Annotated in this window: 50 protein-coding genes and 1 rRNA gene (1 of these 51 cut by a window edge); 48 read left to right on the plus strand and 3 right to left on the minus strand. The window is 53.9% G+C overall.

Going from position 1 to position 109,058, the window contains the following annotated elements; all coding sequences use genetic code 11:
• The 3 genes from WC515_03180 to WC515_03190 all read left to right on the plus strand — a co-directional run.
• Window positions 1–9,583 carry the 3' portion of a helix-turn-helix domain-containing protein gene (locus WC515_03180; GenBank protein MFA5146366.1) on the plus strand. Its footprint begins 5,735 nt before the window's first position, so 9,583 of the gene's 15,318 nt are visible here — the last part of the coding sequence; the start codon falls outside the window, past its left edge; its stop codon occupies window positions 9,581–9,583.
• A 278-nt stretch (window positions 9,584–9,861) separates the two neighbouring features.
• On the plus strand, window positions 9,862–24,165 hold the full coding sequence (locus WC515_03185) for a pyridoxal-phosphate dependent enzyme (GenBank protein ID MFA5146367.1): 14,304 nt from the start codon (window positions 9,862–9,864) through the stop codon (window positions 24,163–24,165).
• Window positions 24,119–42,910 (plus strand): ribose-5-phosphate isomerase A, encoded by an 18,792-nt coding sequence (locus WC515_03190; protein ID MFA5146368.1) that lies wholly within the window; start codon window positions 24,119–24,121, stop codon window positions 42,908–42,910. The genes WC515_03185 and WC515_03190 overlap by 47 nt, the downstream gene beginning before the upstream one ends.
• Window positions 42,911–43,080: 170 nt before the next feature.
• Here WC515_03190 and thpR read toward each other — a convergent pair whose 3' ends face one another.
• Window positions 43,081–43,656, minus strand: a complete 576-nt coding sequence (thpR, locus tag WC515_03195) for an RNA 2',3'-cyclic phosphodiesterase (GenBank protein ID MFA5146369.1) — start codon at window positions 43,654–43,656, stop codon at window positions 43,081–43,083.
• Window positions 43,657–43,661: 5 nt separating this feature from the next.
• Window positions 43,662–44,936 (minus strand): competence/damage-inducible protein A, encoded by a 1,275-nt coding sequence (locus WC515_03200; GenBank protein ID MFA5146370.1) that lies wholly within the window; start codon window positions 44,934–44,936, stop codon window positions 43,662–43,664.
• A 196-nt stretch (window positions 44,937–45,132) separates the two neighbouring features.
• Between WC515_03200 and WC515_03205 the strand changes: the two genes are divergently transcribed.
• The 42 genes from WC515_03205 to rpsA all read left to right on the plus strand — a co-directional run bounded on the left by WC515_03205 (window position 45,133) and on the right by rpsA (window position 105,968).
• The gene (locus tag WC515_03205; GenBank protein MFA5146371.1) at window positions 45,133–45,498 is read left to right on the plus strand and encodes a four helix bundle protein; all 366 of its coding nucleotides are present in this window, start codon (window positions 45,133–45,135) and stop codon (window positions 45,496–45,498) included.
• A gap of 131 nt (window positions 45,499–45,629) precedes the next feature.
• Window positions 45,630–46,682, plus strand: coding sequence for a recombinase RecA (gene recA / locus WC515_03210; GenBank protein MFA5146372.1), 1,053 nt, complete (start codon window positions 45,630–45,632; stop codon window positions 46,680–46,682).
• 8 nt (window positions 46,683–46,690) lie between these two features.
• Window positions 46,691–47,161 carry a regulatory protein RecX gene (locus WC515_03215; protein MFA5146373.1) on the plus strand — a complete coding sequence of 157 codons (471 nt, stop codon included), beginning with the start codon at window positions 46,691–46,693 and terminating at the stop codon, window positions 47,159–47,161.
• 4 nt (window positions 47,162–47,165) lie between these two features.
• Entirely contained in the window at window positions 47,166–49,754 is a 2,589-nt protein-coding gene (gene alaS / locus WC515_03220) for an alanine--tRNA ligase (GenBank protein ID MFA5146374.1), read from the plus strand.
• Window positions 49,751–50,971 (plus strand): histidinol dehydrogenase, encoded by a 1,221-nt coding sequence (gene hisD / locus WC515_03225; protein MFA5146375.1) that lies wholly within the window; start codon window positions 49,751–49,753, stop codon window positions 50,969–50,971. The genes alaS and hisD overlap by 4 nt, the downstream gene beginning before the upstream one ends.
• A 13-nt stretch (window positions 50,972–50,984) precedes the next feature.
• Complete coding sequence (gene hisB, locus WC515_03230; protein ID MFA5146376.1) at window positions 50,985–51,599, plus strand: imidazoleglycerol-phosphate dehydratase HisB; 615 nt, start codon at window positions 50,985–50,987, stop codon at window positions 51,597–51,599.
• A complete protein-coding gene (gene hisH / locus WC515_03235) occupies window positions 51,600–52,253 on the plus strand; it encodes an imidazole glycerol phosphate synthase subunit HisH (protein MFA5146377.1) in 654 nt (217 codons plus the stop codon).
• Window positions 52,244–53,002, plus strand: coding sequence for a 1-(5-phosphoribosyl)-5-[(5-phosphoribosylamino)methylideneamino]imidazole-4-carboxamide isomerase (hisA, locus tag WC515_03240; GenBank protein ID MFA5146378.1), 759 nt, complete (start codon window positions 52,244–52,246; stop codon window positions 53,000–53,002). The genes hisH and hisA overlap by 10 nt, the downstream gene beginning before the upstream one ends.
• Window positions 53,003–53,006: 4 nt before the next feature.
• Window positions 53,007–53,783, plus strand: a complete 777-nt coding sequence (gene hisF / locus WC515_03245; protein MFA5146379.1) for an imidazole glycerol phosphate synthase subunit HisF — start codon at window positions 53,007–53,009, stop codon at window positions 53,781–53,783.
• A complete protein-coding gene (hisI, locus tag WC515_03250) occupies window positions 53,780–54,163 on the plus strand; it encodes a phosphoribosyl-AMP cyclohydrolase (protein MFA5146380.1) in 384 nt (127 codons plus the stop codon). The genes hisF and hisI overlap by 4 nt, the downstream gene beginning before the upstream one ends.
• Window positions 54,163–55,644 carry an anthranilate synthase component I gene (gene trpE / locus WC515_03255; protein MFA5146381.1) on the plus strand — a complete coding sequence of 494 codons (1,482 nt, stop codon included), beginning with the start codon at window positions 54,163–54,165 and terminating at the stop codon, window positions 55,642–55,644. Before hisI ends, trpE begins: the two co-directional genes overlap by 1 nt.
• Window positions 55,641–56,204 carry an aminodeoxychorismate/anthranilate synthase component II gene (locus WC515_03260; GenBank protein ID MFA5146382.1) on the plus strand — a complete coding sequence of 188 codons (564 nt, stop codon included), beginning with the start codon at window positions 55,641–55,643 and terminating at the stop codon, window positions 56,202–56,204. Before trpE ends, WC515_03260 begins: the two co-directional genes overlap by 4 nt.
• Window positions 56,201–57,253 (plus strand): anthranilate phosphoribosyltransferase, encoded by a 1,053-nt coding sequence (trpD, locus tag WC515_03265; GenBank protein MFA5146383.1) that lies wholly within the window; start codon window positions 56,201–56,203, stop codon window positions 57,251–57,253. Before WC515_03260 ends, trpD begins: the two co-directional genes overlap by 4 nt.
• Window positions 57,250–58,026: an indole-3-glycerol phosphate synthase TrpC gene (gene trpC, locus WC515_03270; protein MFA5146384.1), complete on the plus strand. Its 777-nt coding sequence runs from the start codon at window positions 57,250–57,252 to the stop codon at window positions 58,024–58,026. The genes trpD and trpC overlap by 4 nt, the downstream gene beginning before the upstream one ends.
• A gap of 9 nt (window positions 58,027–58,035) precedes the next feature.
• On the plus strand, window positions 58,036–58,656 hold the full coding sequence (locus WC515_03275) for a phosphoribosylanthranilate isomerase (GenBank protein MFA5146385.1): 621 nt from the start codon (window positions 58,036–58,038) through the stop codon (window positions 58,654–58,656).
• Complete coding sequence (gene trpB / locus WC515_03280) at window positions 58,656–59,828, plus strand: tryptophan synthase subunit beta (GenBank protein ID MFA5146386.1); 1,173 nt, start codon at window positions 58,656–58,658, stop codon at window positions 59,826–59,828. The genes WC515_03275 and trpB overlap by 1 nt, the downstream gene beginning before the upstream one ends.
• A gap of 18 nt (window positions 59,829–59,846) precedes the next feature.
• Window positions 59,847–60,269 (plus strand): hypothetical protein, encoded by a 423-nt coding sequence (locus tag WC515_03285; GenBank protein MFA5146387.1) that lies wholly within the window; start codon window positions 59,847–59,849, stop codon window positions 60,267–60,269.
• Complete coding sequence (gene trpA, locus WC515_03290) at window positions 60,266–61,075, plus strand: tryptophan synthase subunit alpha (protein MFA5146388.1); 810 nt, start codon at window positions 60,266–60,268, stop codon at window positions 61,073–61,075. The genes WC515_03285 and trpA overlap by 4 nt, the downstream gene beginning before the upstream one ends.
• Window positions 61,062–62,006, plus strand: a complete 945-nt coding sequence (locus WC515_03295; protein ID MFA5146389.1) for a mannose-1-phosphate guanylyltransferase — start codon at window positions 61,062–61,064, stop codon at window positions 62,004–62,006. Before trpA ends, WC515_03295 begins: the two co-directional genes overlap by 14 nt.
• Entirely contained in the window at window positions 62,003–62,416 is a 414-nt protein-coding gene (ruvX, locus tag WC515_03300; protein MFA5146390.1) for a Holliday junction resolvase RuvX, read from the plus strand. Before WC515_03295 ends, ruvX begins: the two co-directional genes overlap by 4 nt.
• 3 nt (window positions 62,417–62,419) lie before the next feature.
• The gene (locus WC515_03305) at window positions 62,420–63,691 is read left to right on the plus strand and encodes a pitrilysin family protein (GenBank protein MFA5146391.1); all 1,272 of its coding nucleotides are present in this window, start codon (window positions 62,420–62,422) and stop codon (window positions 63,689–63,691) included.
• Window positions 63,688–64,407 (plus strand): site-2 protease family protein, encoded by a 720-nt coding sequence (locus WC515_03310; protein ID MFA5146392.1) that lies wholly within the window; start codon window positions 63,688–63,690, stop codon window positions 64,405–64,407. Before WC515_03305 ends, WC515_03310 begins: the two co-directional genes overlap by 4 nt.
• Window positions 64,408–64,422: 15 nt before the next feature.
• Complete coding sequence (rpe, locus tag WC515_03315; GenBank protein ID MFA5146393.1) at window positions 64,423–65,064, plus strand: ribulose-phosphate 3-epimerase; 642 nt, start codon at window positions 64,423–64,425, stop codon at window positions 65,062–65,064.
• Window position 65,065: 1 nt separating this feature from the next.
• Window positions 65,066–66,478 carry a phosphoglucomutase/phosphomannomutase family protein gene (locus WC515_03320; protein ID MFA5146394.1) on the plus strand — a complete coding sequence of 471 codons (1,413 nt, stop codon included), beginning with the start codon at window positions 65,066–65,068 and terminating at the stop codon, window positions 66,476–66,478.
• A 19-nt stretch (window positions 66,479–66,497) separates the two neighbouring features.
• On the plus strand, window positions 66,498–68,291 hold the full coding sequence (gene lepA, locus WC515_03325) for a translation elongation factor 4 (GenBank protein ID MFA5146395.1): 1,794 nt from the start codon (window positions 66,498–66,500) through the stop codon (window positions 68,289–68,291).
• A 69-nt stretch (window positions 68,292–68,360) separates the two neighbouring features.
• Window positions 68,361–68,939, plus strand: coding sequence for a signal peptidase I (gene lepB / locus WC515_03330; protein MFA5146396.1), 579 nt, complete (start codon window positions 68,361–68,363; stop codon window positions 68,937–68,939).
• Window positions 68,936–69,508 carry a CDP-alcohol phosphatidyltransferase family protein gene (locus WC515_03335; protein ID MFA5146397.1) on the plus strand — a complete coding sequence of 191 codons (573 nt, stop codon included), beginning with the start codon at window positions 68,936–68,938 and terminating at the stop codon, window positions 69,506–69,508. The genes lepB and WC515_03335 overlap by 4 nt, the downstream gene beginning before the upstream one ends.
• A gap of 2 nt (window positions 69,509–69,510) precedes the next feature.
• The gene (gene plsY, locus WC515_03340) at window positions 69,511–70,143 is read left to right on the plus strand and encodes a glycerol-3-phosphate 1-O-acyltransferase PlsY (GenBank protein MFA5146398.1); all 633 of its coding nucleotides are present in this window, start codon (window positions 69,511–69,513) and stop codon (window positions 70,141–70,143) included.
• 123 nt (window positions 70,144–70,266) lie between these two features.
• On the plus strand, window positions 70,267–91,551 hold the full coding sequence (locus tag WC515_03345) for a GNAT family N-acetyltransferase (GenBank protein MFA5146399.1): 21,285 nt from the start codon (window positions 70,267–70,269) through the stop codon (window positions 91,549–91,551).
• A 635-nt stretch (window positions 91,552–92,186) separates the two neighbouring features.
• Complete coding sequence (gene rimP / locus WC515_03350) at window positions 92,187–92,639, plus strand: ribosome maturation factor RimP (protein MFA5146400.1); 453 nt, start codon at window positions 92,187–92,189, stop codon at window positions 92,637–92,639.
• Window positions 92,640–92,652: 13 nt separating this feature from the next.
• The gene (gene nusA, locus WC515_03355; GenBank protein ID MFA5146401.1) at window positions 92,653–93,852 is read left to right on the plus strand and encodes a transcription termination factor NusA; all 1,200 of its coding nucleotides are present in this window, start codon (window positions 92,653–92,655) and stop codon (window positions 93,850–93,852) included.
• On the plus strand, window positions 93,852–96,080 hold the full coding sequence (infB, locus tag WC515_03360) for a translation initiation factor IF-2 (protein ID MFA5146402.1): 2,229 nt from the start codon (window positions 93,852–93,854) through the stop codon (window positions 96,078–96,080). The genes nusA and infB overlap by 1 nt, the downstream gene beginning before the upstream one ends.
• A 1-nt stretch (window position 96,081) precedes the next feature.
• Complete coding sequence (gene trpS / locus WC515_03365; protein MFA5146403.1) at window positions 96,082–97,065, plus strand: tryptophan--tRNA ligase; 984 nt, start codon at window positions 96,082–96,084, stop codon at window positions 97,063–97,065.
• Window positions 97,062–97,826 carry a segregation/condensation protein A gene (locus tag WC515_03370; GenBank protein ID MFA5146404.1) on the plus strand — a complete coding sequence of 255 codons (765 nt, stop codon included), beginning with the start codon at window positions 97,062–97,064 and terminating at the stop codon, window positions 97,824–97,826. The genes trpS and WC515_03370 overlap by 4 nt, the downstream gene beginning before the upstream one ends.
• A complete protein-coding gene (scpB, locus tag WC515_03375) occupies window positions 97,819–98,484 on the plus strand; it encodes an SMC-Scp complex subunit ScpB (GenBank protein ID MFA5146405.1) in 666 nt (221 codons plus the stop codon). Before WC515_03370 ends, scpB begins: the two co-directional genes overlap by 8 nt.
• Complete coding sequence (gene pheA / locus WC515_03380; GenBank protein ID MFA5146406.1) at window positions 98,453–99,523, plus strand: prephenate dehydratase; 1,071 nt, start codon at window positions 98,453–98,455, stop codon at window positions 99,521–99,523. Before scpB ends, pheA begins: the two co-directional genes overlap by 32 nt.
• 100 nt (window positions 99,524–99,623) lie before the next feature.
• A complete protein-coding gene (hisC, locus tag WC515_03385) occupies window positions 99,624–100,715 on the plus strand; it encodes a histidinol-phosphate transaminase (GenBank protein ID MFA5146407.1) in 1,092 nt (363 codons plus the stop codon).
• Window positions 100,712–101,728 (plus strand): 3-deoxy-7-phosphoheptulonate synthase, encoded by a 1,017-nt coding sequence (gene aroF / locus WC515_03390; protein MFA5146408.1) that lies wholly within the window; start codon window positions 100,712–100,714, stop codon window positions 101,726–101,728. Before hisC ends, aroF begins: the two co-directional genes overlap by 4 nt.
• Before the next feature lie 77 nt (window positions 101,729–101,805).
• Window positions 101,806–102,663, plus strand: coding sequence for a prephenate dehydrogenase/arogenate dehydrogenase family protein (locus WC515_03395; protein MFA5146409.1), 858 nt, complete (start codon window positions 101,806–101,808; stop codon window positions 102,661–102,663).
• Window positions 102,653–103,348, plus strand: a complete 696-nt coding sequence (gene cmk / locus WC515_03400) for a (d)CMP kinase (GenBank protein MFA5146410.1) — start codon at window positions 102,653–102,655, stop codon at window positions 103,346–103,348. Before WC515_03395 ends, cmk begins: the two co-directional genes overlap by 11 nt.
• A 3-nt stretch (window positions 103,349–103,351) precedes the next feature.
• Window positions 103,352–104,224, plus strand: a complete 873-nt coding sequence (gene ispH / locus WC515_03405) for a 4-hydroxy-3-methylbut-2-enyl diphosphate reductase (GenBank protein MFA5146411.1) — start codon at window positions 103,352–103,354, stop codon at window positions 104,222–104,224.
• Between the two features lie 151 nt (window positions 104,225–104,375).
• Window positions 104,376–105,968, plus strand: coding sequence for a 30S ribosomal protein S1 (gene rpsA / locus WC515_03410; protein MFA5146412.1), 1,593 nt, complete (start codon window positions 104,376–104,378; stop codon window positions 105,966–105,968).
• Window positions 105,969–105,972: 4 nt separating this feature from the next.
• Here rpsA and WC515_03415 read toward each other — a convergent pair whose 3' ends face one another.
• Complete coding sequence (locus tag WC515_03415; GenBank protein ID MFA5146413.1) at window positions 105,973–106,500, minus strand: DUF2148 domain-containing protein; 528 nt, start codon at window positions 106,498–106,500, stop codon at window positions 105,973–105,975.
• A 160-nt stretch (window positions 106,501–106,660) separates the two neighbouring features.
• Between WC515_03415 and WC515_03420 the strand changes: the two genes are divergently transcribed.
• The 3 genes from WC515_03420 to WC515_03430 all read left to right on the plus strand — a co-directional run.
• Window positions 106,661–107,050 (plus strand): hypothetical protein, encoded by a 390-nt coding sequence (locus WC515_03420; GenBank protein ID MFA5146414.1) that lies wholly within the window; start codon window positions 106,661–106,663, stop codon window positions 107,048–107,050.
• Between the two features lie 120 nt (window positions 107,051–107,170).
• Window positions 107,171–108,373 (plus strand): tyrosine--tRNA ligase, encoded by a 1,203-nt coding sequence (gene tyrS, locus WC515_03425; GenBank protein ID MFA5146415.1) that lies wholly within the window; start codon window positions 107,171–107,173, stop codon window positions 108,371–108,373.
• 298 nt (window positions 108,374–108,671) lie between these two features.
• A 16S ribosomal RNA gene (locus WC515_03430) occupies window positions 108,672–109,058 on the plus strand; the annotation flags it as partial.

Below are 109,058 nucleotides of genomic sequence, written 5' to 3' on the forward strand. Positions count from 1 at the left end.
CGCATCCTTACCTATCCTGTTATTGGGGAAGAACGGCCGCTATGATATAGATAAAGCCGGGGGGAATGGATTTATCTCCCTCTTGGAAATGTTCGGCATAGGCAGCCCCGATCCTGAAATAGGATTCGCGTCAATAGAGGTGGTGCCTTTATCGTCCGGTTATATAGAGGGCAGGATATACGACCTTATGAGGTCTGAATACGGAGAGGAAGAGATAGAAGAAGGCATAATAGCGGAGGCCAGATCCATAAGAAGGCTCGCCTTCCACGTATTGGAGCCGGAGCGGTATAGGGGCGCAGGGCCTAATGCAAGATTGATATATGAAAGCGCGCAGGATGTGAGCAACATGTTTAAAAGGAGATTGGAAGTCGCCTTTTCTACATATAGGGACAGATTTGACTCCGAAACGACAGAGTACTTCGAAAATAAGCTGCTTCGTGACAGGCCCTATGTCTCTGTATATCCGGAGATATTATCAGCCCGGCCTGTGCTTGCGGCGGTCATCGGCACGGTCGCTCTGCTGGCCCTGCAGTATATATTGGAGAGCATATTCCCGGGCGAAGGCCCGGTCGCTATGGCAGGCATGCTGCCGCTCGTGCCGTTATTACTTATGGGCGGGGCGAAGCCGAACGCCGGCAATAAATTCAAAAAGGCTGGTGACGGGAGTATCTATCTGGCAGGCTTCGGCGAGCGGCTTAAGAGGGTCCGGGAGGCGCAGGGATTGAGCCAGGAAGAACTCAGCTTTTTGATGGATGGGGCGGTGACCCAACTGCAAATCTCGAGGTGGGAGAACGAACAACTTACCCCGCCGCCCGCCGCTTTGCTTGGGGCTATGTCGGAGATATTGGGAGTGCCCCCTGACTATATAAGGCTGGATGAAGATAGCGTAGATCGGGAGGCGTTAAGGAAGAGGGGTGATATAGGCGGGAGAGTAAAAATGGTGAGAGGCCTTTTCGGCCTATCGCCTATGGAGGCGAACCGTGAATTGGGTGTCAGCGGCACCAACTACCTGCGGTATGTGGAGAACGGGAGGAGGCCTACGCTCAGCTACATTTCAAGGTTTGCGGAGCTCTTCAGGCACGAGGTGAGCGTCAGATATCTGTTGACAGGGATAGACGAGCCCCGCTGGGAAACTGTAGGGGTGGTCGCAGGTTGGGGCGAGAGGATCGATAAGGTCATCATGAAATTGAATATAAACCGAGCGGAATTATCAAAGAAGATGCGCATAAGGACGACACGGTTGAAGCAGATGATCAAAGGCGATATAAGGCCGTCGGTCCTGCAGTTGGAGAGTATGGCATCGTACTGCGGAGTGCCCGCAGGATATCTGGTAAAGAACGGCACCGAGCCGGAATGGGATATGCTGAAAAAAGAAGGCGATGAAGCACATTCTCCTTCCGTAAAGGATGTTGAGCGGCCCGAAAAGGGTCCCGACGCGCCGGAACGGGTTACGGTCAAGCCGGGTGATATATCCGCGAGTATCGGACATTTCCGCTATACAGGCATGAGGGCATACATTAATTATCTAATAGAATGCGGGTTAGGAGATCTGGAGGGTATCGAGCTGGTCCGTCTGGGCCGTAAGGTAGAGGTCTACGGGCTGATAAATATGGGTGGCCATATCAAATATGAATACCTGAATGAAATTTTACTGGCCCCTGACCTGGCTCCTGAGGGTATAACCATAGGAGAGAGGAGAGAGCTTTCGATATTGCCTGTCCTGGAGAGGCAGGGCGTGCCGCTAATGGTGCCTATTTCAGGAAAAAGCGAATCTTTCGGCGTTAACGGCGTCGAATACAAAGCCGGCTCGTTCTTCAGACATCTGGGTATATTGAGCGGCGAGGCGGTTGCATTTAAATATCTTAAGGAGGGCAGTCTCGATAAGAGGATAGAGATACGCCGTAAGACAGCCGGTCTCAAGCCAGTAGGGGAGATCCTGACGACCGTGGACCTCGATATGGACGGATATCCTTCGGGTGTACCGGGCGAGTCGATCGCGCAGGGGAATGCCGTCTCCGTTCTCGACTTACAGATGAGGCGTAATAAACATATGAGCGAGCATTGGCGGTTGAGGAGGCGGCTCTCGGTCGGCGACAAAGAAGTATGGTTTGACGGGAGAGGGGGGATCTGCTACCGGGGGATAGAGGCATACCTGAACTATCTGAATAGGACCGGGGTGAAGGAGATCGCCGGTATCGAGATGGTGAAGAGATACGGGAAGAGCGTAGAGATATTTGCCCTTATTAATACGAAAAATGGGTTGGCCTCAGAAAAGATGCACACGATCATTCTCGGAGATGATGATCTGCCTGCATCGTGCGCCTCATCCGGAGAGAGGATATTCTTCTCTATCCTCGATGTGCTTGAGTGGCAGGATAATCCCATAGAACTATCTTTGTCCTCGCCGCAGTTCTATCAGGATTTTGCCCTGGGGCGGGTAGATTATTATGGACTGGGTGAACTGCTGGAATTCAAGGGGGTACCCCGGGAAGATGTCAGGGTGTACAAGCGCTGCGGGGCAGATAGGGACGAACATCTCATAGAGGTGCACAAAGATTCCTTTAAAGGTGATCTGGTATTCAGGATCCTGTTGGATACCGCTGACAGGCCGAAGTTCCTGGATGAAAAAGCGGTAAGCGCGGATATAGCGGAGCTGCTTCATGGCCAGGGCGACATGGATGATGAAGAATTTGAGGGATATATAAGGTACAGAGAGAGGTCTCGTCGGGCAAAACGTGACTCCGCAATGCTCAGGAAGAGGATCGATGCGCTTGCCATAGCCGTTGCCGCTCAGGACAAAGGCCTATTTTCAAGAGCGAGGCGGGAGATCCTGTCCGCGGAAGGTCTGGCCGGAGATACGGTACGCGCGATCATGAGTGCGCTGGGTGCGCCATATTTTTCGGGTATAAACGGAAACGGCGGGTACGCCATCCGCCGGCTTATTGAAGAATCGGCACGAAGGTTCGGGATAACCGGAGATCTCCCGGGAAGAAGGCCCATATATACCGGTGAGAAGGCGGAGCAGATGCTCGCAGCGATGCCCGATACTGAAAAGACACCTCACCTTTTGAAGACCACAAATGGAGCGTTGTACGCCGCCGCGAAGCGCCATAATATACCGCTTCCTACGGTCTCGGAGATAAGGCGGAGAGAGGTCGAGGCCAGGTCCCGGCGCACGCAAATGGACAGGAGGCCTCTCGGAGCCCCGGGGGCGCTCTATCGCGCGCATGTCATGCGGTACGAACTGCTTTCAGAAGAGGAGGCGGAATCATTATGGCGCAGGATGGCGGAAGGCGATGAGAGGGCGCGTGTCATGCTGGCCAACGGATTGAGCCGGCTTGTCGTAGAATGGCTGGGAGATGAGTCGTTTTTAAGCATAGATATTTCCAGAAGTAACGAGTATAACGAATCGGTCCTGAGCATGGCAAACGAGACCATAGTTACGGAATTGAACCGTGGTCCGGCCGATCCCGAAAGATGGAGCGGGGCGCAGGGGACGCTCTACGGATTCCTGATGTCAAGGGTAAGGGGGAGCGTCAATTTTGTAAGACGGGAGATATTTTTGCGCAACCGGTTGAGTGCCATGACAAGATCTCTGGACCATCCCATGCGTTCCGTCAAGGATAACGAACCCACGGGTCGTTTCGCCGGAGAGTCCGTAGCCGTTACAGACAGCGCGGTGTGGGAAGAGCCCGGGGTAGTAGACAGGTTGTTGACCCCGGACGGCCTGAAGGCATTGGAGGAGGAGCTTGACGAACGTGACGTAGAGGCGGGCGGTGATGATGTCTTCACGAGAGAGGATAAGGATAAACTTGCCGCGAATTTAAGGCAATTATTTATCAAAAAAGAGGTGCCGGAGCGTTTGAATATGCTATTCGGAAAGCCCTACGCCATCTACATGGTGGGTAGCATGGGCCACTTCAAGGTCGCCCGTCGCGATCAGAGCGACTTAAACCTGGTATTGGCAGTAGATGCAGATATGTCAAAGCTCGAAGAGGCCCTCCGGATAATGAGGGAGGCGGTGGGAGGTGCCGTGCTGTACCAGCGCCATACGTCTCTTCCTGTGCTTCTGGTAGGCAAATTCGGGCACTACTATGCCGACAGGGCGGCCGGCAACGGTTTCATTTCGCTCCTGGACCTTTTCCATATAGGAAATCCGGATAACGGTTTTGCCTCCATAGAGGTCGTTTCATTCTCTCCGGAATATATACGGCTCCACATGGAGGAGTATGTCAGGTTCAGGGAGATGGAAGAAGATCACCATGATGGGGACGAATACTACGACGAGGAAGATTATGAGACGCTTGCCGGGGCCGAATCAGATGTAGAAGAGAGGGAATACAGGAGAAAGATCGGTAACGCCAGGGCCTTGATGAGATTGGGGTTCCATATACTTGAGCCAGAGAGGTATTACGGCGCCGGTCCTAACGCCAGGCTCGTCTTCGAAAGCTCGGAAAATGCAGGCAGGATGATAGAAGGACAGCTCACAGATGCATTCCTTCCATATCGTGAAGCGTTCGACGAGTTCAGCACCCGGTACTTCGAGGAGAGGATCCTTGGCATGGGCAGGAAGATCCGTTCCCCGCATGCAGCCATGACCGCGACTGAGGTCACTCAAGCGCCAAATACGGTTGCGGCGGTATCGGTTCAGCCGGTCCCGCAGGCAACCGCAGTTGAAAAGACCGAAGCCACGGTCAAAAGGCCGGACATCGGGACCCGGCTCAAGGAGGCCATGAAGGACGGCGCCAGGAATGAGGTCGCGAGATTGCTGGATCTGCTTGAGAAAAAGCGCGCATCCAGAGAGAAGAGCGGAGAGCAGATGCCCTCGCATCTTACGAGGAACATAGAATCGGCCGAGAGGTTCCTGAAAGAACATTCGGTCTTTACCGCGGCCGTAAGCGTTCTATTTCTGCTGGCCCTGCAGCATATACTGAAGGGCCTATTCCCGGGCGACGGCACGGTCGCGATGGCAAGTATGCTGCCGCTCGTGCCGTTATTACTTATGGGCGGGGTTAAGAAGGATAAGAGGGCTCGCGCCCCGGACGGTAAGCCGGTATCCGCCTATCCTACAAGAAGGTCGGCGGAGAAGGAACTGCTATCTCGCGCCCGCCGTGGTCTTTCCAATACGCCGACGGCATTGCAGAGAGTAAAGGAGAACGGTGGAGACGAAACGCTTTACGTGGCCGTCAGGAAATTCGGGATCACACTTCCTTCGGAACGGACAAAGAAGTATGCCTCGAAGTCCGCCGTAATGCGTGAGCTGAAGAGGCGCGCTGGCGCCGGCCTGGCAAACAATCACGCCGCGTTGCACAAGCCTATGGCCGAAGGAGGCGACTCCTCTCTTCTGGGGGCCGTGAAGAGATTCGAGGTAAAATTACCTAAGGAACCATCCGGCACACTTCCTTCTTACAGAACGAAGGAAGAGGTCGTAGCGGCCCTTGCCGACCGCGAAAGGCGCGGGTTGGCCAATACCATAATCGCGCTCAAAAGCCGGGTGAGAGACGGCGGAGACACGGGGCTCCTGGCCGCGGCACGGCGCTTCGGTGTGCCTATCAGGAAAATGAACAGGATACGATATAAGACCAAAAAAGAGGTGTATGCCGAGTTCAAACGGCGGCTCGAACGCGGGTTGGCTAATAACGCAGAGGCGCTTGTTGCCGGAATAGATAAAGGCGGCGACGTGGCCCTGCGACGCGCCGCCGAACGTCTCGGTATAGAACTGCCGAGCGGCGCGAAACCGAAAAAGTACAGTTCCAAAAGATCGGTCGAGGAGGAACTTGCCCGCCGCGGATCGGCTGGCTTGCCCAATAACCCGGCCGCTTTATCACGGCGTGCCGATGAAGGCGGGGACGCCGTCCTTCTGTATGCCGCCGAAGAATTCGGCGTGGCGCTTCCCATGTTGCATAAACACGGCTATGCGAGCAGAAGGGAAACGGTAAAAGTGTTGAGAGAGAGGGCGCGTCTCGGGTTGAGCAGTAACGCCGCCGCCCTGCAGGCCTCCGATGAGGAAGGCGGTGACAGGGCGCTCTATAAGGCCGCGATGAAGTTCGGTGTCAAGCTCCCGCGGGTGTCCCTGCAGAAGTACCGGACAAAGAACGAGACGCGCGCAGAGCTGGATGCACGCGCAAAGAGAGGGCTGGAGAGCACATCGTCCGCCCTTACGAAACGGGCGGAGGAGGGAGGTGACCCGGCGCTCCTGACAGCCGCAAAGAGATTTGGGATCACCCTTCCGCAAGGACGATCGGGTACTCCATCGCGGTATCAGAGTAGAGAGGAAGCGGAGGCAGAGCTGGCGCGGCGCGAGGCGCGCGGCCAGCAGAATAACCCGCAGGCCCTGTGGGCCGACGTTGAAGACGGCGGAGACCACCCCCTCCGGGAAGCGGCCCGAAAATTCGGCATAGAACTGCCGGCCGGTTATAAATCGTCAAGATACGGGACCCGCGAAGCTGTTGAAACGGAGCTCGAACGCCGAAATGATGAAGGGCTGGCAAATAACCCTCAGGCGCTCAATACGCGGGGTGACGAAGGGGGAGATTCGTTACTCCTGAAGGCGGCGCGTAAATTCGGCGTAGCGTTGCCCGTTCTTGTGAAAAATTCGAGGTATACGACGAAAGCGTCGGTAGATGAAGAGCTTGTGGCCCGCGAAGAGAGAGGGTTAAGAAATAACGTCGGGACATTGCAGATGGCGTATTCCGGCGGAGGCGATAAGGCGCTATTGCGTGCCGCGCGAAAATTCGGCGTCGGGCTCCCCGGAGGGCGGACCGGAAAGGAATTGAAATATAAGACGAAAGAAGAGGCAGAGGCAGAACTTGCGCGCCGCTCGTCAGAGGGTCTTGCAAATAATCCGAAAGCTCTCGGATCCGCCGGCGGTGACCAGGGCCTGCTTAAGGCATCGCGCCGGTTTGGCATCGAATTGCCAAGAATACGCCTGATCTCGCCGTACACCGGAAAAGAAGATGTGGAGGCCCAGCTCAGACGGCGCGGATCGCAGGGCATGTCGAATACCGCAGTGGCCCTGCAGCAGCCCAAAGAGAGGGGCGGTGATTGGCAGCTGTATAAGGCCGCAAAGAGATACGGGGTCGGGCTCGTCAGGCCGACCCGCCGGACCGTATATACCACCCCGGCAGATGTCATAGCCGCCATCGCGCGCCGCGAAGCAGAAGGCCTTGCTAGCAACCAGAAGGCGTTACGCGCGAAGAAGAGAGACGGGGGTGATACAGGGCTTCTCTATGCCGCCAGGCGTTTTAAGATACCATTGCCGCGGGGGAGGGTGGATCCGGAATATGGCCGAAGGGTTTCCGATACTACGTATCACCAGCTCCTCCCGTCCGGTAAGGAACTGACCGAAGAGGCGGCCGTCGCCCTGTGGCATAAGATGCAGACCGGCGACGAAGGCGCGCGTACCCGGCTCATGGCAGGCCTGATGCGTTTCGGTTTTGCTTTTGTCGAGAAGGAATTGAGCTATGATCTGCGGATCAGGTCCGACGCAAACGACACAGTCGTCGGCGCCATAGCCCTTGTCATAGTAGAGGAGGCGCATAACTGGGATGATTCCTCGGAGCCCAGCCTTTACAGATTTCTTAAGGAGAAGTTCAGGGAGTATGTCCAAAAAGAGCGCGCCCGTTCATATAAGGGGCGGCCTTTTGGCGCCTCCTCGCTTCAGGACGGCATGGAACGGCACGACGGCCGCGGCGAAGGCAGAAGAGCATTAAGGGAAGAGCGCATAGGGACTGTCGCTATGGGCCCTGCCAGGCAGCTGGAGGAAGTGGAGAATTTTATGGCACCCGAGGGTGATGCCCTCAGGCGGCTGGAGACCGAGCTTGATGCAAGAGGAAGAGATGCTCTGGGTGATGCCGCCATGACCGGTGAAGAAAAAGATATGCTCGCTTCCGATCTGCGCGATTTCTTCGGTAGGAAGGATATAGCGCGCATCCTGCGCGACGAACTGGGTATAGGAGAGTTCACGATCTATCTTGTGGGGAGCATGGGGAGGTTCGGCAGGGCGGCGCATGATCAAAGCGACGCCAACCTTTTGCTGGTAGCCGACGCTGAACCGGATGAATTGGAGGAGGCGCTCGTCATCCTGCGGGAGATGATAGGAGGATATATAGATTATCATGTTGAGACGGATATACCGGTGTTGCTTGTCGGGAAGAATGGCACGTATGATGACGCCGTCGCGAGCGGGAACGGTTTCATCCATATACTGCTGTCCCATCGTGTAGGTAACCCCGAAAACGGGCTGGCCAGTTTAGAAGTAGTCCCGCTTTCAAGGCCATACCTGCAGAATGTCATGGAGGTCTATGATACGCTGCTCGAGGACAGGGCGCCGTACTTCATCGGCGCAGAAGAGGCGCGCCAGGCGGCCGGGAATGCGCATGCATTGATGCGCCTGGGAACCCATACTCTCCACCGCTATCATGATATAGGGCCAAACGCCCGCCTTGTCTTTGAGAGTAACGAAGGCATTGCGCAAAGGCTTACCGCACGCCTTATAAGCTCTATTACCGGCAGATCATTCTTTGAATTTGCAAAATATTATTTTCAGAAATTTATGTTCGAGCAGGGGCTGAAAGGGGCCGGGGCTACCGCAGGATTTGCGCATCCCGTCCTGCTTGCCGGCGTCGTTCTGATCGGCGCGGCAGTATCATTTGTGATCGCCCACCTGACCGGCCATCCGGCCGCAGACCCAATGGCGGCCATGCTGCCGATAGTGCCGTTTTTAGTCGGGACGATCCAACCGGTCGCGCCGATAGGGCCTTCGTCAGCCGTCGGGGCACATCTCTCGGCCGAGTTGCAGGCCGCACAGCGTGCGGCGGAAGAGGCCGCAAAGGCGCGAAGAGGTAAAGAGGAAGAAGAAGCGGCGCGAAAAGTTGAGACGACGGTACAGCCGGTTGCACCTTCTGTGCCACCGCTCTTTTATGATAAAAGAGGATCGCCCGTGCTACCGGTAAGGACCGCACCCCCGGCCGGTTATTATCTCTCAAGAGATATGAGCGCCCCGGAAGGGCTTGCAAAGAGTTTTGTGGAAGCCATCGCGGATTATATGTTAAAGAAGAAACTCGTCCTCGCCTTTGTCGATGGGGTAGGGGGCCGGCAGTACGTAAACCCGATAGGGTTGATAGAGGCGCTCGAAGACCTGAAGAGAGACCCTGACTACGAGAAGATATTACAAAATCTCGAGATCGTCAGGTCAGGCCCGAAGAATATGAAGCTGAAATTGGAAGGGCATATCGAAGAAGGGGCTGAGGTATTCATCTTCTCTCCGTCGACGGACGAGGCCAGGGAGGAGACAGAGAAGATCAGGGGCGAAAGGGTGCGTTCTGTGTATATAGATGATTCGGGTCTCTCCGGCAATGAGTACTATCCGCTGTTAGAGATGATCGCTGTGACCCTGAAGAAGGCGGGTGATCATAGCCGTATCCTGGCTATGGCAGATGTGCTGCGGGACTTCTATATAATGCCGGAGGAGTCGGCAGACGGCCGGCTCATCTTCAGGTTATTGCCGCCATCTAAACGCCACGATACTCAGGAGTTGATATTGTATTATGCGCATCTTAAGGAATTGATACGGAATGCATAGCGCCAATGTTAAATCCTAAAAAAGTTAGTTATCCTGCCTTGACATATATAATTATAATGTTATAATATATGGTAAAGTTTCTAGGATCCCCATAAGTGTAACTCGGGGATTGAGGGTCTTGGAAATCAAAAATTTAATTCACCTGTGATAAAATTAGCGGGATAGTTATCAATATAATTCCGTTATAAGAGACCAGAAGGCCTAGAAATACCGCTTGGCACTCTGGTCTTTTTTATTGACTCTTTGTTAACAAAACACATAGTTAGATTAGGTATTTAATGGAAGTCAAACCACAGAAAAGATCGAAGTTCCATCCCATAATTAGGATAATATCATCCATTTTGATATTATCTTTCCTTCTTTATGATATAACATGGGCCTATCCGGATCTCTCTCTCCAGCATAAACAGCAAGATAGCACACTCGCCCCGTCCTCGTTCTTCGCAAAGAAGGGCTCTCCCGAAGAGGTATACGGCAGGGTGATAGAAGAGTATATAGAGCGTAATAATGTGCCCAGGGATAAGCTCGTCCTTGGCACAGTCCTCGGGATATTGGAGAGATATAAAGGCGAAGAGTGGTTCGCCGGTAATATAAAATACTACCCGGAATATAAGGGAAGTGATATAGCCGAGATACGCATATCGTTCTCCGCGAAGTACCTCTTCAGGTACTTCGACCCCCGTTTCGCAGACGAAGATAGGTACGCCAACCAGCTGGAGAAGATATCCTACACCGATCCCGTCACCTTCGAAAAACGGCTCCTCGATACGCTGCCCCTCAATGAAGGCAAACTCTCAAAGCAGGTGCTGAAGGTGGAGGCGCTGGCTGGGCCCGCAGAAGAAACGGCCGGAGCCGTATCTGGACGGCCCGCATTCGACCGGCAGGAGAACGCGCTTCTCTGGTATGAGATCGCACTGAGCGGCCTCGCCGGGTTTACGATAGCCCTCCTTTCCGGGTATGGCGCGATCAATAGCATCCTATCCGCTTCGCTTGCGGTGATGCTGGGGATATCTTTCCACGAGTCGCGCCATTATACGAAGGCGCGCGAACTCCTCTCCGGCCATGCGCGCCGGCTAGGCATGACGGCTTACGCTAAGGATTACGGCCGCTCCTTCTTCTCCGCGATATTCGGAAGAGACGACGGGGCCATCCTCAAGGTCTCGATCGATACCAAAGGCGTTCACCTGGATCATCCCGCAAAGTTATTTACCGCGGAAGAGAATATCGCGATAGCAAAGAGCGGCGCATTCGGTAATATGATACTTGTGGGATTCTCCTTCCTGGCCTCCTACAGCTCCTACGGACTCTTCGACTCATTCAAACCTTTCATAGTGACGGTGGCGGCGGTCTCTCTGGCTCAGGCGCTCCTTTCGTTCCTGAGGGAAGGCGGCCTTTTCCGGGACGAGGCACCTGACGGCACTGGAGATCCTGACCGGACTATCGATGGAGAGCCGGAGGCGGGAACGGCTCCGGATATGTGGAGAAATAACGATCCTTCCGGCGAGGATGACGCGCTCAAGGAGAAGGTCATATCGGCCATGAGGCATATCGGAGATGACCGCGTGACGAAGAAGACGCCTCTCCTGAGGATGCGCAGGCTGAGCGATATGGCCGGTAAGCCCGTCTTCCTTAAAGACGAATCCGTCCAGGTCTCCGGTTCGTTCAAGATGCGCGGGGTGGCCTTCGAGGTGGATGAAGCGGTACGCGGCAGGATAGCGGAGATAGATAAGTTGGACCCATCCCTCAGGGACAGGCCGTTCTACATAGTGACCCAGACGGACGGGAACCACGGCATAGCGATGATCGAGGCGGTGCGGCTGGCCGTAGAGAAATATTGCCGTCTCCGCCCTGACCTGAAGCAGTTCCTGCGGGGCATAGAACCCGTTGTCTTTACGATCCGCGGCCTTCCCGAAGTCAAGAGGGGGGCGATGGTCCGATATCTGGACGACTATCGCAGATCCGCGGGAAGCGCGTCAAAAGGCGAAATAAGAGAATATAAAGATTATGCGGAAGCCAAAGCGGCGCGCGAACTTTTTATAGAATTCAATAAAGACAGAGCGGCATATATGAAGCATGGCGGGATCGACATAATGGCAGGCCATGCCTCTGCCGGTATAGAGATCAACGGCCAGTTGTCCGATGAAGGCGGTATAGGGCCCGACAAAAAAGTCGTGCTCATCGTGCCCGTGGGCGCCGGCGGGCCCGTAGGTATAGCCGCCGGGTTTAAGATGGAGAGGTTCGACAGGGCCAAGACGGTCATCGTGCAGACGGAGCCGTACTCGGCCTTCATACGCAGCCTCATCCTTGGCAGGACGGTGAAGAACATCCCAAGCCCGCCTCCCACCGCTCTCGTGAACGGGAGACCTGTGGTATTTGAGGACGGTATCGCCGTGGATATGCCTGAAGAAGAGGCGCTTAAGGTAGCCGGGGAATTTGTGGACAGGGGGGTGATCGTAGACGACAGGATGGCGCTCGACAGGAGCGCGCCGATCGCCATGGCAGATCTGTCTGAGGCTAGAGGATCCGGGGAGGCCGTGGTGGGAGGGACGACGGCCGCCACGGTTGAAGCGCTTCTGGAGAATCTCGAAGACCTTGATGTCATAAAAGAGGCGGATGCCATAGTGCTGTTGGGGACCGAGGGGAATGTGGACCCGGATATCACGGAGTATATCAGGGGCCGTTCCCTGGCAGGTCCGGAAAGGCCGCAGCAGGCGCGTCCGGGTACGGACTTCAAAGGATTTGCCGGAATGTTGATCCTGCTCTCCGCGTCCCTCCTGGCGCAATACGCAGTCAATGCCTTCTCCTGCTATTTCGGCGCACCCATCCCGTCCGGACCGGCCGAGGCCATGCTCGCGTCGATGCCGTTCGGGATATTTGCGGTCTTCTTCCTGGCAAGGCCTGATGATACGGATCGGGGGCGCAGTATGGCCGGCCCGTCTCTTGATAACCTGGATAGGTTCGATAAACAGAGTTATGCCGAAGTATTGGACCATAATAACACAGTAGTGAGGATATACGATCGCGGGATCCCGTCAGACGAGGTGGGCGGACTGGATGGTGTCAGGGTAAGGGTAAGGTTGGGCGATAAGGGATATCTCTCTTTTGGTGTGCATACTTGGGCCTCTTTCAGCGCTGAGTACGGTAATAGGATAGCAGATGCTTACATGGAAAAGGGGCACGTGACGAAGGTCATGATATACAGAGCCGATCCCGCGGACGGCGTAGATGTCGAAGAGATATTCGCGGAGTTCCGCAACGCCGATACCGGAGCACTTCTTCATGCCTTCTGGGGAAATGTCCGCGCAAGTCTGGTAGACCGCCTGAGCGAAAATTCCAGCCGTCTCATATTGAAGAATTACGCCCTGTCGCCCAACGGGGCATTGTCGTTTGCCGGGAAGACGAGGGCGCGTTTCGGCGGAGACTACGGCAGCAGGTTAATAGACGCCGAGCTTGAAGACGGCCAGGTGACAAAGGTCTTGATACGTAAAGAGAACCCTTCCGAAGGATTTGAAACAGAAAAGATGCTGACCCAGCTCAGGGACGGCGGGACCGGGAGGGTGGTTTCAACGTGGTGGGGGCACATAAAACAGAAAGAGTATCAGTCCATTGTGGAAAGCCGCCCCGGGCTGATCTTGCGGGATCGTCTGGATAGTTACGGAAAATTGACCCTGGCGTCCAGGACATGGAAGACGTTCGGCAGGGAATTCTCGGGTAGATACGTCGAAGCGCTTATCGAGAGAGGGCATGTGACGAGTGCCGCAGTATACAGAGAGGACCCTGCCGGGGGTGTAGAATTAAATTATATCTTCTCACAACTTATAGACAGGGACACGGGCATGCTCGCCTATGCATGGGGGGATGCGATACATGCGGAGACCTTAAGGGAACTTGCGAAAAGCCATCCCCGCCTTCTCTTGAGGCATATCAATTTATCGGGAAGGGGAGATCTCTCTTTCGCGAAGAGGGTCTGGGCGCGTTTTGGCGTCGACTATGCAGGCAGAGAGATAGAGGCCGATATTGACGAAGGGCACGTGACAGGCGTCAGGATATATAGGAAAAACCCGGAAGACGGCACCGAACGTTCTGAAAGGTTCATCGAACTCCGTGACCCGGCCAGCAACAGATTAATCTATACATGGTGGGAAAATCTCAGTGCAGAAAAGTTCGATAAGCTGATAGAAGCTTACCCCCGACTGAAATTACGGAATTACAGATTGCCGCCCAGTGGCGTCATATCTTTTGCCCACAGGGACGGGGGTAGTTTAGACCCTGAATATGGCGGAAAATTGGTGGAGGCGGATCTCGAAAACGGCCATGTGACCAAGGTAAAGGTGTATACAATAAGTGCCGAAGACGGAAGCGAGGTTACTGAGTTAGAGGAAGATTATTCCGAACTCCGCGATCGCGATACCGGAAAGCTCCTTAAGACATGGCGGAAGGCAATGACTGCAGGTACACTTCAGGGCATAGCCAGACGCTATCCGCGTCTCGCCGCAACGCACCGTATTTCAAAGGCCGGCATGTTTGAGATAGGCGCTATTACGACCTATGTCAGCACCAGGTTCAAGGACTATATGGCGAAGGCAAAGCTCGATGACGGGAAGATGCGGCTCGTTGAATTGATCTGGCAGGAGGACGGCGGGACCGTCAAGAGCAGGGTCGGACCGGGTTTCGGGCGCTCCGGCAGGCGGAAATTGTTCGAAGATGAAGAAGATTTTGTGCTTGATCTCGCCGGGAGATTAGAGGCGAACGGGATAGACGCCGAGATGAGCCTGGCGGTCAGCGAATCTCTCGTAAGGCTGCACAGGGATTCCCTGGGGATATTGGTCCAATATGAGTTCATGAGGCAGGAGGACGCGGAAGGCATAATAGGGCTTGACCCGGAAAGGATAGATTGTAAGCAGCTTGCGCAGAGCATCAGACATACCGTTGAGGGCTATAGGCAGCTGGGTATCCCTGATAGCGCCGTAAACAGGCTTCTGGCTACCCACATTCCTCCGATAGGTTTTATCAATTATCTCCAGCGCAGATACCGGCTTGGAAGAAAGATGGGGCTCATCTTACAGACATTGCGCCGTTTTAATATAGAGGCGTGGGTCAAAAAGTATCGCGATGTCATGGACAGGCGCGGCACCCTGGACAGGCAGAAGCACCTGAAGGAGTATAGGCCGGAAAACAATGATCTTCTCGCGGATACAGGGAGGAGAGACCTTCTTGGGCAGCTCAAAGGATATCTGCAAATACTGCGTGTCCTGAGCAACAGGGGATCCCGCAGTTTTGAATACAGCGAATGCAATCCCGGGAGACACGGCGGATATGAGATGCTTATTGACGCTCCCCGGAACGATATCAGGCCGGGTCAGAGGTTCTATATAGGCGAACGCGAATTCCTTGTAGAGGTTGTCGAGGTGACCGGAGCAAGATCGGGTAAGCTTATAGTGGAGGTCAGGGAGATAGGCGGGGCAGAGGCAACCCTGCCCAGGGCAGGCACCATAGCGAATAACCCGGAGAGCGTCACATATGATGTCCAGATCAGGATATTACAAAGGGTCATAAGGAACCTGGAAGATACGAATTGTGCCACCGCTTCGTACCCCGGCACAGAGGAATTCGCCGCCATAGACAGGATGCTGGGACTTGCCAAAGACGTGTCTCCGACGAATTTAGATTCCATACAGGTGAATTTTTTGGATGAGCGCATCCCGCGAAGATTGGCGGACGGGGAATGGAAGGGCGATGAATCGCAGGAGGCGGCGGTCAAGCTCGCGCTCGGTGGCTCCAGACAGATTGTAGTGCACGGCCCTGCCGCGACCGGCAAGACGACTGCCATTGTGGAGATGGTCCGTCAATACGCGAAGCAGGGGAAGAGGGTGCTGGTCGTATCGCAGATGAACCAGGCCGTGGATAACGTGATAAAGGAGTTGATGGACGATGGGTCGATCCCTGTCGCCCGCCTGGGCAATAACCCGTCGGACTTCAAGTATGGTACGGAGCGGGTCTGGTTCCAGGATGAAGAGGCATACCGCGGATTCCGGGAGAGGTTCAACAGGCAGCGGTCGAACGCATTCGTATTCGGGGCGACATCCATAGGCATCGCCACCGATAGGAAGCTCAGGGCCCTTGCCGGAACGAGGAGCAGACCCCAATTCGACGTCGTCATAATAGATGAGGCAAGCAGGGAGACGTTGACCGGCGCGCTCGTGCCCCTGCAATACCTGACAGGTGACGGTAAGCTCGTCGTCGTCGGTGACCGTAAGCAGCTTCCCCCGTTCGTGCTTGACGAAGAGATACGCGCCCTCCGGGAAGCAGGTATAGAGGATGGGCTGATAGACGGGTTCTACCGGGACGTAATAGGGACGCTGGCCGGCACCGGGAGGGCAGACGAGGTCACGCTCCTCACTAACTGGCGTTCCCACCCGCTCCTGGCCGGTCTTGTATCCGAGCTGTTCTATGAAGGGGATGTCAACAGACGGGGTTGGGAGGATTTCGATAAAGATACACTGAGTTTAAAGGTAATAGACATATCAGAAGAGAGGGACTATTACGAAACGCCGGTCGGCGACTCGTACCAGAATTTAAGATCGGCGCGGGAAACGCTGGACCTTGTAGAACACTACAAGAACAATAGAAATGTCCCGCTGCCGAAGATCACCATAGTTACGCCCTACCTGGCGCAGGTAAGGCTTCTCGAAGGCATGCTCCAGGAAAAATACCGCAGGTTATCAACCGACTCATTACCACATGTTACGACCATCGACAGTTACCAGGGAGGGGAGAACGACACCATAATAATAGACACCGTGAGAAGCAATCAGCGCGGAGAGATAGGGTTCCTCAAAGACCTGCACAGGTTATGTGTCATACTCTCCAGGGCGCAGGAGAACCTCGCTATAGTATGGGATTCGAGGGTATTCATGCGTGAGCCGGAATCGGTCTCTGAGGCCGACCGGCCGGCGAGGGAGATATTCATAAAGTTAAAAGAATATTATGAGAGAGAGGTGCTCTCGTTCTTTCCTGAGCCGGAAGGGCGCGGCGCCATCGTCTCCGATGACGAAGATGATGACACGCCGCCGTCCGGAAGCGCCGCGCCAGGGCATATAATGCTCTATGCCCATGACCCGTTCGGCATAACGCTTGCCTGGACGGCGCTGCGGGGATTATTCAGAAGATTGTTCAGGCAAAACAGAGTTCCCGGGAGCCCTGAGCCGGATCGTAATGATATGGAAGTGCGAGCCATGGCCAGAAAGATAACCGTAAGATTGAACGACCTGCATGAGATATATAAAGATATAATCGACCGCATACCCGATATAGCGTCCGAATTCAGTGATATGGTGTCGGAATTTAACAGGCTCGGTAAAGAGTATAATGACCTTGGTAAGCCGCAGGAAGAACGGCAAAGGACCGTTAAGGACGTCCATGACGGTCTTAATAAAATATCCGGTGATCTTGATAAGCTGAAAAATGAGCTTATGCGCATTGATGAGTCCAGGAAGAGTGGCGCTGGACTTGGCCCCGGTTCGCCAAAGGCCACAACAGGGGCAAAGGTCCCCGTTTATGAGGATGTGGTCCTGGCTCTCAGCGCAGGGCATAAATCGACCAAGCTGCTCCATCTGGAAGATATGCGTAACCAGTTGCTTGAGATGAGGACGGACGGATCGTCCGCTTACTGGGTCTTCGGTATAGAAGAATGTGAAAATGCGGAAGAAATCCGGGGGCGGATATCCGGGATGCTGAGATGGAATATAATCAGATCGGCCCTTCCTGGTGATAAAGTATTTCTTTCTTTCGAGCATAGTTTCAGATCTTCCCGTTCTCCGGAGGGTCTCAAAGATATCATGGAAGCGGCTTTCCCGGAAATAGATTTCAAGGGGGGCTTCATCTCTCCCGTATATAAGGGTACGGCCCTGACAGTTGCAGCCCTGCGCGAAATAAGCGGTGGTACGGTTGCGGAGCCGGAAGGAAACCTGGGTCCCGGGGCGATGAATGCCGGTGCGCCCTTCGACACGATGCCCCTTGCGGGAAAGCTTATAGTGCTCGATATGGACGAACTCATGTTCACATGGCATCCGGAACCGCTTGCCGAGAGGAAAAGGGGAGAGGGTCGCATCAGGGCCAGGCTTAAAGGCATCGAGGATAAACGTGAACGGGCGAGGATACGTGGCGAACTATCCCGCTCGTTCATGGCGGAATTTAGGGCGCGGCATTTGAGGGGCGAGAAGATAATAAAGGTCCGCAACGAGCTTTTGCCAGCACTCAAAACTCTCAGGGAGAACGGGGCCGAGATAGCCGTAGTTACGGGAAGCTCACATATATACGCGGAGGTGTGCCTTGAGATGGCAGGCGCGCTCGAATATATAAGCACCGGAGACGGCGGCGGGAAGGCGATCTATTGCCTTACCGAAGATGAACGTAAGGTTACGAAGGCAGGTATGCCGGTGGGTAAGGCATTCAAGGATGCCGCTCGCGACTTCGGGAAATCCGATGCAGGCGCATGGAGCCGGGACACGATCTTCATAGGCCATGATACGGAGACCGACATCCCATGGGCAATGGCCGACAGCAGAGGGAATGGCCCCGTCTTTATACGTCTCGACGAGCTTACGCCGGACGATATCCCACATACGCCGTTAGATACCGTTATAGATATAGTGCGTGCGTTGTCATGGAAAGGTGATGGCGACATATCCGCGGGTTTCAGATCTGCATACCTCAACGCCCCTGCTAACGGGTCCCGGGACACCACGTCATACCGGGATATAAAAGATATTGAGGCAGGCGGGTACAGGTTCGAGATGAGAAAGGTATATTCAGACGGACTGCTCGTTCCCGTAATATCAGGCATCATTGTACGCAAGGCAGCACCCGGTACGCCGCGTCCTGAGTTCGGCATTTTAAGGGAAAGCGGCAATTTTATCTTATTTATAGCCGCAGGGTTAGATATTACACAGCATGCCTCCGGCCAGCAGGTTCAAATGGCAGGGTTCGGCGGCATATCGATAGTATCGGCGCTTATCGTGCTGATAGGCGGCGGAGCGCTCTATCTCTATAAACGCAAGATGAACGAAGAGATGAAGAAGGATGTTAGGAAATTCAACCATGATGTCAACTCTTTGATGAATACCATCATGAGTGCCGTCGAAATGGATAACGGCGAGGACAAGGGGCTTATCAATCTCTATGTACGCCGTAAGAATACCCGCGATGATCTGGAGAGCAGGATTAGAGATGCCCGCAGGAAGATCTTCGACAGAGAAGCCGCCGTGAAAAAGGTGTGGAAGGAGATCGAAAAGTTTGTAAGTATATTGAGGATGGATCTCGAAAAGATCCCCCGCCATCATACGCCGCCTCCGAATAACGCCACACACAGGAAGCCCCTTGGGTCGCCCGCGGAATGTCTCAGTGTATTATGGAGGAACAGGGCGGATCTTGAGGACGCGCCTATTACCCGGTCCGGCATTCAACGCCTGGTATTGCGCCCCTATTTCAAACGCACGACGATCGCGTATGAATTGGAGACGCTCTGCGCCGCAGGTCTCCTGGAGATACGGCCGGAAGACCGCGGAAAGCGGGCCCTCACATATCATCTGAGCCCGCTATTATTGAAGATCCCGGATGAAGAGATGATGCGCATAGTGAACGCGATGTCGATAGACGGCGACTCTGTACTCCAGCATGGCTCAAACCGGTATAATGGGTTTGACCCGGTCCGTCTTGAAAAGTTTAGAGATGAGATAGCAAAAGTCACCCATTTGGCGCTTGAAGCAAAGATAATATCCCTCTATGCCGATTCCCAACATACGCCGCGTTATCACGCCGAACGAGTCGTGCGGCTTTCAGAGATGGTAGCGCGCCAGAGGGGTGACTTTACCGAGGACGAGATCCGCGACCTGCGTCTCGCGGCATATGCCCATGATATAGGTAAAGAGAGGAGCATCTTCGAGTCATCGGCCATATTCCCGTCATTCATCAGGGATAAGGTCACAAGACAGCACCCCAAAAGGTCGTTAAAACTGCTTCAGGAAGCCGGCATATGGCTTCCCGTTGAGTGCCTTGAGGCGATAAGGGACCATCATAAGGAAGGGGCCAAGTCAAAGTTCACAGATGTCATATATGCGGCCGACCATTTAGACGGCCCTATCGATACCTTGAGGCCGCACAAGAAGCCGAATGGAAAGACGCTGCAGGAAGAGATAGAGAGAAGCCGCGCTGCCATGGAGAGGCTCTATTCCGACGGAGATATAAGTTCGGGGACTTTTGAGGCGATCAAGGTCTTATTCGACGACCCCTCATTTACCGGGATATTGGAAGAGGCCCTTAACGCCCGCGCGGTACATCACAAAAGAGGACCGGAAGACGCGGGGATAGACCTGTCGCCTTACAAGGCCTTCGGCCGGCACTATGCGGACAGTATAGCGGTTTTGAGGAACAGCGATGCCGAAAAGGAGAGGAAGGTGGTGCCGCTCATGATGGTGAAGGCAAGCGGGCTGGATAGGACGATGCGCGCGGCGCTTTCCGCCGGCATACGGGGATGGCTTGATCCCCGGTACAGAGGGCTGGTGAGATGGCCCGGCGCCGTCCAGAATATAGCCGGCCAGCTTGAAAGCACGGTCTCTCCCGGAATATATCTGGCCGTTTCCGGTTCTCTCGGGGTCGAAGGATATGTGGAGGTCGAAAATGGCGCTATAAAGATGATCGAAATAGCGCCGTGGAACAGGAAGGAAGAAGACGGGAAGAGGCGATATATAGGTGTGGGGCCTCAGATGCTCGCGTTCGTCGTGGCGGCCCTCTTCAGGAAGAACGGCGCCGCCGAAATATATGATCCGAACGAAAATACTCTCCGCGCGATAGGGGAGATCAACATAACACACACAGGCGATCATCGGTGGCTTATCGACGTGACGCAGTTCGAGAGCATACTTGCCGCACAGCGCGAAAAGATAGGGCATCTGATAGATCGATATGGTTTCGAGGCCGACGACCTGCGCGATCCCGCCATCAGTGTCATGGTCGCCCCGCCTGAGGTCGTTGCCGGTCTGGAGAAGCACCGCGGAGGGGCCGTATTCGACCCGCGCGACGCCCGCGGCAGTATGGAGCAGGCTGCCAGGACAGCCGTTGAAGCCTCGATGAAAGAAAGGGCGAGGATGGCGCTCGAAGCGCGCCTCAACGACATCAGGGTGATGATGAAGGCGATGCAGGGCGAGAGGAGACGCGAACTCCGGAGGAGAGATACAAATGGCCACGACGACAGGGTGCGAAGCGTCAACAGGCGGATAGATAATCTCAGGGCGGAGAAGGGCAGGATAATAAGCCGCCTCATCGGGGAGATGGGCCCGGAAACGGTTGAGGCGACGAAACGGCGGTTCGGAGCGGTTAAAGATAGGCCCGTCAAGGCCGTCATATTAGATGTGGATAAGAACCTGACCGATTCGACCAGGCGGATCACGCCCGAGGCGATCGATATCATACTCTGGCTCCGAAGCGAGGGCGTGCCGGTCATGCTGGCGACCGGCAGGCATTACCGGTGGGTCCAGGGCGGCCGCGGGCCCGGATGCGATCTGGAGACGGTGCTCCTCGATATTCACAGGGCCATTGAGATAAGGGGTATCCCGCCCGGCGAGCGGCGCGATATACTGGAAGGGTTATATGCGGCTTCGGAGAACGGCCTTACGATATCGAACGGTTTTGCGGAAGGCGAAGGATCGCGGCGGAATTACGAAGAGTGGCTCTTAAACGAGGTCGGTATCAAGCTCGATGCGGAACGGGAGAGACGGTTCAGGGGCTTCCTGGACGGGCTCAACCTGGAGGGCTACGGCCTGTCGGCCATGGGACGCGAAGCGAAAGAGCGCTCCTATACTTTCTACGGGACCGCCGAAGAGATGGCGCATCTGAGCGAAGCGCTTCCGAAGATACTGGAAGACGCGGGCCTGAGCGATGAGAATATGAATGTGTTGAACGCCGGAGAGGCGACCGACGTCGTCTTCTACCCGGTAGATAAGTCCATCTGCCACTTATTCTTCAATATGGTGCTCGATATATATGATGATAAGGACGGCGTCATAGTGGCCGTAGGCGATTCCGGCCAGGAGGGCGGTAATGACAATCCGATGCTCGTCGGCCGGCGCGGCGGTCTTTCGAGCGACAAATATGATCCTGCCGATAACAGGATGATCGCGCTGGCGCTGATAAGCGGCACAGGGCCGGGGATGCCCTCCGCCATATGGGCAATGCGCCAGCTCCTGTATAAGACATCAACCGGCCTGAAGCGCCTGCCGCACTCGACCGCTCCCCCCGCTGGACCTGTCCCTGCATCATCCGCCCCCGGTCCCCAACCCCCCGCCGCAAACCCGGTCATCCGGGTCCAGGCCTTTTACATTTCCGATATAGCGAACCGGTTACGACACTGGATAAGGGATAACATGTACGAATACGGTTGGTACTGCTCTGACCATGCGGTGGTCTTATACCAGGCGCTCTCAGAAAGCCGTGTCGTGATGGACCACGGTCTTAAGGTATATGTGCGCCATTGGCCAAAACTATCCCACTATACGGTTGAGGTCGTCGCTCAAGATGGTACGTCATATCTTGTGGATACGTATCCGGAAGGGCGCGGTATGGTGCAGCACGATGCCACAGTGGTGGCGCTCAGGCCGGGAGAGGATTTCGTAAAAAATTACGGGTACGTGTCAGAGTCGGTGGTCGTCTATCCGGAAGGGTTCGATGAGAATTACGAAGCGGCATATGAAGTGGCGAAGGTACGCCTGAAGGAGAGATGGGGGGGTGAGGCCGCCAGATTATACGATGAGAGTTTGGAGAGAGGTGAGATCGACGGGAGGGTGGGCAGGAAGCTGCTTGCCGAGATAGGCCCCGAGACCCGGCCGGCCGGTTGGGAGCCGCTGGATATCATAGGCCACATCTTCAGGGCGCTTGATATATCGGGCAGAGAACTCGTATGGCGGGAGCTTCCGGACGGTTTCAGGGCCGCCGAAGTGCCCGTAGAGGGCCTGCGAAGATATGCGGTCCTGACGGCGTTCAACCTGCCCGAATCGGAAGAGCTTAAAGGCGGCCTGTCGATCATAAGTTACCGTGATATGCCGGTATTCTTATTGTTCCGGAGCGGAGCGGATGACAAGAGAAGGGTGGTGGACCTGTCGGTCTACTATGACCTGCCGGGAGCTGAGATATCCGGGTGGATCAAAAGGACCGCCGGATGCACATTCCTGGCCGGCGGCGATATCGAGTACATCAGCCATGAACATCCGTTCATGTATGCCACCTTCAATCAACTGGGCGGATTGGCCGGTACGGACACAGAACCCCGAACGATGCACCTGGATAGACCCCGGATCGTAAAGATACCTGTGTTGCCCGGTGTCCGGGGCCTTCTCCACCCGTCCAGTATTATAAGCGCCAGGGCAACGACGAAGTTCGTGAAACCCGAAAGCAGGGTGCTCGTCCTCGGCACATTCATAGGGTTGAACGCGCGCATCGCCGCTGAGAAGGGGGCGAAGGTCGATGCCACGGATATAAAAGAGATGGCGGTGGAGAACACAAAACTGACCTGTTCCCGGGTAGAGACGAAATATCCGGTCAATGCCTTTGTCAGGGACCTATTTGACGGCCTGGGCGAATATGACTTCATCATCTTCGATATGCCTCATCACCCTCTTATGTGGAAGGATAACGGTATCCCCGTAGACAGGATAACGCCTTCGGACCGGAATCTCTACGACTTCAACGATGAGCTTCTTAACAGGTTCGCCGAAGAGGTCGCGGGCCATCTTACCGAAGGCGGATGCGCCGTTATTGTCAATATCGAATCTCCGGTCATACGTAAACTGCTGGAAGAGAAGACAGGATTATCTGTGGCTACCGACTTCTTTGGCGAAGAGGGCGATTCGATGGCGTACATCATCCGCAAGGAAACCCCGTTCCAAGCCCAAAACCCCGTCCTCCAAGCTCCCGGCCCCAAGCTCCAAGCCCTCCTCGCATCCTCGCTCCGATACGAGCGCGACAAGGCCGGCACGCCCACAGATATAGTACCCGAAGGCCGTACGGTGATGCTCTCCGAAGGTCTCTTCGATATGGAGAAGAAGACAGAGCTTGTAGAGCTGATACTTAAGAATAAAGGCAGCAGCATACAGATATTGCCTGTAGATGAGCTCCGCCGCAGCGCCATAAGCGGGAGGGCCACGAAGGATAATACCATAATAGTCCTTACAGAGGAGGAATTTAACGACCCGAAGGTCTGGAACGGCTATGCCAAGGAAGAGCGCGGTATAAATTCAAGCGTCCTGTTGCTGGATGATAATGCTAAATTTATAGGCACGAACTACCTCTACCTTGAAAGTGTCCTGAAGCTATCGGTAGCTATAATGGCGGGCAACAGGGGTGCGGTCGGATCCTTCTATAAGCTCATAGCCGGAAGGCCGATAAGCGATGAGGCGCTCGCATCCCTCGGTATTGACCCGGTCACCTTTGCCCTCAATGCGATACTGGAGTTCGATGAGATGAGCGTTAAGGACGGCGAAGAGTTTGAACGATATAAGAGATCGATGGAGATATACCTTGCAGCTGCTTAACGAAGATAGAAAGTTCAGGAGGGTCATCCGCATAATAGCGGGCGTGCTCGTAGTGACGTTCCTTGCGCAGGACGTGGTGTGGGCGTACCCTGACCTGGCAGAGGCGCACCATGCCCGGAGCGCCACCCTCGCCCCGTCCTCGTTCTTCGCAAAGAAGGGCTCTCCAGAAGAGGTATACGGCAGGGTGATAGAAGAGTATATAGAGCGTAATAATGTGCCCAGGGATAAGCTCGTCCTTGGCACCGTCCTCGAGATATTGGAGAGATATAAAGGTGAGAAGTGGTTCGCCAACAATATAAAATACTATCCGGAATATAAGGGAAGTGATATAGCCGAGATACGCATATCGTTCTCCACGAAGTACACCTTCAGGTACTTCGACCCCCGCCTCTCAGACGAAGATAGGTACGCCGGCCAGCGGGAGAAGATATACTACACCGATCCCGTCACCTTCGAAAAACGGCTCCTCGATACGCTGCCCCTCAATGAAGGCAAACTCTCCAAGCAGGTGCTTAAGGTGGAGGCGCTGACGGGACCGCAAATGGCGGAAGATCAAAAAGGGGTCGGGCACCTCTCAGCAAAAGAATTTACAAAAAGGGGCCAGACCCCTTTATATTTGGCGCTATTAGGCACGGCGGCATTATACGGCATCTTAACGCCAGGGAACGGACCGCAGTCGGTAGCGCTCGCTTCGTTATCCTCCGTATTCGGTTTTGTGGTCATCACAGGCATCATACTGTATATGGTATGGAAGGTGAGCGCCTATCTTATAAGAAGGATGAATGTTAATGCCGAGGACCTATACAGGCTGAACGATATCATAACGCAGTCCAGGAAGACGGAAGCCATGGAAAACCCGGACTACTCCTATGTGATAGGGTTTATCTCGGGTTCGATGGACACGGCGGTGCGGTCGGGCAGATTGGCATTAGGAGAGGAGGAGGGGATCGCCCTCGATCATAGATCCAGGATATATATACGCGAGCTTATGAAGATACTTAATAATGCCAGGATCATACTCGTCGATACGGATGATTGGATGACCGGATTGGGGTTACCGGTCATCTATTCCCGGGACAGGAAGCATACATTCTCTTCGGTCTCGAAGGAGGCCAACGCCATCTACCTTTCACATACCCTCTTCGATCTCTTTGTTGATAAATGGCATTCGGGCGGAGAGGATACCGTATCTTACAGAAGGGCGCTCTCCGCATATCTCCTGAACGCAGCTGCCATATGGGCCGGTTACGACTGGAAGGAGATAGCGGGATTGATGCGCGTCATAACGGGTGACAGCAAGAATGCCGGCATGTGGAAAGGCAGCGGGCTGGAAGACGCATTACACGATCTGCAGGTCGAATACGAAGAATCTGTCCTGGAGCCGGCCCGCACCCGCGTGCTGGGAGAAGTGCTGGGTAAAGACGGGGGGATAGATGAGCCGTTTCTGATACGACTCCTGGCGTCCTCCGTAGATTCGATAGATTTCAGGGAATTTTTATTATATGCGCTGACCGACCTGGGATTGACCGAAAGGTTCCTGCGCATCATGGTCTATGCCATTAATAGGGATGATGAGCCGGCCCTTTCAGAACTGGCGGAGCGCGCCTACGGGTCATATGAGGAGAGCCTGCAGGGTATCATAATGAGGGCATATAGCGGGGAGAAGAAGGTGAAAGACGCCATGCTCTCTTGGGCCGTAAACCTGGCGTATTACCATCGTAGCAGGGGCAGAAATAAGAGAGCGGCCATATATTACGGCGCCGCCTCAAAGATAGACGAAGACGATCCGAAAGTTATGGAGCTGAGGAGGGTGATACTGCGGGAGGACGATGATGATGGGTCGCCGCCTTCCTCCGGTAATGGGCCGCAAATGGCCGCGACAGACGGTATCCTCCGCCTCCTTTCGTCATTCGGTCCGTCCGCGGTCAAACGCGCAGCGTCCCCAAGTTCGCCCTCTTCGTGCATCGATGCGATAGTCAGGTACTGCGGTGACGGCATAGGTATACAGCTCTTCACAGCGGATGACCTGGCGCGCTCAGGGCTCATGGAAAAGAAGGGCCATAATGACCTTTCGGCGGATACAGTAAAGCATGAGCTCGGCATACTTTGCCAGATAGGCGTATTGGAGCCATCGAACGGATCGGGGCCGTTACGGTATATCGTTGCATCTCCCATCAGAGGCCTTTCGCCCCCGCAGAAGATGATCGATATCCTCAGGTCGATCTCTGAGATACCCGCCTTGAAGAAGAGCTCCGTGTCCGCAGAAGATATCTCCGAAGTCAGGGGAATGGTATCGTCCCTTATCGCCAGCGTAAAGAGGTCCGCTCTTCAACACGCCGAAACCGCGCAGGAGACAGCTCAACCGAAAGAATTGCCTGGCTTTACGGAACAGACGATAGCTCTCTTAAGAAAAACACGGGGGAACCAGGCCGAAGCCGCCAGGGCTCTCGGGATGACGAGACAGGCGATGGGGCACAGGATAGAGAAGATAAGAGATGCGGCCCTGGAAAGAGGCGACTCAGGTACTATAGGACGGCTTGACAGCGCATTGGCATCCGCGCCTGCGAACTTAGCCAAAAAGGGCATCCCCCAAAAGGCCGAAGAAGATATGTTCGTAACGGTGCCGGCGCTGCGTTGGCCCGGATATTTCATAGTGGTATCGGGCGTACTCCTTCTCATCTGTATAATATTCCCTCCGGCCGCAGAGTTGCTGGAGGATCTCATAATGGGGATCATACGGATCTTCAGAGGGGCCGAAGCGCCGGCCGGTGTCCAGGAAGCGGGAATGGGCCTGGCGGCTGTGGTCTTGGGTGTAACCCTTCTTTCCTCCGCGCCCGCGGAAGCCGTCAAATCCGCCTACAGCTATAGGATGACCAAGGCGGAGATAGATTCCTACGCGAAAGGTTACGGCAGGCGGCTTAAAACTGTCAGGGAGGCGGAGGGGTTGACAAGGGGAGAGCTGTGCTACTTACTGGATGGCCGTATCAAAGAATGGCAGTTGACGAGATGGGAAAGCGAGGAGAGTCCGCCGCCTGCTTTCCTGCTGGAGCCCATAGCAGAGCTTTTAGGCGTATCGGTTGAGTATATAAAAGAGACAAGGGGCAGGGCTGACTGGCATGCGTTCGAGAGAAGGGCTGACAGGAGAGGGCGGTTGAGACGGGTCAGGGAACGATTCGGTTTTAAGGAGATCGAGATAGGCCGGTTGCTCGGCGCGACATATGACAATTTCTATGGCCGGCTTGAATCCGGAGATAATTATATCTCCGTAGATATTGCCAGAGGACTTGTAGGGGTATTCAGGAATGAAGTAAGTTTGCGGTATCTGCTGCTGGGTATAGATGAGCCGGACTGGAATAAGGTAGGGGTAGTAGACGGATACGGCGGAAGGATCGCAAAGACGATGGCGCAGCTGAAGACGAGTGTGAACGCCTCTCATTCAGATCTGGGCATAGGTAATGAGCGCTTCAGGGATATCCTGAACGGCAGGGCAAGGCCATCCATCGCGGAGCTTGATAAGATGGCCGCTTATTGGAACGTGCCGCCGCAGTATCTCATAAAAGGCATCGACGAACCGGATTGGGGTTTCAGGTTCGACGGCGCCGTCAATACGGAGAAGACGCTTAACGGTTTTACGTATACAGGCATACAGGCATATTTTAACTACCTCCGTGACTGCGGCGTGCTGGGCCTGGAGGATATAGGGTTGAGTATAAACGGAAGGGTGCTCGAACTGGTCGCGAGGGTAAGGACCGGCGGAATGATAAGGCGCTCAACGTTCCATGAAATACGCCTTAACGAGGAACTCAACCCCGAAGGCGTAACATACGGCGCGCGTATGCGCAAAGCCATAATGGCCATATTGGAAGAGCAGGGAGTGCCGCTTGCCGTTCCGATAGCGGAAAAGACAGGCAGCTTCGGCGTGAAGGGCGTTGAATATAGAGTAAGCGGTTTATTGAATCATTTCGGCCTTTCCTGCCAGGACGCCATGGCATTTAAATTCCTGGGGAGGGGTGAGCGGCATAAGAGGATCGAGATCCGCAGGCGGGGAGAGACATTAAAACCCGAAGCGGAAGCCATCACGACAATAGACCTGGACGAAGACGGTTTCCCGATAGGCGTGGAGAAACCGGAGAGAATGGCTGCAAATACGTCCGTTGTTGTATATGCTTTCGAATTACAATGCAAGCTCGGGAAGATAGACCTTGAAAATGGTCTGGTGAAAAGAAGCGCCCTGGACGGGGAGAACTCACTGACCATAGGAGGGGTCGAATATGCGGGCATACGGTTCTATGTAGATTATCTCCGCAGGACAGGCATGGAAGACGTTACAGGCGTTGAGTTCATAAAAGAACCAGGCCAGAAGAGGATAGATATATACCCTGTGACAAGGACGGGAAGCCGGGGGATAGCACATTCCATAATCCTCGACGAGAACGGTGTTCCCGAATGTTACACGGGAGCGGGGAAGGAGATAAAGGTGTCGGTCCTGGATATCCTGGAACGGCAGAATAATCCCCTCCGTATAGTCATATATAATCCCATGCTCTTCATATTTGCCGGAGCCGGTTATACGCTTATGAAGATCTATCTGAAGTTCAAAGGATACGATGACGATGAAGTCGTCCTGTACAGGGTATGCGGTGATAAGGCAACGGAGCGTTTTATCGAGGGGAAGGAGAGATCGGAAGATGGCAGCGAGAGGCCGATATTCAGAATAATGCTCGACAGTGAAAAGAGGCCCGTCGGTCTGGATAGTGAGGCGAAAGAGGCGGAGGTCGCCAGATTACTCCGGTCGCAGGGCAGTATAGGGAGCGAGGAATACGAAAAATACCTCGAGTTCAAGAGAGAGTTTTTGAGACCGGGCCAAAGACCTCCCCATATAATGCCGTCGAAATATGACCTTAGAGGTTCGTTCGCCGAGATCGAGAGGCGCACCGCGGAGGGGCTGAGGAATAATGCGTCGGCCTTGAAGGCCAACCTGTCCGACGGAGGCGACCCGGGCCTTCTGGCCGCGATAAGGAGGTTTGCCATTCTTATACCGGGTTTAACGCACGCAAAGAGGGGCAGATATCCCGTTCCGGAAGAAGTATCGGCAGAGCTCAAAAGAAGGGAACGGGCCGGTTTGAGTAATAATCCCGGGGCCTTACAGAGGCCTGCCGCAAAAGGTGGTGATGTATCGCTATATAATTGGGCAAGGAGATACGGTATACCCCTTCCCGGTTCTCCGGCCTCACCAAGGTTCAGCTTGAAGTATCCTACGAAAGAGAGTGTCCTGGCCGGTATTGCGCGAAGAGAAGAACTCGGCCTGCCTACCTTCCGTTCATATCTTACAAAGCGCAGTATCGCTGAAGGCGGCGACGCGGCGCTTTGGAAAGCGATAATCAGGCATAATGTATCCGTTCCAAGGAGACCCGGTTTTGACGGCGGGTCCCTCAAATCGGCCCGGACCATCCTGCTGGAGACGGCGCCGGCTTTACCCGGGTCCGTTGACGAAGACGGTTTTTGGAATGAGATGGAAGGCCTCTGGTATAGGATGAAGGCCGGCGACAAAAGGTCGCGTGTGGAGCTCCTGGAGCGTCTGACGCCATTTGCCGTCACCATAGCGGATGGTATGTCGTGGTTACCGTTTTCCTCAAAAGTCAGCGAGCATGACGAAGAGGTGCGGAACCTGGCGCTGCTCGTATTGCTCGAGGTCATAGATGACTGGGATTGCGGCCAGGACGGAGTGCGGCTCAATGGCTTTTTGACCGCGGCGGTAAGGAACAGGGTCAAAGAAGAGATCCGTAATACATTATATTCAGGCAGGCCATATAATGCAGGATCGATGCAGGATGCCAGACGCACACGAAGGAACGAAGAGGGACGGCAAATACAGGATAGCATAAGTATAGAAGACGATATCTCGCAGGCCGGCGGCATACTGGCCGTCCCGCACGATCCGTCCACTCCGGAGGGCGTGGAGAATCTCGAGGCGCTCACCTACTACAGGGACAGGGCTCTCCTCGGGAGCGCCCCTTACGAGATCGTAGACCCTGATGCGAAAGAGACGCTGGCGTCGGAATTGCGTCAGTTCTTCGCGGAGAAAGGTATCTCCCGGATACTCGCGAGGAGCGATATAGGTATCAGGGACTTTGCTATATATATGACAGGGAGCATGGGCAGGTTCGGGACGGCCCTGAGGAGCTGGAGCAATTTAAATCTGATCCTTGTAGCTGACGCGGATCCCGGGCAGCTTGAAAAGGCCATCGCCCTTTTGCGTGATATCATCGGAGGCGGATACGTCGACTACTACACGCACTCATCAGTGCCCGTCCTGGTGTTGGGTAAAGGCAGCGATTTCGACAGCGATATCGCGGCGGGGAACGGTTTTATCGACCTGGTCCATTCCAGATACCGGCTGGGAAGCCCCGAAAAAGGTATCGCCACGATAGAGGGGATCCCGCTTTCTCCGTACTATCTGAAGGCGGTGGCCGATAGCATAGGCGAAGAAGAACCGGAAGACGACTTCGAGGGTACCTATGAAGGGCCTTATCAGGTCGATGACGGGGACCTAAGGGCGATAATGAGGTTGCGTATCCAGAGGGAGATGGAATTCTTCGGCGAGGTATCGAACCTCAGGACGGTCTTTGAGAGTGATTCCGGTATAGGTGAACGGTTGAACGGCATGGCCGTTTCGGTGTTGATGGACCAGGGGGACGAATATCCGGACTTCCAGACCCATCAATTAGAGAAGTTCTTTGCCCGCCAGCGAAATAACGCGGAGCGGCTTCTTATGAAAACGCCCGGGATGTTGTCGTCCATGGGCGTCTTCGGTCTTGGCTTCGGCATCGACTCTTTCATACGCCCCGAAATGGCGCCGCAGGCCGCTTCGCTCGGCTCGACCGTCGCCGTCATCGCCGGCATAGTCGCGGCGTGGTGGCTGGCCGGCAAACTCTTCAAATGGTTTGCGACAGGCGGGGACGAGAGGTTGCCGTCGCTCGCCGGCGCGTCATGGCACGGGCGCACCGCGGTTATCGACCTGGGCAACGGATATGTCAGGGCAGTGAAGTTCAAAAATGATGACGAACCTTTAGATGCCCTGGAGCGCGAAGCGAGGACGATGGCAGAGCTGCGTGCTGAAGGTGTAGACGTGCCGGAGCCGATCGGATCCGGCGCGGGTTCTTATATATTCAATTATCGCAGAGGTCCAGCCATATCGTATATCGCCCCTGAAGAATATTTCGTATATCCGGAAGACATAAGGTCCGGGGCCCGGATGCGCGCGTGCGCGCTCAATTCGGTTGCGCGGCTTGCGGAGATGTTGAGGCGGGAGTATATACATAATTCGCTTGCCCCGTTAACGCATCATCGTAAAACGGGCCGGCCGTGGCTGTGGCACCACACCCCTCTCGGACATCTGGAACATCTGGAAAAGGATCTCGGTCGCTCGAATATCAGGTTAACCGGCGTGGCAGATTTTGAGCATGTAGATAAGATAGCGCCCCACACAGATCTTCATTTCGAAATAGGGAGGATGCTTACCGAGTGGGCGCTGGTATTGACATATCATGGCATAAAGAACGGTATCCCCAGGGAGGAACTGCTCGGGATATTGAAAGACGGCCTTGGGAATTTCTCTGAGAGATTGGGATTGGCCCGCGGGGCGCTGTTAGATGACCGCGGATCAAAGTTATTAGAGGAATACCTGATATTGGCAGAGGAGGATATTGAAGAGGATTTCCTCTCATCACAGGATAATAATTCCAGGCCTACGCTTGATGACCTGGTCGAGTGCATCGATGGCATAACATCGAAAGTGGTTGCCGGGAACGGTTTTGATAAGAAGCACAGGAACCGTGCCGTCCGGAACGGAACGGCCGCACCTGTCTCTGCACCCGAATATGAAACCGGGGACGTTCTTCGGGGGGACAGTGGCGGGCAGACAGTGGCCGCGACGGACGAAGGCCCGGCCCGCCTGGCCCGGGAGTTCTGGCGCGAGTCATGGTACGACGGAAGGAGGGAATGGCGCGATGAGCTTTATCCCGATTCTATCGTCTCATTCGTCAGGAAGGCGCTCGAAAGGAGATATGGGAAGGACCGGAGGTTTACGCTTATAGATATAGGCACAGGCCCCGCACTATTTTTACCGAGACAGGTCAGGTCATGGTTCCCTGCCTCCGAAGTGCACGCGCTGGATCTATTCGATGATGGGACCATAGGGAGATATCTCGACCGGTCGGAGAGAGGAGATATCCGTTATCACCAGTCCACCGCGGAAGATACGGGCCTCGAGGACGGGTCCTTTGACGTCGTAGTGTCGACCTTCACTCTTGACTTTGCGGATATGGAAAGGTCGGTAGTTGAGATACGGCGTATCATGAAAGACGGCGGGACCGCCTTAGTGACATTGCACGCCATCGACAGGGAGGAGATGAGAGGACGCGGGAGGGCCCTTGAAGCATTGAGCGTCTCAGGCGGCCAAACCATGGCCGCGGAGCTCTTCACGGCCAATGAGCGTCAGCAGCTTGCGAACGCCTTTACCGACGAAGAGGCCGTCCGCAGGTATTTTGGCAGATATTTCAAGACGGAAGTAGAGGTCCTGCCGATCGGAGAAGGACGCGGCGCGTCGGCATACGGGGTCATCCTGACCAAGGGCGCCGGTCCCGTCTCCGAAGGATCCGGCACGCCCGTCCCAGCCGATGCCGCGCCTGTGTCCGAAGAGCCGTTCACCGGAACTCGGCGGGCTCTGCCTATAGAGCCGAACCTGACGGTTGCGGTGAGCTTGTCAGACATCGGCGCCGAGGTTAGCGAAGGAGAGGTCGTGTGCAGGGACGGCTTGAAGAAGGCCGAAGAGCTTATCCCGATCCTGGCCGGGTCGGGGGTGGGCTCGATCTACTTTTACGGCGGGCTTTACGAGATGAGCGAGATATCGAAGAAACTCCATTACAATCCCGCCCATAATTATGACACGCGCGTAGTAACCGCAGGCAGGACGACGGTGCTCGCGCCAGGTTATCCCACCGTCTACCAGACGGTCGGAGATACGGAACTGAAGGACGTATTCGGCAACCCGTTCTCTATCTACGGAATGGACAGGTTCAACCCTGACCTTTCGGACGGGGATGTGCGGGCAGGCTTCGGCAGGGTCGTGGAGAAGGCCCACCAGGCGTCCATGAAGGTGACGGCCGACTTCATCCCGTGGCTCTCTCCCGATGCCGTGAATGAGACGAACTATCGGTGGTTCGAATATAAGGAACTGGGCGATGACGCCAACGAGGCCTTCCGGAATGTGCCGGAAGGGGAGAAGGAGGGATGGCTCAGGCAGCTTCTGGTCCGTCCGGAGAATTATGCCCATTGCGCGGTGAGGATAACGGAGAAGGGCCGGCAGGAGAGGGTCATACTGGTGAAGCATGTCATAAGCTATGGATATAATATGGACCAGGTGCGGCCCGATCCGCGCAATGAGGACGTCCAGCGGTACTATATCGAGTCGCTCAAGGCCCTCGTCGATCTCGGTGTCGATACTGTCCGGGTCGACCTTGCCTTTTATTTGCTGATAGCAGGCCTGCCGGACGAAGACCAGCCGCTCAAGAGGATAATAGACGCGGCAAAAGAGTATGCGGGGTCAAAGGGCAGGAATATATCTTTCCTCATGGAGGCATATTATGACGACCAGCGGCAATGGATGGAGCGGCTCGGCGCGGACTATATGTATTCCGACAGGCTATTCAACTCATACTGGAATATTGCGCGTAAAAACTGGAATGCCTCCGATATAAGGGATGCCGTCTGGAACGCCCTTTATGCCTCTCCGCGACCGTTCATCTTCCCGTCGAACTTTGACCAGACGTCGCTTGCGGCTACCGGCGGCGGGGCAAAGGGATTCGCTATGCTCCTCCTTGCGATAACGCACCTGAGAAAGACATCTGTCATGTTCGACCTGCGTGACTGGCTCCTGCACAGGGGACACATCGTGAAGATACCCGGCGGGAGTATAGATCCCGGCGACAAGAGCCAGCACCTCGTTGTGACCGATGACGAATTGCGTGCCAGGTCCGGCTTCCCCGGATTGAAGGCCGCCGTAAGCAACGCGCCGCTCAGGAAGGTTATGCAGGACTTCAGCGATGCGGTGAAGACGAGGGGCGAGAGCTGGATCGAGTCGCCGGCGACGTCGCGTCCCGATAGGCTCTTTTCGCTTTCGTGGAGGACGGAGACCGGTGATTGGGCGGTACTTGTCGTAAACCTGAAACCCTCGGGAGAGTCGATGCAGGCCAGGGTTGACATCCCGGAACAGGCGAAGAAGGAATCGGACGGGGCCTGTGCCTTCGAAGATATCGAGTTTAAGCCCGGAGAAGAGTACAAGATATTCACAATAAGGAAGCAGGGCGCGCCTCAGGGGGCCGTCATGCCGGCGGCCGCTACGGATGGAACGTCAACGGCATCGTCGAACGCAGTTACAATAACTACGGTCCCGCCCGGCACGTTCCCGGAGACAGAAACCAGGGGCGGCGTGACGCGCGACAAACAGCCGGACCCGAAGAAGACCGCCGAGCGTCTGGTGCGGAAAGGGCAGACCTCAGCCGCTCCCATGAATAAGGAGATCCATCTGCGCGACTTTCGTGATTTCACATATGAAGATTATGATCTGAGGCCGTTGAGCGTTGTCTTGCGGGCCGAACGTAAAGGCAGGTCATATTTTATAAAGATAGACCGGAATATGGTTGTAGCAGATAGAGAGGCGGCTATCCTGCAGGAGATGCTGGCTGACAAGGACCTCAGCCGCCACCTGCCGGATGAGGTATATATCGGCCATCTTGACGACGAAGATGTCGAGTATCTATCGGAACTGACCGACTTTGGTATAAAGACGCGAAGGGGAAGTACGTTCATCGCCATGAGCGAAGCGCCGGGCGTAAGCCTCCAGCGGGATCTGACAGGTATGGTCCATCGGGACCTGTCCGACACGGAAAAGGTGCAGGCCTTTGTCGAGCGTATCATCATGGTTACGGAAGCGATAAAGGTATTCCATGCGGCAGGCGTATATCACAGGGACCTTGATATGGATGAGATATTCGTCGATATAGAGCGCGGGAGGGTCACCTTCATAGATTTCAATATCGCTACGACAAAACATAACGGGCTCGGACGGCTCAGGGGCATCGGCCTGGACACGGTCGCCAAGAAAGGCCACGCGTCGGAGTTTAACCCTAATTGGGACGGAAGGAAGCGGGACCTGTACGAGATAGCCCGCATAGCCCGGGTATATTCCAATCTCCTGCCGTATCGTTCCCCCGGAGAGAGGGAACTCTTCCGTATGGTAGATTGGGTGGCCGACAGGGGCCGTCTGACCGCAGACGATCTATTGAAAAGGATGTACGTGATCCGCGCCGGTATAAAGGCAACGGGCGGAACGGTTGCGGCGTCACCCGCGGCATCGTCGAACGCAGTTACAATAACTACGGTCCCGCCCGGCACGTTCCCGGAGACAGAGACCAGGGGCGGCGTGACGCGCGACAAACAGCCGGACCCGAAGAAGACCGCCGAGCGTCTGGTGCGGAAAGGGCAGGCCTCCGCGTCGAAGACCTTGCCGAAACCGGATACGCCGGCGCTTGACCCTGCGATATTAGGCGCGAGAGAAGCGGGCGAGCTGAGGATGATAAAGAACAGCATGTACGAGCTTCAGCGAAGACCCAGGAAGCATGCAGAGGCGATCGAAAGGGCGAAAGAGGTAATTTATGCTTTGGAGGAAGCGCTCATCCGGAAAGCGATACTCGCGGCAAAGGTGCAGGTTGAGTCCGGTGTAGTGACCCCGCGCCTTCACTATGAGGTGATAAAACGCGGGGAGAGATGGCAGCTTACAAAAGTGATCGGCGCGGAAGGCGCGATCGAGACGATCGACATCTTCACTCCGCAGCTTCTGAAGAGGATAAAGGCCGCGGCGTCAAAAGAGGGTATAGATCTTACCGTTGACGTCCATATCATGATGGTGGGGCCGGATGAGGAACTTATAAAAGGTTACATAGATGCAGGGGCGGATTATGTCGTATTGCACTGGAAGGCATTCCGCAACAAGGAGATGCTGGCAAAGAGGCTCGCTTATATAATCGGCGAAGGAAGCAGATTCGGTATCGCGTGCGCGCCGGACGAGCGCATAGGGCCGGTGCTCGAATTCCTGAGAAAACGGGATCTGACCGATAAGATGGCTATATTCCAGCAGATGACGACGCTCTCAGGAAGGGGCGGCCAGAAGTTCCTCGCCCGCACGCTCCTCAACGTGTACAAGGCGCGAGAGATGCTGCCTGAGGATGTACTGATACAGGTGGACGGCGGCATGGACCCGTTCTTCGCCGCGAAAGAGGCGATACGGGCCGGCGCTGATATAATCGTTTCAGGTGAAGGATTCTTCGGTAAGGAGCAGGTCCAGGATCACAGCGCATTGACCGCCAATTACATGAGATTCATGGAAGGGTTCGGCAAGGCCATAGATACCCTGGTCAATAAGGGCTGGCAGGTATTGCGGGAAGAAGAGACGTCGAAATATTACGCCGCGCTGGAAGCGTTGCGCATCATAAAGGATATGCTCAGGGGAAGGGGCGATAAGGAAGCGCCTCTTGTGATAGGCCTGGGCAGCGGCACGACGGTACGTAACTGGTTCCTGCAGCTTGTCAGGGAGGCCGTCATATATAAAGAGATCAAGGAGAAAGACCTGGTCTTCATCTCGAGCTCTACCACAACGGCGGACCTCTTGAATATGTATAATATGCCGACAAGGAAAATAGAAGACGTGAAGGCGGTGGACGCGATGGTCATCGGCGTGGACGCCATAGACAGGGATTTTTATGCTACAAAAGGGTCCAGCGGCGCGATAACGGACGAAAAAGAGATGATAAGAAAGTCCAAGAGAACGATCGTCATAGCAGACGAAAGTAAGCTGAAAACATATCTTGGCAGTATGCCGCTGGCCGCAGAGGTGCGGGAAGAATGCAGGGATAAGGTTGAGGCAGAATTAAGATCTTTAGGAGCAAAAAATCTGGATGTCATGACCGTAGATGGTAAGATCTTCCGCCCGGGAGGAAGAGAGGACAGGATCATCATAGATTTTGAGCTGGGAGATATGCACGATCCTGAAGGGCTCGCCCGGCGCTTTGAAGGCATAGAAGGCATAGTAATGCACCCGATATTCTTTGTAGATTCCCTACCGGACTACATAATAGCGGGAAATGAGAACGGCGCTGGCTCCATAAGGAGCATGCGGCCGAACGCATTTTACAGGGACAGGAGGAATTTAGGTCCGGTGGAGGATTACCTTCCGCCTGGGTGCAGGGGGAGGATAAACGGCGGCAAGAGATATCAGACATTTGAAGATATAAGGACGAGAAGCAATAGAAGAGAGTATGGAAGGATCGTACGGGAGGCGGTCGACGCCTACATAGCATATTTGCGGGAACTTGCGCCCGATGAAAGGGCTGCTATGCTGCAGTTCTATTTCTTCACGCATATAATCTCCTATGCGCCCGGGCTGGATAAGCAGTCAGAATTCCGGCAGGAGATAGCGATAGCGTCTTTAAAGAGATTGCTCACTGATAAATGGCCTCATGTCTATCTATCCGTGCTTAAAGAGCTTCTCTTATACCTTGCCCGTTTTAAAGGCGCGAGCCTCAAGCCGTTCTTTGACCGTCTGATACAGCCTATACTTGCGACAGAGAACACTCCCGGCTTTGCGGAAGCGATGGTAAAGACCCTTTATGAAGCATCTGAAGAAGGCGAAAGCGGCCTGGGAGTTCAGAAAGTTGTCGTCGACATTTTGGAGATGGCATACGATAAAAGCCCGCGGCTGAAACATTTCGTACAGCAGGCACTGGTTGCCGCATACTTCAAGGGAGATTTCAGAGGTGTCGATAGCGCTCTTATGGAAAAGATCGGCCGGATGCTGCCTGAGCGGTTTATGCTGGAGCAGGAGAGTGCAGGCAGCAATATAACGATCACGACGGTGCCGCCCGGCACGCTCCCGGAGACCGAGACCCGAGGCGGCGTGACGCGCGACAAGCTTCCGAACCCAAGGAGGCTCGCGGAACGCCTTGTGCGCGGGGCGGCCCGGACCGTACCCGGCCAAACCGCATCCGGGAGCGGCATGCCCGCGGCCGCATCCACAGCCGTTACAGAGGGTGCGGATATAGAAGATATGGTAAGAGAGAGGTTCAGGGGCAGGGTGGCAGTGGACGTCGCGGACCTGGATACTGGCGACGGCGCGTTTGTGATACATTTTGGGGATTTCCTGAGAAATATATTCCGGACCGTAAAGATGACAGGCGTAGAGAGCTCTGCCCGGTTCATCGATAAAAGTATACGTGAAGAGGCAATAGAGAGGGGCGACAGGATCGTGCGCGCCGCGCCCGGGAGAAGAGGCGAATACGAGAAGGCTGGATTGACAGACGGCTCGCAGGATATAGTGACCATAAACAATATCGAGAGGCACCATAATATCCTGCCGCAGGCCGAAAGGATATTGCGTCCTGGAGGCCTGCTCTTCATCACGGTACACGAATCCGATTATTATATAGACCATTTCGACAGGACGCTCATAAGGGAATTGGAGGAGAGGGGTTTCAGGGTGGCAAAGTACAGACCCATACCGGCCGATTATCCCCGCTCCTCAAGATTTTCCGAGGCTCTGCTTTTGATATGCTGGAAGGAAGACGGGCAGGGAGGGACGATCCCATATACAAAGGCGGAGGGAACCGTTTCCGTGGGAGAGAACGGTCTCATCGGGCCCGTCCGCAGAGAAGAGATCGAAAGCGCCGTTGACGCGATAAATGGCATCACGGCGGACAGTTATGGTACAAAAGCCGGCATTTTCGGTGGAGCCGTCAAAGAGAGGATTGTAGATAAAATTTTGGGCATGGCGCTCGTGAAGGGCGATAGGGTGCTCGTTGTAGGCACCGAGTTCACGGACTATCTGCCCGCCTTACTTGCCAGGATAGGGCTCCGGGTCCACATAATAGATAAAAACGCGGCCGCAGTTGAATTTCAGAGGAAGATATGCGGCGAATGCGCCGGCGGCGCGGATGTGGTATACCATAACTCATATCACGAACTGGACGGCATAGAGTTCGATCGTGTCTTTGCGTTGGGTGTCTTCAGTTCTATGGAAAATCCGGCCGCGGACAGCGACGGGCGCGCCGGGTTATCGGATAAGATCATGCAGATGGTGGAGCATCTCAAAAAAGACGGCGGGTATCTTTACGTAAATATACCTTATGCGAACGGGTCGAACGGAGCGAGCGAGGTCCTGTATGGCCTGAAGGATATGCTGGACGGCATGCCGGGGACAAAATGGGATACAATGCCGGATATCGACATAGATGATTTCAGCATGCATTCAAATTTTATAACCGAGAGACGTAAAGGCGCTGTCTGGCGTAGCGGGGTCGCAGAGGAATCTATAAGGGGATCATCTCGCGATGAGACGATCATAATGACGGCGTTACTTGCGGCGGGATTCTTTGTGTCGCCATGGTTCTTCGTCGCATCGGGCCTTTATACGGTCTACCTGTTCGGAAAGGTGAGAAGGGAAGCCCGCCGCCGGGCCTCCCTGGCAAGGGTGATCCGGGATAAGGCGCAGCGCGACAGGGAAAATGTCTGGATATTGCCGTCAGATCCGCAATATGATCCGCGAGACCCGGCGTATTACGCGCGTAAGATAAGGGCGCTTAACGTCGGAAAAGAGCTTATCCTCGTAGGGGTGCGGCTCCCTGTAAGAACGCTGTCTCCTGCGATGGCAGGCCTTGAGCCGGTCACCTCTCCCGATGTCCTCGGCGATCTTCTGCAAAAGAAGAGCGGATACAGCCCGGGCCTGGACCTGGAGGTGCGGTACCGGAAGGTTAAAGAGATAGAGGCAGTTACTCTTGAGACGATCCTTGCTCTCGATATCTATCTGCGGGACGCTTACAGGTTCTTCTGTGAGATGGAACTGGGACCGCTGATCGACTTCTCGCACCCGAATGACCGGAAGACGACGGCCGGCCGTATCGTAGCGTCATTCGGGAAACTTCCCGCCGAGCATTGCGCCGAAGCCCGCGCGGTTCTCGCAAAGATGGTGGAAGAGAGCAAGTTCAGGGAAGAGTCGGATAAGCTGCTCCGCGATGTAGACGCTATCATTGCGCAAAAACCAGATATCCGGCAGGAGAGGCAGGATCAAATTGCTTTTGACGAAATAAAAGGATTTATTGAATCGATCGACCCTATGCTCCATCGTCTCCTCAGGGAACGGCTTGAGTCAAAGGACGGCCATCAGGGATATCCCGTTATTTGCAGGACGGCATCATATATAGTGGCGGAAGTGCTTGCGGGCAGGTTTGGTAAAAAATATGGCCTCAAGATAGACGGCGCACACCCGCAGAGGATAGAGGGGGTGGGCGCTTTGGCGTATTGTACCGGCGGTTACACGATCGATCATGCAGGTCTCATCCTCGTCCTGGGCGGAAAAGATCACGCCTTTATCGATGTGATGCATCGATTGGCCGATCAGGATTATGACGGGAAGACGCTGATAGTGAGATTCAATGATCATCCGTCGCGCGACGAGGCGCTGAAACGACACGGGATACTGGATATAGACGAGTCGGGAAGGGGAGATATCGGATATATAGCGGAATGGTGCAAAGAAGCGGCGAGCTCTATAATCGACGAACTCTCGTCGCCTGCGGCGACAGATCTGCCTTACGATGCTTCCGGAGAAGGCGCGATCGATGCGAGGCCTGTATCGAGCGGTCTTCTCGGAGCAGCTTATGTCGGCCACGATATGGCGGTCAAAAAAGTCCTGAATCCGTCAAATGTCCCGTTCACCGTCCTGTATGGAGGCGCCGGCGCCGATATATCAAACCTTCTCTTGTCGACGAATGCCACTAAGGCATATTTCGTCAGCAATGATTACAGGCCCTATCCGGATATGGCGGTCGCCGGCATGGAACCGGAAGAGGCGCTTGCGCGCTACAAGGCCGAAAAACGTATCAAAGGTTATGGTTCTACGCACTATATGAAGATGGCGGGATTTTTGAAGGTCCTCCTCCTCGAACTCGCATCGATAGGCATCCCTGCCGGGCAGGTCGCAGATATTGAAGAAGATTATATGAAGATAACGGCCGGCCGGAAGGATACTAAATATCTCTCCGCGACTCAGGACGAAGACAGTGCGGCGCTTATCTATACGCTTAAATTCAGATGGGCCTATCCCGGAGAAGAGGAGAAGGACCGCGAAATAATATTTATAGAATGCGATATGACGCAGCCGGGCAGGTATCCAGATATTCTGAGAGAGGCAATCCGGGAAAAGTTCAATGCATACTATCAGCGCGCAGGCCAGACGATGGCCGACAGCTATACCGCGTTTCTCGCGGAGGCGGCAAAAGGCATCGCCGCAGGCGGGTTTGTTGTCACTGACGACCGCGCATATCTCAGGGCTACCGAAGCGGACAATAAGGCGATAAGACGCGGTATCCTCGCTTCTCTCGGTTTCGCGGAACTTCCGCCGTCCGAAGATATGCGTAAGTGGGAAGAGAGGATCCTGGCTGTCAACAGCGGCACCAGATACGGCTGGGACGTGGCGATAGAGACGGGTTCCGAATCGATCGGGAAGGTGTCTGCCTCTCCGGCTGTCGGGGACAACGTCCCGATGGAAACGGAGACCGTCTCTGAAGACACTGCAGGGGCAAAAGCCGAGATTCCGAACTTCCTTTTTAGATCAGACACTACTTTAGGAGATATTGAAAATTATTTTGACGCTTTAAGACAAGCGCTTTCGCAGGAAGGTCTTGATGCCGGTACGCGCAAAAAGATGTATAAGGCCGCCCAGGTGGCTGTGGCGAAACTTAGGGTAGGGCTTGGATTGCTGAGAGACGGCAGGATGCTGGGGCATGAACCGTGCCTGGGTTGTGTCAATAACGGCGGTTGCGCCGTGGTGGCCGGACTTCTGGCCGGAGGTGTCCGTGGATCCGCTCCGGTTGACGACTGCGGAGCGATGAAGAAGCCGGCTATCTCGAACGATGACATCGGGTTGGCTATCATTGCGCTTGACACGTTCCTGAACGAAGTTAAGGGCGAGAACCGGCTAGAGACAAAGACGGCTCCCGACTCAAACCTCCAATCTCCAATCTCCAAGCTCCAAGCCCTCTTAGCATCTTCTCTTCAGTACGAGCGCGACAGGGCCGGCACACCCACAGACATAGTACCCGAAGGCCGTACGGTGATGCTCTCCGAAGGTCTCTTCGATATGGAGAAGAAGACAGAGCTTGTAGAGCTGATACTTAAGAATAGAGGCAGCAGTATACAGATACTCTCTGTAGATGAGCTCCGCCGCGGCGCCATAAGCGGGAGGGCCGCGAAGGATAATACCATAATAGTCCTTACAGAGGAGGAATTTAACGACCCGAAGGTCTGGAACGGCTATGCCAAGGAAGAGCGCGGTATAAATTCAAGCGTCCTGTTGCTGGATGATAATGCTAAATTTATAGGCACGAACTACCTCTACCTTGAAAGTGTCCTGAAACTATCGGTAGCTATAATGGCGGGCAACAGGGGTGCGGTCGGATCCTTCTATAAGCTCATAGCCGGAAGGCCGATAAGCGATGAGGCGCTCGCATCCCTCGGTATTGACCCGGTCACCTTTGCCCTCAATGCGATACTGGAGTTCGATGAGATGCGGGTGAAGGATGCCGATGAGTTCGAACAGTATAAGCGCGCCATGGAGGTATTCCTGGCGGCGGCATAATGTAGCTATCAGCCTTCAGCTTTCAGTTTTTTTAGCTTTTGCTGATAGCTGTAAGCTGACAGCTGAAAGCTTAAATTTAGCCCGGGCTAAGCTGGGATGGAGGGACCTTCCCCCGAGTTGGTGGACTCCATCCCAACCCGGGCTTTTTTTAAGCTATCAGCTATCAGTCGTCAGCTTTCAGCCTTGAAGTGAGACTCGTGAAGTTTCGTATAGATGGATCCATGGGGAGTCAACGTGCTTTTAAAAAGCACTATTGACTTTATTAGCTGACAGCTGATAGCTGATAGCTGAAAGCTACCGGATGACATGACTTTCTCTTTTAACACTTCCTTATTCTTAGGCGACTTGACGCGGCCGAGGGTGAGGTGGGCGGCAAAAGGGCGGGACTCTTTTGCAAATCCGATATTCGATAGCTCGTCATCGATCCGCCCGGCAAGCTCAACAGATTCTTTTGCTCCCTTGTCCAGGCCCACCCATATGACGCGAGGGGATTCGATCCGCGGGAACGCGCCGATCTCTTTTAAATTTATCTCAAACGGTTTCGTCCGGCTTCCGATATCGTCCAGGATGCTCTTTATCTTCCCGGCCTTCTCTTCCGTTATCTCTCCCAGGAATTTCAGTGTGAGGTGGATATTGCGGGGCTCGACCCACTTCACGTCAGCGCCGGCATATTTGAGGCGGGATTGTATCTGCGCGAGGGCGCCGCAAATATCGTCAGATATTTCGATGGCGATGAATGTACGCATTGACCCTATACGTTTCTTCTCACAAGCTCCAGCGCCGCCTGCGATGCCTGGAACTTTATCTCTTCGCGCGTTCCCTTGAATCTGAATTCTTTAACGAGAGCTTTCAGCTTTCTGCTTTCAGCTTTCAGCTTTTTACAATCGTCCATAGCCAAGGCGATATAAACTAAGCCGATGGGTTTCGACTTTGTACCGCCCGTAGGGCCGGCGATGCCCGTGAGAGATAATCCTATATCGGTGCCTGCGAGCCGCCTCACGCCTTCTGCCATTTCGAGCGCGACCTCGCGCGAAACGGCCCCATATTTCTTGAGGGTAAAGGGAGAGACACCTAGCATATTCACCTTGGACTCATTCGAATAAGCGATAATACCCATCATGAAATAACCGGAGCTCCCGCTTACGTTAGTAATACGGTGTGAAACGAACCCGCCCGTACAGGATTCGGCCGTTGCGATCGTCAGCTTCTTACGCTTCAAGGCATTTGCTACGGCGCCTTCGAGCGTATCTTCGTCATATCCGAATATATTACCCCTTAGCCGCGAATGGATCTTACCCTCTATCCTTCCTATCACCCGCGCCGCTTCTCTGTCACTATCGGCCTTAGCCATTATCTTCAGGTCGACCTCGCCGAGCTTGGCGTATATCCCGACTGTCGTAGGCGGCTTGAGGGAGAGGAGGTCCTTCGCCTTCGCATTGACCTGCGACTCCGCGAGTCCCGTGAGCTTGATCGTACGTGACCTCAGGGTATAGGGTATAGGGTTTAGGGCATAGTGTTTGAGCAGATAAGGGAGGATTTCGTGTTCCACCATCGGTTCAATTTCGCGCGGCGGCCCCGGGAGCGCGATGATCACCTTACCGCGTACTTCCACGATCAATCCAGGCGCGGTGCCGACGCGATTCCGTATACGTTTTGCGCCTTCCGGGATATATGCCTGGCGGATGCTATCTCGAGGGGCCTTTATCCTGCGTAGTTTGAAGTAGCCGTTCAGGTCTTTCAGGACCGCCCGGTCCAGGATGAGTTCTCTTCCGGTAAGTTTTGCGATCGTCTCTATCGTTATGTCATCTACGGTGGGGCCCAGCCCGCCCGAAGTTATTACGACGTCGGACCGGCCGAGCGCCTTCCGGATCGCCTCGGTGAGCCGTCCCGGATTGTCGCCTACGGTCGTGTGGTGAAATACGTCGATCCCGGCCTCTGCCAGTTTTTGTGAGAGAAAAGCGGCGTTTGTGTTGACGACGTGACCGAGCAGGAGCTCGGTGCCTATCGCTACGATCTCGGCGGTCATGGGGGTATTATAGCAGGGGCGAGTGACAGCGGTCAAGAGGTTAACGTTCAGCTTTCAGCCGTCAGCTATCAGCTTTCAGCAAAAAAGTTAAAAAAAAGTGCAATAATATTTGAAATTTTAGCATCTATATAGGTAGAAGGGTAAATGGCGACTTAGCTATCAGCTTTCAGCTGTCAGCTATCAGCAAAAGAAGAATATGAAAGAGCAGAGATTTAGAAAGCTAGAAGTTTGGATCAAAGCAATGGATTTTGTTGAGATGATTTATAAGATCACAAACAATTTTCCGCTAAGGGAGACGTATGGTCTTACAAGCCAATTGAGGCGAGCAACGCTATCTATAGCTCTGAATATTGCCGAAGGAAGCGGCTCTTCTTCCGATAGAGAATTTAGTAGATTCTTGAATATATCTTTGAGGTCATCTTATGAAGTTATGTGCGGCATCGAAGTGGTAAGGCGACTTAAGTATTGCGATGACAATGCAATAAGCATTTTATCGGACAGATGTGATGAGATATCGGCAATGTTGACCGGTTTAAAGAGAAAGCTGAAAGCTGACGGCTGATAGCTGAAAGCTGAGGCCCGAAAACGCTTTACAAGAAGGAGGTGACGCAGGTATAATATATGCTCTATATTATGTTATATAAAGAACGGTGTAATTGATCTGATCTGACTCAAAAAAAGGAGAGTTGAGCAATGACTAAGACAAAGGTAAAGGAAGTTAAGGAGAGGGAACCGATAAGGGAAGATGCTAAGGATATAAGCCAGGAAGAGAAGACGAAGGCGCTGGACCTGGCTCTCGGGCAGATAGAGAAGCACTTCGGGAAGGGCGCCATAATGCGTCTCGGGCAGGACTTCAAGGTCGATGTCCCGGCCATCCCCACGGGTTCCATCGCCATAGACGTGGCGCTCGGCGTAGGCGGGGTCCCGCGCGGCAGGGTCGTGGAGATATTCGGGCCCGAGTCGAGCGGCAAGACGACGCTGACTTTGAGCATCATCGCGAATGCCCAGAAGGCAGGGGGGCAGGCGGCATTCATAGACGCGGAGCATGCGTTCGACCCGGCGTACGCAAAGAAGATAGGCGTGAACCTGGATAACCTTCTCATGTCACAGCCGGACACGGGCGAGCAGGCGCTCGAGATCACCGAGACGCTGGTGAAGTCGAACGCGATAGATGTCGTAGTTGTCGATTCTGTCGCGGCGCTGACGCCGAAGGCGGAGATAGAGGGCGATATGGGCGAATCGCACATGGGACTGCAGGCGAGGCTGATGAGCCAGGCGCTCAGGAAGCTCTCAGGGTCGATCTCCAAGTCGAAGACCTGCGTCATATTCATCAACCAGATAAGGGAGAAGATCGGCATCATGTTCGGCAACCCCGAGACGACGCCCGGCGGCCGGGCGCTCAAATTCTACGCCTCGGTCAGGATAGACCTGCGGCGTATAGCGTCTCTGAAGAAAGGCGATGATGCCGTCGGTAACAGGGTCCGCGCCTCTATCGTTAAGAACAAAGTAGCGCCGCCGTTCCGGAAGGCGGAGTTCGATATTATGTTCGACGAGGGGATCTCCAGGGCCGGCAGTGTGATAGATGTGGCGGAGACGCTCGGCATATTGACGAAGAGCGGTTCGTGGCTCATATACGGCGAAGAGAAGATAGGGCAGGGCAAGGAGAACGCGAGGACCTATCTCAGGGAGAACCCGAAGGTCCTGGCGAAGCTCGAGAAGGAGATCAGGGAGAAGGCGCTGAAATAAAGGTCAAGTTGGAAGAAGATAAGAAGAAGACGTTAGCGAAGAATAGCGCGTACCGGCTCCTGCGGGTGAGGCCGAGGAGCGAGGCGGAACTGCGCGGCCGTTTGAAAGAGAAGGGTTACGACGGCGTCACCATAGACGGGGCCGTAGAAGACCTCAGGACCAAGGGTTACGTAGACGACGAAAAATTTGCGCGGTTCTGGGTAGAGTCGCGCATGCACCTCAACCCGGTCGGCGACGTGGTGCTGAAGCACGAGCTTAGGCGGAAGGGCATAAGCGATGCCGTCATAGACGCCGCCCTCGAGACGAAGGCAAAGGCCTATAACGAGTACGAGATCGCCCTCAGCATGGCGCGCGACAGGTTCGAGCGCCTGAAGAAACTCGACCGGCGCAAGGCGACGAAGCGCCTTTACGACTTCATGTTGCGCCGGGGCTTTGCGTACGAGACGGTGAGAAGAGTAATAGAAGAGTTAGCGAAGTAGGTATATGAAGACCGACGATATACGAAGCTTATTTCTGGAGTTTTTCCGCGCCAAGGGGCACGAGATAGTGCCGAGTGATTTGCTCGTCCCGAAAGATGACCCGACGCTCCTCTTTACCGGCGCGGGGATGAACCAGTTCAAGGAGAAGTTCCTGGGCCGGAACGTCACGTACAGGCGCGCGGCATCGAGCCAGAAATGCCTGAGGACCGGCGACCTTGAGAACGTCGGAAAGACGTCGGGCCACCACACGTTCTTTGAGATGCTCGGCAACTTTTCGTTCGGGGACTATTTCAAGAAAGAGGCGATCTCCTGGGCGTGGGAGTTCATGACTGAGGAGCTGAAGATACCGGAAGGCCGGCTCCGGGCGTCGGTATATAAAGACGACGCCGAGGCATACGCCATCTGGAGGGACGTCATAAAGATGCCGGAGCGGAAGATAATAAAGTTCGGCGAAAAGGAGAACTTCTGGCCTTCCGAGGCGCCGACGAAAGGGCCCAACGGGCCGTGCGGGCCGTGTTCCGAGATATTCTACGACTACGGCGATGACGTGGGGTGCAAAAAGCCGGGCTGTACGCCTGCGTGCGACTGCGGGAGGTTCATAGAAGTATGGAACCTCGTATTTACCCAGTTCGACAGGCGACCGGATGGAAAGCTTGAACCGCTCCCGAACAAGAATATCGATACCGGCATGGGGTTGGAGCGCCTGGCGTCGGTGATGCAGGGAGTGAAGACGAACTTTGAGATAGACATCTTTGTGCCGATCGTTAAAGAGATAATCAAGGGTATAGGGTTTAGGGTATCGGGTATAGAAAAAGCTAGACCCGAATCCCCATACCCCATACCCTATACCCTATACCCTAAGTTGAACGCCATCGCCGATCACATACGTGCGGTGGCATTCATGATCGCAGACGGCGTGATGCCGTCCAATGAAGAGCGCGGTTATGTGGCGCGCAAGCTCATCAGGCGGTCGCTTAACCACGCGATGGACCTGGAGATAAAAGTGCCTTTCCTTTACAAGCTCGTGAGCACCGTTTGCGAGGTGATGAAGATGCAGTACCCGGAGCTTTTGGAGAGAAGGGATGACATAGCTCAGGTCGTGAAGCGCGAGGAGGAGAACTTCCTCGTTGTGCTTGATACGCAGATACCTAAGGTGGAAGAAGCGTTTGAGAAATTTAAAGGTCATCAGGAATTGGCGGAGACGGCGTTCAATTTTTATGATACATACGGAATGCCGTATGACATGCTTGAGGAGATCGCCGAAAAATTTAAGTTAAAAATAGACAGGGCCGTCTTTGATAAACTTTTGGACAGGCAACGGACGCTTTCTCGCTCTAAGAGCAAGATAAAGGGCGAGATATTCTCCGAGACCTTCGCGAAGAAGGTGGAGTCGCTCGGTCTCAGGACAGAGTTTCTCGGTTATGAGAAGGCGAAGCTTGATGCGAAGGTCGCGGCGGTCCTCGAGGGCGGGGAAGTGATACTCGAGAGGACACCGTTCTACGGAGAATCGGGCGGACAGGCGGGTGACTGGGGCACGATCGAGACGCCGTCCGGAAAGATGGAAGTGAAAGACGCGAAGAAGATAGGCGATACGATCGTCCATATAGGCATTATGGTCAAAGGAAGGATCGTCAAGGGCGAGACGGCCAGGGTCGCCATAGATGAAGAGGTGCGCCGCAGGGTGATGCGTAACCATACGGCGACCCATCTACTGCAGGCGGCCCTCCGCAGGGTGCTCGGTGAACATGTCCACCAGACGGGTTCCCTGGTGGATGCCGAACACCTGAGGTTCGATTTCACCCACATGAAGAAGATGGAGCCCCGCGAGATCGCCCGTGTCGAGGAGATAGTGAATGAGGCGATAAAGAAGGGCGTGGCTGTCGCAAAGGATATAAAAGATATAGATGATGCCAAGCAGAGCGGCGCCATAGCGCTCTTCGGCGAGAAGTACGGATCGAAGGTCCGCGTGATCTCGGTCGGGGACATATCCAGGGAGTTCTGCGGCGGGACACACGTCGATAACACAAAGGATATAGAGCTCTTCAGGATCACCGGCGAGAGCTCGATCGCATCCGGGGTCCGGCGTATCGAGGCGGTAACTGCGGACGCGGCCAGGAAATGGGCGGCGGACGAGATCGAGGCCAGGGACGCAAAGCTCAAAGACGAGAAGCGCAAGGAAAAGGAGAAGACGGCAAAGGCCTCGCTCCTCAAGTCGGAATTGGAGAAGGTCGACTCATATATAGCTAAAGGCATAGATGCGGGCGGCACCAGGGTCATAGCGGAGATAGTCCCGGGCGGCGTTATGGATATACTGCGCGCGCTGAGCGACGCCATAAAGTCGAAGGAGAGGTCCGCTGTCATAGTCCTGGCGTCTAAAGATAACGATAAAGTGTCGTTCGTGGTCTCGCTCACAAAGGACATCTTAGGCAGGAAGACCCTTACGGCCAATGATATAGCGAAAGATATGGCGAAGTACTTAAGCGGCTCCGGCGGCGGAAGGCCGGATTTCGCTCAGGGCGGCGGAAAAGATCCGTCGAAACTTGACGAGGCGTTACGGAAAACGTTTGAACTGGTCAAAGAGAGGCTAAGATGAAGCTCGTGAAAGTCGGCTCAAAGCAGTTCCGGAAGCTGTGCGAGAGAAGCAGCTCGAGCAATAAGCGTGTCGCCGAGAGCGTACGCTCCATACTTGAGAACGTGAAGCTGTACGGCGACGATGCGCTCATAAGGTATACGCGGAAGTTCGATAAGGTTAAACTCGCCCCGAGGGACCTCAGGGTCTCCGCCTGCGAGATATCGGGCGCATACCAGGACATAAAGCCGGAATTCGTCACGACATTCAAGGTCATAATAGAGAACATCAACAGGTTCTATAAGAAGCAGCTGAAGAAGTCGTGGAAGACCAAAGACGGCGACGGTGTGATACTGGGCGAAAAGATCGCCCCTATAGATACGGTAGGGGTATATGTCCCGAGCGGCACGGTGCCGCTCGTATCGAGCGTCTATATGACCGTGATACCGGCAAAGATGGCGGGCGTGAAGAAGATAGTCCTGGTGACCCCGCCGAACGATTATAAGTCGGTGGACCCGCACATACTTGTAGTCGCCGACCTCTTAAAGGTGGACGAGGTCTATAAGGTCGGCGGCGCGCAGGCGATCGCGGCTATGGCGTTCGGGACGAAGACGATCCCGAGGGTCGACAAGATAGTGGGCCCCGGTAACGCCTATGTGACGGAGGCGAAGAGGCAGGTCTTCGGTTACTGCGATATAGACATGCTTGCGGGGCCGAGCGAGGTGGTCATCATCGCCAACCAGTTCTCCAACATAAATTACATAAAGGCGGACCTCGAGGCGCAGGCAGAGCATTTCATGGGGCTTGCCGTCCTGATAACGAATTCCAAGAAGATAGCCAAGATAGTCAAGAAGGAGACGTTCAAGGGATACGTAGTGCATGTCAAGAATATGGATGAGGCGGCCGACGTCGCCAATATGATCGCCCCGGAACACCTGGAAATATTGACGAATTCACCGGGCAGGATCGTGAAGAGGATAAAGGACGCCGGCGCGATATTCCTCGGGCCGTATACACCGGTCGCGATAGGGGACTACGTAGCGGGACCGAGCCACGTCCTTCCTACGGGCGGTAGCGCAAGGTTCTTCTCCGGCCTCGGGGTCTGTGATTTTTATAAGAGCACGCATATCATATCTTACACAAGGAAGGCCCTTGAAAAGGTGCGCGACCCGCTTGAGCGGATCGCCGGGATCGAAGGGCTCAAGAAGCACCTCGATTCGGTCAAAGTCAGGTTCGAGTAAAGGAGCTGATACGATGCCAAAAACGACACGCAGTGCCGCGATCAAACGCAAGACGAGAGAGACCGAGATAACGGGAAAGCTCACTATCGGCGGAGGCGGGAAGACGGATATAAATACCGGGATAGGGTTTCTCGATCACATGCTGACGCTCTTTGTCTTCCACGGTCTCTTCGACCTTACCCTTAAGGCAAAGGGCGACCTGAAGGTAGATATACACCATACCAATGAAGATGCCGCCATATGCCTGGGGAAGGCCTTCAGGGAGGCCCTGGGCGATTGCAGGGGGATAAAGCGGTACGGCTCAAAGGAAGTGCCTATGGATATGGCATCGGCCAAGGTCACTGTCGATATAGGGGGCAGGTACGCCTTTCTGTGGCGGATCCCTGTAACGACAGCCCAGGAACAGACGGGCCGTGACGAGGGTTATTCGCTCATGGACGGGAAAGATTTTCTCGATACGTTCGCCAAGAACGCGAACATCAACCTGCATATAGATGTGTATTCGGGAGAAGATGTGCACCATGTGCTCGAGGCGATATTCAAGGCGTTCGGGATCGCGCTGGATGAGGCGACACAGATCGATGCGCGGCGCAAGGGCGTACCTTCTACAAAAGGGACTATCGACTAGATGATAGCTATAATCGACTACGGGATGGGTAACCTGAGGAGCGTCCAGAAGGCGTTCGAGGTCACGGGCGCCGGGGCGAAGATCACCTCAAGGGCGGCCGACCTGGCGAAGGCGGAAAAGGTCGTATTCCCGGGCGTCGGCTCTTTTGGAGAGGCGATGGCGGAACTGAGGAGGCGTAAGCTCGTAGACCCGATAAAGGGTGCCATCGCAGAGGGCAAGCCGTTCCTCGGCCTCTGCCTCGGGCTTCAACTGCTTTTTGAACGGAGCGAGGAAGCGCCCGGCGTTAAGGGGCTGGGAGTGCTTAGCGGCAGGGTGAAACGTTTTAAGCCCGCAGTCCACAGCCCACGGCCCAATGCTCAAACGTTGAAAGTCCCGCATATGGGCTGGAATAGTATCAGCTTTCAGCTTTCAGCTTTCAGCTTTCAGCAAAATATCCTGAAAGGCATAGACAGAGGTTCGTACGTATACTTCGTCCATTCATATTACGTCGATCCGGAGGATAAGAGTGTGACGCTTACGACGACGGATTATGGTATCCGGTTCGTGTCGGGTATTTCGAAGGATAATCTATTCGGTCTTCAATTCCACCCGGAGAAGAGCCAGGATACAGGGTTGAAGATAGTGAAGAATTTTGTGAGGATAAAATGCAGATAATACCGGCAATAGACATAAGAGAAGGTAAAGTCGTAAGGTTGATACAGGGGGACGTGGGCCTTGAGACCGTCTATTCCGACTCGCCCGTCGCCATGGCGGAGAAGTGGGCGTCTTTCGGGGTCGGCCTGATCCATATAGTCGATCTAGACGGCGCCCTCGAAGGATCGCTGAAGAATCTTCCTATAGTAAAAGAGATCGTCAGGAGCGTGAAAGCGAAGATAGAGCTGGGCGGCGGGATAAGGGATGAAGCGACTATAAAGGCGGTCATAGACGCCGGTGTGGATAAGGTCATCATAGGGACGAAGGCGCTCGACGAACAATTCCTGGAAAAGGTGGCGAAGAAGTTCAGGGAGAGGATAATAGTCAGTGTCGATGCCAAAGAAGGTATGGTCCATTCCAGGGGGTGGGTATTCAAGACGAAGATAACCGCGGTCGATCTCGTTAAGAAGGCGGAGGGGCTCGGTATCGGCAGGATAAATTATACCGACATTTCGAAGGACGGCACGCTTGAAGGGCCGAACATAAAGAGCCTGCAGAAACTCGTGAATTCTACGGAGATCGATATAGTCGCGGCAGGCGGCGTCTCCACGATAGATGATATAAAGAACCTGAAACCGCTCGAGAAAGACGGCCTCGTGGGCATAATCGTCGGTAAGGCGCTCTATGAGAATACGGTCGATCTCGCGGAAGCGATAAGGGTCTGCGGCGGTGCGGATCCGATGGTCAAAGGTCAAGGGGTAAGGGTCTGACGGGATGCTTACAAAGCGTATAATACCGTGTCTCGATGTAAAGAACGGCAGGGTCGTCAAGGGCGTGAACTTCGTCAACCTTAAGGACGCGGGAGACGCCGTCGAGAACGCGCGTTTTTACGATCGCGAAAAGGCGGACGAGCTTGTATTCCTCGATATAACGGCCAGCCACGAAAGGCGTAAGACCGTTATCGACCTGGTGAAGAAGGTGGCGGACAGCGTATTCCTGCCTTTCACCGTAGGGGGCGGCATAGGGACGATCGACGATATCAGGAGCCTCCTTAACGCAGGTTGCGATAAGGTCTCGGTCAATACCGCGGCGGTGAAGCGGCCTGCGTTCGTGAGGGAGGCATCGCGGAGGTTCGGCAGCCAGTGTATCGTCGTGGCGATCGACGCAAAGCGGTCCACAGTCCATGGTCCGCGGTCCACAGGAAAATGGGAAGTGTATATTAACGGGGGACGGACACCGACCGGGATAGATGCGGTAAAGTGGGCAAAGAGGGCCGAGAAGCTGGGCGCAGGCGAGATCCTCCTTACGAGCATGGACTACGACGGCACTAAAGCGGGTTATGATATCGAGCTTACCGGTCGCATAAGCGAAGAGGTCGGCCTCCCGGTCATAGCTTCGGGAGGGGCCGGAACGCTTGAAGATCTGTACGATGCGCTTTCGAAAGGGAAGGCCGATGCGGTGCTGGCCGCGTCTATATTCCACTTCCGGGAATATTCTATCCCGGAGGCAAAGAGATATCTTAAGGGAAAGGGTGTAAGGGTAAGGTTATGATAAAATTGACCGAGATGATAAAATTTAACGAGAAAGGGCTGGTCCCGGCGATAATACAGGACGAAAAGTCGGGCGAGGTCCTCACGCTGTGTTATATGAACCGTGAGGCGCTCGAAAAGACGTTCGAGGAGAAGAAGGTATGCGTCTACAGGCGCTCTAAAGGGCAGCTGATGATGAAAGGCGAGACGAGCGGCTGTATACAGAAAGTGAGGTCCGTCTGCATCGACTGCGAAGGGAACTCCCTCCTATTCAAGGTGGAGCAGGTCAGGGCCGGATGTCACGAAGGATACTTCACCTGCTACTTCAGGCAGGTGGATAAGGACGGGAATGTCAATATATCCTGCAAAAGGGTATTCGATCCGAAGGACGTGTATAAATAATGTACTATCCGGAAAAAGAAGAGTTCATGAAGCTGGCGAAGAAGGGGAACCTCATACCGGTATACCGTGAGGTCCTGGCCGATTTTGAGACGCCGCTGTCCGCCTTTGCCAGGATAGACAGGTCCGGCTATTCGTTCCTGCTCGAGTCCGTAGAAGGCGGAGAGAGGATAGCCCGCTATACCTTCCTCGGCAGCGCGCCATCGCTCGTCTTCTCGAGCAAGGGCAGGAAGATAGAGATAAAAGAAGGCAGGGCATCAAGAAGTTTCACGGCAAAGAAGGACCCGATAGAGGAATTGAAGGGGCTCCTCTCTGCTTACAGGTTCGTAAAGGTAAGGGGGCTTCCCAGGTTCTGCGGAGGGTTCGTAGGATTTTTCGGATACGATATGGTACGATTTATGGAGCGGCTTCCGGACAAGAATCCCGACGATCTCGGGATACCGGACTCCGTCTTCATGCTCACCGATACGCTTCTCATATTTGACCACGTCGACCATACGATAAAGGTCGTATCGAACGTCCATGTTAAGAATAACGCCGGCGCGGCATATGACGAGGCCCTGGGAAAGATAGACGCCATAATAAGGGACCTGAAGTCCGTGCCCGGGAAGGGCGCGGCGTTCTCCCCGAAACAGAAGCCGGGGCCTATGGTGGTGAAGTCGAACATGACGAAGGCAGGGTTCGAGGGATCCGTAAGAAAGGCCAAGACATATATAAGAAAAGGCGACATAATACAGACGGTGCTATCGCAGCGGTTGAAGGTCTCGATAGGTGCGCGCCCGTTCGATATCTACAGGGCGCTCCGGTCCATCAACCCGTCCCCTTACATGTACTATCTTAAACTGGGGGATTTTTCGCTCATCGGTTCGTCGCCCGAGATAATGGTCAGGTGCGAGAACGGGAATGTCGAGGTGAGGCCGATAGCCGGGACCAGGCCCAGAGGGAAGACGGAAGAGGAGGACCGGCATCTCATAGGGGAGCTCCTGGACGACCCCAAAGAGAAGGCCGAGCACATAATGCTCGTTGACCTCGGGAGGAACGACATAGGGAGGGTCTCGGACTATGACTCCGTAAAGGTCTCCGAGCTCATGACGGTCGAAAAATATTCGCACGTGATGCACATAGTGAGCGACGTCTCCGGCCGGCTCAGTAAGGGTAAGGATGCCTTCGATGTGATGCGCGCGACGTTCCCTGCAGGGACGGTCACGGGCGCGCCGAAAGTGCGGGCGATGGAGATAATAGACGAGCTTGAGAATACAAGGAGGTCGTCATATGCGGGATGCGTCGGTTATTTCAGCTTTTCCGGGAACCTCGATTCCTGCATCACCATCAGGACGATACTCGTGAAGGGGAAGACGGCTTACATACAGGCAGGGGCCGGCATAGTCGCGGATTCGAAGCCGGAGAAGGAATACCAGGAGACGCTGAATAAGGCAAAGGCGCTCCTCCGCGCGATCGAAATGGCGGAAAGGGGATTAGAATGATCCTCGTCATCGACAATTACGACTCGTTCACATATAACCTCGTCCAGTATCTGGGTGAACTGGGGGCGAAACTGGCTGTCTACAGGAACGACGCCCTTACGGTAGACCGGATAAAGAGGTTAAAGCCCTCGCGGATCGTCATTTCGCCTGGGCCCGGCCGTCCGAAGGATGCCGGCATATCCGAAGCTGTTATCGCCGAGTTCGGCAATGATGTGCCGATCCTCGGTGTCTGCCTTGGCCACCAGGCTATAGGAGAGGCCTTCGGAGGGAAGATAGTCGGCGCGAAATGCCTTATGCATGGCAAGACGTCGCTTGTCTATCACGACGGAAAGAAAATATTTAAAGGCGTGAAAAACCCGTTCGAAGCGACCAGGTACCACTCGCTCCTCGTGGAGAGGAAGAGCTTCCCTAAGGTCCTTAAGATCACCGCGGAGACGAAAGCGAAAGAGATAATGGCCCTTGAGCACAGGCGGTACCCCGTATACGGCGTCCAATTCCACCCGGAATCTATATTGACAGGCGAAGGGAAACGCATATTGAAGAATTTCTTAACCTTATGATAAGAGAGGCGATAGAAAAGGTCGTAAGGCGGATCGATCTTACCGAAGACGAGATGCGCGGGGTCTTCGGGGAGATCATGAGCGGCAAGGCCACGCCTTCACAGATCGGCTCCTTCATCACGGCGCTCCGGATGAAGGGTGAAACGGTCGAAGAGATAACCGGCGCGGCGAAAGTGATGAGGGAAAAGTCAGCCAGGATAAAGACGCCCGGGAGCTCGATCGGTATGGACCGGGACGATATAAATATAGACGAAGAGACGATCATAGACACCTGCGGTACGGGAGGGAGCGGCACCAACACTTTCAACATATCCACGACGGTCGCCTTCGTCGTTGCCGGGTGCGGGCTCAAAGTGGCAAAGCACGGCAACCGGGCCGCATCCAGTAAATGCGGCAGCGCGGACGTACTTGAGGCGCTGGGCCTTAAGCTCGACAAGGGCCCGGAAAAGGTAGAGGCGTGCCTGCGGGAGGTGGGCATAGGTTTCATGTACGCGCCTCTCTTCCACGGGGCCATGAAATATGCCATAGAGCCGAGAAGAGAGATAGGCATCCGCACCATATTTAACCTGCTCGGCCCGCTCTCAAATCCGGCTAATGCGACCAGCCAGGTGCTCGGTGTTTACGACGCGCGCCTTACCGGGACCATAGCGACGGTCCTCAGGAACCTCGGCGCCAGGAGGGCATTCGTCGTGCACGGTATGGATACGCTGGATGAGATAACGATAACGGGGAAGACCATGGTCTCGGAGCTTAAGAACGGGAAGATAAAGACATATTATGTGACCCCGGAGAAATTCGGTATGAAGAGGGCCCCCATGGAGGAGATAAAGGGCGGGAGCGCGATCGAGAATGCCGAGATAGTCCTGTCCGTACTGAGCGGCGAACGGGGCCCGCGGAGGGATGTCGTCCTGCTCAATGCCTCCGCGGCGCTGGTCGCCGGTTCCAAGGCGAAGAATTTCAAGGATGGGATAAAGATGGCCGAAGAGTCGATCGACTCGGGCCGCGCCGTTGATAAGCTGCACCGGCTCATAGAGTTCACTAACCGATGATACTGTCGCGCATAGTAGAAGAGAAGAGGAAGGTGGTAGAGGAGGCGAAGCGGGCCAGGCCGCAGGATGAGCTCGTAAAAGAGGCGAATCAGATCTGCGTCAAGAGCACTTTCAGGAAGAATATAGCCCGGCCTCACCACATGAACCTTATAGCGGAGATCAAGAAGGCCTCGCCTTCGAAAGGCATCCTGAGGGGCGATTTCAACCCCGTTAAGATAGCCATAACCTATCAGGCGAACGGGGCGAGCGCGATATCCATACTGACGGATGAGCGTTTCTTCGAAGGGCGGCTCGATTACATAAAGAAGGTCAAGGAGAACGTCTCGCTGCCCATCTTAAGGAAAGATTTCATAATAGACGAATACCAGATATACGAGACGGTCGTCTCGGGCGCCGATGCCGTCCTCCTTATATGCGAGATACTGTCGTCCAACGAGATAACGGGGCTATACAACCTTGCTACTTCGCTCGGGCTCGACTGTCTTGTCGAGGTGCACAACGAAGAGGACCTTGAGAAGGCGGTAGCGACCGGCGCCGCTATCATAGGGATAAATAACAGGGACCTCCATACTTTCAGGATAGATCTCGGGACGACACAAAAATTGATGCGCCTCATCCCTCCTCATAAGACGATAGTCTCGGAGAGCGGGATAAGGACATATGAGGATGTGATGTCCCTTAAGTCGATCGGGGTGAGCGCCGTCCTTATAGGCGAGGCGTTCATGGAGGCGGAAGATATAGCAGGGAAGATGCGGGAGATAATGAGGTATTAAAAGCCATATATGATTAGAATAAAGATCTGCGGGATAACGAATAAGGAAGATGCGATACGGGCGACCGGGCTGAAGGTCGACATGCTCGGGTTCGTATTCTATAAAAGGTCTAAAAGGTATGTCGACCCGGCCACCGTGCGGGATATAGCCAATGAGCTGCCTCCGTCCATAGGCCGCGTAGGCGTCTTCGTGGACGAGTCGGCGGAGAAGGTGCGCGAGATCGCGGAGGATGCCGATATAAATATGCTCCAATTCCACGGCGACGAAACTCCGGAATATTGCGCCGCCTTTAAGGATGGTTACAGGGTCATAAAGGCGTTCAGACTGAAAGACAGAAAAGGGCTGGAGAACGTGAACAGGTACGACGCGGACCTCTACCTCCTGGACACATACGATAAAGATGCCGAAGGCGGGACCGGGAAGGTCTTTGACTGGAAGATCGCAGAGGATTACGAGTTCCTTAAGCCTACGATACTCTCCGGAGGCCTCGATCCGAAGAACGTGACCAGGGCGATCCGTACGGTCTGCCCGTACGGTGTCGACGTGTCGAGCGGCGTGGAGAAGTCGCCCGGTAAAAAGGACTTTGAGCTCATGAAGCGGTTCGTAGAGGCGGTCAGAAAGGCGGAGTGATGTTACCTGATAAGAGAGGATATTTTGACGGTTTTGGCGGCAGGTTCGTCCCCGAGACGCTGATGGCGGCCCTTGCCGGGCTGGAGCGTGAATACAGGAGGGCGAGGTCCGATAAGCGGTTCAGGGCGGAGCTGGCATATTACCTGAAGGAGTACGCCGGGCGGCCGACGCCTCTCTATCTTGCCGGACGCCTCACCGGGAAGGCGGGAGGGGCCAGGATATACCTGAAGCGCGAAGACCTCCTTCATACGGGCGCGCATAAGATCAATAATACGCTGGGCCAGGTGCTCCTCGCCGTGCGTATGGGCAAGAAGCGCATAATAGCGGAGACCGGCGCTGGGCAGCACGGGCTGGCTACCGCGACCACGAGTGCCCTCTTCGGCCTCGAATGCGAAATATTCATGGGTGAAGAGGATATAAAGCGGCAGTCGGTCAACGTCTTCAAGATGCGCCTCCTCGGCGCGAAGGTGACCCCGGTCCACAGCGGCTCAAAGACGCTGAAGGACGCTATGAATGAGGCGATGAGGGACTGGGTCACGAATGTCCGCACTACCTATTACGTGATAGGTTCCGTCGCGGGACCGCATCCGTATCCGGTCATGGTCAGGGATTTCCAGTCGGTTATAGGCGTTGAAACAAGGAGGCAGGTCCGGGCTAAAGAAGGGAAGATGCCGGATTATATCGTTGCCTGCGTGGGCGGAGGCAGCAATTCCATGGGCATATTCTACCCGTTTTTGCACAGTCGCGTTAAGCTGGTCGGAGTGGAAGCCGCAGGGCTTGGCCTCGGGACCGGTAAGCACGCGGCGACGCTCTCCAGGGGGTCTGTAGGCGTGCTCCACGGTTCGAAGAGTTATGTATTGCAGGATGGTGACGGCCAGATACGGATAGCGCACTCTATCTCGGCCGGCCTCGACTACCCCGGCGTGGGACCGGAGCATTCATATCTTAAGACGACGGGCCGCGCGGAGTACGCAGCGGTTACGGATAAAGAGGCGCTGGAGGCCTTTGAGACGCTGACGAAGACCGAGGGGATAATACCGGCGCTCGAATCGTCTCACGCCGTCTATTATGCTATGCGGCTGGCGAAGCGGTTACCTAAGACGAAGACGATCATCGTATGCCTCTCAGGGAGGGGCGATAAGGATATCGACATCGTCCGCGGAGTTCTGTAAATTTTTTGAGGAGATATTATGACAGGAGTAAGCATAAGACCGAATCTGCAGTTCTCTGTACTATGTGATGATGTGAGGCGCGAGGATAACGGGAAGTTCATGCTCCTCGGCCTTTTCGAAGCGATAAACGCTAAGACCTTCCCGGCAACGCACCATACGCTATTTGTGGTGAACCGGTGGTGCAAGGGCGAGGGCAGTTTCGTCCAGAGGATACGCATAGTCAACACGAAGGACAAGTCGCTCATCTTCCAGACGGACGACCAGCCGTTCGAGCTCGCCGATATCGACGCGCACCATACGCTTATATCGAAGTTCAATAACCTCGTCTTCCCCAATGCGGGAAAATACTGGGTCGAGGTCATGATAGACGGGGATCTTCTTCTGAACTACCCGATCATGCTGCGGGAGATAAAACAGTCCGAGAACGGAAAAGAGATATGAAGAACAGGATAACCGCCAGGTTCAGGGCCCTGAAGGCGCGCGGGCAGAGAGCGTTCATAGCATATATAACGGCGGGTGACCCGGACCTTTCTGCGACCAGGGATATGGTGACGGAACTCGAGAGGTCGGGTGTAGATATCGTGGAGCTGGGGATACCCTTTTCCGACCCGATAGCGGACGGCCCGACGATCCAGGCGGCATCTCACAGGGCGCTCCGGAAGGGCGCGAGCTTAAGCAGGATATTCGGTATGGTGGCCTCATTGCGCAAGGTTACGGATATACCTATCGTCTTCATGACATACTATAATCCCGTGCTCGCGTACGGGCTGCGGCGTTTCGTAGCCGACTGCAGGCGTAAAGGGGTCGACGGCGTGATAGTCCCTGACCTCCCTTTTGAAGAGGCAACGGAACTTGTAAAGGCCGCCCGGGCGGTTGGGCTGGCGACGATACAACTGGTCGCTCCAACTTCTACCGGGGAGAGGATAAAGGAGATAGCGAGACGTTCCACAGGATTTATATATTACGTATCGCTCACCGGGGTAACCGGCGCGCGCAAAGGCGTCCCGAAGGACCTTGCGGCCAGGGTGAAGGCCATAAAGTCCGTATCGAAAAGCCCTGTATCGGTAGGTTTTGGCGTAGCGACGCAGGAACAGGCCCGCGCGATCGCAAAAGTTGCCGACGGTGTCATAGTCGGCAGCGCTATAGTTAAGATTATCGAACGCAACCGGAAAGACAGGAAGGGGTTATTGTCGAGGGTTTCGAAATTTGCGGGATCACTGGCGAGGGCGGTGCATGGTGTCCGGTAAGCTCCATACCCTAAACCCTATACCCTATACCCCGCATGTCTATGCCGTCATTCTCGTCGGCGGTAAAGGCAAACGCCTGAGGCCGCTTTCGACAGACCGGAGGCCCAAACCGTTCCTCTCTATAACAGGCGACAGGAAGACGATGTTCGCCAGGACGCTCGACAGGGCAAGGGCCGTCGTGCCGGATGAAAATATAATCGTGGTGGCAAATGAAAAACATGCGGCCCTGGTCAGGAAAGATCTTCCAACCGCGAAAGAAGCCGATCTGCTCTTTGAGCCGGTCGCAAGGAATACGGCCCCGGCGATAGCGTGGGCGGCATCGGTCCTCCGTGCCAGGGACCGGGACGCCGTCATGATAATCATGCCCGCCGATCATTATATTACGGATGAAAGGCCCTACATCGATGCTATGAAGCGCGGGATAGAGTTTGTGCGTGTCACAAGGGATGCGCTTATGGTCGTTGGTATAAAACCGACGTTCCCGGCCACGGTGTACGGGTATGTTAGGGTAAATGCTAAAGGGTCCACGGTCCACGGTCCACGGTCCACGGTTCGAGGTATTTATAAAGTTGAAAAATTTACGGAAAAGCCGGTCCTGAAAACGGCGAAGAAGTTCGTGAAGGACGGCCGGTATTTCTGGAACGCGGGCGTTTTCGTATTTACGGCCGGAGCGGTCCTTGAAAGTTTCAGACAAAGCGCACCTGCGATAGCGGATGCGGTCATGGACCCGGCGCGGGTACGCGCCGTTTACAGGCGGCTTCCGGATATATCGATAGATTATGCAGTCTTGGAAAAGGCCCGAAACATCTATTGCGTGAAGGGTTCCTACGACTGGAAGGATATAGGCAGTTTCGAGGTGCTCAAGGATGTGCTCATATCCGAAAGCATCCCTTTTCTGATGTGCGGAAAGAAGATAGTCAAAATACTATGAGGATCATGGCGCTCGACGTTGGGACCAGACGGATAGGGGTGGCCCTGAGCGATGAGCTTTTGATAACTGCCCAGGGGGCCGAGACGATAGAGAGAAAAGAGCCGGACCGTGACATGGCGCTCATAAAGGACTTTGCTTCGAAGAATTCGGTAGGCGAGATAGTGGTGGGGTTGCCGCTCAATATGAACGGCAGTTACAGCGCCAAGACCAAAGAGGTGGTGCAGTTCATGGACGGGTTGTCAAGGTCGGTGGGTCTGCCCATAACCACGTGGGACGAGCGGCTCACTACCGTCCAGGCCGAACGGGCGATGCTCGAGGCGGACCTGAGCAGGGCAAAGAGGAGGCGCCGCGCGGACAAGGTCGCCGCCCAGATCATATTACAGAGTTATCTCGACTCTAGAAAGAAATGAACGATGCATAAACTGGATACGTTACCGAACGGGCTGGGGATAGCGGTGAAGCCGATGGAGCATATGGAGTCGGTCGCTATCGGGATATGGATAAAGGCGGGCGGCCGTTACGAAGATGAAAAGAACAACGGTATAAGCCATCTACTTGAACATCTCCTCTTTAAGGGCACGAAGACGCGCGATATGAAGAAGATAAAAGAGGAGATCGAGGGCCGCGGCGGAAGTTTCAACGGTTTTACGGCCGAAGAGTTCACCTGTTATCTCGTCAAGGTACTTGCCAAGGATGCCGGTCTCGGGATAGACATATTGAGCGACATGGTGCTTAACCCGCGGCTCGACGAGGAAGAGGTCGAGAAGGAGAAGGGCGTAGTGGCGGAAGAGATAAATATGTATAAGGATATGCCGGCCCACCATGTCCATGAGATACTGACAGAGATGTTGTGGCCGGGCGAACCTCTGGGGCTTCCTCTTGCCGGCACCGCGGAATCGGTGAATTCTCTGACGAGGAAAAAGATCGTCTCTTATAAAGAGCTATATTATAATCCCAAAAATATGCTGATAGTCAGCACCGGCCGTATAGGTGAAGCCGAGATGCTCGAGCTTGCCCGGGAACATCTGGGGTCCCCCGCGGGCGCCGGTAAGGACGCCCCGGGTTTCGAAAAGGCCAGGGACCGCAGACCGAAGCGCACGGTGCGCATCGATCCCAAGAAGACGGAGCAGGTGCACATCGCCATAGGGCTCCATGCGATGAACCGCTTCCACCCGGACAAGCATATCCTGTCGACGCTCAATATACTCCTGGGGGCCAATATGTCTTCGCGCCTCTTCCATATCGTGAGGGACGAGATGGCGCTCTGCTATGAGATATCTTCCAGCGCGCGGTTATATCATGACGCAGGTGCGCTTGTCATAAGCGCGGGCGTGGACGAACGGAAGCTTAAGAAGTGCCTCGAGGTGATCCTGAGAGAACTGGGGCGGCTCAAGAAGGAGAGCGTCTCCGCGGAAGAATTGAAGAGGGCAAAGGAATATTACAAGGGGCAGCTCCTCTTTGCGCTCGAGGATACCATGAGTTACATGCTGTGGCTTGGCGAAAAGATGACGACCGGAGAGCGGGAGTTCAGCGTAAAGAAGATACTGGACAGGATAGATAGTGTCACCCGGGATGACATCAGGAGGGTATCCGGCGATATATTTAAAGAGGACAATCTTAACCTGGCCGTCATAGGGCCGGTCAAAGACAAGAAAGGCCCCGGAGAGGTGCTTCACCTGGAATGAAAGGCTCTATACGTCTTTTTAAGGTATTCGATATCTCAATAAACATCCACATCACGTTTATCCTGCTTCTGGCGCTATTCCTTACGGGCGGTGTAAGGTGGCTTGTCCTCATGATAGGTGTCTTCTTCTTCGTCACACTGCATGAGCTGTGCCATTCGCTCGTAGCAAAGCATTTCGGCATAACGGTCCGTGAGATAACGCTCCTTCCGATAGGCGGGGTAGCGTCTATGGCGAAGATGCCGAAGAGACCGTACCAGGAATTCCTGATATCGATAGCCGGTCCGGCGTTCAATATACTGGTAGTCGCGGCCCTTTATATTCCCCTGAATTATATCCTGGGCCCGGAGGTCTTATTCCATCCTCTTTCGACGGCGACCTGGCCGCTTACCGCGGCCTATCTTTACTGGATAAACCTCATCCTGGCCCTCTTCAACCTGATACCGGCGTTCCCCATGGACGGGGGGAGGATATTGCGTTCGCTCCTGGCCCGGAAGATAGGCTACAGGAAGGCGACGAAGTTTGCCGTGAACCTGGGCCATATCTTCGCCCTCTTCTTTGCATACTTTGGCGTGGTGCGCTTCAACCTCATGCTGGTCGCCATAGCGCTCTTCATCTATATGGCCGCATCTACCGAAGAGGCGCAGCTCGATATCAGGACGATGCTGGAAAAAGACAGGGATGACAATACATTACCGCATGATCCACATAAGATGTGAAAGAGAGGTAAGACGATGAACAGGATACTGATAGCTCCGAGCATACTTTCGGCGGACTTCTCCAAACTGGGCCAGGAGATAAAAGACGTCGAAAAGGGCGGCGCCGACTGGATACACGTCGACGTGATGGACGGCCACTTCGTCCCCAATATCACCATGGGGCCGCTCGTGGTCAGGTCGGTGAGGCCCGTGACTAAACTGCCGATCGATGTCCATCTCATGATAAAGAACCCGGAGAGATATATCGAGAGTTTTGCCAAGGCAGGAAGTGATATCATAACCTTCCATATAGAAGCGGAAGGGGACCCTAGAGAGATCATACGCCTCATAAGGTATTATAAGAAGAAGGCCGGGGTCTCCATACGCCCTAAGACGGACCTGGGGCCAATAAAGGCCATACTGGCAATGGTGGATATGGTCCTTGTTATGACGGTGGAGCCGGGATTCGCGGGGCAGGAGTTCATGCCCGGATGCGCGGATAAGATAGCCGAACTGAGGAAGATGTTCAGGAAGGATATAGAGGTCGACGGCGGCATAAATGAGATGACCGCTAAAGAAGTGGTCGCGAAAGGGGCTAACGTGCTGGTGGCGGGTTCTTCCGTATTCGGCACTAAGGATTACGCCTCGGCTATAAGGAAACTTAGAGGAGGGATCTAGCGTGGGTGCTATAAAATTCGGGACGGACGGCTGGAGGGCCGTGATAAGCGAGGACTTCACCTTTGACAACGTTAAGAAGGTCGCTCAGACGATCGCTCAATACACCAAAGGGAAGGAGTTCAAAGGCCGGCGGGGCGTGGTGGTGGGATATGACACGAGGTTCCTGTCGGATAAATACGCGGAATTGGTCGCATGCGTCCTCGCGGCGAACGGCATAAAGACGATACTCACTTCGAAGGCGACGCCTACCCCTTCGATAAGTTACGCCATAAAGGACAGGAACCTTACCGGCGGCGTGGTCATCACCGCCAGCCACAATCCTGCCCGGTATAACGGCATAAAGTATAAGGCATTCTACTCCGGTTCCGCCGGCCCGGAGATCACGAAGGCGCTCGAAGGCCATCTCGGCACGCCCGTGAATTATATGACCCTCGGCGAAGCTAAGGATAAAGGTCTTGTGGAAGTGGCGGATATTATCCCGCGCCATCTTGATTTTGTGAAGAGATATGTGGACCTGCCGCTCCTGAAGAGATCCTCTCTCAAAATACTGGTCGACTCCATGTACGGCGCGGGGGACGGTTATATACAGGACCTCCTGAAAGGCGGGAGGTGCAGGGTAGATACCATACATAATGAATACAATCCGGGGTTCGGCGGCATAAACCCCGAACCGATCATGCCGAACCTGAAAGAACTCGCCGATAAGACGAAAAGATCAAAGTACGATATCGGCGTAGCGACAGACGGGGACGCGGACCGCCTGGGCATCTCCGGGCCGGACGGCAAGCTCCTCACCGGGCACAAGGTGATGTCGCTCCTTCTCCTGCATCTCTTCGAGGACAGGAAGATGCGCGGAGATGTGATACAGACGATATGCGGGACGGTCCTGATCAACAAGATATGCAAGAAATACAGGATAAAGATGCACGAGACGCCCGTCGGGTTCAAGTACATATGCGATATCATGCGGAAAGAGGACGCCCTAATAGGGGGCGAGGAGACGGGCGGCGTGGCGTTCAAGGGTTACATACCCGAAAGGGACGGCATCCTTTCGGGCCTGCTTATCCTGGAGATGATGGTGATGAGGAAGAAGAAACTGCCGGAGATATTGAGGGCCATCGATAAGGAGTACGGTACGTATGAATACCGCCGCCTCGATGCCAAATATCCGGACGAGAAGAAACCGAAGCTGATGGAATTTCTGAAAGAGAACCCGCTTAAAGAGGTGGCCGGTAAGAAGGTCGTGCAGGTGAAAGATACGGACGGGTACAAATTCATCTGTGAGGACGAGTCGTGGCTAATGCTGCGCCTATCCGGCACGGAGCCGATACTCAGGATATACTCCGAGGCGTCGAGCGGGACGAAGGCGTTGAAGATACTCGAATTCGGGAAGAAAGTGGCATACAGTATATAGGGCCAAGGGTCAAGAAAATATGGATAAGAGTTTAATACGAAATTTTTCTATCATCGCGCATATAGACCACGGGAAGTCGACGCTCGCGGACAGGATCCTCCAATTTACCGGAGCGATAAGCGAGCGGGAATTCCACGACCAGGTCCTCGACGACATGGACCTCGAGAGAGAGCGCGGCATAACGATAAAGGCGAGCGCGGTGCGCATACCGTACAAGGCGAAGGACGGCACCACTTATGAGCTTAACCTTATAGATACGCCCGGCCACGTCGACTTCACCTATGAGGTATCTAAATCGATAGCCGCCTGCGAAGGGGCGCTCCTGGTCGTCGACGCCGCCCAGGGGGTCGAGGCGCAGACGGTGGCGAACCTCTATCTGGCGATGGAGCACAATCTCGTCATCATACCGGTCATAAACAAAATAGACCTCGCCAATGCGCAGATCGACAGGGTGAGTCACGAGATATCCGACATACTCGGGCTCGACAAAGACGAGATAATACTGGCCAGTGCAAAGCTCGGAAAAGGCACCGGTGATATACTGGAGGCGATCGTAAAGAGGATCCCTCCGCCGAAAGGCGAAAAGACGAACCCCCTGCAGGCGCTCGTCTTCGATTCGAGGTTCGATACCTATAAGGGAGTGGTCATACTGTTAAGGATAGTGAATGGGGTCCTGAGGAAGGGCATGAAGATACTGATGATGTCCCATAAGACCGTGCACGAGATACAGGAGATAGGCGTCTTCTCGCCGAAGGCCGAGACGATCGATGAACTGTCCTGCGGAGAGGTCGGCTACATAACCTGTAATATAAGGGATGCGCGCGATGTCGCCGTCGGCGACACCGTTACCGATCTTGACAACCAGGCCCACGCGCCGCTCCCCGGATATAAGAAGGTGCAGCCGATGGTCTTCAGCGGGATATACCCCGCCAATTCCGCCGACTTTCCGGCGCTCAAAGAAGCGATCGAGAAACTGCGGCTTTCCGACGCGTCATTCGTATACGAACCGGAGAAGTCGGTATCGCTCGGGATGGGGTTCAGGTGCGGCTTCCTGGGGCTTCTCCATATGGAGATCGTGGAAGAACGGCTGGAGCGCGAGTTCGACCTGAACCTCGTAGTCACAACGCCGAGCGTAATATACAAGATAACGAAGAAGGACGGCGAAGTGATAGATATCGACAATCCAATGAAACTGCCGAATTCCTCGGAGATAGAAGAGGTGACGGAGCCGTACGTGCGCGCCTATATAATAACCCCCAAGGAATCGATGGGCAATATGCTTGAACTTGCCGAATCGAGGCGCGGCTCATATGTCTCCACCGAATACCTTGACGAAACGCGCGTCCAGATAGTGTATGACCTGCCCCTCTCCGAGGTCATCATCGATTTTTATGACAGGATAAAATCGATCACGCGCGGTTACGGATCGCTCGATTATGAGCTACTCGACTACCGCACGACCAGCATAGTCAAGCTGGATATACTGATAAACGGGGACCCGTACGACGCCTTCTCCTCGATCGTATATAAGGATAAGGCATACGCGAAGGGGAGGGCCGTCATAGAGACCCTTAAAGAGAATATACCGCGCCACCTCTTCCAGATAGTCCTGCAGGCCGCGGTCGGCGGCCAGGTCATGGCCCGCGAGACGATAAAGGCGGTGGGGAAGAACGTCACGGCCAAGTGCTACGGCGGCGACATCACAAGGAAGCGTAAGCTCTGGGAGAAGCAGAAAGAAGGGAAGAAGAAGATGAAGCAGTTCGGAAAGGTCGAGATCCCGCAGGAGGCGTTCATCGCCGCATTGAAGGCGTAAGTTATCCACAGGGTGGGGGACGTTTAAACGTCCCCCACCAGGATGGGGAGATACGAAGAAAGGAAAAAGATGGAACCAAAAGTCAAGTCCCAGGTCAGGGAGTGGACGGAGTCGATAATAATAGCCGTTGTGCTTGCCCTCATAATAAGGACGTTCCTTATACAGGCGTTCAAGATACCGTCGGGCTCGATGATACCCACCCTGGAGGTCGGTGACAGGATATTCGTCAGCAAGGTAGTGTACGGGCCTAAGATACCGTTCACCGACATGCGGATCCCCGGTTTCGCGAAGCCGGCCCGCGGCGATATCATCGTCTTCGTCTCGCCGGAAGCCCCGAAAAAGGATTTTGTCAAACGGCTCATCGCGCTATCGGGCGAGAAGGTGGAGATAAAGGATAGCATGATATATATCGACGGAAATCCCGTAAAGAGCCCGCCGTCGCTGGCGGCGGTTTCGTACTATAACAGGGGCGATTACGGCAAAGAGGGTGACAGGATAGAGGTGCCGGAAGATTCATATTATGTCCTGGGGGACAATAGCGCAAGTTCCCGCGACTCGCGGTACTGGGGGTTCGTCCCCGCAAAGAATGTCATAGGGAAGGCGGTCTGTATCTACTGGCCCCTTAACCGGATAAGGATACTGAGATGACGGAAAAGAAGCAGGGGATAAACCTTGCCAACAAGATATCGATAGCGCGCATAATACTCATCCCGTTCTTCATAGCGGCCGTCGCCTATTCCCGCATGGATATAGCGCTCCTCTTCTTCGCTATTGCCATGATATCCGACGGTGTGGACGGTTTCATAGCCAGGGCGCTCCATCAGAAGACGGAGCTCGGCACCATCCTGGACCCCGTGGCGGATAAGCTCTTATTGACGAGCGCGTTCATATGTCTTTCGATAGTCAAGACGATACCGCCGGAGATACGGCTCCCCCCTTACGTGCCTATAATAGTCATCTCCCGGGATGTAATTATCATCCTCGGCTCTGTCATGGTATATATGCTTAAGGGGGACCTCAAAGTGGGGCCGAGCGCGGTCGGGAAGGTCACCACGTTCTTCCAGATGATGACCGTTGTGAGCGTCCTCCTACGGTTCGAATATTCCATCTTTGTGTGGAACGTCGCGATAGCGCTCACCGTGATATCCGGTATAGATTATATCGTCAAGGGGAGCCGCCTGCTGGGTGATAATCACGTAGTCACGAAGAAGGAGTGACCATGGCCCCATTCATAGCTATGCCGCTCGCCATAATAGCGGCCTACCTGATCGGCTCTATACCGGCGAGCTTCATCCTGGCAAAGGCCGTCAAGGGGGTGGACATACGGGACCACGGTTCGGGGAACGTCGGGGCGACCAACGTCCTGCGGGTTGCCGGGAAGGTGCCGGCGGTCATAGCGCTCATCCTGGATATATTGAAGGGGGTCATATCGGTCACCGTCATAGCCGGATATTCCTACCAGTTTCTCCCGGATGTCGAGTATGACTTCTACAGGCCGCTCCTGGGGTTCGTTACGATATGCGGCCATGTCTGGCCCGTATTCCTTAACTTCAAGGGAGGGAAAGGGGTGGCGACTACCCTGGGGGTTGTGGCGGTCATAGCGCCTCTCCCGTTTTTGCTTTCAGGCCTGGTGTGGCTTGCGGTATTCGTCCTCACCAGCTACGTTTCGCTCGCCTCTATCGTCCTTGATATATTTCTGCCCGTCTTCGCCGTGCTCCTGAACGAGTCGATCTATACGGTACTCTTCTTCATCCTCATAGCCGCCTTATCGATATACAAACACTCCGGCAACATAAAGCGCCTCGTCAGAGGCCAGGAATCGAAGACCCTCCTATCTCGCAGCAAGAAGTGATAACTCCACAGATAATCGTTAGGTTATAAAAAACCTAGAAACATCGCTTTGACATATATAAATTAGGTGATATACTTTATGGTAATTTGTTAAAATAAGAGAAAGCTTATAATATAACCAAATATGTTTATCACACTGAAACAATCTAATAATATCGCAAGGCGACTGGTATCGGTAATACTGATCGCCTCTTTTCTATTTACCAATTCCGATCTCTCTTTGGCCCGGGAGATATTCTCTGACCGTACAACCCTCTCGCCGGCCTCCCGCTTCAACCCGCTCGCTAAGATAAGAGAGAAGGATGACGGCACGTTCGATATTGTCCGGGATGAGGAAGGGCGAAGAGACCTCAAGGATGGATTCAAGGCCGATGCCGAATTCCTGTATCTATCCCGACTGATAGGCGATGCCCTGGGCGATGCGGTCCGTATGAAATTGACCTACGAAGGATTGCGTATCCTGATAGAGAGGGACCTGCGCGACACGAAGACCGAATTCGAGCATTTTGATCCCGCCAGGCTATACAGAAGAGACGATTCCTATTATCTCCCGTACAAAAGCGCCCTTACCGGCGGCGATCTGCTGCTGCGGTACTTTGTTAGCTCCACCGGCCATAAATTCCCTGACGCCGTAAAGGTCGCCGACCTCGGTGAGGGGGATTTTGTCTGGATGGAGACGATATCTGCGGATGGCATAGAGGCCTCGGCGCCAAATGCCGTGCTTCTAAAAAGGCCGGTCGATATCATAGATCCCGGGGAGATAAAGACGGGAAGGGATCTGGTCCGTATCATAGATGAGGTCCTGAGGGCGCCGCATCCCGCAGAGGCGCTTCAAGCCGCCTGCCATTCGCTGGCCATAACCGGTCACGCTATACTTGCCGGATACGAAGAGTATCTTAATGACGAAGGCCTTGGCGTAAAGAATGCCTTTTCGGATATGCTCAGGAAGGTTGAGTCGGGAAAGCTCGTTTGGACCAAAGACGATTTCGGCGAATTCAAGAAGCTGGTGAAAAAGATACCCACCATAGATGATCCCAACGAAGACCTGTTTGTGGATGTCCTGACAGATTTTACCCCGGACATGATACGGTTATTGGCAAATAGCGGCTACGATCACAGTTTTAACCTCCAGCTCACAAAGGGGTGCGGTAACCAGTGCCTAATATGCGGTGTCTCCAAGGCGCGCGGCGCGATGCACCACATACCATTCCCCATAGCGGCGAAACTGCTTCGTAAAGTCAACAGGTACCAGTCTAAGCTGATGCCGTATTTTGACAGCGATGCGCTCCATTATCGCGACAGTGTAGTAAACGCCACATATGCGGATATAGTCAGTTTTGCCAGGAGATCCGGTTTCACATGGGTCCCTACGGTTACTCACGGCATAGGCGGGGCAAAGGCAAAAGGATCCGGCGACATCGTCAGGGAGGCGCGCAATTATCTTACCATAAGCGTTCATGTTTATCATCATCCGGTGATGGAGTACGTAAAATCGAAATTGGAAGGGAAGATGACCGATGAGGCCCTGGCCAAGAGGAGAGAGTCCATCATAAACATGTACGCGGATAGATTTGTCTATCTTATACAGGGGGCGATCGATTCAGGAAAAGGGTTCCAGATAAGGTTATTCCGGCCGAATCCCGACGTCGAGTATATGCTTCAACGCCACCTGTACGCATATGCTGCCGTAAAGGAGATCCAGGCTATACAGGATGAAGTATGGAGCCGTGTAAAAGGACGTATACCTTTGGACATGGATAGGACCAGTGATACCCACGTTGTCTGGATCGATGACGCCGCCCGTTTCCTGAAAGATCTTGGAGTGCCGGAGGATATCATAGCGAATACTCAAAAGGCATATGACGATAACATTTATAACGGCGCAAGCATAGTAGGGGATCACTATTCCCTCATAGCGGGGCCTGATGGCTCAGTCACCATGCAGGTCAGAGAAGGGAATAACCTGCGATTCAGGACGGTGGGTGAGATGTTTGAAGGGCCCGCTTCCGAAGGGTTTGGATCGTTTGTACAGGCGCTCAAGATCATATCGTCCTTCGATTACGATAATCCTAAGTCATCGAGAAATTCGTATGTATCTTCCGCTAAGATGAAAGATATCGGCACGGATATCGAGGGCCTTATCCTGAGAGAGTTGAGGAAGGAGATCGCCCGTAACCCTTATTCAGACGAAGAGGTGGCTGAAAAAGTTAAAGAGATAACCGTTTACCGGACGATGGGGGATTTTTATAAGCTCTTATTTAGCTTTTACCTAAACCAGGACGAGATAAGGCGGCTATCGCATGATCCGACAGAAGGGGGTGCCGCCTTGCTGTATCAGCGCCTTAAGGATGTCCCATTCCCCGTGAAGATGGAGTTCAATATTGTGATGCAGGATAACGAATTATGCGTCTTCAGTTATTCCCCCATGGACGCAGGCAGGCCGGGATTCGAAAAGGACCTTTACAATTCTACACGTCGTTTCGAACTTCCGGTCCGCGCGTTTGCCTCACGGTCTGAAGCTGCGCAAAGGCCGCCGTTCCCGGGCCACGGTCCGGGCTCGCCGCACATTACTCAGGGACCGGATGAGCCGGCACCGCTGATCTCCCGGGTAGATGAGCTCTGGGGCGACAGGCCCGTCAGGGTGCGAAAGATCATAGCCGCTATACTGGGAGATATGAGAGGTCCTTTGACCGCGATCTCTGTAAGACAGGCAGCGGGCAATATCCTCCGCGATAACCTGATGAATGCCAAGGCCCGTCAGGGTGCCGTAGATGCGATAACATTCCGCAAATGGATCTCGAGAACCGGCCTTATTTCGGACCTTCTTGCTCCGGCAGATATCGGGGAATCGGACGTAGCCGAGATATTTCTGCGTCACGGTCTGAAATTCGACAGGGACCTGCGGCGCAGGCTTTGCGGGCCGTTCCGCGATGAGATATCGCTTATAAAAAAGGCGATGAACGCTCTTCAGGAAGCTTATGACCCGCTACTTTCGGATACGTCTCCGGACGAAAGGTCCAAACAGGAATTTGAGGAAAAATATGAATTCAGGGCATATGAAAAAGGCACTTCATTTGTGCCTGTTCTGGGTATCCTGTGGGCGGTGAGAGACCAGGATGTCGTATCAATATCCTACCGCATCGCAAACCGGATAGCGGATGATTACCGTAAGGCGAGAAAGGCCGGCAGGGAAAGCATATTCCCCCTTATCCGGAATACCAGGATAAGGGCGCGCCTGCTGGAAAGGACGGCAGTTGATATTCCTCTGGCGATACATATCTTCAATGATGAACTTGACAGCAGGGAACGCGGCTTCTTCCTGGGTCTGATCAGGGAATACTTCGGCGGGGAGATGGTCTCGGCGGTAAGCGCGGTCATGAGCGGTCGGGGTATGGATGATGCCGTCGCGCTGGCCGGCAGGGACAGGCAATTTATAATATTCTCCATAAACTTCTTCCTGAAGTCGGTATTCTTTTATAAAAGCGTGGATATGGGTCAGCTTGAAAAACTGATACCGGATATTCCGGTAAATATGGGTTACGAGGATATATTAACGGCCGGGATAAGGGAACGGTTCTCGTCTATAGGGCCCGGTACCGCCTGGGCCGAAACGCCCGAAGCCGGAGGGCTTATCGGGACGTTCGGGAGGGTCAATCCGGAAACGGCGTTTGTGCCGATAGGGAAATTCTGGCCGCGCGACAGGATCGCCTATCTTACGGAAGACAATTCCTTTGCATTGATGCGCCGCCGCGGCGGCCATGCGGGTTATGCCGGCGTTGCCGTTGACGAAGAGGATCGCGAACTCCTCTCCGAAGGCGGGGCTGTCATACCGGGTACTTCGACTGATGGCAGCCGTTTCGTGCTCATTCAAAGGATGATTCCGGTCGGGGAGAGGAAGGTCTTCGCCTGGAAGCTGAAAGAGAGGGGCATCTCCGCATATTCGCTTCCTCTCGGTTTCATAACGATAGAGAGAGACGGCAGGCGTTACCGCGATTATTATCCTCACCTCGATTGTTGTCTTAATGTAATAGCAAGAGACTTCACCGAAGACGGAAGGGTAAAGATACTTATCGACCCTTTATATTACAAGAGCGTGAAGGATGATCCCGAATTCAGGCGGCTCCTGCGCGAACAGGGTTTCCTGCCAGACGATGTCATAATCATATCAGAAGAGGATTCCGGTCTTAATCTTGCCAACTTCGCCGAGACCATTTCCGGGGACGGCAGGAGGATACTTATCTTTAACGCCGGCGCCGCATCCACCTTATCCCGCATACCGCTGAAAGCAGGTTCTTATGAGGAGCTTCCAGAGCCTCTATACCTGCTTGCTCAGAGCGGCGGCCTTCAACGGTGCGCATCCAACCTCTTTCCGCGGGAAGAGGTCCCGCTGCCAGGGGCCCCTTCCTATAAAGTGGATGGGACAGCTTTCCCGCCGGATGTCATAGAGGCCATATACAGATCCTTTTCAGACGACGGGAGGTTCAGCCGTTTTCTCGAAGCATTCCGTAAATGCGGCATAGAGATCGTGCAGATAACTGCAAACCGGTATAGCGATAAAACGGAAGCGTTAAAAACCATGCTCCCATATGAAGCGGCGATATATGTCGCCCCTCGGGAGGGGACGGAAGAAGTGCTGAATGAGATCTTGAAGGGATTCGAGGTCATCCTCGCGGACCTCAGGTCGAACTGGGGCGGGATCATAATCGATGCCGGACCTGACGGCGAGAACGGTATTCGTGAGAGGCCGCCGTTCCCGGGCCACGGCCCCGGCACGCCGCACATTGCGCAGGGACCGGACGAACCCGAGGATCTTCTTTCCCCCGAGCCCCAAGCTCCCGGCTCCAAGCCAATAACCGATGCCGAACGACTGAATAAACTCGACAGGAAATTGTCGTATATAGCGTTAGGGGTATCCGTCCCGGCGTTCCTTGCTATGCTGGCAGGCATAATGATGGGCTCAGATATAGGTGTCGCGATAGTAGGCGTCTCATCTATTATAGGCAGCGCCGCGTTAGGGACAACGGCCCTTCTGCGCGTAAAGTGGATACTTGAGCCAGGGGAACGGAAGGAGACAGGGGGCACAACTCCCGTCAGGGTAGACATTACTGAAGAGCGCAGCGAAAGAATAGAAGTTACGATAGAGCGCGTTCCCGGAGAAGAGAGCGAAATTCATATAGTTGCCAAAGACCCAGAAGGGAAAGAAGCAGGCAGGGCCACTTACATGATAAGGTCGGAAGATGCGATCCAACTTTTATCCATAGATGTTTTTGAATCGAAGAAGCGAAGAAGCGGGATCGGCGAACAGCTAATGCTGAGGATCAAAGATGAGATGGTCGAGGCCGGAAGGTCAGAGATATTCCTGTTCTGCTTGCAGAGCAACGCCGGAGCCATAAGATTCTACGATAAGATGGGAGAGCGTCTTGGTATGGCTATGACAAAAGAGGACGCGATATTTCACGACCAACCGCCGGCGGCATATAAGATAACCTATAGGATCACGAACGACAAGCGACAAAAGACGAATAACGGAAATCCCGCCCGCAACTCCGGTCCCGACACGATTACGATAAAGCCCGTGCCGCCCGGTACGTTCCCCGATCTTGATGCCCGCGGCACGCCGCAGGATAGGCCGGGCGATCAGGAAAAGCGCCGCGCGCAACAGCAGAAGCTTGCAGTCCAATTATTGCAGAAGGAGTTCGCGCGCAAAGAGGCTCTCGTAAAATACGGCATATATACGGCTGCGGAACTTGCCGTGGTCGAGGGGCTCTATAGACGTTTTGCGGTCGGGGAGGACCTCTCGCATTTCTCGCCGTATGAAAAGGTCTTCATATGGCAGTATATGATACTCATGGATATGCACAGCTCATCATTCCGTATGCTCGAAGAAGAGGTGAATCGCCTGGCGGAAGACCTCGAGATCGACGGCTTATATGTAGGGTTTGAATGGAACGACCATATGGCTCCGGAGGATAAAGTAAGGACCGTCGAAAATAATATCTCAATACGGCCCGGGATGAGGATGCTCGATATAGGATGCGGAAAAGGGAGCGTCATCATTGAACTGGCTCGCAGGCATGCCGGCGTTGAGTTTATCGGCATTGACGCGAACCCGCGTAATATTTCGAATGCCTTAACGAGGCTTATGGAGATGGGTCCGGAAGCGCCGCGGAACGTGAGGTTTCACATGCTCGACTGTCGTGAGCCGGTCGCCGATAAGGCCATACCGCGCCGTGGTATACCTTATGGAGAAGGCGCTTTCGATGTCATCTCGCTTATGGAAGGGGTGTTCGATGAGGCGCATTCCTCCGACTCCGCCGAGCGTCTCCTATGGCGGGAGGCAATAAGGGTTGCCGGAAAGGACGGTGGCATTGTAGCGTTCTTCGGATTGGCCGGGAAGAATAAGTTTGAAGAATCTCTGCCCGAAGGGGTATACGCTGAAATGAAAGATAATACATTCTTCTCTATAGGCGGCAGGAATACGAGGTATTATTTCCCTTCATGGACCAGAGAGGATGAGCCGTCTCCGTACAGGAGAGAGAAGACCGAATTTTGTGTATGGCGATTGGCTTTAAGGCACGGTGAAGAGTTACCGGGTCACCAGGTCACAATGTCACCGGTCGCGTCAGGTCTCCAAACTGAAACGGCACCCGGTCCGTCCCAACCCGTACAGCAGGACCTGCCGTTCGAGACAGAAGGAACGCCGCCTCCCGCTTCGGATCCGTCTTCCGGCCGGAGAACGCAGGGCAATTTCGGCCCCGGCGCCATGAATGTAGACGAGCCGTTAGGCCGCACATCTCCGCTCTCCGAACACGCGCAAGAGACCCTATTTACCGCACGTCTACATTTCTCCGGGGAGGGTTTTACTGCGGAGGACCTCCTGGGCAAAGTCGCATCATCGGGCACAGGAAGGATCCTGAGCGATCTCGACGAGCTTGAACGGAACGGGTATATAGAGGCCGTCGGATCGGGCAAAACCCCCGGATTCAGATTGACTGCGGAGGCGACCTTTGCCCTGATCACGATGGAATATAATCTAAGCCCCATATATATAGGTGAATTAGGCAGGAGGGGCGTGGACCTGCCTGCGGATATCGATAATCCTGATGAGCTTGCATCGCATATTATAGAGTTCACAAAAGGCGACGCCCGTATAGATGCGAAGACCACTCTGCATATGATACTTGATCTCACAAATCTGCTGGAATGGGAATATGTGTATTTGCAGGCGCTGGAGATGAAAAAGGCGGGCAAAAATTGGGCATTGATAGATACGGTCGGCCTTGAGGAGGCGTTAGATAAGCTAAGGCCTCTTGTCTCGCGAAGGTTACTGGAAGTTCAGGACCTGGAGGTGGGATGGATAGGGCACGGCCTGGAGGCCGCAAGGACCCCTCCGGAGACCGATGATTTCCAGAAGGCCGCTTCATTGGTTAACAGATATGTAACGGGCGGCCTGGCGGCCGGCGAAGAAGAGTTGAAAGAGATACACAGCGTTGTGAGCGAGCACCTGAAAGTTTTTTCTGCCGGGAGGTCCCGGAATGTGAGGAGAGGTGAATATCGCGCTTACGAAGACGCCTACAGGGACCTTACCTATTTCCCGCTGGCCGAAAAGGTCCCGGATGCTATGGCCGCCGTCTTTCGGCTGATCAAGGTCCCGGAGTTTATGGGCCTCCATCCGGTTGAACAGGCGGCCATAACCTTTTATCTCATACATAATATACAGCCTTTCGACAACGGGAATACACGGACGGCCTCATTATTCATGGACTGTCTCCTGATGAAGAACAATTATCCGCCGTTCGTAATAAGCGAATATAACGAAAGGCGGTTCCATGAGGTAATAAAGTTCATGAGGAGGCCGGAGCCGGAACGGTTCAATGAGGGCTCGATGACACAGAGTGAGTTTGTTAACGACCCGATGAAGTTGTTGGGATCACCGGATGCCCTGGCAAAGATACGGAGATATGCGAGGGAGTTCACGGCGTTCCTCGCGGAAGAGACGGCCCGGGAATTAGTCCTCCAACCTCCAAGCCCTGGATCCCAGACTCAAGGGTCACCAGGTCACCAGGTTACCAGGTCACCGGTGAGGGGGGACGAAGGACGGCTGGCGGAAGAAGCGGCGTCCGCCTCAGGAACCCCGGACCTGTCGGGCTACGAACCTCGATGGGTCACAGGCGTGAAAGAGGTCGGATCGGACCCGGCCGGGCCTTATGAGATATTTATAGATCACGGCAGGAATTACGGGAATTACACAGATGTAAATGAGGCCCTGTATAACGGAAAGAGGTACATGGCGAAATGGGTGTCCGGCCACGGGGAGAGAGAAGGCCTGATCGCATCCCAGGCACGGGTGTTGAATTACCTTAAAGATGTGCTGAGCGACGCCGATCTGGCGCGCATCAGCATGCCTGAATATATTCAGCTGGAAGACGGTACCAGGATGCTCCTTTTTGAAAAGTTCACCGCGGGCTCTACGATGAACGACATCATGGAAAGCGGATTCCTGGCGCTGTCGAACAAAAGGGCGTCGCTGCTTCGCGCCGTGAGGGAGATAGCTTGCGCGGTGAAGGCATTGCACGATGTGAATGTATATCACGGGGACATAACGCTTAAGAACGTCTGGGTCTTTGAGGACGGGAGAATAAAGCTCTTTGACTTCGATTTCGCGACCATGGGCACTGCAGGATTGCGCCAGAGAGGGCTCAACCTCTGGTTCGTCTCTCCGGAACGGCTTGAACGGGCATTTGGCAAAAAAGAGGCAACCATCGATAAGAAGGCCGCGGTGACAGACGAGGTATGCAGCATAGGCGTTATTATGACCGCGGTCTTAACAGGAGAATTGTTATTCAATCATGTCGTGACCGGTGAAAAGGCCGGCAGAAAGCGGCCCATGCGGTACGATCCCCGCACCGCCCTTAATGCCGTGGGTGTGCCCGGGCGGATCGTAGAGGTAGCGGTCAGGGCGTTGGCCGATAGTAAAGACCGTTTCCAGACCGTAGATGAGCTCATCCGCGCGCTCGACGGATCAGAGACGCCTTCCGAACCGATCGGGAAGACGTCTCCCGATGCGGGCAAAGAGACCTTCCCGAAGGATCCGGAACCCGTCTCCGGCACTCCGGAGACTGCCGCGTTAAGAGATGCTATCGAGGCAGCCATTCCGCAGGGGATAGGATTTTATAAAAAACGCAATCCGGGCCAGCCGGACGAAACGACCAGGCGGAAGATCGACGAACAGAATTCGCTGGCAGAACCGTTATTGACGCGCACGATCGAAAGGTTGCGGGCGCATTATCCCGATATAGCTGAAATGCTGGCCGATCTCTATCCGCGCGTATTGCCGTACTACATTGCGGGCATGGACGTAAATTATATACAGCATCACGCTACGGTGATAGATTTCGCATCAGAAATTGCCGTCGGGGAACGTCTGGACGAAAAAGAATCGGCGATACTGATTCTCGCCGCGCTCTTCCATGATTCCGGCAACGGCCTCACGACGCTCTCCAAAGTTACCGCCACAGCCGTTCATAATATGCCTGTAACGACTCCCGGGGAACGGGCGGCGAGAGAAGGGGTGATAGAGCAGGCCGTGGCCTTTCGCAAGGAACATATGGAGATCGGCGCCGGGATCGTCAGGGAGATCATAGAGCCCTATCGCGCAAGAGCCCCGGATATCTTACCCGGTGAAGACGTGTCAGAGATCGAACGGCTCGTTCTCCACCACGACGATCTAAAGATCCCCCTATGGCAGGAAAATGTGGATACGACATGGCTTACTGCAAAAGACGACAGATCGCTTCAATTCCTCATGGAAGCGGACGCGCTCTGGATGCTCACGCCGCTCGGGATCCGGTCAGATATAGATAAGAGTGAAGGAGAGCCGTTGAGTCCGTCCGCGCAGGCGAGCTTCAATGTAGGCCTCTTCCGTAAGTGGAAAGAGCTTTATGACCGCGCTTTTGATGCGGAGACGGTTAACGGATACGGCTTCAGGGACGGCACTCTTTTACGGTCTCATGCCGCCTATCTGATCTATCAGCGGTTGATCGAAGAAGCAGCGAACGACCCGGAAAACGTCCCCGGGAGAAGGACCACGCCCGGTAACCTCGGCCCGGGCGCGATGAATATCGACGAGCCGTTCGAAGCCCGGGGCCCAGGGCCGGCTCCAAAAACGGCTGATCGACGACCGGCAGATACTGATTTTGTTGAAAAGGTGTTGGATACGCAGATATCGATGCACGGTCTGCAGAGACTGTTTGATGAAGGACTCCTGGACAAGCGGATCGCCCTCGCGTGGTATCGCGCATTAGTATCAAAAGGCGGACTTACGGATAAAGAACTGTCCGATGAGATAGACGGGGAGATGGATTATATGCCGCCCGATGAGCTATATGGCGCATTAAAGGATCGGGGCCTGAACCCTAAAAACAGAATAGTCGCTATAGAGGCGGATAGGGTCCTTAAAGGATATTTTGACCACCTGAGAAGAGAACACGGGATAGTATTGCCGTACGGTTATCTGAGCATTGAGGATAACGTAGTATTCATGCCGAAACGGAAACTTAAGAGATATTATGATGCGCCTAAAGCCGTTACCGATAGTTTTCTGCACAAGGTCATCATCTCGAATGAATTTAAAGGCAAAGAGCTGCTGACATATTTGATCCACGAAGGGTTGCATCTGAACGCGGTAGGATTCTATCTCCAGGGCGTCGGCGGCATGCGGGGCAGTCACTTAAATGAGGGGATGGCGGAATACCTGACAAGGGATGCTATGGAATTTATGGGCGTGGATGGCGGTTCCGGGTTGTGGAGAAAGACAACGGCGGAGTGGAAAGTTAAAGCGGTCAGAATAGTGGAATCGATGATCCGGTATATGGGAGAAAGGAGCACCCTGATCCGCGCATTTTTCAACGGAGGCATAGATACCCTGCCCATAATCCCTATGACATTGGCTAAAGCGGTTATAAAAGAAAAGACACAGGTCTATTACGACGGAAATAAGATGCCGTTTTCCGCCGCGAGAAGAGTGATCCGGGAAAAAACACCCAAAGATATCCCCGACGATGAGATATATATATTGGCGGAACATGACAGAAACGGTTATATGCTTATATCCCGCTATACGGCTGCGGAGGGGAACGAGAAGGGGCCTGGGTTGCAGATCGTATTATCCTCGATAGGTGTGATACCAGAGGACGCCCCCGCCCTCTTATCCGTTGAAGCTGTGACGGGTTACAGGGCACTGGATATGTCAGATTCAATGTCGTTGTTAGAATTCTTCACGGCGCTGGAAAGGGCCACAAGGACTGCCAGCGAAAGCGACCTCTTTTTTGCCGCCGGGAAATGGGAGAGTTTAAAAGCATCGGTAACGGCACCAACCCTCTCCCGGGTAGTCCTGGAGATAACGCCATATATAGAAAGAGGCCTTTCTCTTGCTATGGAGAGGTGTAAGGCGGCAAAGAGAGAGAAGGATGATCACCTCTCCGCCGAAGCGGAGTTTGACGATACCGCAGATATGGACGAAGACGAGCTGGCGGAACACTTCGCAGAGAAAGCGCTCAATGGCGAAATGCCGAAAGGATTAGAGAATATTTTTGAACCCCAGGATGACGACGAAGGTGGTAGTGCGAGTGATGTCACGGTGCGGACTGCTTCATACTGGAGGACTACACCGGGCAACCTCGGCCCCGGCGCGATGAATATCGACGAGCCGTTCGGCAGTCACAAAGATGGGCCGCTGTCTATAGAAGAGGCAGTAAAAAGAATCGAAGCGCTTCTTGAAGATGCGCCCCGCCAGAGAAGCATATCAACGAAAGAAGCCGTAACTAATGTTTTAATGAGTATTGCTCGAGACGGCGAATTTGTCTTCAACAGAAAACAGGCAAATAGAGTGGCCTCTGTGCGCCGGTTTGGAGATAAGCTTCCTCTTCTGAAATTCCTTGTGACATATAAGATCAAGACAGAGGATGGGGATAGATATGTTTTTAACGGCGGCCATGTCGCGATAATATCGCCCAGCAGCCGTACCAATCAGGATGCGGAGAGACTGATCGTGGCATTGAAAGATATGGGAATAACCGAAGGGGCGCACCTGGCCATCATTACAGCAAGCTCACGGTCGGAGGATGAGATCAAAAAAATAGTGCCGTTTCTCAGAGCGCACGGCATCACGGCGAATTCCCACATAGCAAGCATACTTAAGAGTTCACGGGATGAGGCAGAGATAGGCGGCCTTGTTTCGTTCCTGGGAGATCTCGGGATCACGGAGCCGGCCCACATAACGCGTATCCTGACCACGTCCCGCGGAAGGAAAGAGATAGAAGGCATGGTGACCATGCTGAAAGGCCTGGGTATCGTCAAGGGCGCTCATATATCTTATATAGTGCAGACCTCGCGTACGGAGGCAGAGGTAAAAAACTTGATAGATTTTCTCGACGGGCTCGGGATAAGAGGGGGATTTGCCGTGGCCTCTATAGTACACAGCGCGCGCGAAAAAGATGACATATCGGCTATCATTGAAACGCTCAGGGCCGCAGGGATAACGGAAGATGCCCACATCGCTATGATCCTTATGAGTAAGCGCACGGGCGATGAGATAGCAGGCATCTTGGCGAAGCTCAAAAAACACAAAATAGCGGATGGTGTCTCATGCTCGATAATCCTGAGAAGCTCCCGAAAAGAAGAAGACATAGAAGGTATAGTAAAGGCGCTTAAAAAATGCGGTATGAAAAGCATCCATATCGCCCTTGTTATCAGCGCCTCCCGCACAAAGGACCAGATAGAGAAAGCAATAAGATCTCTGGCGCTATACGAAATAAAGAACCCGTCCCATATAGCCTCTATACTCGCCTGCTCCAGAAGCAACAAGGAGATCAGGATGCTTGTTTCAATGCTGGTGGCATGCGGGATAACCGATGGTGCCCATATCGCGCTTATCGCAAGCACAAAGCGCTCGACAAGCGAGGTACGGCGTCTTACGGGCCACCTGAGGAGATCCGGCATAACACACCCATTCCATATTGCGGCGATCATACAGTCCAGCAGGCCGGAGCAAGGGATAATGTCTCTTATCGAAATGCTGAAGGCATCCGGGATAACGGGAGGCGCGTCCATCGCCATGATCTCCGGAAGTTCCCGCTCAGAAGCGGAGATATCAAGCGTTGTGTCATCGGTCAGGTCTCTCGGCATAGTCAACAGCTGTAATATCGCGACAGTTGTCGCAAGTTCGCGCAAAGAAGAGGATATCGAACGGCTGATCAGGTCGTTCAGGAGAGCCGGTTTTGAAGAACCTGCGCACATCTCTCTGATGATCCATTCATCCCGCACTGAAGGAGAGATCGCGGAGATCATAGCGGGACTCGATGCTATTAATATAAGCGAACATTCAGCCGTTGCCAGGATAATCCACAGCTCGCGATCAAAGGCGGAGATCGAAGATCTTGTGAAGCTTTTAGTCGAAAACAATATTGAAAAGGATGGACACATAGCCAGGATCATCGGTAGTTCCAGGCCGAAAGTAGAGGTGCGTTCTATCATCAAAACGTTGAAAGCGCTGGGCATAGTAAAACCGTTCGATATGGCGTTCATCATACAGGGTAAACGCAGTGAGGATGATATAAAAGAGATCATATCCATGCTGCGAAAACACGGTATAAATAAAGGTTTTCATATCGCGGTAGCTATACATTGTTCCAGGCCAAAAGAAGGGATCGAGCGTCTGCTAAAGACGCTCGCCGGGCAGGGGATAACCGGCGGACTCGACACGGCATTGGTCATCCGGAGCACGCGCGACGAAAAGGAGATACCGGATATTATCGAAACGCTCAAAGCGGCAGGTATACGAAAATCTTTTTACCTCGCCGAAGTTCTTGCCAGCTCCAGGACAAAATCAGAGATCCGCGAGATCGTCAGGACGCTCAAGGCCCTCGGCATAACGGATGCCGGGAGCATAGCCATTGTGCTTAAGGGAAGCCGTTCAAAGAAGGCGATAAACGAAATGGTGCCTGTGCTGAAGGCGGCCGGGTTCTCTGATGAAAGAGACCTGGCGCATATACTTCTGAGCGGAAGGACGCTTGCAGAGATAAACGTAACCGTCAGCCGCCTTAAGGCATGCGGGATAATTAAAAGTTCCCATATTGCTCATCTCCTCAGGACCGACAGGCCCATTGAAGAGATGGAGCGGATAATAGCGTCGTTGAGGGACTCCGGCATACGGGATGCCTCTGCGATGACCCGGATCCTCATGGGCGGAAGATCGGCAAGTGAGATAAAGGGCCTCATCTCTGAGCTTTGCTCAGTCTCGATAACTACGCCGAAGAATATCGCGGTCATCGCGCGGAGCGACCGTTCGACAAAAGAGATGAAGGAGCTCGTCGGGATACTGAACGCGGCCGGCATCAGGGACGAGACCGCCGTTACCCGTATTATAGCATGTGACCGCTCGAACAATGAGATAAGGTCTGTCATTCCTGCGCTCAGGTCATTAGGTATCACCAAAGAGTTTCACATGGCTATGGTCATTTCTACTTCCCGTACCGTGGAGGATATCAAAAAGGTGGTTGAGGCGGCGAGATCATCGGGGATTAACGAAAGTTTCCATCTCGCTTTAGTTGCAGGAAGTTCGCGGCGACTGAGCGATATAGAGGGCCTCTTCCGGAGCCTTGAGGCAGAAGGGATAACGGATCAGTACCACAAGGCATGCGTAGTCCACAGCGAACGCACGAATGCCGAAATATCCTCCGGTATCGCCCTTTTGAAGAGCATCGGAGTGAAGGCGCCGGCAAAGATCGCGCGGTTGCTCTCCACTTCTCACAGTGACGAGGAGTTCAGGAGCACAGTCACGCTTCTCGAGGGGGTGGGAATAACGGATATTAACCGTATAATATCGATCCTTGAGCTAAGACGCCCGCCTGCGGAAGTCGGTGATGCATTTGAGCTCCTAAGGCAGGCCGGCATAACGGATAACACGATGTCGTTCCCTATTATCAAACGCAGGTCAGCCGAAGAGATCGAAGGAATCGTGTCGCTCCTGAAATACAAAGGGATTGTAAATACAGGTGAGATCGCGATCGTCCTTCGATCCAAGCGCAGCAGAGAAGAGATCGAAATAACATTAAAGATGCTGCAGAGGTTCGGTATCAGCGAAAGCGTTCCTCGTGCGCTGATAATCAAAAGCAGACATACCGCAAGAGAGATAGAGGATCTCATCCCGGCCTTGCGGCAGGCAGGCATTACGAGAAGCGCTCAGATAGCCGGCATACTGTATGGTGAAGGATCAAAGGAGGAAATAGAAGAGAAGATAACGCAAAAGACTTTACCGGAAAAGGAGAAAGCCGCCCCGGCACCCGCAGAGGTTATGGCACAAGATATGGCAGAGGAAATGTCCGCACAGGAAGAGACAATGGTTGCTCCTGAACCGGTCGGCGTATCGAAGGGAAAGAGGGTGATGCCGACGCTCTATAAGACGCTTCAAAGTGTCGGCCTGTTGCCGAAAGATGCGGCGCGGCTGCCGGCGGATATCGAAAAGCGGTATAGTGCGCTCTCCATTACGGATTCGATGCTATTTCTCAAATTTTTCACGATCATGAAAAGGGTGATCGCACAGTATGCTGACGGGAGGGAAGAGGCGCCGGATGAGGATGTTTTTGTCGTAGCTTCCGAAGCATGGAGAAATATAGGCGCGATAAAGGCGGGATCGGATGTCCATGCCATTGCTCAGTCTATCAAAGGACCCGCGGAAGACGCTCTTGCCGCAGCTATGAGAGCTATCGAAAAGGCAAGAGAGGAAACGGCCCGTAAAAATCTGATGGAAGAGAGAGCGACCGAAGAAGAGGATGAGGATGTCCTGGCGGAGCAGTTTGCCGAGAGCGCCCTTAGAGGGGAGGTGCCCGAAGATCTCGAAGAAGCGCTTGAAGAAGTAAGGGGCGAGCTTACCGAGCAGAGCAGTGCAGAGGTGTTACCGGAACCCGATTCAGAGCTGTCTATGGAGGAATCGGATGCTCCATCTGCCGGCAGGACTACGCCCGGCAACCTCGGCCCCGGCGCGATGAATATCGACGAGCCGTTCGAAGCCCAGGGCCCACAGCCCACGGCCCAAAGCCCAGAGTTACCAGTTCCCGACTCCGGACTCCAAGCTCGACCATTCGCCGACGTTACCGTTACACCCGTTGTCGGTGAAGCAGCCGGGGTGACATTGCGAGGACTGTATAGCATCCCAGCGATACCGGATGAAACAACGGCACAACCGTTCTTTAGTGTAATTATGCATGAGCGATATTATAAAGAATTTACAGAAAAAGTGGTGGATTTCCTAAGAGCATTGGAAGAGTCAATGAATACACCAAAAGAGACAAGAGAAGAAAAAAGCAAGGTATTGCAAAAAAAATATTCACTTCATGATGCTATGACTAAATCACTGCATAAATGGGCTGAATATACCCTTCAAAATACCAATGCTGATGGGCCATTATATGCGCCAGGAAAGGGTTTTTCTTTATATGCTATAATTCTGGCTTGTAACACCATTTCAGATTTCTACCCTCAATTTACACATATCAAACCAGAGGAATGGCTTTGTTATGAAATCGCCTCTTATGGTAAATTGCCTCTAAACGAAAAAAATAGGAATATACTAATAAAGGCTAACGGATATTTGGAACGGGTATTAGCTGACGAAGATAGGACGAACCAGATATGTAGGGACCTTTACGGGGAAGATTACAGAGTTATAAATTTAGTCTTAAAATGGCTTGGTAACATAGCCGAAATTACTGCTCATCCCGCGGAACGGAATAAAGCGCGTAACTTTTTAACGTATTTTATAAAACAGTTATTAAGAGAGAATAGAGATATATTAGAGGCATTTGCATCATTTGTATTTGACAGATTTGAGAAGGCGAAAAAACAACGCTCCGGATCAGAAGAAAATCATGGCATTAAAATCGCAATTGTATTAACTGGCGCAGAACATCTGGGGCAATGGTTGAGGATAAAAAGTAAATTATTAGGAAAGGAAATAGCGTTTCAGGACTTATCGTTAACGCTATCCATGTTTATGCACCTTGAATATATTAATGATGCAGGAGATTCGGGCAGTTATATTTTAGGACAGTCATCGAAGGAATCGTTAAAGCAATCCTTACATGAAATAGGCATAACACCTAGTGACACGAGACATTTGATACTTGTCGATACGGGCTTTGAAGGTAGTATAAATAAGTATATAGTTTATCCATTAAAAGAAATGGGCGTTAGCGAAGAATTGTTATTACTATTTCGGAAAGATGAAAGGTCTGTAAACACATATGGGTTTAATCAAGAGCAAGGTTGGGAAGGCTCGGAAAAAAGGTTGCGTAAATTAGCGCATATAATAGATGATGGATTTGAAGCTTCCACGCTTTCGCCGACACAATTTTCTGATATTACAGACAAAAAGCTCGCATCTACCCAGAGACCATGGTTTTGTGAACTTATAAAAAGAGAAATAGAGCTATTTGCATATACAACTTCTGAAGGTTTATCTGCGACACAGCCGGATATTGCTGAGGATGATTTAGTGGGTGCCGCCCCATTAACTGCCCGTCCATTTGCATTATTCCCCGCTGCAGGTGCAACGGCAGAAGTATCTACTACGCCGGCCGGCGGCGTGCCCCAAAGCGATGTGTCTCAGACGGTTCAACAAATTGCTCCGGAGACGTTTTCCGGACCGATCGGGAAAGCGTCTCCCGATGCGGGCGAAGACACCTTCCCGAAGGATTCGGAAGCCGTTTCTGTAGCTAATGAAGAGCAGGAAGGGCTTATCCAACTTTATCGTAGATTATATCCTGTTGTATTTGAATTTGCGGATCAGGCGGGTATAGTGACCGGGGATAAAGTTGTAGTGATCGGAACGCATGTCGATTGGCAGTGCGGAATCGCCTGTGCTCTCAAAGGTGCAGATGTGATATCGATAGGTCTTGAATCCGATGAGGACGAGCGTGAGTTTAAGGCCGCTGATGAGGTAAGGGAGAGCATTGAAAAGAACGGCGGACAATATAGAATTATGCGTCCGTATGATTATTTAAAAGTTCCCGTCCCGGAATCGAGTATCAAGATTATTGTGGCACAAAATGTGATCGATGATCCGGAAGCAAATTCACCCGCTATAGTACGAAAAATGCTCCGCGATGTGCAGGATGGCGGATATATTGCTGTTAGTTTTCTATGTGATGAACAAATATGGTATACAAATATAAAAAGACAGGCAGAGCGTTTGGGATTCATTTTACAGGAGTCTGTCTTTGCAGATTTCACTGGAATGTCCGGTACCTCATACATTTTTAGAGTTATAAAGAATGCCCCAGGGCTCACAGCTCAGAGCTCACAGCCCACAGCCCAAAGCCCGGTCCTCCAAGCTCAAGGGTCACCAGTCACCAGTCACCAGTCACCAGTTCAAGAAAGGGGTCAGACCCCTTCGGCGTTGTCATCGGCCAGCGCAGAGACGCTAGAAGCAAAGAGCGGAATATCAAAAGTCATGCTCTGGAGGCGGGATTCGACCGGGGAAGGGGGTGTGGTCGAAGCTGCAGATGACGAGATACGAGAGACCGCGCAGGAGATAGCGGCCGGCAAATACAAATTCACCTATCTAATAACCGGCAACATCCTGTCGTTAGGTATTGTTGAAGATGATAAGAAGACGCACCACGACAAAGTGAAGAAACCGAATATTGAGGATCGTCCGCTTAAAGGGGACAAGATGGACGGACAATTCCTCATCCTGCCGTGGGAGATAGAGCGCAGGACATATGCGGAGTGGCGGGAACAGTACATCAGGTTTGCCCGTTTCCTGATCGAGCAGGGGATACTGGCATCCGAACCGCTCCAGGTAGCGCTAAAGGCCTCAGGGGTGATACCAAAGATATTTGAACCCGATCCGATGCCAGAAACGCTCGGCGAGCTTGCAAATATGTCACTGTCAAATGAGATAGCTCCATCCTCCCAACTCCCAACTCCTAACTCTATCCTCCAAGCCCCGAGCCCCAACTTAACCCTCCAAGCTCAAGAGTCCACGGTCCACGGTCCACGGTCCACAAAAGGGGCACCGGTCGTCGTTGAAGATAAGGAATACGGGGTGACGTTATTAGACGACTATTACACATATTTACCCCGCGAAACCTATGGGCTGTCTTTATTAGGTACAAAGGTAGGTATTTCCAATACGCGTTACGCCGTTGTCAGATTAAAAGATACCACTATTAATGTGGCCACGCATCATTCCGCCGGATATATATTCCCTGTCATGGCCGCGAAGGATGGATTGATAAATGGAGATGAGGTGCTGTTGCATATCGATTTTGCAAGGCATCCGGATGACGCGGACTTGATCCTGTCCCCCCCGCCACTTGGGAATGACATCGGTGAGCATCTCGCTTTTCTCGGTCCATATAAGGATAAAGGATTTTTAGGGCCGGAGAATTATCTTACCGCTTTGAAAAAGGCATTCCCTGACCTTGTGCCGGTATTCTTAAAGGATGAAGATGACGGACATTATTCATGGGGTGGGATTGAATGGGCGTACCAGGGCAGCGTGATAGATTTCCTGGCACAGATACAGGATAAGACCGGAGGCGCCAGATTCCCGTGGCTTGCCAGAGGAAAGATAGCGAGTATCGACCTGGATATATTTCGTTGTCTGAAAGATGACACAACTAAAACCGAACAACTCTTGGATGCTATTGCGGATGTGGCAGCTCCGGCAAAGTTGATCATGATCTTCACGAGTCCCGGATACCTTGACAAAGAGTTTGCGATAACGCTTGCCGAACGTCTTGTCGAAAAGATCGCCCGCAATTTGCAGGACCTTGCCGGAAACGACAGGGACGTCTCCGTCAATGGAGAGGGGAGGGGGCAGGGCAGCCAGGTCTTAGTAAAAGATATTCAAAAGAGAGGTCAGACCCCCTCGACTGAAGAACATCTGACTCGTCTGGACAATGTTTACTTTGGGGCATTTCCTTATAACGGTGATACGTCTTATGTAAAGAATGAAGAGTCGCATGTGCGAGTACCGCGTAGCCGGCCCGGGAGAGGAGACATGCTCGTCGATGTCAATAGCGCTACGATTTTCGAATATGGACTTATTGAATCGAAGATAAAGACCTCACCACTAAAAGTCATGGTTTCGGATGAAACGGACGGTAAAGTCGCGAATTGTCACCAGGGCGAGGCCATCCTGATAAAAACCGAGAATGCAAATGATGTCCTCGGCACATTATTTCTGGAAGAGTGCGATGCCATTGGCGGAAGGACTGTAATAAAAGGCGAACCATATCTATTTCTCTATCACAAGAACGATTCATTTAGGAACAAAAGTTTTTCAACTTTTGTCCAATGGCTATTGAAGATGAGCGATTCAGTCCAGGATCTTGAATGTTGCATATCGATGAGAAGGGGGCTCGACGAAAGATGCGCCGCAGAATATGAGAATTTTCAGGAAACGATAGCTGATTTGAGCTCTCTATATCCAGGTGTGCGCGTCCATGCGGTAAGAAGTCGCCAGGAGCCAGGGCTATTCGGTTCGATGGTAGTTTCCAAATACGGTGTTACGTGCAGGACCGCAAAATATACAGGACGAACGAGAAGAGATGATGCCACTGCCGATTGGGCGAATGCCGAGGTTGCAATGGTGCCGTTTGCGGTTGGTAGCTCTCCGAAGACCCAGGAACCCGTCTTCGGCGCCCATGACGCGCAAACTCCCAACTCCCAACCCCCGACTCCTAACTTAACCCTCCAAGCTCCAAACTCCAAGCTCCAAGCCAATTGGCCCGTGCGGCTCGTAGACACGATAAAGATCCGCGCGATGGAGGCGAAGGAGGAAGGGCAGAAGCTGATAGTAGGCGTCGGGACGAGCTGGATACCGGGATATGCCGAACAGGGTGAAGAGCATAACGGCCTCAACCCTATCCTGAGCGAATTGCGCAACTTGAGAGCCCTCGACAACATCGTATTCGTCGATGCCCCGGATAACGAGCTCGCGCAGGAGCTCATAAAGAAGGCAGATGGCTCAAAGACCGATTACAAGAACGTTATAGTATTAGCTGACAATAAGTTTGTGTCAGGAGAGCTTAAGGCATCCACCGAGATCGAAAAGGCGGCGCTCGATGGTTTCAGATCGCTTGCTAATGGCAGTGCCTTCCTCGCCGGTGTCGATACCGCTAACTTTACGACGGTTTCATACCGGCCGCAGATAGACCTGCTCGAGATGCTGGCTGTGGCGATAGCGCTCTCTTCCGATAAAGAGCTCATGACCGACTCCGAGATAGAGAAGCGCCTCGGTTTCAGGCGCATCAATAAGCGCATGATCGTCTACCTGCCCGAAGCACACCCCATAAACACCGAAGAATACCGCTTCCAGCTGGTTGCTCTCCAAAATGCATAAAAAAGCGTAAATTTTTACGGGTCCTGCCGCTCCCTCGCCTTTTGTTTCTATAGGGCATTCAACGCTCTCGAGGCGTACCAATGACCGATCGTGGATCCCAGGCGCCGTAGTGCCCTATACTCCAAAAGGCTCGGTCGCGTCACCCGTAAAAATTTTACCTAGTTCATATAGTAAAAAATTTTTCGTCTCTCATCGAAGGGGCCCCCGATGGTGGGGTATCGACCGGGACCTGAATCCAAATTTTGACAGGGCAAAATTTGGATATCGTATCATCAGACGAATATCCAGAATTTGCCATGACAAATTCTGGATGAAAATCGCGAGCGGGCACGGATCCCGCCAAACACCTTTAAAAGAGCGTCTATTGACATAACAGGGCTACCCGACTCGTTTGGCGGGAGAGCGAGCGATTTTCCGGAGTCACATTTTCCTCGCCGGGGAAAATGTGACGTTCCCGGGAGATACCCCACCGGAGAGGGGACACGTGGAAAAGACGAAAAATTTGACCTTAAAATTTTACTTGACATATATATACTATTATTGTATATATAGTACATACTTTTCTTAAAGGAGGAAAAGTGGGTTTAAGCATTGTTTAGACCCATTTTTTTTTGCCCCAAAATCGGAGCCTACAAATGGATGTAATAGATAGAGTTAAGGAGTTGATAGCTAAGTATTTAGAAGAAAACGCCATCGAACTCGTGGAGATAACTTACAGGCGCGAACAGCCGGGGATGGTGCTGCGGCTGCTCGTTGATAAAGAGGGAGGTATCACCATCGCCGAGTGCGAGGAGCTGAATAATCACCTCAGCGAGGCCCTAGATAAAGAGGATATCATAAGCGACCGCTACCTGCTTGAGGTCTCATCGCCCGGGCTCGACAGGCCTATGAAGACGGACAGGGACTTCGAGCGCGCCATGGGTAAGGTGCTTGATATAACCACTTATGAGCGTATAGACGATAGGAAGACACATGAGGGGAAGCTCGTAGGCATGGACAGGGAGAACGTTGTAATAGAGTCGAACGGCCTGAGCACGGTCATACCCAGGGCGAAGATCGCCCGCGCGGTGCTTAAGGTAGAGATCTAACGAGAGGTCAATCATGAACGAAGAACTGATCGCAGTACTTGAACATATGGAGCGCGAGAAGGGCATCGACAAAGAGCTGCTCTTTAAGGCGATAGAGTCCGCCCTTGTCAGCGCCGCCAGGAAGATACTCGGGAATAAAGAGGCCGATGTGACCGTCACCGTAGACAGGGCCACGGCCGAGATAAAGATCCTGAGCGACGGCAAGGAGATAAATTCCGCGGAGTTCGGGAGGATCGCCGCCCAGACTGCCAAGCAGGTCATAATACAGAAGATACGGGAGGCGGAGCGCGATATAGTGCTTGAGGATTATACCAAGCGTGTCGGCACCATCACCAACGGCGCCGTCCACAGGTTCGAAAAGGGCGATATCGTAGTGGACCTGGGGAAGACCGAGGCGATACTGCCGAAGTCCCAGCAGTGCCCTCGGGAAAGGTACAGGCAGGGTGACAGGGTACGGGCATACATACTGGAGGTCAACAAGACCTCTCACGGCCCGCAGGTGATCCTGTCGCGTTCCGATGCGTCCTTCGTGAAGAAGTTATTCGAGATAGAGGTGCCGGAGATCACCGAGGGGATAGTGGAGGTCAGGGCCATATCCCGCGAGGCCGGCGAAAGGACGAAGATCGCCGTATGGTCCAAGGACGAGAAGGTGGATGCGGTAGGGGCATGCGTGGGCATGCGCGGCTCGCGTGTAAAGGATATAGTGCGGGAACTCCAGGGCGAAAGGGTCGACATAGTACGGTGGTCGGACGACATACGGGAGTACGTCAAGGCGGCGCTCTCCCCGGCAGAGATCCAGGAGATGAAGATCGACAAGGCCAATAAGAAGGTCGAAGCGATCCTGCCCGATGACCAGCTCTCGATAGGGATAGGTAAACACGGACAGAACGTGCGCCTTGCCTCGAAACTGACCGGTTGGGAGATAGATATACGGGGCAAAGAACCGAAGGTTAAGGTCGAGGTTAAGGCTGAGGAAGCGGTTCAGGAGGAAGCCGGGAGTTTGGAGTCAGGGGTTGGGAGTAAAGAAAAAACTAAAGAGATAAAGATCACGGACCTGGAAGGTGTCGGAGCGAAGACAGGCAAGGTCCTGACAGAGGCCGGTTACGATACGGTGGAGAAGATAAAGGCCCTTACGATAGAAGACATGACGAAACTCGAAGGCATAGGGAAGAAGACGGCGGAGAAGATACTGAAGTCGGCAAAGGAGCTATAGTGAAGAAAGAGAAAGAAGTTAAAAAGAAGAGACCGGTGGCTAAAGCAGCGGAAGTTAAACCGAAGACGAAGAAAGTTGCGGCGAAGACGGCTTCCGTGAAGAAAAAGGCACCTGTCAAAAAGGTTATCGAGAAAGAAGCGCCTGTTCTTAAAGCAGCGAAGATCGAAGTCAAAAAAGAGGCGCCGAAAGTATCGATAAGACCGCAGGCCCCGGTCACGCCAACGGTAACGGTCAAGAAAGAGGTCCCGCCGGCCCCAAAGCCGGTCATGCCGCCGAAACCTATTCCCGCGGAAAAACCTCTGCCTCCAAAGCCGGTACAAAAGGCGGCGCCTGCCGCTCCTGTTATAAAGGAGAAGGCGGCCCCGCCTCCTCCGCCTAAGCCCGAATTGAAACCGCCACCGCCGCCTGAAGTGAAGATAGAGGTGAAACCGCAGGCAGCCGAGCCGCCCAAACCCAGGATACTGGAATTCGAAGTCCCCATCTCACTGAAAGATCTGGCCCTGAAGATCGGTGTCAGGGCCAATGAGCTCATATTGAAATTGATGGCGAAGAATATCATGGTCACCATAACCCAGAATATAGCCGAAGACCTCGTTGAAAATATATTGAAGGAGTACAACATAGAATACAGGAAGCCGGCCAAAGTCGAAGAGCAGGTCGCGAGAGAGCACATGGAGGCGGAGGAGAAGCAGGACCTGCAACACATCGTATCGCGCCCGCCTGTGGTCACGTTCATGGGCCACGTCGACCACGGCAAGACGAGCCTCCTCGACTTCATACGCAAAACGCGTGTCGCGGACAAGGAGAAGGGCGGCATAACCCAGCATATAGGCGCATACGAAGCGAAGATAAAAAAGGGTTCGGTGACCTTCCTCGACACGCCCGGTCATGAGGCCTTCACGGCCATGAGGGCGCGCGGGGCCAACGCTACCGATGTCGTGGTCCTGGTAGTCGCCGCCGACGACGGCATCATGCCGCAGACGAAAGAGGCGATCGACCACGCAAGGGCGGCGGGCGTCCCTATAGTGGTGGCCATAAATAAATGCGACCTGCCGTCGGCCAACATAGAGAAGGTCAAAGGGCAGCTATCGCAGGTAGGCCTGAGCCCGGAGGGCTGGGGCGGGAAGACGATCACCGTCCCCGTATCCGCCAAGACGGGCGAAGGGGTAGATGCTCTTCTTGAGATGCTCCTCCTGGAATCGGAGCTCCTTGAATTAAAGGCAAACCCGCACCTCAGGGCGCGCGGTGTCGTCATAGAGGGAAAGCTGTCGAGCGGCCAGGGGCCGGTCGCAACCGTCCTGGTGAAGAACGGTACTCTGAAGGTCGGGGACATGGTATTGAGCGGCATGCACTACGGCAGGGTCAAGGCGATGATGGACCACACGGGCAAACGCATATCAGAGGCACCGCCCTCGAAGCCGGTCAGCATACTCGGCCTTTCCGGGGTCCCGATGGCCGGAGATGAGTTCTTCGCCGTAAAAGACGAGAGGAAGGCGCGCACGCTCTCACTCCTGAAGCAGGATGAGGCGCGCACGAGGAAGATGAAGCTGTCGAGAAGGGTGACGCTCGAAGATTTCTACAAGCAGATGAAGAACGGCGCCGCGAAAGAGCTGGCCATAATACTCAAGGGCGATGTCCAGGGATCGATCGAGGCGCTCCAGCAGTCGCTTATGGACATGGGCACATCGGAGGTCAAGGTCCATATCATCCACTCCGATGTCGGGAATATCAATGAGTCCGACATCATGCTTGCGATGGTGTCGAACGCGGTCATCATGGGTTTCAACGTGAGGGTGGATGAGGGGGCCGAGGCCCTGGCCGCCAAAGAGGACATAGAGATAAAGCTGTACGGTATCATATACGAGGCGATCCAGGATGTTATGGCGGCCATGGAAGGGCTTCTGGAACCGTTCTCCAAGGAGGTCTTCCTGGGCCGCGCGGTCGTCAAGCAGGTCTTCAAGGTATCGAAGGCCGGTACGATAGCGGGCTGTTCGGTGGTCAAGGGAAAGATAGCCAGGAGCGGCCTGACGAAATTGATACGCAATAAAGAGGTCATATACCAGGGCAAGATAGCGTCGCTCAAACGTTTCAAGGACGACGCGCGTGACGTAGCCGAAGGGTTCGAATGCGGCATAGGTCTGGATAGGCACGATGATATTCGTGAAGGCGATATCATCGAGCAGCACCAGATCGAGAAGGTGGCCCGGCGGCTTGAGGCGAGGAAATAGCATGGAGAAGCGGATACTGAGCGGGATGAGGCCTACGGGGAAACTGCACATAGGCCATCTTGTGGGCGCCCTGACGAACTGGGCGAAACTGCAGGATTCGTACAAATGTTTTTACATGATCGCGGACTGGCATGCCCTTATGAGCGAGTACGAGAATCCCAAGGGGATGAGCGAGAATAGTTTCGAAGTGGCCCGCGACTTCATAGCCGCCGGCCTTGACCCGGAAAGATCGGTGATATTCATCCAGTCGCATGTGCCGGAGCACCTGGAGCTTGCCATGGTATTCTCGGACATCACGCCCCTGTCGTGGGTGGAGCGCTGCCCTACATATAAGGAGCAGCTGCGCGAGCTTAAAGGGCGCGAACTTACCACTTACGGTTTCCTGGGCTACCCGGTGCTCCAGGCAGCGGACATAGCCGTTTACCGGGCAGGCCATGTCCCTGTCGGGATAGACCAGCTTCCGCACCTGGAGCTGACGCGGGAGATCATACGCAAGTTCAACACCCTGTATAAGAAGAACGTATTCCCGGAGCCGGAACCGATCCTGACGAAGACGCCGAAGCTTCTGGGCCTGGACAACAGGAAGATGTCGAAGAGTTATAAGAATTTCATCGCGCTGGCCGATACGCCCGAGGTCGTTTCCAAAAAAGTGGCGCAGATGATAACCGATCCCGAGAGGATAAAATTGGCCGACAAGGGCCATCCCGACATATGCAATGTCTTCAGCTACTATATGATATTCGGCAGCGAGACGCTCAGAAAAGACGCCAGGTACTGGTGCGAGAACGCAAAGAAGGGGTGCACGGAATGCAAGAAGTGCCTGGCCGGTGTCATCATAGAGACCCTTGAGCCGATACGCGAAAGGCGCTCTGTGCTTTCGGATGACAATATAGCGGATATATTAAAGGAAGGGGCAAAGAAGGCCCGTGCCGCGGCCTCGGAGACGATGGACGAGGTTAAGCGGCTTATAAATTTCGTAAAATGACTTACAAAGTAAAGCTCGAAGTATTCGAAGGTCCGCTCGATCTCCTTCTCTATCTTATCAAAAAAGAGGAGATCGACATCTATGATATACCGATCACGAAGATCACGGACCAGTACCTGGAGTATATCGAGCTGATGCAATTGCTCGATCTTAATATAGCGGGCGAGTTCCTGGTGATGGCCGCGACGCTCATACACATAAAGTCGAAGATGCTCCTCCCGCCGGACCAGCAGGAAGGCGAAGGCGAAGAAGAGCAGGACCCGAGGGCGGAGCTCGTGAAACGCCTCCTCGAGTACAAGCAGTTCAAGGAAGCGGCCTCCGAGCTGTCGCAGATGGAATCGCACCACAAGCATTTTTTCGCGCGTGCCGGGACGCCTCCGGATGATATCGAAGCCCTCCCGCCCGCCGACATAGGCAAGGTGGAATTCTTCGAGGCCAGCTTATTCGACCTGATCACCGCGTTCACCAAGATATTGAAAGACATCCCGAAAGATGTCTTTCACAAGGTGATCAAGGACGAATTCACCGTCTCGGAAAAGATACACGACGTCCTGCACATGCTGGTAGACAGGCCTAAGATGTATTTCACGGACCTCTTCAGGGCGGCTAAGAGCAAATTTGAGATAATAACCATATTCCTGGCGGTGCTCGAGCTCATCCGTCTCAAGGAGATAGTGGTGAGACAGACGTCGCAGTTCGGTGAGATAGAGATAATAAGGAACGTGGAACCTGTAAAACCTTCGGGTGGGACTAATGGATAAAGAAGAAGCCAAAAGGATAATCGAGGCATTGCTATTCGTGAGCGACAAACCGGTGTCGATCGACGCCCTGCGCGAAGTGCTCAAGGGTATAGAGGCGACCGAGATACGGGGATTGATAGAGGCGCTTAACGGAGAATATGCCTCCTCCGCGAGGAGTTTCAGCATAAAGGAGATAGCCGGCGGTTTCCAGATGATGACCGACCCTATCTATTCGAAATCGATATCGGCGCTCTATAAGAGGCCGCCGGACCGGCTCACCGGCCCGGGGCTTGAGACGCTCGCCATCATAGCGTACAAGCAGCCTATAACGCGGAACGAGATAGAGGCGATAAGGGGTGTCAACGTAGACGGCGTATTGGGCACGCTGGAAGAACGCGGGCTGATCAGGACCAGGGGGCGTCTGGAGGCGCCCGGCCGCCCGATGCTTTACGGCACTACGAGCGAATTCCTGCAGCACTTCGGTCTGAAGTCGCTAGAGGAGCTGCCCAAGCTGAAAGAGTTCAAGGAGAGCGACCTAGATTTTGTCAGAGAATCGGAAAAACATCAGGTGATCGATAAAACGAGCGGGAAGGCGGAAAGCGTTCCGGTAGAGGAACCGTCCGGCATTGTCAAGGAGGAGAATAGCGATGGACCTAAAGAGATTGCGCCGAATAGTTGACGCGATAGACGCCGGGATATTGAAGCTTCTGAATAAGAGGGCAAAGGTCATATCCGATATAGGCAGGATAAAGGCAAAGAGCAGGAGATCGGTATATGTGCCGCACCGGGAGGCGGAGGTATATGATAAGCTGGTCTCGAAGAACAGGGGGCCGCTCCCGAACGAATCTGTCATAGCCGTGTTCAGGGAGATAATGTCCGGGTCTCTCGCCCTGGAAAAGCCGACCGTCATCGCATACCTGGGGCCCGAGGCCACTTTCACCCATATGGCGGCTCTTAAGAAGTTCGGCTCCAGTGTCACATACAAGAGCTGTGACACCATAACCGATGTATTTTCCGAGGTGGAGAAAGGCCGGGCCGATTACGGCGTCGTCCCGATAGAGAATTCGTGGGAGGGGGCCATAAGCCATACCCTCGACATGCTCATAGATTCGGACCTAAAGGTCTGTTCGGAGATATTCCTGGATATATCGCACAGCCTTCTATCCAGGGAGGCGGACAAGAGCAGGATAAGAAGGATATATTCGAAACCCGAGGTCTTCGGCCAATGCAGGATATGGATAGAGTCGAATATGCCGAAGGCTGAGCTCGTGGATGCCTCGAGCACGACAAAGGCCGCCGAGATAGCTTCCGGCCAGAAGGGGTCCGCCTGCATAGCGAGCGAACTCGCCGCAGGACATTACGGGCTTAAGGTCCTTGAGAGCGGCATAGAGGATAGCGCCCATAATGTGACGCGCTTCCTTGTCATAGGTAAGACGGACGCGGAACGGACGAAGAACGACAAGACGTCCATAATGCTCTCCGTGAAGGATAAGGTAGGAGCGTTGCACGACATACTCGTGCCGTTCAAAAGATACGGGATAAACCTGACGAAGATAGAATCGAGGCCTTCAAAGGTGAGGGCCTGGGAGTACTATTTCTTTGTCGATCTCGAAGGTCATTACAGCGATCCGAAAGTATCCAGGGCGCTCGATATGCTGAGGAAGAACTCTGCGCACCTCAAGATACTCGGATCGTATCCGGCGGGAAATGGAGCATAACTAAATAGTCACCAAGTCACCAGGTCACAAAGTCACCAGTGAAAGCTTTTACGGGTGACGTGGTGACCTGGTGTCCTGGTGACCAAATAAGCTATATACTATGAAAAATCTTGTGCGAAAGAACATACTGGGCGTCAAACCGTACGTCCCCGGGAAACCGATAGAGGAAGTCGAGAGGGAGCTGGGCCTTAAGGACGTCATCAAGCTGGCGTCCAACGAGAGCTGCCTCGGCCCTTCGCCCAGGGCGCTGGCCGCGGTAAGGAAGAACCTGGGTAAGATAAACCGGTATCCTGACGCCTCATCTTTCTATCTTAAGGAGAGGACGGCGAAGTTCCTCGGCGTGAAGCCGGATAATCTCGTATTCGGGAACGGTTCTGATGAGATCATCTGCCTTGCGCTCAGGGTCTTTGCCGGGGAAGGCGACGAGGTCATAATAGCCCGTCCCACCTTCCTTATCTATGAGATCGCCTCTCAGATCCAGAACGCTACGGCAAAGTTCGTTCCCCTGACGGCCGATTTCAGGTATGATCTCAACGCGATGAAGAGGGCGGTAACCGCAAAGACGAAGATCATCTTCATCGCCAACCCGGATAACCCGACAGGCACCTATGTCACGAAGGCGGAGCTTGACGAATTCTTCGACGGGCTTCCCGATAAGGTGGTCGTATTCCTGGATGAAGCGTATTTTGAGTTCGCCGATCACGGCCGGAAGGACTATCCGAACGGTCTCGATTATATCAAGCGCCCGAACGTCATAGTATCGAGGTCTTTTTCGAAGGCGTACGGCCTCGCCGGCCTCAGGGTAGGTTACGGCGTAGCCAACCCCGGTATCATAAGTTACATCGAGCGTGTGCGAGAGCCGTTCAACGTGAATATACTGGCCCAGGCAGGGGCTCTTGCCGCCCTTGACGATGCCGCCTTCCTCAAGAGGAAGCTGGCGCATGTGGCCAAAGAGAAGGAATTTCTCTATTCTGCCTTCGGCTCCATGGGACTCCGGTATGTCCCGAGCGCGACGAATTTTATACTCGTAGACGTAAAGAAGGACTGCAAGACCGTCTTCGGCGGACTGCTGAAGAGGGGCGTGATAGTGCGCGATATGAAGGCGTGGGGCATGGATACGTTCATCCGCGTCACGGTCGGCACGCGTGCGGAGAATCGTAAGTTCATTAAAGCGCTCAGGGGGGCATTATGATAATAGTATTGCGGCCCGACGCAACGAAGAAACAGCTGGACCACATAGTCGCCAGGATAAAGAAACTTAAACTGAAACCGTGGATATCCAAAGGCGTAGAGCGGACAATCATCGGGGTGATAGGGGAAGAGGACGTGATACGCGCTCAGCCGCTGGAAGTATTCCCCGGCGTAGAGCGAGTATTGTCGATACTGAAACCGTACAAGCTGGCGTCACGCGATCTCAATAAAGAGGGAACCGTAGTCGATGCCGGCGGCGGTGTGAAGGTGGGCGGCAAAGAGATAGTCGTGATGGCCGGTCCGTGTTCGGTCGAGAACAGGCCGCTGCTGCTGGAGATAGCGCGGGCGGTAAAAAAGGCGGGCGCCAAAGTGCTGCGGGGCGGCGCATTCAAGCCCAGGACGTCACCGTACGCGTTCCAGGGGCTCGGCCTGAAAGGGCTCAAGCTTCTTGCGGAGGCGAAGACCGAGACGGGGCTCCTTATCGTCACCGAGCTGATGGATATACGGGACCTCGATGCCGTGCTGAAGTATGCCGACATAATACAGATCGGCGCCAGGAACATGCAGAACTTCAACCTCCTGAAAGAGGTCGGGAAGTCGAAGAAGCCCGTGCTCCTCAAGCGCGGTATGGCGAATACGGTGAAAGAGTTCCTGATGTCAGCCGAATATATACTTTCAGAAGGTAACTTTAAGGTCATACTCTGCGAGAGGGGTATAAGGACGTTCGAGGATGCCACGCGTTTTACGCTCGATATAAGCGCCGTGCCTGTCGTAAAGAACCTGAGCCACCTGCCCATAATCGTAGATCCGTCGCACGCGACCGGTAAGTGGGGGCTTGTGGGCGCATGCGCGAAGGCAGGGTTGGCCGCAGGGGCGGACGGCCTCATAATCGAAGTCCACCCTAATCCGGAAGAGGCATTTTCTGACGGAGAACAGTCGCTCTATCCTAAAAACTTCGCGTCTCTCATGGGCGAACTGCGCAAGGTAGCGAAGGCGGTAGGAAGGGAGATGTAACATTCATGTCACAAAGTCACCAGTGAAAGCTTTTACGGGTGACCTGGTGACGGGTGACCTGGTGACCGAGAGGCTATATGATTCGATTTAATAAGGTCGCGATAATCGGCGTAGGATTGATGGGCGGCTCGATCGGGCTGGCAGTGAAGAAGCGAAGAGTGGCCGGAGAGGTCATCGGCGTCTTCAGGCATGCCTCCACTTTGAGGAGGGCCCTGAAGAGAAGGGCCGTAGACCGCGGGACCCTGAGCATAGAGGAGGGCGTAAAGGACGCCGACCTAATTATAATAGCAACGCCCGTATATTCCATACCGCCGCTTGCGGCAAAAGTGATGCGTTATGCGAAGAAGGGGGCCATGATCACCGATGCAGGCAGCACGAAGAAGTGGCTGGTGGGAGAAGTCGAGAGGAAACTCGGTAGTTCCCGCCGGGTATTTTTCGTAGGGTCCCATCCTATGGCCGGGTCGGAACACGCAGGGGTTGAGTTCGCCAGGGACAACCTCCTGGCCGATGCCCCGTGCATAGTGACGAGGACCCCGAAGACCGACAGGCGCGCCCTCGGGGCCGTCATCAACTTCTGGTCGGCGCTGGGCGCAAGGGTCGCCATTATGGACCCTTCCGCACACGACAGGAACATATCGTTCGCAAGCCATCTGCCGCACCTGGTCGCTTTCGGCGTCATAGGGGCCGTCCCGGAGAAGTATTTCCTCTATTCGGCGGAGGGCTTTAAAGACACTACGAGAGTGGCATCGAGCGACCCCAGGATGTGGACGGATATCTTCCTGACCAACAGAAAAGATGTCCTGAGGTCGGCCCGCATGTTCAAGGGCTACCTCGGCGAGATAGTACGGGTGGTGAAGAACGGAGATTCCAAGAAGCTCTTCCGCCTGCTTAAGAGCGCAAAGATGAAGCGCGACAAATTCTTTTATGGGAAATAAGAGCCCGCGGACGCTCGTGATAGCAATAGACGGGCCTGCGGGGAGCGGAAAGAGCACCGTCTCCAAGCTTATAGCTAAAAAGCTCGGCATACTGTATGTAGACACAGGGGCCATGTACAGGGCGCTTACCCTTAAGGCGATGCGGGAACGTATAGACCTCAAAGATGAAGATGCCCTGGTATCATTGGCCCGTTCCACCGGCATAGACCTTGGCGAAGGGGCCGGGCGCCTCAGGGTGCTGCTTGACGGAGAAGACGTGGCGGGCCTCATACGCACGCCGGAACTGACCGCAAATATAAAGTACATAGCGCGGGTGCCGGGGGTGAGGCACGAGATGGTGAGACTCCAGCGCGCCATAGGCAAACGGCAGGGCGCCGTCCTGGAGGGAAGGGATATAGGCACGGTCGTATTCCCGGACGCCGACCATAAATTCTATCTTGACGCAAGCGTCAAAGAGAGGGCCAGGCGCAGGCACAGGGAGTTGCTTGAGTCCGGCGAAAAGGTCAGCGTTGAGGAGATAGAGAAAGATATAGTCGTAAGGGACGAATCGGACATAAAGAGGGAGGTCGGCGCGCTCAAAAAGGCCGACGACGCCGTTCTCATCGATACGACGGGCCTCACGATAAATGAGGTAGTAGAGAAGATATTAAGTCATATACCCGATACCCTATACCCTATACCCTGACGCATGCGTATACGTCTCGCTAAGCGGATCGGCTTCTGTTTCGGCGTTAAGCGCGCCATAGAGATGGCGGAGAAGGCGCTTGAATATAATGATGATGTATATTCGCTCGGCTCGGTCATACATAACCGGCAGGTAGTGAAGAAGTTGTCGGATAAAGGGCTTAAGGTAGTGCGGGGCATAGACGGCATAAAAGGCGGGACGGTCGTCGTTTCGTCCCACGGCATAAGCCCTGCGGTCGCCGGGCGGATAAGAGAAAAGGGATTAAAGCTGATCGACACGACGTGCCCCTTCGTCCTGAACGCGCAGAGGATAGCGAAGTCGCTCGGAGACGAAGGCTACCGCGTAGTGATAGTCGGCGATTCGGAACACCCCGAAGTCAAAGCGCTCAGGGGCTTTGTCCCCGACGTGTGCGTGGTGAAGAACAAAAAGGAGGCGATGCGTCTCGCAGTCAGGCCGCATTCGAGGATAAGCGTGATATCGCAGACGACACAGTCGACGGCGAACTTTCTCGATGTGGTCAGGGTCATAACCGGCAAAAAACCGGGAGAACTGAAAGTAATAAATACGATCTGTAAAGACGTGGAAGAGCGGCAGAACTCCGCCGTCGCGCTGGCGCGCAAGGTTGACGCCATGCTTGTTATAGGCGGGAGGAACAGCGCGAACACAAGACGGCTTTTCGAGCTATGCCGTAAGATATGCAGGAATTCTCACCTTCTCGAGACGGAACGGGATATAAGGAGAGGGTGGTACGATACGGCGGAATGCGTAGGCATAACGAGCGGCGCTTCAACGCCGGATTGGATAGTCAAACGGGTAGTAGAGGTAATACGCGTAAAGCATAAAGCGAAAAGTGCGAAACGGTTAAGGAAGAAGTGAGTAAATCCATCCGCCTTCGCCAAAGGAGATATTCAAAGCAGCTAAGCTTCGGCGGATGCCCGCCGAAGCAGATCTTCTCTGAATAACAAAAGATGCGAAGGCGGGCAAATAGAAAGGGGACGTGGGCGTAATGATCAAAGAGAATGACACAATGAATGATACAGAAGAGACGGATGAAACCAAGGAGGTGAGGACCGACGATTTTGCCCGGCTGTACGGCGAGAGCATAACCAATATCAAGGAGGGGCAGATAGTCAAGGGCAGGATAATCGCCATCACGCCTAAGGACGTCATAGTCGACATCGGGTACAAATCGGAAGGCGCGATCTCGCTATCGGAGTTCGGCGATCCGGACGCTATAAAGGTAGGAGACGAGGTCGACGTATACCTGGAATCGAAAGAGGACGATAACGGCATGGTGGTCCTCTCGAAGCAGAAGGCCGAACGCGCGGTAGGATGGGAGATGGTGATATCGCGCTACGGCGAGGGTGACCTGGTGGACGGCAAGGTGACCAGGGAGGTAAAGGGCGGGTTCATGGTCGACATCGGAGTAGAGGCCTTTTTGCCTGCCAGCCTGGCGGCTCTCAAGAGCTTCGGCAATACAAGGCAGTTGATAGGGCAGGCGTTCCAGTTCAAGATCGTGAAGATCAACAAACCCAGGAAGAATATAGTCGTTTCGCGTAAGGACGCTTTGCAGCAGCAGAGAGAAGAAGACAAGAAGAAGATGCTGGAGACGCTGCAGAAGGGTGCCGTCGTCAGCGGGATCGTGAGGAATATCACCGACTTCGGGGCCTTCGTGGACCTGGGGGCGGGGATGATCGGGCTCCTGCACATCACCGATATGAGCTGGGGCAGGGTGTCCCATCCCAGCGAGGTCCTCGCCATAGGGGACTCTATCGAGGTGGTCGTGCTCGACTTCGACAAGGAATCGATGAAGATATCCCTGGGCCTCAAACAGAAGACGCCCAACCCGTGGGAGACGGTAGATACCAAGTATGCCTCCGGCAGCAAGGTAAAGGGATCCATAGTCAATATAGTGCCGTACGGCGCGTTCGTAGAGCTGGAGAAAGGCGTTGAAGGGCTTCTCCACATATCGGAGCTTTCCTGGACCAAGAAGTATGCCAATCCGAATGAGCTTTTGGCGATCGGAGACCGCATAGAGGTGCAGGTGCTGGATGTGGATAAGCAGAATAAGAAGATATCACTGGGCCTGAAACAGCTTGAGTCGAACCCATGGCTTGAGGTCGAGACGAAGTACCCCGTGGGGACGCGCGTGAAGGGCAAGGTCCGTAACCTCACGGACTACGGGGCGTTCGTCGAACTGGAAGACGGGATAGACGGGCTGGTGCACGTATCCGATATCTCATGGACGAAGCGCATAGGCCACCCCAAGGACGTCTTCAAGAAAGGCGAGAAGATCGAGGCGGTCGTCCTGGCCGTAGACGCCAATAACAGGCGCATATCGCTCGGCGTGAAGCAGCTTGCCGCAGACCCGTGGGATGATATAGCGTTGAAGTATGTGCCGAATACGATGCTGCCGGGAAAGGTCACTAAGGCGGCGAACTTCGGCCTATTCATCGAGATCGATAAGGACCTCGAAGGGCTTGCTCATATCTCCGAGATACCTCTCGGCGAAGGGGAGAAGCTCGAAGAGAAATTCAAGGTAGGCGACGACGTGAACGTTAAGGTCATCAAGGTCGATTCGATACAGCACAAGATCGCGCTGTCGCTGAAGGTGGTGTAGGGCGTTATTTCCGGTCGAAGAAGGGATTCTTCCCGGTGACGCTCAGAGGTATGCCAAGGGCCTGTTTCACTTCAGGAGAGAATATCTTGAGGTCGAGGCAGGCCCTTCCTATCGAGTACATGATGCGGTTATCGATATGGAACTGGTTTGCGACCGAGACCGCGGATGTCGCCGCAATGCCGAGGTCTACCGAGTTGTACGCGCAGATGCCTTTCGTCTTTTTCAATTCAGCGCACGTCCCGTATCCGCAAAACCCGCAGTTGAGGCCGGCCGGATTGTCTTTGGCCCCTATTATGACTATTGCACCTGAAGCGGCTATCGAGGCGGCATCGCGTTCCATGCTGGGCCTATTTTCGGCCTTCGATATGCTTTTCATGGTATCGGTCAGCTTGGTCCTGGACGGTTCATCCTCGATCACCAGCACTTCTATATTATCGATACCCCTCGTTTTAGGAGAGGTCCTTGCCCCGGCAGCCATAAGCCCGGCGACGCTCAAGAGAGCGGATAGTTCAAGCTCTTTCGATCTCTTCATGGCATATTCTCCTCACAGAAGAGGATAGCACAGGGACCTGAGGGCGGTCAATGGATTTCTGTTGACATATCCGATACGGTGTGATAATATACAACAAGCACTGAGAGATACTCAGTGTCTTTTTTTTATAAGGAAAGCATAAAGAGGAGGTGAAGCAGAAATGAAGCGATTTGTCTTAGTTACTGCGATGCTGGTTTTCGTTTCCTCATTCGCATATGCACAGGAAGCAGGTCAGGAGACGGTGCCTGCTGTCGAGAATGCCCAGGTCACCATAAAGGGCGATATCATCGACAATATGTGCGCGGGCTCAAAGGCCCCCGAGGCCCTTGCCGAGTTCGCCGCGGGACACACCAAAGAGTGTGCCCTGATGCCGGCATGCGCCGCGAGCGGTTATTCGATATTCGCGGACGGGAAGCTCACCAGGTTCGACAAAGATTCGAACACGAAGGTAGAGGAGTTTTTGAAGAACCCTGACTCGAAGCTCCAGGTAGTGGTCGCTGCCGAGAAAGTCGGCGATGAGCTCAAACTGGTCTCCATAGCGAACCAGTAATATTCATAAGAAGGGCCAGTATTAAAAGGGACGGCCGGTCCGATATCGGCCGTCCCTTCTCTTTGCCGGCTCTAAAATTTCGTTGCAATCGACGGTGGGGCGTTGTACAATACTCGGCATATGGAAAAAGATCCTGATAGACAGCTGGAGCTCATAAAGCGCGGGACCGTAGAGGTGATACAGCCGGACGAGCTCAGGAAGAAGCTGGAGCGCGCCGCAAAGACGAATAAGCCGCTGGTCATAAAGGCCGGCTTCGACCCCACCGCGCCCGATATCCATCTGGGCCATACCGTGCTCCTCCGTAAGATGCGCCATTTCCAGGACCTCGGCCATAAGGTGGTATTCCTGATAGGCGATCATACCGCCATGATAGGGGACCCGTCCGGTGTATCTAAGACGCGGCCGCAGCTTACGCCGAAAGAGGTGGAAGATAATGCCAGGACCTATGAACGGCAGATATCGAAGGTCCTGGATATAAGGAAGCTCGAGATACGCTTCAACAGCGAATGGCTCGGCAAGATGACGATCGCGGGAATAGCCGAACTGATGGCCCGTTACTCTGTCCAGAGGATGCTGGAGAGGGACGACTTCTCCAACCGTTATAAACAGCAGAAGAACATCACCATGCTCGAGTTCCTCTATCCGCTTCTCCAGGGTTACGATTCCGTGGCGCTCAAGGCCGACATAGAGCTCGGCGGCAGCGATCAGAAGTTCAATCTGCTGGTGGGCCGCGATATACAGGGCGCGTACGGCCAGGAAACCCAGGTCGTCATCACCATGCCGCTCCTCGAGGGCCTCGACGGCGTCCAGAAGATGTCGAAATCACTCGGTAACTACGTCGGAATAAATGAAACGGCCAAGGAGATGTTCGGCAAACTCATGTCCGTATCGGACGAACTGATGTACAAATATTACGAGCTCCTAACAGATGAGGACGTGGCGAAGGTCAAGGTTGAGGTCAAGGAGGGCAAACTCCATCCGAAACAGGCAAAAGTTAACCTCGCAAAACTCATAGTAACGCAATATCACGGCGAAAAAGAAGCTGTGAAACAGGCCGAAGAGTTCGACAGGGCATTCAAAGATAAAGGTTTTCCCACGGATATAGAACTCAAAACGATTCAATCGGCTTCGGCTTCTCTTGTGAGCGTGCTCGTTGACGGCGCGCATCTCCTTGCCAGCAGGGGGGAGGCCAAACGCAAGATACAGGAAGGGGCCGTTGAAGTTAACGGTACGAAGGTCTCAGATATAAACTGCGAGCTTGAAAAAGGCAAAGAGCTTCGGATCCGCGTAGGCAAAAAGTTCGCCCTGATCCTGTTGAAATAGCCCCTGTTAGGAACTGAATTTTTTTTAAAATAAGTATTGACATCATTCCTGAATATGGTATATTTAGACACTACCAATAAGGAGAAGGTGTCTGTTAAATACTTCGCCTTGACAATTTGACAGGTTTTTCTTAAAACAGAGGATGTAATCAAGGCATCGTCTCGATGCCTTTTTTGTGTCTAAAATCCGCCTCTGGCGGGTTTTTTATTGTCGTTCTTTGACAACGAGTCTTAAGACCGAAAAACCAAACAAGAGATTGTTTGGCAGGAATAAGCCAAGATGGAATTCTTCAGATATTCAATTGGAGAGTTTGATCCTGGCTCAGAGTGAACGCTGGCGGCGTGGATTAGGCATGCAAGTCGAACGATACCGCAAGGTATAGTGGCAAAAGGGTGAGTAACACGTGAGCAATTTACCCTCAAGTGGGGAACAACCTTGGGAAACCGAGGCTAAAACCGCATAAGACCACGAGCTCGCATGAGCTTGAGGTAAAAAGCGGGGACCGCAAGGCCTGTTGCTTGAGGATGAGCTCGCGACCTATCAGCTAGTTGGCGGGGTAATGGCCCACCAAGGCTTTTGACGGGTAGCTGGTCTGAGAGGATGGTCAGCCACATTGGGACTGAGACACTGCCCAGACTCCTACGGGAGGCTGCAGTCGAGGATCTTTTGCAATGCCCGAAAGGGT

Source organism: Candidatus Omnitrophota bacterium (genome assembly GCA_041650805.1).
Lineage (GTDB): Bacteria > Omnitrophota > Gorgyraeia > 2-01-FULL-45-10 > 2-01-FULL-45-10 > JBAZKM01.

Coding starts and splice junctions, on each gene's coding strand:
- WC515_03185 (MFA5146367.1), top strand. CDS start 9,862: ATGGAAGTCAAACCACAGAAAAGATCGAAGTTCCATCCCATAATTAGG.
- thpR (MFA5146369.1), bottom strand. CDS start 43,656: ATGCGTACATTCATCGCCATCGAAATATCTGACGATATTTGCGGCGCC.
- WC515_03200 (MFA5146370.1), bottom strand. CDS start 44,936: ATGACCGCCGAGATCGTAGCGATAGGCACCGAGCTCCTGCTCGGTCAC.
- WC515_03205 (MFA5146371.1), top strand. CDS start 45,133: ATGAAAGAGCAGAGATTTAGAAAGCTAGAAGTTTGGATCAAAGCAATG.
- recA (MFA5146372.1), top strand. CDS start 45,630: ATGACTAAGACAAAGGTAAAGGAAGTTAAGGAGAGGGAACCGATAAGG.
- alaS (MFA5146374.1), top strand. CDS start 47,166: ATGAAGACCGACGATATACGAAGCTTATTTCTGGAGTTTTTCCGCGCC.
- hisD (MFA5146375.1), top strand. CDS start 49,751: ATGAAGCTCGTGAAAGTCGGCTCAAAGCAGTTCCGGAAGCTGTGCGAG.
- hisB (MFA5146376.1), top strand. CDS start 50,985: ATGCCAAAAACGACACGCAGTGCCGCGATCAAACGCAAGACGAGAGAG.
- hisH (MFA5146377.1), top strand. CDS start 51,600: ATGATAGCTATAATCGACTACGGGATGGGTAACCTGAGGAGCGTCCAG.
- hisA (MFA5146378.1), top strand. CDS start 52,244: ATGCAGATAATACCGGCAATAGACATAAGAGAAGGTAAAGTCGTAAGG.
- hisF (MFA5146379.1), top strand. CDS start 53,007: ATGCTTACAAAGCGTATAATACCGTGTCTCGATGTAAAGAACGGCAGG.
- hisI (MFA5146380.1), top strand. CDS start 53,780: ATGATAAAATTGACCGAGATGATAAAATTTAACGAGAAAGGGCTGGTC.
- trpE (MFA5146381.1), top strand. CDS start 54,163: ATGTACTATCCGGAAAAAGAAGAGTTCATGAAGCTGGCGAAGAAGGGG.
- WC515_03260 (MFA5146382.1), top strand. CDS start 55,641: ATGATCCTCGTCATCGACAATTACGACTCGTTCACATATAACCTCGTC.
- trpD (MFA5146383.1), top strand. CDS start 56,201: ATGATAAGAGAGGCGATAGAAAAGGTCGTAAGGCGGATCGATCTTACC.
- trpC (MFA5146384.1), top strand. CDS start 57,250: ATGATACTGTCGCGCATAGTAGAAGAGAAGAGGAAGGTGGTAGAGGAG.
- WC515_03275 (MFA5146385.1), top strand. CDS start 58,036: ATGATTAGAATAAAGATCTGCGGGATAACGAATAAGGAAGATGCGATA.
- trpB (MFA5146386.1), top strand. CDS start 58,656: ATGTTACCTGATAAGAGAGGATATTTTGACGGTTTTGGCGGCAGGTTC.
- WC515_03285 (MFA5146387.1), top strand. CDS start 59,847: ATGACAGGAGTAAGCATAAGACCGAATCTGCAGTTCTCTGTACTATGT.
- trpA (MFA5146388.1), top strand. CDS start 60,266: ATGAAGAACAGGATAACCGCCAGGTTCAGGGCCCTGAAGGCGCGCGGG.
- WC515_03295 (MFA5146389.1), top strand. CDS start 61,062: ATGGTGTCCGGTAAGCTCCATACCCTAAACCCTATACCCTATACCCCG.
- ruvX (MFA5146390.1), top strand. CDS start 62,003: ATGAGGATCATGGCGCTCGACGTTGGGACCAGACGGATAGGGGTGGCC.
- WC515_03305 (MFA5146391.1), top strand. CDS start 62,420: ATGCATAAACTGGATACGTTACCGAACGGGCTGGGGATAGCGGTGAAG.
- WC515_03310 (MFA5146392.1), top strand. CDS start 63,688: ATGAAAGGCTCTATACGTCTTTTTAAGGTATTCGATATCTCAATAAAC.
- rpe (MFA5146393.1), top strand. CDS start 64,423: ATGAACAGGATACTGATAGCTCCGAGCATACTTTCGGCGGACTTCTCC.
- lepA (MFA5146395.1), top strand. CDS start 66,498: ATGGATAAGAGTTTAATACGAAATTTTTCTATCATCGCGCATATAGAC.
- lepB (MFA5146396.1), top strand. CDS start 68,361: ATGGAACCAAAAGTCAAGTCCCAGGTCAGGGAGTGGACGGAGTCGATA.
- WC515_03335 (MFA5146397.1), top strand. CDS start 68,936: ATGACGGAAAAGAAGCAGGGGATAAACCTTGCCAACAAGATATCGATA.
- plsY (MFA5146398.1), top strand. CDS start 69,511: ATGGCCCCATTCATAGCTATGCCGCTCGCCATAATAGCGGCCTACCTG.
- WC515_03345 (MFA5146399.1), top strand. CDS start 70,267: ATGTTTATCACACTGAAACAATCTAATAATATCGCAAGGCGACTGGTA.
- rimP (MFA5146400.1), top strand. CDS start 92,187: ATGGATGTAATAGATAGAGTTAAGGAGTTGATAGCTAAGTATTTAGAA.
- nusA (MFA5146401.1), top strand. CDS start 92,653: ATGAACGAAGAACTGATCGCAGTACTTGAACATATGGAGCGCGAGAAG.
- trpS (MFA5146403.1), top strand. CDS start 96,082: ATGGAGAAGCGGATACTGAGCGGGATGAGGCCTACGGGGAAACTGCAC.
- WC515_03370 (MFA5146404.1), top strand. CDS start 97,062: ATGACTTACAAAGTAAAGCTCGAAGTATTCGAAGGTCCGCTCGATCTC.
- scpB (MFA5146405.1), top strand. CDS start 97,819: ATGGATAAAGAAGAAGCCAAAAGGATAATCGAGGCATTGCTATTCGTG.
- pheA (MFA5146406.1), top strand. CDS start 98,453: ATGGACCTAAAGAGATTGCGCCGAATAGTTGACGCGATAGACGCCGGG.
- hisC (MFA5146407.1), top strand. CDS start 99,624: ATGAAAAATCTTGTGCGAAAGAACATACTGGGCGTCAAACCGTACGTC.
- aroF (MFA5146408.1), top strand. CDS start 100,712: ATGATAATAGTATTGCGGCCCGACGCAACGAAGAAACAGCTGGACCAC.
- WC515_03395 (MFA5146409.1), top strand. CDS start 101,806: ATGATTCGATTTAATAAGGTCGCGATAATCGGCGTAGGATTGATGGGC.
- cmk (MFA5146410.1), top strand. CDS start 102,653: ATGGGAAATAAGAGCCCGCGGACGCTCGTGATAGCAATAGACGGGCCT.
- ispH (MFA5146411.1), top strand. CDS start 103,352: ATGCGTATACGTCTCGCTAAGCGGATCGGCTTCTGTTTCGGCGTTAAG.
- rpsA (MFA5146412.1), top strand. CDS start 104,376: ATGAATGATACAGAAGAGACGGATGAAACCAAGGAGGTGAGGACCGAC.
- WC515_03415 (MFA5146413.1), bottom strand. CDS start 106,500: ATGAAGAGATCGAAAGAGCTTGAACTATCCGCTCTCTTGAGCGTCGCC.
- WC515_03420 (MFA5146414.1), top strand. CDS start 106,661: ATGAAGCGATTTGTCTTAGTTACTGCGATGCTGGTTTTCGTTTCCTCA.
- tyrS (MFA5146415.1), top strand. CDS start 107,171: ATGGAAAAAGATCCTGATAGACAGCTGGAGCTCATAAAGCGCGGGACC.